Source organism: Streptomyces sp. NBC_00247, from assembly GCF_036188265.1.
Classification (GTDB): Bacteria; Actinomycetota; Actinomycetes; order Streptomycetales; family Streptomycetaceae; genus Streptomyces.
The window spans coordinates 4,249,615-4,360,472 of record NZ_CP108093.1 but is presented as its reverse complement, the minus strand read 5'-3'; the positions used below and the strand labels follow the sequence as shown (position 1 = coordinate 4,360,472).

At 71.5% G+C, this 110,858-nt stretch carries 115 protein-coding genes and 1 pseudogene (1 of these 116 running past the window's edge); 29 read left to right on the top strand and 87 right to left on the bottom strand.

Annotated features, from left to right (window positions below):
• The 4 genes from OHT52_RS18895 to OHT52_RS18880 all read right to left on the bottom strand — a co-directional run.
• Positions 1-183 carry the start of an SIS domain-containing protein gene (locus OHT52_RS18895; protein ID WP_328721368.1) on the bottom strand. 969 nt of this gene lie to the left of the window's left edge, so only the first 183 of its 1,152 coding nucleotides appear in the window; it begins with the start codon at positions 181-183; its stop codon lies off the left edge, out of view.
• A gap of 112 nt (positions 184-295) precedes the next feature.
• The gene (locus OHT52_RS18890) at positions 296-478 is read right to left on the bottom strand and encodes a Trm112 family protein (RefSeq protein WP_266710528.1); all 183 of its coding nucleotides are present in this window, start codon (positions 476-478) and stop codon (positions 296-298) included.
• Positions 479-807: 329 nt separating this feature from the next.
• The gene (locus tag OHT52_RS18885; RefSeq protein ID WP_328721367.1) at positions 808-2,172 is read right to left on the bottom strand and encodes a phosphomannomutase/phosphoglucomutase; all 1,365 of its coding nucleotides are present in this window, start codon (positions 2,170-2,172) and stop codon (positions 808-810) included.
• 102 nt (positions 2,173-2,274) lie between these two features.
• On the bottom strand, positions 2,275-2,652 hold the full coding sequence (locus tag OHT52_RS18880) for a DUF3499 domain-containing protein (protein ID WP_328721366.1): 378 nt from the start codon (positions 2,650-2,652) through the stop codon (positions 2,275-2,277).
• Between the two features lie 354 nt (positions 2,653-3,006).
• On the opposite strand from OHT52_RS18880, the gene OHT52_RS18875 reads away from it, so the two are divergent.
• Complete coding sequence (locus tag OHT52_RS18875; protein ID WP_328723803.1) at positions 3,007-3,435, top strand: metallopeptidase family protein; 429 nt, start codon at positions 3,007-3,009, stop codon at positions 3,433-3,435.
• 94 nt (positions 3,436-3,529) lie between these two features.
• Here the strand turns inward: OHT52_RS18875 and OHT52_RS18870 are convergent, their stop codons facing one another.
• From OHT52_RS18870 to OHT52_RS18860, 3 genes are all read right to left on the bottom strand, one after another.
• Complete coding sequence (locus OHT52_RS18870; protein ID WP_328721365.1) at positions 3,530-5,077, bottom strand: DUF5719 family protein; 1,548 nt, start codon at positions 5,075-5,077, stop codon at positions 3,530-3,532.
• Positions 5,074-8,997, bottom strand: a complete 3,924-nt coding sequence (locus tag OHT52_RS18865; protein WP_328721364.1) for a glycosyltransferase — start codon at positions 8,995-8,997, stop codon at positions 5,074-5,076. Before OHT52_RS18865 ends, OHT52_RS18870 begins: the two co-directional genes overlap by 4 nt.
• Positions 8,998-9,816: 819 nt before the next feature.
• Positions 9,817-10,080 carry a WhiB family transcriptional regulator gene (locus OHT52_RS18860; RefSeq protein WP_003968728.1) on the bottom strand — a complete coding sequence of 88 codons (264 nt, stop codon included), beginning with the start codon at positions 10,078-10,080 and terminating at the stop codon, positions 9,817-9,819.
• A 787-nt stretch (positions 10,081-10,867) separates the two neighbouring features.
• Between OHT52_RS18860 and OHT52_RS18855 the strand changes: the two genes are divergently transcribed.
• From OHT52_RS18855 to OHT52_RS18845, 3 genes are all read left to right on the top strand, one after another.
• Entirely contained in the window at positions 10,868-11,368 is a 501-nt protein-coding gene (locus OHT52_RS18855) for a cysteine dioxygenase (protein WP_328721363.1), read from the top strand.
• A gap of 179 nt (positions 11,369-11,547) precedes the next feature.
• Positions 11,548-12,504 (top strand): 2-phospho-L-lactate transferase, encoded by a 957-nt coding sequence (cofD, locus tag OHT52_RS18850; RefSeq protein WP_328721362.1) that lies wholly within the window; start codon positions 11,548-11,550, stop codon positions 12,502-12,504.
• On the top strand, positions 12,501-13,835 hold the full coding sequence (locus tag OHT52_RS18845; protein ID WP_328721361.1) for a coenzyme F420-0:L-glutamate ligase: 1,335 nt from the start codon (positions 12,501-12,503) through the stop codon (positions 13,833-13,835). The genes cofD and OHT52_RS18845 overlap by 4 nt, the downstream gene beginning before the upstream one ends.
• Positions 13,836-13,860: 25 nt before the next feature.
• On the opposite strand, the gene OHT52_RS18840 is transcribed toward OHT52_RS18845, so the two are convergent.
• From OHT52_RS18840 to OHT52_RS18830, 3 genes are all read right to left on the bottom strand, one after another.
• Positions 13,861-14,880 carry a DNA-3-methyladenine glycosylase family protein gene (locus OHT52_RS18840; RefSeq protein WP_328721360.1) on the bottom strand — a complete coding sequence of 340 codons (1,020 nt, stop codon included), beginning with the start codon at positions 14,878-14,880 and terminating at the stop codon, positions 13,861-13,863.
• A 203-nt stretch (positions 14,881-15,083) separates the two neighbouring features.
• Complete coding sequence (locus OHT52_RS18835) at positions 15,084-16,175, bottom strand: NDP-sugar synthase (protein ID WP_328721359.1); 1,092 nt, start codon at positions 16,173-16,175, stop codon at positions 15,084-15,086.
• 81 nt (positions 16,176-16,256) lie between these two features.
• Positions 16,257-17,678 (bottom strand): peptidoglycan recognition protein family protein, encoded by a 1,422-nt coding sequence (locus OHT52_RS18830; protein ID WP_328721358.1) that lies wholly within the window; start codon positions 17,676-17,678, stop codon positions 16,257-16,259.
• 138 nt (positions 17,679-17,816) lie between these two features.
• Between OHT52_RS18830 and OHT52_RS18825 the strand changes: the two genes are divergently transcribed.
• From OHT52_RS18825 to OHT52_RS18810, 4 genes are all read left to right on the top strand, one after another.
• A complete protein-coding gene (locus OHT52_RS18825) occupies positions 17,817-18,569 on the top strand; it encodes a TIGR03089 family protein (RefSeq protein ID WP_328721357.1) in 753 nt (250 codons plus the stop codon).
• Between the two features lie 156 nt (positions 18,570-18,725).
• Positions 18,726-20,066 (top strand): LCP family protein, encoded by a 1,341-nt coding sequence (locus OHT52_RS18820; protein WP_328721356.1) that lies wholly within the window; start codon positions 18,726-18,728, stop codon positions 20,064-20,066.
• A 224-nt stretch (positions 20,067-20,290) separates the two neighbouring features.
• A complete protein-coding gene (locus OHT52_RS18815) occupies positions 20,291-22,081 on the top strand; it encodes an LCP family protein (protein WP_328721355.1) in 1,791 nt (596 codons plus the stop codon).
• Between the two features lie 49 nt (positions 22,082-22,130).
• Entirely contained in the window at positions 22,131-23,876 is a 1,746-nt protein-coding gene (locus OHT52_RS18810) for an LCP family protein (RefSeq protein WP_328721354.1), read from the top strand.
• 68 nt (positions 23,877-23,944) lie between these two features.
• On the opposite strand, the gene OHT52_RS18805 is transcribed toward OHT52_RS18810, so the two are convergent.
• Positions 23,945-24,967, bottom strand: a complete 1,023-nt coding sequence (locus tag OHT52_RS18805) for a glycosyltransferase family 2 protein (RefSeq protein ID WP_328721353.1) — start codon at positions 24,965-24,967, stop codon at positions 23,945-23,947.
• Positions 24,968-25,176: 209 nt separating this feature from the next.
• Between OHT52_RS18805 and OHT52_RS18800 the strand changes: the two genes are divergently transcribed.
• Entirely contained in the window at positions 25,177-26,676 is a 1,500-nt protein-coding gene (locus OHT52_RS18800) for an LCP family protein (protein WP_443046608.1), read from the top strand.
• Positions 26,677-26,726: 50 nt separating this feature from the next.
• Here the strand turns inward: OHT52_RS18800 and OHT52_RS18795 are convergent, their stop codons facing one another.
• Positions 26,727-27,359, bottom strand: coding sequence for an acyl-CoA thioesterase (locus OHT52_RS18795; protein ID WP_328721351.1), 633 nt, complete (start codon positions 27,357-27,359; stop codon positions 26,727-26,729).
• A 117-nt stretch (positions 27,360-27,476) separates the two neighbouring features.
• On the opposite strand from OHT52_RS18795, the gene OHT52_RS18790 reads away from it, so the two are divergent.
• Positions 27,477-28,814 carry an LCP family protein gene (locus OHT52_RS18790; protein ID WP_328721350.1) on the top strand — a complete coding sequence of 446 codons (1,338 nt, stop codon included), beginning with the start codon at positions 27,477-27,479 and terminating at the stop codon, positions 28,812-28,814.
• An 84-nt stretch (positions 28,815-28,898) separates the two neighbouring features.
• On the opposite strand, the gene OHT52_RS18785 is transcribed toward OHT52_RS18790, so the two are convergent.
• Entirely contained in the window at positions 28,899-30,266 is a 1,368-nt protein-coding gene (locus OHT52_RS18785; protein ID WP_328721349.1) for an SGNH/GDSL hydrolase family protein, read from the bottom strand.
• A gap of 350 nt (positions 30,267-30,616) precedes the next feature.
• Complete coding sequence (locus tag OHT52_RS18780; protein ID WP_328723802.1) at positions 30,617-31,774, bottom strand: acyl-CoA dehydrogenase; 1,158 nt, start codon at positions 31,772-31,774, stop codon at positions 30,617-30,619.
• A gap of 238 nt (positions 31,775-32,012) precedes the next feature.
• On the opposite strand from OHT52_RS18780, the gene OHT52_RS18775 reads away from it, so the two are divergent.
• Positions 32,013-33,356, top strand: coding sequence for a UDP-glucose dehydrogenase family protein (locus OHT52_RS18775; protein WP_328721348.1), 1,344 nt, complete (start codon positions 32,013-32,015; stop codon positions 33,354-33,356).
• A 108-nt stretch (positions 33,357-33,464) separates the two neighbouring features.
• Here the strand turns inward: OHT52_RS18775 and OHT52_RS18770 are convergent, their stop codons facing one another.
• Genes OHT52_RS18770 through OHT52_RS18760 form a run of 3 tightly spaced genes read right to left on the bottom strand, consistent with a single transcriptional unit; the run spans position 33,465 to position 36,363 of the window.
• On the bottom strand, positions 33,465-34,688 hold the full coding sequence (locus OHT52_RS18770; RefSeq protein WP_328721347.1) for a dipeptidase: 1,224 nt from the start codon (positions 34,686-34,688) through the stop codon (positions 33,465-33,467).
• Positions 34,689-34,699: 11 nt separating this feature from the next.
• Positions 34,700-35,236 (bottom strand): 5-(carboxyamino)imidazole ribonucleotide mutase, encoded by a 537-nt coding sequence (purE, locus tag OHT52_RS18765; protein ID WP_328721346.1) that lies wholly within the window; start codon positions 35,234-35,236, stop codon positions 34,700-34,702.
• On the bottom strand, positions 35,233-36,363 hold the full coding sequence (locus OHT52_RS18760; protein WP_443046802.1) for a 5-(carboxyamino)imidazole ribonucleotide synthase: 1,131 nt from the start codon (positions 36,361-36,363) through the stop codon (positions 35,233-35,235). Before OHT52_RS18760 ends, purE begins: the two co-directional genes overlap by 4 nt.
• Before the next feature lie 241 nt (positions 36,364-36,604).
• On the opposite strand from OHT52_RS18760, the gene OHT52_RS18755 reads away from it, so the two are divergent.
• On the top strand, positions 36,605-37,123 hold the full coding sequence (locus tag OHT52_RS18755) for a GtrA family protein (RefSeq protein ID WP_328721344.1): 519 nt from the start codon (positions 36,605-36,607) through the stop codon (positions 37,121-37,123).
• A gap of 56 nt (positions 37,124-37,179) precedes the next feature.
• Here OHT52_RS18755 and OHT52_RS18750 read toward each other — a convergent pair whose 3' ends face one another.
• The gene (locus OHT52_RS18750) at positions 37,180-38,445 is read right to left on the bottom strand and encodes an ATP-binding protein (RefSeq protein WP_328721343.1); all 1,266 of its coding nucleotides are present in this window, start codon (positions 38,443-38,445) and stop codon (positions 37,180-37,182) included.
• Between the two features lie 100 nt (positions 38,446-38,545).
• Positions 38,546-39,223 carry a response regulator transcription factor gene (locus OHT52_RS18745; RefSeq protein WP_328721342.1) on the bottom strand — a complete coding sequence of 226 codons (678 nt, stop codon included), beginning with the start codon at positions 39,221-39,223 and terminating at the stop codon, positions 38,546-38,548.
• Between the two features lie 490 nt (positions 39,224-39,713).
• Here OHT52_RS18745 and OHT52_RS18740 point away from each other — a divergent pair, with 490 nt between their 5' ends.
• Positions 39,714-41,201, top strand: a complete 1,488-nt coding sequence (locus tag OHT52_RS18740) for an oligopeptide:H+ symporter (protein ID WP_328721341.1) — start codon at positions 39,714-39,716, stop codon at positions 41,199-41,201.
• Between the two features lie 129 nt (positions 41,202-41,330).
• Here the strand turns inward: OHT52_RS18740 and OHT52_RS18735 are convergent, their stop codons facing one another.
• On the bottom strand, positions 41,331-41,822 hold the full coding sequence (locus tag OHT52_RS18735; protein WP_328721340.1) for an ATP-binding protein: 492 nt from the start codon (positions 41,820-41,822) through the stop codon (positions 41,331-41,333).
• A 190-nt stretch (positions 41,823-42,012) separates the two neighbouring features.
• Positions 42,013-42,381: an STAS domain-containing protein gene (locus tag OHT52_RS18730; RefSeq protein WP_328721339.1), complete on the bottom strand. Its 369-nt coding sequence runs from the start codon at positions 42,379-42,381 to the stop codon at positions 42,013-42,015.
• Positions 42,382-42,684: 303 nt separating this feature from the next.
• Here OHT52_RS18730 and OHT52_RS18725 point away from each other — a divergent pair, with 303 nt between their 5' ends.
• Positions 42,685-43,701 carry an RNA polymerase sigma factor SigF gene (locus OHT52_RS18725; RefSeq protein ID WP_328721338.1) on the top strand — a complete coding sequence of 339 codons (1,017 nt, stop codon included), beginning with the start codon at positions 42,685-42,687 and terminating at the stop codon, positions 43,699-43,701.
• Between the two features lie 82 nt (positions 43,702-43,783).
• On the opposite strand, the gene hutI is transcribed toward OHT52_RS18725, so the two are convergent.
• The 4 genes from hutI to hutU form a co-directional block, all read right to left on the bottom strand.
• A complete protein-coding gene (gene hutI / locus OHT52_RS18720; RefSeq protein ID WP_328721337.1) occupies positions 43,784-44,956 on the bottom strand; it encodes an imidazolonepropionase in 1,173 nt (390 codons plus the stop codon).
• A 106-nt stretch (positions 44,957-45,062) separates the two neighbouring features.
• Positions 45,063-46,400, bottom strand: coding sequence for a formimidoylglutamate deiminase (locus OHT52_RS18715; RefSeq protein ID WP_328721336.1), 1,338 nt, complete (start codon positions 46,398-46,400; stop codon positions 45,063-45,065).
• The gene (locus tag OHT52_RS18710) at positions 46,391-47,590 is read right to left on the bottom strand and encodes an allantoate amidohydrolase (protein WP_328723801.1); all 1,200 of its coding nucleotides are present in this window, start codon (positions 47,588-47,590) and stop codon (positions 46,391-46,393) included. Before OHT52_RS18710 ends, OHT52_RS18715 begins: the two co-directional genes overlap by 10 nt.
• A 32-nt stretch (positions 47,591-47,622) precedes the next feature.
• Positions 47,623-49,383 carry a urocanate hydratase gene (hutU, locus tag OHT52_RS18705; RefSeq protein WP_328721335.1) on the bottom strand — a complete coding sequence of 587 codons (1,761 nt, stop codon included), beginning with the start codon at positions 49,381-49,383 and terminating at the stop codon, positions 47,623-47,625.
• A gap of 636 nt (positions 49,384-50,019) precedes the next feature.
• Between hutU and OHT52_RS18700 the strand changes: the two genes are divergently transcribed.
• The 4 genes from OHT52_RS18700 to OHT52_RS18685 all read left to right on the top strand — a co-directional run bounded on the left by OHT52_RS18700 (position 50,020) and on the right by OHT52_RS18685 (position 52,209).
• Positions 50,020-50,433 (top strand): hypothetical protein, encoded by a 414-nt coding sequence (locus tag OHT52_RS18700; RefSeq protein WP_328721334.1) that lies wholly within the window; start codon positions 50,020-50,022, stop codon positions 50,431-50,433.
• The gene (locus tag OHT52_RS18695) at positions 50,430-51,227 is read left to right on the top strand and encodes a transcriptional regulator (RefSeq protein WP_328721333.1); all 798 of its coding nucleotides are present in this window, start codon (positions 50,430-50,432) and stop codon (positions 51,225-51,227) included. Before OHT52_RS18700 ends, OHT52_RS18695 begins: the two co-directional genes overlap by 4 nt.
• Positions 51,228-51,265: 38 nt before the next feature.
• Positions 51,266-51,724 (top strand): roadblock/LC7 domain-containing protein, encoded by a 459-nt coding sequence (locus tag OHT52_RS18690; protein WP_328721332.1) that lies wholly within the window; start codon positions 51,266-51,268, stop codon positions 51,722-51,724.
• Positions 51,725-51,834: 110 nt separating this feature from the next.
• On the top strand, positions 51,835-52,209 hold the full coding sequence (locus OHT52_RS18685) for a hypothetical protein (RefSeq protein ID WP_328721331.1): 375 nt from the start codon (positions 51,835-51,837) through the stop codon (positions 52,207-52,209).
• Positions 52,210-52,306: 97 nt separating this feature from the next.
• On the opposite strand, the gene OHT52_RS18680 is transcribed toward OHT52_RS18685, so the two are convergent.
• The 4 genes from OHT52_RS18680 to OHT52_RS18665 form a co-directional block, all read right to left on the bottom strand.
• Positions 52,307-52,876: a hypothetical protein gene (locus tag OHT52_RS18680; protein WP_328721330.1), complete on the bottom strand. Its 570-nt coding sequence runs from the start codon at positions 52,874-52,876 to the stop codon at positions 52,307-52,309.
• A gap of 116 nt (positions 52,877-52,992) precedes the next feature.
• Positions 52,993-54,642, bottom strand: a complete 1,650-nt coding sequence (locus OHT52_RS18675) for a serine/threonine-protein kinase (protein ID WP_328721329.1) — start codon at positions 54,640-54,642, stop codon at positions 52,993-52,995.
• A gap of 66 nt (positions 54,643-54,708) precedes the next feature.
• On the bottom strand, positions 54,709-55,536 hold the full coding sequence (locus OHT52_RS18670; protein WP_328723800.1) for a MurR/RpiR family transcriptional regulator: 828 nt from the start codon (positions 55,534-55,536) through the stop codon (positions 54,709-54,711).
• 562 nt (positions 55,537-56,098) lie between these two features.
• Positions 56,099-57,502 (bottom strand): cystathionine beta-synthase, encoded by a 1,404-nt coding sequence (locus OHT52_RS18665; protein WP_328721328.1) that lies wholly within the window; start codon positions 57,500-57,502, stop codon positions 56,099-56,101.
• Between the two features lie 156 nt (positions 57,503-57,658).
• On the opposite strand from OHT52_RS18665, the gene OHT52_RS18660 reads away from it, so the two are divergent.
• From OHT52_RS18660 to OHT52_RS18650, 3 genes are all read left to right on the top strand, one after another.
• A complete protein-coding gene (locus OHT52_RS18660) occupies positions 57,659-58,813 on the top strand; it encodes an SGNH/GDSL hydrolase family protein (RefSeq protein ID WP_328723799.1) in 1,155 nt (384 codons plus the stop codon).
• A 319-nt stretch (positions 58,814-59,132) separates the two neighbouring features.
• The gene (locus OHT52_RS18655) at positions 59,133-60,353 is read left to right on the top strand and encodes an acetyl-CoA C-acetyltransferase (RefSeq protein ID WP_328721327.1); all 1,221 of its coding nucleotides are present in this window, start codon (positions 59,133-59,135) and stop codon (positions 60,351-60,353) included.
• Between the two features lie 471 nt (positions 60,354-60,824).
• Positions 60,825-61,787, top strand: coding sequence for a hypothetical protein (locus OHT52_RS18650; RefSeq protein ID WP_328721326.1), 963 nt, complete (start codon positions 60,825-60,827; stop codon positions 61,785-61,787).
• Positions 61,788-61,866: 79 nt separating this feature from the next.
• Here the strand turns inward: OHT52_RS18650 and OHT52_RS18645 are convergent, their stop codons facing one another.
• Together OHT52_RS18645 and OHT52_RS18640 are read right to left on the bottom strand one after the other, a co-directional pair.
• On the bottom strand, positions 61,867-62,184 hold the full coding sequence (locus OHT52_RS18645; RefSeq protein ID WP_328721325.1) for a hypothetical protein: 318 nt from the start codon (positions 62,182-62,184) through the stop codon (positions 61,867-61,869).
• A gap of 80 nt (positions 62,185-62,264) precedes the next feature.
• Positions 62,265-63,128, bottom strand: coding sequence for a Bax inhibitor-1/YccA family protein (locus OHT52_RS18640; RefSeq protein ID WP_328721324.1), 864 nt, complete (start codon positions 63,126-63,128; stop codon positions 62,265-62,267).
• Positions 63,129-63,521: 393 nt separating this feature from the next.
• Between OHT52_RS18640 and OHT52_RS18635 the strand changes: the two genes are divergently transcribed.
• Positions 63,522-64,295 carry an SDR family NAD(P)-dependent oxidoreductase gene (locus OHT52_RS18635; RefSeq protein ID WP_328721323.1) on the top strand — a complete coding sequence of 258 codons (774 nt, stop codon included), beginning with the start codon at positions 63,522-63,524 and terminating at the stop codon, positions 64,293-64,295.
• A 167-nt stretch (positions 64,296-64,462) separates the two neighbouring features.
• Here the strand turns inward: OHT52_RS18635 and groL are convergent, their stop codons facing one another.
• From groL to OHT52_RS18620, 3 genes are all read right to left on the bottom strand, one after another.
• Positions 64,463-66,085, bottom strand: a complete 1,623-nt coding sequence (groL, locus tag OHT52_RS18630) for a chaperonin GroEL (RefSeq protein ID WP_328721322.1) — start codon at positions 66,083-66,085, stop codon at positions 64,463-64,465.
• Between the two features lie 99 nt (positions 66,086-66,184).
• Entirely contained in the window at positions 66,185-66,493 is a 309-nt protein-coding gene (gene groES / locus OHT52_RS18625; protein WP_028439209.1) for a co-chaperone GroES, read from the bottom strand.
• 406 nt (positions 66,494-66,899) lie between these two features.
• On the bottom strand, positions 66,900-67,856 hold the full coding sequence (locus OHT52_RS18620) for a polysaccharide deacetylase family protein (RefSeq protein WP_328721321.1): 957 nt from the start codon (positions 67,854-67,856) through the stop codon (positions 66,900-66,902).
• 165 nt (positions 67,857-68,021) lie between these two features.
• Between OHT52_RS18620 and OHT52_RS18615 the strand changes: the two genes are divergently transcribed.
• Entirely contained in the window at positions 68,022-69,257 is a 1,236-nt protein-coding gene (locus OHT52_RS18615) for a THUMP-like domain-containing protein (RefSeq protein WP_328721320.1), read from the top strand.
• Positions 69,258-69,279: 22 nt separating this feature from the next.
• On the opposite strand, the gene OHT52_RS18610 is transcribed toward OHT52_RS18615, so the two are convergent.
• From OHT52_RS18610 to tsaB, 6 genes are all read right to left on the bottom strand, one after another.
• Positions 69,280-69,900, bottom strand: coding sequence for a hypothetical protein (locus OHT52_RS18610; RefSeq protein ID WP_328721319.1), 621 nt, complete (start codon positions 69,898-69,900; stop codon positions 69,280-69,282).
• A gap of 190 nt (positions 69,901-70,090) precedes the next feature.
• The gene (locus OHT52_RS18605; RefSeq protein WP_328721318.1) at positions 70,091-70,555 is read right to left on the bottom strand and encodes a VOC family protein; all 465 of its coding nucleotides are present in this window, start codon (positions 70,553-70,555) and stop codon (positions 70,091-70,093) included.
• A 250-nt stretch (positions 70,556-70,805) separates the two neighbouring features.
• Entirely contained in the window at positions 70,806-71,075 is a 270-nt protein-coding gene (locus tag OHT52_RS18600; RefSeq protein ID WP_328721317.1) for a hypothetical protein, read from the bottom strand.
• A complete protein-coding gene (tsaD, locus tag OHT52_RS18595; RefSeq protein ID WP_328723798.1) occupies positions 71,072-72,196 on the bottom strand; it encodes a tRNA (adenosine(37)-N6)-threonylcarbamoyltransferase complex transferase subunit TsaD in 1,125 nt (374 codons plus the stop codon). Before tsaD ends, OHT52_RS18600 begins: the two co-directional genes overlap by 4 nt.
• 5 nt (positions 72,197-72,201) lie before the next feature.
• A complete protein-coding gene (gene rimI / locus OHT52_RS18590; protein ID WP_328723797.1) occupies positions 72,202-72,693 on the bottom strand; it encodes a ribosomal protein S18-alanine N-acetyltransferase in 492 nt (163 codons plus the stop codon).
• Between the two features lie 5 nt (positions 72,694-72,698).
• Positions 72,699-73,346 carry a tRNA (adenosine(37)-N6)-threonylcarbamoyltransferase complex dimerization subunit type 1 TsaB gene (tsaB, locus tag OHT52_RS18585; protein WP_328723796.1) on the bottom strand — a complete coding sequence of 216 codons (648 nt, stop codon included), beginning with the start codon at positions 73,344-73,346 and terminating at the stop codon, positions 72,699-72,701.
• 204 nt (positions 73,347-73,550) lie between these two features.
• Here tsaB and OHT52_RS18580 point away from each other — a divergent pair, with 204 nt between their 5' ends.
• A complete protein-coding gene (locus tag OHT52_RS18580; RefSeq protein WP_328723795.1) occupies positions 73,551-74,090 on the top strand; it encodes a hypothetical protein in 540 nt (179 codons plus the stop codon).
• Between the two features lie 24 nt (positions 74,091-74,114).
• Here the strand turns inward: OHT52_RS18580 and OHT52_RS18575 are convergent, their stop codons facing one another.
• From OHT52_RS18575 to OHT52_RS18535, 9 genes are all read right to left on the bottom strand, one after another.
• Positions 74,115-74,354, bottom strand: a complete 240-nt coding sequence (locus OHT52_RS18575; RefSeq protein WP_328721316.1) for a hypothetical protein — start codon at positions 74,352-74,354, stop codon at positions 74,115-74,117.
• 257 nt (positions 74,355-74,611) lie between these two features.
• Entirely contained in the window at positions 74,612-75,157 is a 546-nt protein-coding gene (gene tsaE, locus OHT52_RS18570) for a tRNA (adenosine(37)-N6)-threonylcarbamoyltransferase complex ATPase subunit type 1 TsaE (protein WP_328721315.1), read from the bottom strand.
• A gap of 1 nt (position 75,158) precedes the next feature.
• Positions 75,159-76,370 carry an alpha/beta fold hydrolase gene (locus OHT52_RS18565; protein ID WP_328721314.1) on the bottom strand — a complete coding sequence of 404 codons (1,212 nt, stop codon included), beginning with the start codon at positions 76,368-76,370 and terminating at the stop codon, positions 75,159-75,161.
• Positions 76,371-76,436: 66 nt separating this feature from the next.
• Positions 76,437-77,576, bottom strand: coding sequence for an alanine racemase (gene alr / locus OHT52_RS18560; RefSeq protein WP_328721313.1), 1,140 nt, complete (start codon positions 77,574-77,576; stop codon positions 76,437-76,439).
• A gap of 63 nt (positions 77,577-77,639) precedes the next feature.
• Complete coding sequence (locus OHT52_RS18555) at positions 77,640-78,050, bottom strand: DUF488 domain-containing protein (protein ID WP_328721312.1); 411 nt, start codon at positions 78,048-78,050, stop codon at positions 77,640-77,642.
• A 50-nt stretch (positions 78,051-78,100) separates the two neighbouring features.
• Positions 78,101-79,552, bottom strand: a complete 1,452-nt coding sequence (locus OHT52_RS18550) for an NAD(P)H-hydrate dehydratase (protein WP_328721311.1) — start codon at positions 79,550-79,552, stop codon at positions 78,101-78,103.
• A gap of 125 nt (positions 79,553-79,677) precedes the next feature.
• Positions 79,678-80,046 carry a holo-ACP synthase gene (locus OHT52_RS18545; RefSeq protein ID WP_328721309.1) on the bottom strand — a complete coding sequence of 123 codons (369 nt, stop codon included), beginning with the start codon at positions 80,044-80,046 and terminating at the stop codon, positions 79,678-79,680.
• 32 nt (positions 80,047-80,078) lie between these two features.
• On the bottom strand, positions 80,079-81,926 hold the full coding sequence (gene glmS, locus OHT52_RS18540; RefSeq protein WP_328721308.1) for a glutamine--fructose-6-phosphate transaminase (isomerizing): 1,848 nt from the start codon (positions 81,924-81,926) through the stop codon (positions 80,079-80,081).
• 81 nt (positions 81,927-82,007) lie between these two features.
• The gene (locus OHT52_RS18535) at positions 82,008-82,370 is read right to left on the bottom strand and encodes a DoxX family protein (protein WP_328721307.1); all 363 of its coding nucleotides are present in this window, start codon (positions 82,368-82,370) and stop codon (positions 82,008-82,010) included.
• A 116-nt stretch (positions 82,371-82,486) separates the two neighbouring features.
• Here OHT52_RS18535 and OHT52_RS18530 point away from each other — a divergent pair, with 116 nt between their 5' ends.
• Positions 82,487-82,858 (top strand): winged helix-turn-helix transcriptional regulator, encoded by a 372-nt coding sequence (locus OHT52_RS18530; RefSeq protein ID WP_328721306.1) that lies wholly within the window; start codon positions 82,487-82,489, stop codon positions 82,856-82,858.
• A gap of 31 nt (positions 82,859-82,889) precedes the next feature.
• Here the strand turns inward: OHT52_RS18530 and OHT52_RS18525 are convergent, their stop codons facing one another.
• Positions 82,890-83,204 (bottom strand): hypothetical protein, encoded by a 315-nt coding sequence (locus tag OHT52_RS18525; RefSeq protein ID WP_328721305.1) that lies wholly within the window; start codon positions 83,202-83,204, stop codon positions 82,890-82,892.
• 139 nt (positions 83,205-83,343) lie between these two features.
• Positions 83,344-83,712, bottom strand: a complete 369-nt coding sequence (locus tag OHT52_RS18520; RefSeq protein ID WP_328721304.1) for a hypothetical protein — start codon at positions 83,710-83,712, stop codon at positions 83,344-83,346.
• A 340-nt stretch (positions 83,713-84,052) separates the two neighbouring features.
• Between OHT52_RS18520 and coaA the strand changes: the two genes are divergently transcribed.
• Positions 84,053-85,048 carry a type I pantothenate kinase gene (coaA, locus tag OHT52_RS18515; protein ID WP_328721303.1) on the top strand — a complete coding sequence of 332 codons (996 nt, stop codon included), beginning with the start codon at positions 84,053-84,055 and terminating at the stop codon, positions 85,046-85,048.
• 69 nt (positions 85,049-85,117) lie between these two features.
• Here the strand turns inward: coaA and glmM are convergent, their stop codons facing one another.
• The 4 genes from glmM to OHT52_RS18495 all read right to left on the bottom strand — a co-directional run bounded on the left by glmM (position 85,118) and on the right by OHT52_RS18495 (position 89,662).
• The gene (gene glmM, locus OHT52_RS18510; protein ID WP_328721302.1) at positions 85,118-86,476 is read right to left on the bottom strand and encodes a phosphoglucosamine mutase; all 1,359 of its coding nucleotides are present in this window, start codon (positions 86,474-86,476) and stop codon (positions 85,118-85,120) included.
• A gap of 213 nt (positions 86,477-86,689) precedes the next feature.
• On the bottom strand, positions 86,690-87,214 hold the full coding sequence (gene rpsI, locus OHT52_RS18505) for a 30S ribosomal protein S9 (protein WP_266705178.1): 525 nt from the start codon (positions 87,212-87,214) through the stop codon (positions 86,690-86,692).
• A 44-nt stretch (positions 87,215-87,258) separates the two neighbouring features.
• Positions 87,259-87,702, bottom strand: coding sequence for a 50S ribosomal protein L13 (gene rplM, locus OHT52_RS18500; RefSeq protein WP_275493842.1), 444 nt, complete (start codon positions 87,700-87,702; stop codon positions 87,259-87,261).
• 340 nt (positions 87,703-88,042) lie between these two features.
• Complete coding sequence (locus OHT52_RS18495; RefSeq protein ID WP_328721301.1) at positions 88,043-89,662, bottom strand: ABC-F family ATP-binding cassette domain-containing protein; 1,620 nt, start codon at positions 89,660-89,662, stop codon at positions 88,043-88,045.
• A gap of 101 nt (positions 89,663-89,763) precedes the next feature.
• Here OHT52_RS18495 and OHT52_RS18490 point away from each other — a divergent pair, with 101 nt between their 5' ends.
• Complete coding sequence (locus tag OHT52_RS18490) at positions 89,764-90,612, top strand: hypothetical protein (protein WP_328721300.1); 849 nt, start codon at positions 89,764-89,766, stop codon at positions 90,610-90,612.
• 70 nt (positions 90,613-90,682) lie between these two features.
• Here the strand turns inward: OHT52_RS18490 and truA are convergent, their stop codons facing one another.
• The 31 genes from truA to rpsJ all read right to left on the bottom strand — a co-directional run bounded on the left by truA (position 90,683) and on the right by rpsJ (position 108,105).
• Positions 90,683-91,558: a tRNA pseudouridine(38-40) synthase TruA gene (gene truA / locus OHT52_RS18485; protein WP_328721299.1), complete on the bottom strand. Its 876-nt coding sequence runs from the start codon at positions 91,556-91,558 to the stop codon at positions 90,683-90,685.
• Positions 91,559-91,647: 89 nt separating this feature from the next.
• Entirely contained in the window at positions 91,648-92,145 is a 498-nt protein-coding gene (rplQ, locus tag OHT52_RS18480; protein ID WP_328721298.1) for a 50S ribosomal protein L17, read from the bottom strand.
• Between the two features lie 211 nt (positions 92,146-92,356).
• On the bottom strand, positions 92,357-93,379 hold the full coding sequence (locus tag OHT52_RS18475) for a DNA-directed RNA polymerase subunit alpha (protein WP_024755423.1): 1,023 nt from the start codon (positions 93,377-93,379) through the stop codon (positions 92,357-92,359).
• Between the two features lie 143 nt (positions 93,380-93,522).
• Entirely contained in the window at positions 93,523-93,927 is a 405-nt protein-coding gene (gene rpsK, locus OHT52_RS18470) for a 30S ribosomal protein S11 (protein ID WP_003956432.1), read from the bottom strand.
• Between the two features lie 101 nt (positions 93,928-94,028).
• Positions 94,029-94,409, bottom strand: coding sequence for a 30S ribosomal protein S13 (rpsM, locus tag OHT52_RS18465; protein ID WP_266705192.1), 381 nt, complete (start codon positions 94,407-94,409; stop codon positions 94,029-94,031).
• 194 nt (positions 94,410-94,603) lie between these two features.
• Complete coding sequence (gene rpmJ, locus OHT52_RS18460) at positions 94,604-94,717, bottom strand: 50S ribosomal protein L36 (RefSeq protein WP_009740505.1); 114 nt, start codon at positions 94,715-94,717, stop codon at positions 94,604-94,606.
• Between the two features lie 60 nt (positions 94,718-94,777).
• Positions 94,778-94,999, bottom strand: coding sequence for a translation initiation factor IF-1 (gene infA / locus OHT52_RS18455; protein ID WP_014047798.1), 222 nt, complete (start codon positions 94,997-94,999; stop codon positions 94,778-94,780).
• Positions 95,000-95,196: 197 nt separating this feature from the next.
• A complete protein-coding gene (gene map / locus OHT52_RS18450; protein WP_328721296.1) occupies positions 95,197-96,033 on the bottom strand; it encodes a type I methionyl aminopeptidase in 837 nt (278 codons plus the stop codon).
• Positions 96,034-96,200: 167 nt separating this feature from the next.
• Complete coding sequence (locus OHT52_RS18445) at positions 96,201-96,857, bottom strand: adenylate kinase (RefSeq protein ID WP_328721295.1); 657 nt, start codon at positions 96,855-96,857, stop codon at positions 96,201-96,203.
• Entirely contained in the window at positions 96,857-98,176 is a 1,320-nt protein-coding gene (secY, locus tag OHT52_RS18440) for a preprotein translocase subunit SecY (RefSeq protein WP_328721294.1), read from the bottom strand. The genes OHT52_RS18445 and secY overlap by 1 nt, the downstream gene beginning before the upstream one ends.
• A 232-nt stretch (positions 98,177-98,408) precedes the next feature.
• Positions 98,409-98,864 carry a 50S ribosomal protein L15 gene (gene rplO / locus OHT52_RS18435; protein ID WP_328721293.1) on the bottom strand — a complete coding sequence of 152 codons (456 nt, stop codon included), beginning with the start codon at positions 98,862-98,864 and terminating at the stop codon, positions 98,409-98,411.
• A gap of 1 nt (position 98,865) precedes the next feature.
• Positions 98,866-99,048 (bottom strand): 50S ribosomal protein L30, encoded by a 183-nt coding sequence (gene rpmD / locus OHT52_RS18430; protein ID WP_219611742.1) that lies wholly within the window; start codon positions 99,046-99,048, stop codon positions 98,866-98,868.
• Positions 99,048-99,653 carry a 30S ribosomal protein S5 gene (gene rpsE, locus OHT52_RS18425; RefSeq protein ID WP_328721292.1) on the bottom strand — a complete coding sequence of 202 codons (606 nt, stop codon included), beginning with the start codon at positions 99,651-99,653 and terminating at the stop codon, positions 99,048-99,050. Before rpsE ends, rpmD begins: the two co-directional genes overlap by 1 nt.
• 47 nt (positions 99,654-99,700) lie before the next feature.
• Entirely contained in the window at positions 99,701-100,084 is a 384-nt protein-coding gene (rplR, locus tag OHT52_RS18420) for a 50S ribosomal protein L18 (RefSeq protein WP_328721291.1), read from the bottom strand.
• Between the two features lie 2 nt (positions 100,085-100,086).
• A complete protein-coding gene (rplF, locus tag OHT52_RS18415; RefSeq protein WP_014154583.1) occupies positions 100,087-100,626 on the bottom strand; it encodes a 50S ribosomal protein L6 in 540 nt (179 codons plus the stop codon).
• A 22-nt stretch (positions 100,627-100,648) separates the two neighbouring features.
• Positions 100,649-101,047 (bottom strand): 30S ribosomal protein S8, encoded by a 399-nt coding sequence (gene rpsH, locus OHT52_RS18410; RefSeq protein ID WP_328721290.1) that lies wholly within the window; start codon positions 101,045-101,047, stop codon positions 100,649-100,651.
• A 225-nt stretch (positions 101,048-101,272) separates the two neighbouring features.
• Positions 101,273-101,458, bottom strand: coding sequence for a type Z 30S ribosomal protein S14 (locus OHT52_RS18405; protein ID WP_030368403.1), 186 nt, complete (start codon positions 101,456-101,458; stop codon positions 101,273-101,275).
• Between the two features lie 2 nt (positions 101,459-101,460).
• Positions 101,461-102,018, bottom strand: coding sequence for a 50S ribosomal protein L5 (gene rplE / locus OHT52_RS18400; RefSeq protein ID WP_328721289.1), 558 nt, complete (start codon positions 102,016-102,018; stop codon positions 101,461-101,463).
• Entirely contained in the window at positions 102,018-102,341 is a 324-nt protein-coding gene (gene rplX, locus OHT52_RS18395; protein WP_275493828.1) for a 50S ribosomal protein L24, read from the bottom strand. The genes rplE and rplX overlap by 1 nt, the downstream gene beginning before the upstream one ends.
• 2 nt (positions 102,342-102,343) lie before the next feature.
• Positions 102,344-102,712 (bottom strand): 50S ribosomal protein L14, encoded by a 369-nt coding sequence (rplN, locus tag OHT52_RS18390; RefSeq protein ID WP_003966950.1) that lies wholly within the window; start codon positions 102,710-102,712, stop codon positions 102,344-102,346.
• Between the two features lie 108 nt (positions 102,713-102,820).
• Positions 102,821-103,105 (bottom strand): 30S ribosomal protein S17, encoded by a 285-nt coding sequence (gene rpsQ / locus OHT52_RS18385; protein WP_328721288.1) that lies wholly within the window; start codon positions 103,103-103,105, stop codon positions 102,821-102,823.
• A complete protein-coding gene (gene rpmC / locus OHT52_RS18380) occupies positions 103,105-103,329 on the bottom strand; it encodes a 50S ribosomal protein L29 (protein WP_275493826.1) in 225 nt (74 codons plus the stop codon). The genes rpsQ and rpmC overlap by 1 nt, the downstream gene beginning before the upstream one ends.
• A complete protein-coding gene (gene rplP, locus OHT52_RS18375) occupies positions 103,329-103,748 on the bottom strand; it encodes a 50S ribosomal protein L16 (RefSeq protein ID WP_014047785.1) in 420 nt (139 codons plus the stop codon). Before rplP ends, rpmC begins: the two co-directional genes overlap by 1 nt.
• A gap of 5 nt (positions 103,749-103,753) precedes the next feature.
• Positions 103,754-104,590 carry a 30S ribosomal protein S3 gene (gene rpsC, locus OHT52_RS18370; RefSeq protein ID WP_328721287.1) on the bottom strand — a complete coding sequence of 279 codons (837 nt, stop codon included), beginning with the start codon at positions 104,588-104,590 and terminating at the stop codon, positions 103,754-103,756.
• The gene (rplV, locus tag OHT52_RS18365; RefSeq protein ID WP_026290933.1) at positions 104,590-104,937 is read right to left on the bottom strand and encodes a 50S ribosomal protein L22; all 348 of its coding nucleotides are present in this window, start codon (positions 104,935-104,937) and stop codon (positions 104,590-104,592) included. Before rplV ends, rpsC begins: the two co-directional genes overlap by 1 nt.
• 42 nt (positions 104,938-104,979) lie before the next feature.
• A complete protein-coding gene (gene rpsS, locus OHT52_RS18360) occupies positions 104,980-105,261 on the bottom strand; it encodes a 30S ribosomal protein S19 (protein WP_003966956.1) in 282 nt (93 codons plus the stop codon).
• Between the two features lie 12 nt (positions 105,262-105,273).
• Entirely contained in the window at positions 105,274-106,110 is an 837-nt protein-coding gene (gene rplB, locus OHT52_RS18355) for a 50S ribosomal protein L2 (RefSeq protein WP_328721286.1), read from the bottom strand.
• A gap of 50 nt (positions 106,111-106,160) precedes the next feature.
• On the bottom strand, positions 106,161-106,484 hold the full coding sequence (rplW, locus tag OHT52_RS18350) for a 50S ribosomal protein L23 (protein ID WP_266705244.1): 324 nt from the start codon (positions 106,482-106,484) through the stop codon (positions 106,161-106,163).
• A complete protein-coding gene (gene rplD / locus OHT52_RS18345; protein ID WP_266705246.1) occupies positions 106,484-107,134 on the bottom strand; it encodes a 50S ribosomal protein L4 in 651 nt (216 codons plus the stop codon). The genes rplW and rplD overlap by 1 nt, the downstream gene beginning before the upstream one ends.
• Positions 107,135-107,138: 4 nt before the next feature.
• Complete coding sequence (gene rplC / locus OHT52_RS18340) at positions 107,139-107,783, bottom strand: 50S ribosomal protein L3 (RefSeq protein WP_275493820.1); 645 nt, start codon at positions 107,781-107,783, stop codon at positions 107,139-107,141.
• A 13-nt stretch (positions 107,784-107,796) separates the two neighbouring features.
• Positions 107,797-108,105 carry a 30S ribosomal protein S10 gene (rpsJ, locus tag OHT52_RS18335; protein WP_003948644.1) on the bottom strand — a complete coding sequence of 103 codons (309 nt, stop codon included), beginning with the start codon at positions 108,103-108,105 and terminating at the stop codon, positions 107,797-107,799.
• 663 nt (positions 108,106-108,768) lie between these two features.
• On the opposite strand from rpsJ, the gene OHT52_RS18330 reads away from it, so the two are divergent.
• Both OHT52_RS18330 and OHT52_RS31515 read left to right on the top strand, forming a co-directional pair.
• Entirely contained in the window at positions 108,769-109,731 is a 963-nt protein-coding gene (locus OHT52_RS18330) for a DUF389 domain-containing protein (protein ID WP_328721285.1), read from the top strand.
• Between the two features lie 23 nt (positions 109,732-109,754).
• Positions 109,755-110,138: pseudogene (locus OHT52_RS31515) on the top strand (pyrroline-5-carboxylate reductase family protein); the annotation flags it as partial.
• Between the two features lie 280 nt (positions 110,139-110,418).
• Here OHT52_RS31515 and OHT52_RS18325 read toward each other — a convergent pair.
• Positions 110,419-110,856: an SMI1/KNR4 family protein gene (locus tag OHT52_RS18325; RefSeq protein WP_328721284.1), complete on the bottom strand. Its 438-nt coding sequence runs from the start codon at positions 110,854-110,856 to the stop codon at positions 110,419-110,421.
• Positions 110,857-110,858 lie beyond the last annotated feature (2 nt).

Below are 110,858 nucleotides of genomic sequence, written 5' to 3'. Positions count from 1 at the left end.
GGGTCCGGCCACGAGGACGGCGCGCGGCCTGCCCTCGGGGGTCAGCCCTCCGACGCCGGCCTCTGCCGTGTGCAGGGCTGCGGTACGGACGCGGGCGCCGGCCTCGGCGGCCCCGCGCAGGAGCCCCCGGCGGTCGGCCCTGGCCAGGGCGTCCGGGGCGTCGAGCAACGTCTCGTCGAGCATGGCGGTGGGCCTCCGGTCACACGTGCGGATCAGTGTGCGGCTGCCGGGAGCGGTCGCGGCCGGTCGCCGCCGGATGGTCCGGAGGCGTCGGCCGTACGTGCCCGGCGTCCGGTCACGCGGGGCGGCGGGCCTCGTCCACGAGGAGCACCGGGATGCCGTCGCGGACCGGGTAGGCCAGCCCGCAGTCGGCGCCGGTGCAGACCAGCTCCGGGCTGTCGTCCGCCGTGCGGTCGTCGAGCGGGGAGTGGCACGCCGGACAGGCGAGGATCTCCAGAAGGCCGGCTTCGAGTGCCATGGGCGGTCCCTTCGAACATGCGGTTGAGCTTCGCGCGGTTGGGGCGGGGCCAGCCTACCGCCGGGGTGCGGGGGTCGCGGTCCGGCAGGACCGCGACCCCCGCTGCGCGACGGCCGGGCGGGAAGGCACCGGAGGCCGCGCGACGACCGGGTGGACTCACCGGTGCCGTTCGCAGCATCGCCCGGCGGCGGTACGCGCGTCCGGCCGGAACCCGAACGGGCGGCGGCCGGCGGATGAACGCACCGCGTTCCACGACGGAGGAGCCGCCCCGCCGAGCACGTGGGCACGGGCTCCCGACGGGCGGCCCGCCCCTGCCGCCGGTGCGGGCGCTATGCCCGGACGAGGGCCAGGGCTTCGTCCCGTACCGCCGCCATGGTGGCCTCGTCGCGGGCTTCGACGTTCAGACGCAGCAGCGGTTCGGTATTGGAGGCGCGGACGTTGAACCACCAGTCGGTGGAGGCGACGGTGAGGCCGTCCAGCTCGTCGAAGGTCACGTCCTCGCGGTCGCCGTACGCGGCGCGGATCGCGGCGAGGCGGTCCGCCTGGTCGGCGACGGTGGAGTTGATCTCGCCGGAACCGGTGTAGCGGTCGTACGAGGTGAGCAGCGCGGAGAGCGTGCCCGGTTGTCCGCCGAGGGCGGCGAGGACGTGGAGGGCGGCGAGCATGCCGGTGTCGGCGTTCCAGAAGTCCCGGAAGTAGTAGTGCGCCGAGTGTTCGCCGCCGAAGATCGCGCCGTGCTCGGCCATCTCGGCCTTGATGAAGGAGTGGCCGACGCGGGTGCGGACGGGGGTGCCGCCGTTCTCGCGGATGACCTCGGGGACGGACCACGAAGTGATCAGGTTGTGGATGACGGTGCCCTTGCCGCCGTTGCGGGCGAGTTCCCGCTCCGCGACGAGGGCGGTGACGGCGGACGGCGAGACGCCCGTGCCGCGTTCGTCGACGACGAAGCAGCGGTCGGCGTCGCCGTCGAAGGCGAGGCCCAGATCGGCGCCCTCGGCGAGGACGCGGGCCCGCAGGTCCACGATGTTGGCCGGGTCGAGGGGGTTGGCCTCGTGGTTCGGGAAGGTGCCGTCGAGTTCGAAGTACATCGGTACGACGTCGAGCGGCAGGCCCTGGAAGACCGTGGGTACGGTGTGGCCGCCCATGCCGTTGCCCGCGTCCACCACGACCTTGAGCGGCCGGATCGCGGTCAGGTCCACGAGGCCGAGGAGGTGGGCGGCGTAGTCGTCGAGGGTGTCGCGCTCGGTGAGCGTTCCGTGGCCGGCGGCGGGGGTGGGCGCTCCGTGCTCGGACCACCGTTCCACGAGGCCGCGGATGTCGGCGAGGCCGGTGTCCTGGCCCACCGGGGCGGCTCCGGCGCGGCAGAGCTTGATGCCGTTGTACTGGGCCGGGTTGTGCGAGGCGGTGAACATCGCGCCGGGCACGCCGAGGGTTCCGGAGGCGTAGTACAGCTGGTCGGTGGAGCAGAGGCCGATCAGGGTGACGTCGGCGCCGCGGGCCTGTGCGCCCCGGGCGAAGGCGCCCGCGAGGCCGGGCGAGGACGGGCGCATGTCGTGGCCGATGACGATCGCGTCCGCGTCGGTGACCTGGACGAACGCCGCGCCGAAGAGTTCGGCGAGCGATTCGTCCCACTGGTCGGGTACGACGCCTCGCACGTCGTACGCCTTCACGAGCTGCGACAGATCAGCAACCACGGCCGGTCCTCCTGGGGTCTGGGCTGAGCGCCCAAACTACCCGGCCCCGGATACGCCGTTACGGGCCGCCCACCGGCGGTGCGGGACGGTGGGCGGGCGCCGTCAGGAGTCGGGGGAGCGCAGGACCCGCAGGTGGCCCCGGCGCGCGACCTCGACGGGGTCGGCGGTACGCGGCCCACGGCCGGTTCCGTCCTGGCCCCGGTCGCGCGGGCGGGCGGCCTCGCGGACGGCGTTGGCCAGCGCTTCGAGATCGTCGGCGCTGTGGTGGGTGGGGGCGGAGGAGTCGGTGAGCCGGACCACCTCCCAGCCCCGGGGCGCGGTGAGCCGCTCACTGTGTTCGGCGCAGAGGTCGTAACAGTGGGGCTCGGCGTAGGTGGCGAGCGGGCCGAGGACCGCAGTCGAGTCGGCATAGACGTACGTCAGTGTCGCGACGGCAGGACGGCCGCACGCAGTGCGCGAACAGCGACGTACAGGGCTCACGACGTTGGACGGTACCGCACTCTTGAGCGGGCTGCGACGACCCTCCCCCGGGTCGGGCCCCCGTGTCGTCCCCCGTTCCCGGTCACGGCGGCCTTTCCGTCGGCCGCGCCGGTCCGCCGCCGGCCGGAGAGCGGCTGGTCACAGAGGTTCCGCTTGTGTGCGCGCGTGGGCACCCCGTGGTGACGGGAAGGGCGGGGAGTGAGGATTCAGTGATCACGAGCGGGGCCGAAAAGTGGCTCAACTTGGCCGGAAAATCGAGGTTGAAATCTCTCCCCCGGGAGGTGCCGGCACGGCGGCTCCACCCCGTACCGGGCGTCGGACCAGCCGCGCCGAGAGGGTTACGCTGCGTCGGTGATGGACAGTCCCGCACCTTCGCCCCCGCCCGACCCCCGGCCCCGGCACCGCGACCGCCACGGCCGGGGCATGCGCGGGCCGTTGGCCCCGCCGCAGGTACCGCTGTCGGTGAGTCGCTCGGAGACCTTCAGCGATCTCGTGCAGGACTCGGTGGAGCGCTTGGAGAGGCGCTGGCCACAACTCGCCGAGGTGGACTTCGTGGTGCAGGACGCGCCGGTGACGTTCGAGGACACGGTGCCGCTGGGGCGCGCGGTCTCGGCGGCGAAGGGGCAGCCCGCGCAGATCGTCGTCTACCGGCGCCCCGTCGAGATCCGGTCGAAGAGCCGGGACGAGCGGGCGCTGCTGGTGCACGAGGTCGTGGTGGAGCAGGTCGCGGAGCTGCTGGGACTCTCCCCCGAGTCCGTCGACCCCCGGTACGGGCAGGACTGAGCCGACCTCCGGCACGGCAGGGCTGAAACGTGTTTCCCGCACCGGTGGCTCCCGGCGGCCGGACGGCCGGGAGCCACCGGTGCGGCCCGTGCCGTCAGTCGTCCAGGACCGTCAGGTCCTGCACCGCGGCCGGGACCTCGACCGTGCCCCGGTCGTCCGGCAGCGTCTGCACGGTGAACATCTGCACGCCGTCCTCCGGGAGGGCGAGCGTGCGGGCCGCGTAGACGGGGCCGCCCGACTCCGTCTCCACCGTCAGCGCGTACGAGCCCTTGAGCCCGGACGGGACGGGCGGGGTGAACGCGAGGGTCGTACCGCCCTTGACCGTGTACGACTTGACGGCCTGTTCACCGCCCTCGCTGCCCGCCGTGGCGGTGACCTTCACCTGGGCGGTGGCGCCGGGTGCGACGAGCGACAGGGTCGAGCCCTTGGACCGGTTGTCGGCCACGCTCGCCCGGGCCCCGACCGGCCGGGTGGCCGGGATGTACGCGATCTCCTGGCCGGAGCCGGTACCCCGCACCACGCGCAGCGCGGCCACGATCGGGGTGGCCCGGCCACCCTCGGCCGGAGTGAGCCGCAGCGAGCCCGGCTCCTTGCGGGTGACGTTCTTCAGGTCGACGCTCGCGGTCATGCCCGACTTGATGTGCAGGGTGTCGTTGCCCGCCGGGGCGAAGGTCGCCGTCTTCCCCACCAGCTGCACCTTGACGTCCGCGTCGTCGTCGCCGGGCGCGAACGCGATCAGCTGGACCGAGGTGGCGTCGGCGGGGATGCCGGGCATCACCACCGTGGCGGAGGGGTCCGCGGAGGCGGTCAGCCAGTCGCTCCCGCTGTCCTCCTCGGCGCCCCGGACCACGGCGCCGACCCGGCCGCTGCGGGTGGTGACGTGGGCGGTGACGCCGTCGACGGCCTCGCCGGTCAGCGTGGAGAGCAGCATGGCCACGCCGGAGTGTCCCGGTACGGCGATCCCGTCGCCGACGTCCGCCTTGAGGTCGCCGTCCGGGCCGAACAGCTGGATGTCGGCGATCGCCGCGCTGTCGTCCGGGTTGGTCAGGTGGATGTAGTCCTGCGAGGTGGCGGCCGTACTGACGCCGGGGAACCAGAACTCCGTGTCGGGCGCGGTGCAGCTGACGCCGAGCAGCCCTCGGGTGGAGCCGACGGAGACCGAGGTGGTCTGCTGCGCGCTCCAGCCCGGAGCGAGCGCACCGGTGGCGGTGCCGACGAGCGCCGGCGCGTCGGCGCCGTCGGCCTCGGCCGTGACGGGCTTCCCGGCCTCCTTGAGCGCGAGGACCGGCTTCTCCGCCTTCTTCTTCGCCGCCGCGGCGGCCTTGTCGTCCGCAGTCTTGTCGGTCTTGTCGGTGGTGGCGTCGCCGGTGCCGTCGTCCGTGACGGGGAGCGTCCGCGTCAGCTCGGCGGCCGACTCCTCGCCCGTCCCCTTCCCCGCCGGGGTGAAGGAGGTGTACGCGGTCTCGGCCAGCTCCGAGTCGCTGGGCGCCGGGCAGAGCAGGCTGGACCGCTCGACGGGCAGCCGGGTCGCGGACGCGGCCTTCGCCGGAGCGGTGCCGCCGGGCGCGTTGAACGCGGCGACACCGGTGACGGCGGCGAGCGCGACGGCGCCCGCGATGAGGGACAGGGGTGTGGACTTCACTCGGACTCGCCTCGCGATGCGTTACGGGTCTGCCACGGCGCCTGGTCCGGGGCGTTCGGGTCGACCTGCTCGTCGGTGTCGTGGACGCCGTACCGCTGCCCCGTGTAGGGGTCGTACGGGGCCTGGGTCTCGTAACCCTGGTGCTGCTGCTGTTCCTGCTGTTGTTGCTGCTGCTGCCCGTAGCCGTACGGGTCGTAGACGTCGGCGTTCTGCTGGTACGGGTCGACCTGCTGGAACTGGCCGGTCCCGTACTGGTCCGCCGGGTACTGGTCCGCCGGGTACTGCTCGGCGGGGTACTGCTGCTCGGCCGGGTACGGGTCGGTCGGGTACGGACCGGTCTGGTGCTGATCGGTCTGGTGCTGATCGGTCTGGTACGGCGCGTACGCGGACTGCTGGTACTGCTGCCCGTCCCACTCGGCGTACTGCTGCTGGGGAACCGCGGCGTACGTGCCGTCCCCCTCCTCGGCCTGCGCGGCGTACGTACCGTCGCCCTCGGCCTGCGCCGGGACGTACGCGCCGTCCTCGCCGTGCGCCGGGGCGTACGGCTCCGGCTCGGGCCGGTCCTCCTCGGGCGCGCCGGTGCCGAAGCCGGGGACGGCCGGCGGACCGTCCGGCGACGGCTCGCCTTCGGCCGCCGCGGCGGCTGCTTCCGCCTCGGCGGCGGCGCGGAGCCGGCGGGCCCGGCGTCCGTCGCCCTCGGCCGCGTCGGCCGCCGCGGCGGCTTCGGCGTCCTCGGGGAGGTCGTCGTCGATCTCGCGGCGGCGGCCCGGCAGGGCCATGACCACGAGGACCACGGCGAGCCCGATCTGCGCCCAGATCCACGCGGAGTGCGTGAGGGGGGTGTCGTAGGTGAGGTCGAGCCGGCCGCCGGACGCGGGAAGCTCGAAGCCCTGCGCCCAGCCGTCGACGGTCTTGCGGGTGAGCGGCTTCCCGTCCAGGGTGGCCTGCCAGGCGGGGTCGGCCGCGTCGGCGAGGCGGAGCAGCCGGCCGTCCTCGCCCGCCGGGATCTTGGTGTGGGATTCCACGGCGCCCGAGGGCACCGCCACGCCCTCGCCGTCACCGGAGCCCGGGACGATCATGACGCGGGCGACGTCCTGGTCGACCCGCCACAGGGCGCTGCCGTCGAGCTGGCTGAGGCGGCTGAGGCCGGGCGTCGCGTCGAGTACCCGGCCCATCTCGCGCGGGGCGCCGTCGCGCACCAGCACGTACCGCACGGCGAAGCCGCTGAGCTGGTGGCCCTGGTCGGCGCCGGAGCCCGCCACCAGGTTGGCGACGATCTTGTCCAGGTGGCTGTCGCTGCCGGTCACCGCGGTCAGTTCGGCGTCGCCGAGGCGGGCGCCGGATCCGCGGACCAGGGTGTACGAGACCGATCCTGCCGAGGTCCCGCCGAGCACCAGGGTGCGCGGCTGGTCGGCCGTGCTGCTCTCCTCCGCGACGAACGCGGGAACCTGCACCGGGTCGCGGCGCTCCAGCGGTCCGGCGGCGCCGCCCGCCATCCAGGCGAGGGCGGCCACCACCGGCGCGGCGGCGGAGGCCAGCGCGATCAGCGCGGCCACCGGCTGCCGCCAGCCGAAGCTGAGGGCGGCGACGCGGATGCGCGCCCCGTCCGCGCCCAGCAGGGCGGCGGCGATCAGCGCGGTGCCGTAGACGAGGGTGGCGGGACCGGCCCAGGTGGAGCCGTTGCTGACGCCCGCGAAGAGCAGGCCGACGAGGGCGGCGGCCCAGGCGGCGCGAATCGCGGTCTGGCGTTCGCCGCGCAGCAGGGCGGCGAGGGCCGCGAGCACGATGCCGAGGAAGAGGACGGAGCCGCCGCCCTTGGGGCCGCCGGGGCTCAGCGAGAGCAGGTCGACGGCGGAGGCGGTGCCCTCGCCGAGGTCCAGGCCCGCTTCCCGGAGCAGGTCGGACGGCCGGGTCAGCAGGCTCAGCGACCAGGGCGCGAGGACGAGCAGCGGGGTGCCGACGGTGGCGAGGAACCGGAGTCCGTACGCGGCGATGTCCCGGCGGCGCAGGGCGAGCACGCCCAGGCCGAGGACGACGGCGAGCGGCCACACGATCGGGGTGAACGCGGTGGTGAAGGTGAGCAGCAGGGTGAAGGCCCAGGTGGCCCGCCAGCTGCCGCGGAGCCGTCCGTCGCCGCGCAGGCCGTGGGCCGAGACGGCGGTACGGGCCATCAGCGGGAGCAGCACGGCGAGCACGGCGGTGCCCAGGCGTCCGGTGGCCAGCGCTCCGGTGACGGCCGGCAGGAAGGCGTACGCGATGCTCGCCCAGGCCCGCAGCAGGCGGGACTCGATGAGCGGCCGGGACGCGAAGTAAGCCGTGAGTCCGGCGAGCGGTACCGAGCAGACGAGCAGCAGGGTCAACGCGAAGCCGGTGGAGCCGAGGAAGAGGGCCGAGACGGCGGCGAGTACGCCGAGGTAGGGCGGGGCCGCCTCGGTGGAGCCGGTGACGACGGGGTGCCAGCCGTCCGCGAACCGGCCCCAGAGGTCGGCGACGGAGTCCGGTGCGGGCAGCAGCGCGCCGCCGGCCAGCGCGCCGCCGCCGAGCAGGGAGCGGCAGGCGAGGAGCGAGACGAGCAGCAGGAGGGCGAAGAGGACGGGGCCGGGTTTGCGGCCGATCCGCTTGAGCCGGGCGAACTGCTCGACCTCCAGGAAGTCGGCGTCGTCGCCGCCGGGTCCGGACTCGACGGCTCCGTGGCGCGAGCCGCCCGCGGCGTCGGCGTCCGCGCGCGAGCCGAAGTTGCCGGCGACCTGCTCGACGGTGGCGCGGACGGTGGCACCGGGCGGCGGGAAGAGGGAGCGGAGTTCGGCCGGGTCGACGGTGCCCTTGCCGCGGGCGCGGCGTGCGGCCATGATCCTGCCCGGCCGCAGCAGGGTGCCGACGAGGCCGGTGACCTCGTCGATCGCCTGGCCGGGGACCTTGCCGACGAGGTAGGCGAGGGTGCGGAGCAGGGTGCCGACGACGAGGCGGAGCAGCACCCAGGGGAGCTTCTTGGCCGGGCTGTTCGCGAGCATCGCGTAGACGGCACCGGCCCGGTCGACGCGGTGCGGGCCGACCACCGAACGTCCGGCGCAGTCGATGGGGCGGCGTTCGCGGGCGGCGGCCTCGGCGTGCCGGAGCACGGCGTCGGGGGCGACGAGCACCCGGTGTCCGGCCATGTGGGCGCGCCAGCAGAGGTCGACGTCGTCGCGCATCAGGGGGAGCCTGCGGTCGAAGCCGCCGAGCTCCTCCCAGACGTCGCGCCGCACGAGCATGCCCGCGGACGAGACGGAGAGGACGCTGCGGACCTGGTCGTGCTGGCCCTGGTCCTGTTCGCGCCGGTCGAGCGCGGTCCAGCGACGGCCGCTGTTGGCGATGGTGACGCCGACTTCGAGCAGCTGCCGGCGGTCGTACCAGCCGCGCAGCTTGGGTCCCACGATCGCGGCCTGCGGGTCGACGTCGACGACGCGCAGCAGTTCGGCGAGGGCGTCGGGCTCGGGGGCGCAGTCGTCGTGGAGCAGCCAGAGCCACTGGACGGGTTCGCCGTAGGGGAGTTCCGGCAGGTCGTAGGCGTCGTCCCGCCAGGTCCTGGTGACGGGGTCCCAGCCGCTGGGGCGCTTGAGGTAGGGCAGGTCGTCGGCGGTCAGCACGGTCGCGGTGCGTACCGCTTCGTCGACGGCGGTGCCGAAGCCGGTCCGGCGCGCGAGGTGCAGGACGCGGTCACCGCCCAGCGCCTCGGTGACCAGCCGCGCGGAGTCGTCGGCGCTGCCGGTGTCGGCGGCGACGGCGTCCTGTACGGGGCGCTCCTGCCCGAGCAGGCCCGCGAGCGCGTCGGGCAGCCAGCGTGCGCCGTCGTGGGAGACGAGCACGGCGGTGACGACGTGGCGGGGGAACTCTGGGGGGGCGGACGCGTTCGGCGCCGCCGGGTGACTCTGCACGGACATCGAGGTACGGGCCCTCCGGCCGGGTTCCGGGGGCGTTCCCCCCGGTGAGGCTGCATCGGTGTACACGCGCGCCCCGGGAGGGCGTTGGCGTGTCTCGGACGGGGCCCCACACTAACGGTACGGATCGCGGGCGTTGGCGCCGAGCGGGTGAACCCCGGCCGCACCCCGCAGGGTAGAGCGCGTCGCGAAAGCAGCGCCGTCCGCCCGGAGGGCGGGTCCGGCGGCGTCCGGTGCGTGCGATCGCGCGGCGGAGGGACACCCCGATACCGGACGCGTCGGGGTGATCCCGACAACGCGGCGAGCGTGCGTGCCGGGCGTCGCCGGCAACACGCTTTGAGGGCTGTCCCGCCAGGAACCCCGGGACGGCCCTGAGGGGGCCGCGCGGGCGGCGACCGCGGAGACCTGGCCCGCCCGGCGCGGATCTCCGCACTCCCCGTACCCCCGGCGGTACGCAGGTTCACGGGGCGCCGCGACGGGTGCGGGCGGCGGTTCCCGGTGCGGGTGCGGCCACGCCGATGGCCCGTGGTCCGGACCCTGGGGGGAAGGGCCGGGGCCACGGGCCATCGGGCTGGTCCGGGGTTCCCGCGGGGCCGCACGGACGTGAGGGGCGCGGGGGCCGCGTGGAGAGGACGGCCGTACGGAGGCGACGGCCGGGTGGCCCGCCCGGTGCGGTGGAAGCAGCGCGGTGGGAGCAGCGCAGTGGGAGCAGCGCAGTGGAGATGTCGTGATGGTGCGGTTCGCGCGACCGGCTCGTCGGGTCGACCGCTCGTCAGGTCCGCCCGCCGGATCGGAGGACACGGGCCCTCGGAGCCGTACCGGTCAGATCGCGGCCTTCTTCAGGCGCCGCCGCTCCCGCTCGGAGAGCCCGCCCCAGATGCCGAACCGCTCGTCGTTCGACAGGGCGTACTCCAGGCATTCGGAACGGACTTCGCAGGCGAGGCAGACCTTCTTGGCCTCCCGGGTCGATCCGCCCTTCTCCGGGAAGAAGGACTCGGGATCGGTCTGGGCGCACAGCGCGCGCTCCTGCCAGCCGAGTTCCTCGTCCGCGTCCTCGACCAGCAGTTGCTGGAACAGCTCGGTCATGTGCGCCCCTCGTCTGTCTCTTACGTCCCCGTGACGTGACCGTCACTCTCCGTGCGGCCGAACAACACGAGTGAAATTACAAGTGTGTAGCTCTGGGCCGGTCAAGCGAGCTTCTGCTATTGGCCCCGGTATTCACTCTGCGGAACCAAACATACGCGGAAAGTTATCAAACCACCAAAAACCTGACATATGCCTAGAGCCCAACCACCCCGCTCCCCCCGACCAGTGAGACGAACGGGGCGTGCGGGCCGGTTCGATTCGATCACCGAAGCGACCAAGATCACAGACGAGTCACAGACTGTCAGCAAGGTTTGAGCGCCCGGATGATGCGCCACCTGTCCTGCCCCGTCGGTGCACAAACCTTTCTTCAGCGCCGGCGACCGGAAGGGGTGAAACATTGCCGCCAAATGGGACGCCGAGTTGACAGCGCGGGTAACGAGCCGGTCTCCTTGTCACCATGCCAGCGACCGTCGCGATGTACGCCACCCACGTCCGTGGGTTCCGCACCGCTGTCCAGGCCCGCTGTTGCTGTTCCAGCTGTCGCTGCTGTTGATGCCCTCGCGGCTCCGGCTCCGATCAGCGCTCCCGCTCTGAATCCGGGTTCCCGCTTCCCCTCCGCGCCCCTCACGGGCACGGTCGGCGAGCCGGACGCCACGGGCCTCCAGCACCGCGCCCCCGGGCGCCCCGCGCAGGAAACCGCCGTACCGGCGTGTCCGCCCGGGCCCCCGCGCACCACCACCGAGTCGCACCCCCACGCGCACCACCGATGCCGAGGACCACCGCATCCATGAACAACGACAGCGACCTGCAGATCGCCGGCGACCTCCTGGAGGTCCAGCACCTGCTCCTGCCGCCGAAGCAACACCCCACCACCGTGGCCGAGTTCGCCGGTCTGGCCCGATCCATCGCCGCCGACCGCACCCAGTGGGCCCCGCTCGTCCAGTACGACACCACCACCCGCTGGTACCACCGGCTGCGCACCGGCCCCGGGTACGAGGTCTGGCTGCTCAGCTGGGTCCCCGGACAGGGCAGCGGGCGCCACGACCACGGCCAGTCGTCCGGCGTACTCACCGTGCTGGAAGGCGAGTTGACCGAGCACACCGAGCGCGGGACCCGGCGCATCGGCGCCGACGGCCAGCACGTCTTCGCCCCCGGGTACGTCCACGAGGTGGTCAACGACTCCCTCACGCCCGCCGTCAGCCTGCACGTGTACTTCCCCGGCCTCACCGAGATGCCGATGCACACCGCCCGGTGCGCCCCGGCCGCCCTCGACGCCGTACCGGCCTGAGGAACACCGCCCCGAGGAGTGCCGGCCCGGGGAACCACCCCCCGAGCACTCCTCCCCGGCCTGACAGCCCACCCGTCGCCCACCACCGCCCCGCAGCGGATCAGGCTCCGCCTGAGAGCCCCACCCGTCGCCCGCCACCACCCCACAGAGGATCAGGCTCCGCCTGACAGACTGGTGGCATGCGCATTGTGGTTCTGGCCGGCGGTATCGGTGGTGCTCGTTTCCTGCGTGGCCTCAAACAGGCCGCACCCGACGCGGAGATCACCGTCATCGGCAACACCGGCGACGACATCCATCTGTTCGGGCTGAAGGTCTGCCCCGACCTCGACACCGTGATGTACACCCTCGGCGGGGGCATCAACGAGGAACAGGGCTGGGGGCGCACCGACGAGAGCTTCCACCTCAAGGAGGAGCTCGCGGCCTACGGCGTGGGCCCGGACTGGTTCGGGCTGGGCGACCGCGACTTCGCGACCCATGTGGTCCGTACCCAGATGCTGGGCGCGGGCTTCCCGCTCAGCGCGGTCACCGAGGCCCTCTGCGACCGCTGGCAGCCGGGGGTCCGGCTGCTGCCGATGTCCGACGACCGGGTCGAGACGCACGTGGCCGTGGAGATCGACGGCGAGACCAAGGCCATCCATTTCCAGGAGTACTGGGTGCGGCTGCGGGCGTCCGTCCCGGCGCGGGCGATCGTGCCGGTCGGCGCGGAGCAGTCCAAGCCCGCCCCGGGCGTGCTGGAAGCCATCGCGGCGGCCGACGTCATCGTCTTCCCGCCGTCGAACCCGGTGGTGTCCATCGGCACGATCCTGGCGGTGCCCGGCATCCGGGAGGCCATCGCCGAGGCCGGTGTGCCGGTCGTCGGTCTCTCTCCCATCGTGGGGGACGCCCCGGTGCGCGGGATGGCCGACAAGGTGCTGGCCGCGGTGGGTGTGGAGTCGACGGCGGCCGCGGTGGCCGAGCACTACGGCTCCGGGCTGCTGGACGGGTGGCTGGTGGACACCGTGGACGCCGGTGCGGTGGACGCGGTGGAGTCGGCGGGCATCCGCTGCCGCGCGGTGCCGCTGATGATGACGGACGTCGACGCGACGGCCGAGATGGCCCGTCAGGCGCTGACGCTGGCCGAGGAGGTACGGGCGTGAGCACGGCGGATGCGCCCGCGTACCGGGTGTGGGCGCTGCCCGGACTGCCCGAGGTGCGGGCGGGGGACGACCTCGCCAAGCTGATCGCCGCCGCCGAGCCGGGGCTGGCCGACGGCGACGTGCTGCTCGTCACCTCGAAGATCGTCTCCAAGGCCGAGGGCCGGATCATGGAGGCGACCGACCGCGAGTCGGCGATCGACGCGGAGACCGTACGCGTGGTGGCGCGGCGCGGCACCCTGCGCATCGTCGAGAACCGGCAGGGTCTGGTGATGGCCGCCGCCGGGGTGGACGCCTCGAACACCCCCGCCGGGACGGTGCTGTTGCTGCCCGAGGACCCGGACCGTTCGGCCCGGGCGATCCGGGACGGGCTGCGGGACACACTGGGCGTGGAGGTCGGCGTCGTCGTCACGGACACCTTCGGGCGGCCGTGGCGGGCGGGGCTGACGGACGTGGCGATCGGCGCGGCCGGGGTGCGGGTCCTGGACGACCTGCGGGGCGGTACGGACGCGTACGGCAATCCGCTGAGCGCGACGGTGGTCGCCACCGCCGACGAGCTGGCCGCCGCGGGCGACCTGGTGAAGGGCAAGGCGGCCGGGCTGCCGGTCGCGGTGGTGCGCGGGCTCGGGCACGTGGTCGCCCGGGCCGGCGGACCGGACGGCGACCCGGACGAGCCCGCGGGTGCGCGTGCGCTGGTGCGGGTCGCCGCCGACGACATGTTCCGGCTCGGTACGTCCGAGGCGGTCCGGGAGGCGGTGACGCTCCGGCGCACCGTCCGCGAGTTCACCGGCGATCCGGTGGACCCGGGGGCGGTCCGGCGGGCGGTGGCCGCGGCGGTGACCGCCCCGGCGCCGCACCACACGACGCCCTGGCGGTTCGTGCTGCTGGAGTCGCAGGAGTCGCGGACCCGGCTGCTCGACGCGATGCGGGACGCCTGGATCGCCGATCTGCGGCGCGACGGGAAGAGCGAGGAGTCGATCCGGAAGCGGGTGCGCCGGGGCGACGTACTGCGCTCGGCGCCGTACCTGGCGGTCCCGTGCCTGGTGATGGACGGTTCGCACACCTACGGGGACGAGCGCCGGGACACCGCGGAGCGCGAGATGTTCGTGGTCGCGGCCGGGGCCGGGGTGCAGAACTTCCTGGTGGCGCTGGCGGGCGAGCAGCTCGGTTCGGCGTGGGTGTCCTCGACGATGTTCTGCCGGTCCGTGGTGCGCGAGGTGCTGGATCTGCCCGGATCCTGGGACCCGCTGGGTGCGGTGGCCATCGGCCGCCCGGCGACGGCGCCGCGCGAGCGGGCCGCCCGGGACGCGGAGGACTTCCTCACGGTGCGCTGACGCGGGACGCCGAGGCGCCCGGGCCTCAGAGCGGCGCGATGTCGCCCGGGGTCATCCGGGGGCCGCGGCGGGGTCGGCTCACGCCCGAGAGCAGGATCAGCCGGGTCGCGCGGTGGCGCTGGCCCGCGTAGGGGGCGAGCAGCTCCAGCATCCGGGTGTCGTCGGCGTGCCGGTCGTCGGCGAGGGCGTGGCCGACGATGCCCGGCAGGTGGTAGTCGCCGGTGGTGACCGCGTCCGGGGCGCCGTTGGACCGCTGGAGGGTCTCGGCGGAGGTCCAGGGGCCGATGCCGGGGACCAGTTCCAGCCGGGCCTTCGCCTCGGGCAGCTCCATGTCGGCCGCCTCCTCCAGCCGGCGGGCCACCCGTACCGCGCGCATGACGGTGTCCGAACGCTTGGCGTCGACGCCGGCCCGGTGCCACTCCCAGGACGGCACCAGCGCCCAGGCGCGCGGGTCCGGCATGACGTGCAGCCCGAGCCCGGCGGTGGGGCCGGGGGCGGGGGTGCCGTGCCGGCGCACCAGGAGCCGCCAGGCGCGGTAGGCCTCGGTGGTGGTGACCTTCTGTTCGAGGATCGACGGGATCAGGGACTCCATCACCAGTCCGGTGCGCAGCAGGCGCAGCCCGGGGCGGCTGTGCCGGGCGAGGGCGAGCAGCCGGTGGCGGGGTTCGAAGGCGTCCGGGTCGTCGCCCGCCCCGAGCAGGTCGGGCAGCTGGTCGAGGAGCCAGTCGGCGCCGGGCCCCCAGGCGGTCGCCGCGACCCGGCCTCCGGGCGCCGCGCGGACGCGGAGGGTGCCGGGGCCCGCCGGGGTGCGGGTGGCCCGCCAGAAGCTGCCGTCGTCGGTCGTACGGAAGGTGGGGTCGCCGACCCCGCGCCGCAGGGGTCCGAGGACCAGGCGGAGGTCGAGCGGGCCCGGCGGGGTCCACTCCCGCGTCAGCGGGGCCTCGACGGGGGCGGGCCCGTCGGTGGCCGCTCCCCCGCGCGCGGTGGCCGGTGACTGCCGGGGCAGGCCGGTGCGCGCGGTGCGGGGGGCGAAGCGTCCTGCCACGGGTCGGCGTCCTCGGGTGGTTCGGCGGGTGCGGGGGCCCTTCCGAGGGTACGGCTCCGGGGAGCCCGGGGGCCCCGGACCGCCGGGCCCCGAGACGTACCTCACCGGCTCGGCCGCCTCACCGACCGGCGTACCCCGCCGGTCTGGCCGTCCCCCCGACCGGCGTACCCCACCGGCCCGCGCGCCTCACTCGTCCGCGCGCCTCACTCGTCCGAGGAGAAGCGGACCGACCCGTCCGGGAGGACCGCGTCGCACCAGACGCGGACGCCGTCGCGGAGCTCGTTGTCGGCGCCGACCCGGGCGCCGTCGCCGATGACCGCACCGGTCAGCACTGTGCGGCTGCCGATCCGCGCGCCGGCTCCGACGAGGGAGTCGGTGATGATCGCGCCGGGTTCGACCACCGCGTCGGCGAGTACCGCCGAGCCGGTGATCCGGGCGCCCTCGCCGATCACCGCGCGCTCGCCTACGACCGTGCCGCCGCTGAGCTTGGCGTCCGGGGCGACCCGCGCGTCCGCCAGTACCAGGCGTTCGCCGCAGCGGCCCGGGACGGCCGGGGAGGGCGCACGGCCGAGGACGAGGTCGGCGGAGCCGCGTACGAACGCCTGCGGGGTGCCGAGGTCGAGCCAGTACGTGGAGTCGACCATGCCCTGGAGGTGGGCGCCCGAGGCGAGCAGTCCCGGGAAGGTCTCGCGTTCCACGGAGACCGGCCGGTCGGCGGGGATCGAGTCGATGACCGAGCGGCGGAAGATGTACGCCCCCGCGTTGATCTGGTCGGTGACGATCTCCTCGGGTGTCTGCGGCTTCTCCAGGAAGGCGGTGACCCTGCCCGAGGCGTCGGTGGGGACGAGGCCGAACGCACGCGGGTCCTGGACCCGGGTGAGGTGCAGCGAGACGTCCGCGCCGGATGCGGTGTGCGCGGTCACCAGGGCCCGGATGTCCAGGCCGGTGAGGATGTCGCCGTTGAAGATGAGCACCGGCTCGTCGGGGCCCGAGGTGAGCTTGTGGGCGACGTTGCGTATCGCGCCGCCGGTGCCCAGCGGTTCCCGCTCGGTGACGTACTCGATGTGCAGGCCGAGGTCCGAGCCGTCACCGAAGTGCGGCTCGAACACCTCGGCCAGGTAGGACGTCGCCAGCACGATGTGCTCGACGCCGGCCGCCCGCGCGCGGGCCAGCTGGTGGGTGAGGAAGGGGACTCCCGCCGCCGGCACCATCGGCTTCGGGGTGCGGACCGTGAGGGGACGGAGCCGGGTGCCCTTCCCACCGACCAGGAGGATCGCTTCTCTTGCCTCTGTCACGGCGTCTGTTCTCTGCTTCCTGCCGGGGGCCGGGCCTCGTTCGGCTGGCCAGTGTATGCAGACCCGTCGGCCCGGCCCCGGTCAGCGCCCCTGGAGGCGGGCCGAGGTGGTCCGGGTCGTGCCGAGCTTCTTGTAGAGACGTGCGCCGGGGCATTCGGTTGCGAATCCGTCGCGGTGCCCGGAAATGGCGTTCATCTTGACCGAACTGCCCTTCTTGTACCTGTTGCCGCCGCCGGAGACGAGGGTGACGGTTCCCTTCGGGTTGATGCCGAAGAGTCCGAGCTTCCACGCGGTGAGCTTGGCGACGGCGTTCACCGCCGCGGTGGGCGGATTGGTGCTGGCGTAGCTGCCGAGCACCGCGATGCCCATGGTCTTGCTGTTGAAGCCGAGCGTGTGCGCGCCGAGGACCGCCCTGGTGACACCGCCGGCCCGGCCCTCGTAGATGTTTCCGCACTTGTCGACGGCGAAGTTGTAGCCGATGTCCCGCCAGCCGTTGCTCTTGACGTGGTAGCGGTAGATGCCGCGCAGGATGGAGGCCGACTGGGAGCAGGTGTAGTTGTTCCCGGTGGCGCTGTGGTGGACGAAGGCCGCCTTCACCGTCGTGGTGTACGCGAACTGACTCTCGCGCAGTTTCTCGTCCGCGCCCCACCCCTTGCGGGTGATGATGCCCGGGCGGGGGCCGATGTACGGCTTCGCGGCGGCGACCGCCGACCCGGCCCGGGGCGCGTCCGCCCCCTGGTCGGCCTCGGGTGCGGCCGGGAGCCCCAGCCCGCGGGCCTGCGCGTCGGCGATCGTCTGGGCGCGGCTGAGCGCGGGCAGCACGGCGACGTCGGCGGTGTCCGTGTCGGGCGGGACGGTCGTGCCCGTACCCGTCCCGCCGGTCCCGTCCGTCGCCGTCGTGCCGGCCGCCGGCTGCGCGCCCGGAACCGTGCTCGCGGTGGCGGGCGGGTCCGCGCCGGGGTCGACGAGTTCCAGGCGAAGCCCCTTCGGGAGGACGGCGGGCTCGGCGGCTCGGCCGAACAGGTCGGTGATCGTGGGCCGGACCCGCACCTCGACCGCGTCGGACGCGCCGACCCAGAGCGGAGCGGTCGCGCCGCGGACGGAGGCCGCGTCGCCCTCGGGGGTGCCGGGTTCCGCCGCGTGCTCGTCGTTGTGCGTCTCGACTGCCTGCCAGCCGGACCAGCGGGCGGTGGCGGTGGCGCGGGTCCGGACCTCGACCGTGCCGGGCAGCTCGGTCGCCGCGTCGTCCCAGACGACGCCGAGGAGGGAGAAGGGCTCGACTTCCCTGGGAGTGAGGCCCTGCGCGGCGGTGGCGGCCGTCTCCCCTGCGGCCCGGTTCTCCGCGAGCGGAGCGAGCGGCAGGGACTGCGTCGAGCCGGGCGGGTCGGCGGCCGGGGTCGCCGATGCCCGCGCCACCGGGAGCGCGGGGGTGGGCGCGGCGAGCGAGAGGGTGAGTGCGGCCGCACAGGTGACGCCGATCGTTGCGGCGTGGAGAGTACGCATGTCATTGATCCTCAAATAGGCTGATACGCCCGGCCACTCGACAGGCGCCCCGGTGCCCTGACGGCCCGTCTGCCGAACGGTGGCCCGGCGTACCGGTTCACGGACCGCCCGGGGCCGGTGCCGCGTACCCTTGCGCGGATGAACGCCAGCGACCGCACCCCTGCCGACCTGCTGCGATCCGCGCTCCTTACGGACCCGGCCCGCCCCCTGGTCACTTTCTACGACGACGCCACCGGCGAGCGCGTCGAACTTTCGGTCGCCACCTTCGCCAATTGGGTGGCCAAGACCGCCAATCTCCTCCAGGGCGACCTGGCCGCCGAACCCGGTGACCGGCTCGCCCTGCTGCTCCCGGCGCACTGGCAGACGGCCGTCTGGCTCCTCGCCTGTTCCTCGGTCGGCGTGGTCGCCGAGGTGGGTGGCGACCCGGCGGCGGCCGATCTCGTGGTGACCGGCCCGGACACGCTGGAGCGCGCCCGCGCCTGTCGGGGCGAGCGCGTCGCCCTGGCACTGCGCCCGCTGGGCGGCCGCTTCCCCGTCGCGCCCGACGGGTTCGCCGACTACGCGGTCGAGGTGCCGGGCCAGGGCGACCGGTTCGCCCCCTACCGGCCGGTGGACCCGGACGCCCCCGCGCTCGTCGTGGACGGGACGGAGCTGACGGGTGCGCAGCTCGTCGCCCGCGCCCGCGAGGACGCGGCCGGGCTGGGGCTCGCGCCCGGTTCCCGCCTGCTGTCGGGACGCTCGTACGACGGCTGGGACGGGCTCGCCGCCGGGCTCTGGGCGCCGCTGGCGTCGGGCGGTTCGGTGGTGCTCTGCCGCCACCTCGGGCAGCTGGACGAGGACGGGCTGGCGAAGCGGGTGGAGAGCGAGCGGGTCACCCACCGCGCGGTCTGACCGGCGGACCCGGTCCGCCCCGCCGGGCGGGCGGCGCGGTATGAAAAGCGCTGCGAGGGTCACTCGTCCGGCCCCTCGCGGGCCCGGTCCCCCGGGGCTGGGCGGCGGCTCGGGTACATCATCGGCGGTACCGACCACCCGAGGATGGACGCAGCCGTGACCGACAGCGCTGGCACGCCGGCCGACCCCGATCCCGCCCCGGACTCCGGCCGCCAGGACGATGCCGGGGCCGGTACACGGGACGACGGGTCGCCGGGCGGATCGCCGGACCCGAACGGATCGCCGGACGGCGGGCCGGACGAGAGCCGTGCGCGGGACGACGCCCCCGGGCCGGGCACCTGGGCGGAACGCCCCAGGGCCGGGCGGCCGGGCGGCCGCAAGCGTCACTGGGTGCGCTGGACGGCCGTGGGCGCGGCGCTCGTCGTCCTGGTCGCGGCGGGCGCGGGCTGGTGGCTGTACCGGAAGCTGAACGGCAACATCCGCACGGACACCGCCGCGGAGGCCGAGCTGCGGGCGTACGAACGCGAACGGCCCACCGCCCTCGTGACGGACGCCCAGAACATCCTGCTCATCGGCTCCGACAGCCGGGCCGGGGACAACCGGAAGTACGGCCGCGACGACGGTGGGCGGCAGCGCTCGGACACGGTGATCCTGCTGCATCTCGCGGCTGACCGGAAGAGCGCCACCGCCGTGTCGGTGCCCAGGGACCTGATGGTGGAGATCCCCAGCTGCCACGGCTCGGGCGGCAAGGCGACCGGTGCGATGAACGCCCAGTTCAACTGGGCGTTCGAGATCGGCGGCACGGCCTGCACGGTCCGGACCGTGGAGCTGATGACGAAGATCCGCGTCGACCACCACGTGGTGGTGGACTTCAGCGGGTTCAAGGACATGGTCGACGCGGTGGACGGGGTGCGGATCTGCGTCAGGGAGCCCATCGACGACCCGGCGGCCCACCTGAAGCTCGCCGCCGGGCAGCGCACCCTCGACGGCGAGCAGGCGCTCGGATACGTCCGCGCCCGCAAGTCGCTCGGCGACGGCAGCGACACCGAGCGGATGGACAGGCAGCAGCAATTCCTCGCCGCCTTGGTGAACAAGGTGCGGAGCAATGGCGTCCTGCTCAATCCGGCCCGGCTCTACCCCGTGCTCGACGCGGCCACGAAGTCGCTGACGACGGACGCCGGCCTGGACTCGCTGCGGGACCTCTACGGTCTGGTCCGCGGCATGCGGAACGTGCCCACGGACAAGGTGCAGTTCCTGACCGTCCCGCGCCGCCCCTACCGCCAGAACCCCAATCGGGACGAATTGGTGCAACCGGATGCCGACAAGCTCTTCGGGCAACTACGCGAAGACACCCCGGTAACGGTCGTACCGGCCAAGAATTCGGGCAGCGGAGCCGCCCCGCGGAAAAGGGCCGGCACGACCGCCGATGCCGCCAGGGCGACTCCGAACCCCACTTACTCGGGCACGAATGCTGCGGATGACCTGTGTAAGGGGTAAAGCAATTCTCAAGCGGAACGGAACAATCGGCTCGGAATGAGTGGAATGCCCGGTTGTAGGGAGCGTGGAATGTGTCACGCCCGTCCGTGGAGCCCGGAACGGGCGGATAGTGTGACGCGATCCAGTGCGTCCAGCCTTCCGGCCACGCACTTCTGGAACGCAGATTTGAAGCGCCTTTTCGGGGGAGGCGCCTCGCGTGGCACCGACGGAGGACCCAGGCGACCGTGGATGCGCAAAGCCGTGGACGGGCGGACGATATCGACCCCGCGGACCAGTGGGTACTGAACCCGCAGACGGGCAATTACGAACTGCGACTGAGCGACTCCGAAGAGCATTCTCCGGCGGTGGGCGACAGCCCGCGAGTTCCGCGCGGGAGAAGCGAATCGGCTGCCGGAGAACCCCGCCCGGGCGGTCGTCGCCGGGCCCCGTCCCCGGAATCCGGTGAAGAGGACACCCCGCCCCGGGACGACAGGGTGCCGGGCCAGCGCAGCCGCCGGGCCGGCGGAAACCGGCGGCCCGCCGAGCCGGAGGCCCCTGCGGGCCGCCGCAAGCGCAAGGCGAAGAAGAGCGGCAAGCGCACGTTCCTGCTGTGGACGAGCGGGGTGACGGCGTTCCTGGTCGTCGCGGGGGCGGGCGGCGCGTACGCCCTCTACCGGCACTTCAACGGCAACATAGGCACGGTCGACGTGGGCAGCGCCGGCAACAAGAACGTCACCAGCCCGGGCCCGATGAACATCCTGATCATCGGTACCGACAAGAGGACCGGCGAGGGCAACGAGGGCTACGGCGACGCCGGAAGCGTCGGCCACGCCGACACCAACATCCTCTTCCACGTCTCGGCGGACCGGACCAACGCGACCGCGCTCAGCATCCCGCGCGACCTGGTCATGGACATCCCCGACTGCGAGACGAAGCAGGCCGACGGCACCACGAAGGTCATCCCAGGGACCGAGAACGAGCGCTTCAACACCAGTCTGGGCCAGGAGGGCCGTGACCCCGGCTGCACCATGCGCACCGTGAAGGAGCTCACCGGCCTGTCGGTCGACCACTTCATGATGGTCGACTTCAACGCGGTCAAGGAACTCTCCACGGCGGTCGGCGGTGTGACCGTCTGCATGGCCAAGCCGATCAACGACTCCAAGTCCCACCTCAAGCTGCCGAAGGGCGAGTCGAAGGTTGAGGGCGAGACGGCCCTGGCCCTGCTGCGGACCCGGCACAGCTTCGGCAACGAGAGCGACCTGGACCGGATCAAGGTCCAGCAGCAGTTCCTCGGCTCGATGATCCGGCAGATGAAGTCGGACGACACCCTGACGAGCCCCACGAAGCTCTTCAAGCTCGCCAACGCGGCCACCAAGGCGCTGACGGTCGACTCCGGCATCGGTTCGGTCGCGAAGCTGACCACCCTCGCCAAGGAGCTCGCCAAGGTCGACGCCAAGAACATCACCTTCACCACGGTGCCGGTCATAGACAACCCGGACGAGCCCACCCCGGTCACCGTGGTCGTCCATCCGACCAAGGCCGAGCAGCTCTTCGAGACGATGCGCCAGGACGTCTCCCTCACCGAGGTGGCGGCGCAGAAGAAGGCCGCCGCCGCGAAGGAGAAGAGCGCGCAGGAAGCCCTGCTCGACGGGGCGCGGGCGAAGGCCGCCGACGTACGGGTGGACGTGTACAACGGCGGGGACATCGACGGCGCGGCCGGAGCCACCGTCAGCTGGCTCCAGCTCGAAAAAGGTGTGCTGAAGTCCACCAACAAGGCCAACGCGCCTGCCAAGACCGAGAAGACGACGCTCGCGTACGCGCCCGACCAGGCGGACCAGGCCCGGACGCTCGCCGACATGATGGGGCTGCCCGCATCGGCCCTGAAGCAGGGCACCGAGGACGCCGAGGGGCTGGAAGCGATGACGCTGACGCTCGGCGCCGACTTCAAGGGGGCCGGGGTGGCCGTCGACGCGCCCGCCGCGGCGCCCACCGACATTCAGAGGGCCAGCGCCGACAAGGCGGTGTGCAGCGAGTGAAACCCGTTCGCCACGCCACCGCGAGAGTCTGAGCAGCAGGGGGGTCCCGTTGGGACAGAACAGCACGCCCGAGGAGGGGACGCGCGGTCGCGTCCCCCAGGCCGATCAACTCGGCTGGGACGACAGTCTCTACGCCGGCGGGGAAACGGCGAGCGGCACGGGAGCGGAGAACGGCACGGAGGAGGGCGGGAAGCCGGACGGCGAAGCCGCCGGGGACGGGAAGCCGGGGGACGGCAGCGGGGGTGCCGTCTCCGGCCCCCGGCGGCCCCGGGAGGGCGACGGCGGCCCGCCCGGGCGCGCGCCGGGGAAGGGCAAGCGGCGCGTCCTGCGCTGGGTCTCCTCGGTGCTCGCGCTGCTCATACTCGGTACCGGGGCGGCCGGTTATCTGTACTACAGGCACCTGGACAACAACATCAAGAAGGAGACCCTGACCCTCGGCGACAAGAAGATGACCGAGCACAAGGCCAACGCCGCCGGTCAGACTCCGCTCAACATCCTGCTCATCGGTTCCGACGCCCGTGACACCGCGGAGAACCAGAAGCTGGGCGGCGCGAAGGAGACCTTCAACGGCACGCCGCTCGCGGACGTGCAGATGCTGCTCCACCTCTCGGCGGACCGGACCAACCTGTCGGTGGTCAGCATGCCGCGCGACACCATGCTGAAGATGCCCAAGTGCACGGACCCGAAGACCGGCAAGGTCTACGAGGCGTCCACCTCGCTGGTCATGACCAACACGAGTCTGGGGCGCGGCGGTCCGGGCTGCACGGTCGCCGCCTGGTACGAGCTGACCGGCATCACCATCGATCACTTCATGATGATCGACTTCTCCGGCGTGGTGTCGATGGCCGACGCCGTCGGGGGCGTACCCGTCTGCGTCGACGCCAACATCTACTCCCACAACGCGGAAGGCTCCGGTTCGGGCCTCCGCCTGAAGGAGGGCACCACCCCGGTCATGGGGAAGCAGGCCCTCCAGTGGCTGCGCACCCGGTACGGCTTCGGGGGCAACACCGACCTGGACCGGGCACAGGCGCAGCACCAGTACCTGAACTCGATGGTCCGCGAGCTCCGCACGGGCACCAAGCTGACCGACCCGGGGAAGCTGATGAGCCTGGCCGAGGCGGCGAGCAACGCGCTCACGCTCGACACGGGCCTCGACATGAAGAAGCTGTACGACCTGGCCGGGGAGCTCAAGAAGGTCCCGACCAAGCGGATCACGATGACCACCATGCCGAACGTCTACGCCACGGGGGCGCTCGAAGGCCGGGTCCTCCCGAAGCCGGGCGACGCCGAGCAGCTGTTCCGGATGGTGCGCGACGACGTCCCGCTCGACGGCAAGGCGTCCAAGCCCGCGGCGACGGCCTCGCCCACGCCCACGGACCCGTCCGCGCCGGTCGACGAGATCGCCGTGGCGGTGCGCAACGCGACGGCCACCGACTCCCAGGGGCCGGCCTCCGGCCGGGCCGGTGACGTACGGGACCTGCTCAAGGACGCGGGCTTCACGCGGGCCACCCTCGACTCCTCGGACATCACCGGCTCGGCGCGGACCGGGGTCCTGTACCCGAGCGCGGACCTGGAGGGCGACGCCCAGGCGGTCGCCAAGGCGCTGGGCATCCCGGTGTCCCTGGTGAAGAAGTCGACCGACGTGTCGGGGATCTCCCTGGCGATCGGTGCCGACTGGCGCGACGGGGGCAGCTACCCCGCCGGGCAGGACGACAAGACCCCCGAGTCGGCGCAGGCCCTCAACGGCGAGGACGAGGGAGCCTGCATGAAGGTGAACCCGAACTACACCTGGTAGCCCGGGTCCGTACGTACGAGGGAGGGGCTCCACCGCGACGGTGGAGCCCCTCCCTCGTACGGCCGGTGTCAGACGGTCTGCCCGCTCAGCGACGGGCGGCGGCCGGCGATGACCCGCTTGGCCAGCGAACGCGGGCTGGTGAGGAAGCCGTACCCCCACGACATGTGCATGGTGGCGAGCGCGACCGGGATCTGTGCGCGGGCCTTGAGCGACAGTCCCTTGCCCGCGGGGAGCGAGCCGGCGGTGATGGCGGCGGCGTAGGCCGCCGGGACCAGGAACGCCCAGGGGGTGACCGCCGCGCCGACGACGATGCCCGCCGCGATGGCGCAGACGGCGGTCGGCGGGGCGAGGTAGCGCAGGTTGATCGAGCCGGAGTGGTAGCGGGCGACGACGTGCCGCCAGCGGCCGTAGTCCTTGTACTGCTTGGCGAGCGCCCGTACGGAGGGGCGGGGGCGGTACTGGACCTTCAGTTCGGGCGAGAACCAGATCAGCCCGCCGGCCTCGCGGATGCGGAAGTTCAGCTCCCAGTCCTGGGCCCGGATGAACTCGACGTTGTACCCCTCGGCCTTCTCCAGCGCCTCGCGGCGGAAGACGCCGAGGTACACGGTCTCGGCGGGGCCGGCCTGGCCGCCGGTGTGGAACGCGGCGTTGCCGACGCCGATCTTCGAGGTCATCGCGGCGGCGACGGCGTCCTCCCAGGCGTTCTCGCCCTCGGCGTGCATGATGCCGCCGACGTTCTGCGCGCCGGTCTCCTCCAGGAGGCGGACTGCGGTGGCGATGTAGTCCGGGGAGAGCATGCCGTGCCCGTCGACCCGCACCACGATCGGGTGATGTGAGGCCGCGATGGCGGCGTTGAGGGCGGCGGGGGTGCGGCCGGTCGGGTTGGGGACGGTGTGGACGCGGGAATCCTCGCGCACCAGCTCGGCGGCGATCTCGTCGGTGCGGTCCGTGGACGGCCCGAGCGCGATCACCACCTCCATCTCCCCGGCGTACTCCTGTTCCAGGATGTGCCGGACCGAGTTCCTCAGGTGCCGCTCCTCGTCGAGCACCGGCATGATCACTGAGACGGCGGGGTAGTGCGCGGCAGACATGTGGTCCTCGGGGTGTCCTCGGGGGGCGCCGGGCTCCTGGTCGCACCACGGGAGACGGCGGTTGTTCGGCTGGTGGTGCGCGCCGCCACGTTACCGCTTACGGGGGACACCGGCGCGTCCCGCCGGGTGGCAGCCCGGAAAGGAGATCGTATGGACTTACCGTACGGACGGTCCCCGCACGCCTCGGATCGCCCGGAGGTTCCCCTCTCGTGACCACGCCGCCCCGGTCGCCCCGTCCACCGCGTCCCCGGCGCGTCCCGCCGCGGCACGGTCCGGCCAGGACCGGGGGGCCGCTGAGATCGCGTCGGCAGGACGAGCGGCCCCGCTGGGGGATGCGGGTGGCGACGGGGCTGTCGGTCCTCGTGCTGGGCGCGGGCGGCATCGGTCACGCCGTGGTCACCCAGCTGGAGTCCGGCATCGGCCGTGTGGACCCCTTCCGGGACATGAAGAACCGCCCGTCCGGGAGCCGTGGCATGAACCTGCTGCTCGTCGGCACGGACGGCCGCGACAGCATCACGGCGGACCAGAAGAAGAAGTTCCGGCTCGGCGGCGCCCCCTGCCACTGCACCGACACCCTGATGCTGGTGCACCTGTCCCGGGACCGGCGGCGCGCGAGCGTGGTCAGCCTGCCGCGCGACAGCTACGCCGTGGTCCCCGCGCACACCGACCGGACGACCGGCAAGGGGCACGCCGCCCACCCCGTGAAGCTGAACGCCGCCTACGCCGAGGGCGGTCCCACGCTGACCGTGCGCACGGTGGAGCAGCTGACCGGGGTCAAGATCGACCACTACCTGGAAGCGGACTTCACCAGCTTCATGAAGACGGTGGACGCGCTGGGCGGCGTGGAGATCTGTACGGTGCGGCCGCTGAAGGACACGTACACGGGTCTGAACCTCCCGGCGGGCACCCACGCGCTGAGCGGGGGCGAGGCTCTGCAGTACGTCCGCTCCCGGCACGTCGACGGGGCGGCCGACCTGGGGCGGATGCAGCGGCAGCAGAAGTTCGTCGCGGCGGTGATCGAGCGGGCGACCAGCAAGGGCGTGCTGCTGAACCCCGTGAAGTTCCAGCAGGTCGTCTCGGCGATGCTGGGGTCGGTACGGGCCGACGAGGGGTTCGGCACCGAGCAGATGCTGGAGCTGGGGTCGGCGATGCGCGGGTTCACCGCGGCTTCGTCGGAGTTCGCCTCCGTCCCGGTGGGCGACCCGAGTTTCCCGGTCAAGGGGATCGGGTCGACCGTGAAGTGGGACACCGCGCGGGCCGCCGCGCTCTTCCGGACGCTGCGCGAGGACAAGCCGCTCACCTCGGCGAAGCCGGCCGCCGCCCCGGCCGCGTCGAAGGCGAGGGTGGTGGACGTGGCGCCCCAGCAGATCCGGGTCCAGGTCTACAACGGGACCCCGCACGCCGGTCTCGGCAAGAAGGTGGACGGCGCCCTGCGCGCCACCGGGTTCAACACCACCGAGGCCCCCCTCGACGGCACGGTCCGCACCCTCGCGCGGACCCTGATCACCTACGACCCGCGCTGGGACCGGTCGGCGAAGTCGCTGGCCACGGCGTTGCCGGGCAGCGAGCTGCGGGCGGTGGCCGGCCAGGGCGCCACGCTGCGGGTGACGGTCGGCGCGGACTGGACGACGGTGGTGCCGGTGCGTGCGGAGACCGTGCCCCGGGGCACCTTCCACGCCGTCACGGGCGACGAGGTCGTCTGCCCCTGAGCGCGGGCTCCCCCGCGCCGCCGGGGCAGGCTCCCGCCGCCCCGCCGGGCTCAGTTCTCGTCGATGCCGTCCGCGGCGCGCTTCTCGCGCAGTTCCTTGATCGCTCGACGCCGGGCCAGCCGGTGCGTACGGCGGATCTGGGCCTCCTGGTGGCGCCGCTTGTCGCGCTCGGTGCCGGGGATGACCGGCGGTACGGGACGGGGGCGGCCGTCCGCGTCGACGGCGGCGAAGACGAGGTAGGCGCTGCCGACCTGCTGGGCGGGGGTCGACTCGTTCCACCGCTCGGCCATCACGCGCACCCCGACCTCCATCGAGGAGCGGCCGGTCCAGTTCACCTGGGCGCGTACGTGCACGAGGTCGCCGACCCGGACCGGCTCCAGGAACACCATCTCGTCCATCGAGGCGGTCACGGCGGGGCCGCCCGAGTGCCGGCCGGCCACGGCACCGGCCGCGTCGTCCACCAGCTTCATGATCACGCCGCCGTGCACCGTGCCCAGGAGGTTGGTGTCGCTGCCGGTCATGATGTGGCTGAGCGTGGTGCGGGACGCCTCGGTGGGCTTGCCGGGGAGTTCCCCGACACCGTCGCCGCCCTCGCGAGGGGTCCGGGTGCCGCCGCCGTCTCCGGGGGCGTCTCCCTCCTCGGGGGTGCTCTCGTCCTGGGAGCGATTGACCAGTTTTGTCATGACGTCCACTGTATGCGGCCGATGCGTGACCGAATTTGCATCAGCTTCGCAACAGCCGTGAACCGTTTCTTCTCACACCCTGTAATACCCGTACCCGGGCGCGGCAGACTGGTGTCCATGAGTGACAGGCCCGGATGGACCGACGACAGCGACCGCTACGGCCGGGGCTCGGCAGCCCCCGAGCCCGAGGGTGCGCGCTCCATGCCCCGTGTCCAGCGGCGTCCCGCCCCGCCGCGGGCGCCGCAGGTGCCGCCGCAGCCGCAGGGACGCCCGGGGTACGGCACCCCCGAGGCCCCTCGCCGCGACCCGTACGGCGCGGAAGGCCAGGCGGCGCCCGGGTACGACAGCGGTTACAACACGGGCCAGGTCTACGGCACGCCCCAGGGGCCCGGCCAGGGGCCGGGGCACGGGCCGGGCGGCGGCCATGGCGGACGCGGCGGTGACGGCGGTTACGTCCAGGGCCGCCCCGCGCCGGACTGGCGGCGCCGGATCAAGATCGGCGCGCTGGCCCTGGTGGTCGTCGTGCTGGCGGTCTCCGTCTCCACGTACTTCTGGGCGGACTCCAAGCTCAAGCGCGAGGTCGATCTTTCCAAGGTCATCGACCGCCCGGCCGAGGGCGACGGCACCAACTACCTGATCGTCGGTTCCGACAGCCGCGAGGGCATGACGGCCGAGGACAAGAAGAAGCTGCACACCGGCTCCGCCGAGGGCAAGCGCACCGACTCGATGATGATCCTGCACAACGGGTCGAACGGGCCGACGCTGGTCTCCCTGCCCCGTGACTCGAACGTGGAGATCCCCTCGTTCGTGGGGTCCGAGTCGGGCAAGAGGTACGAGGGCACCGGCCGGACGGTCAAGCTGAACGCCGCGTACGCCGAGGACGGCCCGGAGCTGCTGGTGCGGACCGTCGAGTACAACACCGGGCTGCACATCGACCACTACGTCGAGATCGGCTTCGGCGGCTTCGCCAACATCGTGGACGCGATCGGCGGGGTCGAGCTCGACATCCCGAAGGCCTTCAAGGACAAGAACTCCGGCGCCGACTTCCAGGCGGGCAAGCAGACGCTGAACGGCGAGCAGTCCCTCGCCTTCGTCCGTACCCGGTACGCCTTCGCGGGCAGCGACCTGGACCGTACGAAGAACCAGCAGAAGTTCCTCGCGGCGCTCGCGAGCCAGACGGCGACCCCGTCCACGCTGATCAACCCGTTCACGCTGTACCCGGTGCTGGGCGCGGGTCTCGACACCCTCGTGGTGGACAAGGACATGTCGCTCTGGTCGCTGGCCCGGATGTTCTTCGCGATGAAGGGCGTCACCGGCGGCGACGGCACGTCGATGAACATCCCGCTCTCCGGGCAGAGCACCAGCGGGGGCAACCTCGTCTGGGACAAGGCGAAGGTCAAGCAGCTCGTGGAGCAGCTGAAGAACGACGAGAAGGTCACGGTCACGGGCAGCTGACCGCCCCGCACCGCACGCGCGTGAGCCGGGACCCCGCCGGGGGTCCCGGCTCACGCGCGTTCCCCGCGCGGGGCGCGTGACGGCTCAGTTGAAGCCGAAGCCCCGGGGCAGCGGCTCCTGGTGGAAGAGCCGGGCGGGGACGGCGGCGGCGAGCGCCGCGTACCCCGCCGGGTTCAGGTGCAGGTGGTCGGCGTCGGAGTAGGCGGGAAGGAGTCGGCGCGGGTTCTGCGGGTCGCGGGCCGCCTTGTCGAAGTCCACGACGCTGTCGAACCGGCCGCTGGTGCGGATCCAGGAGTTGACCTTCTGCCGGGCCTGCTCGCGGTAGCCGGCCGGGTCGTCGTACGGGTCGTTGCCGCCGAAGGGCGTCAGCGTCGCCCCGTAGACCCGGATGCCCTGGGTGTGCGCCCGGACGATGATCTGGTCGTAGGCGGCGATGAGGTCGTCGGCCGTCCGCTGCTGGGCGGCCTCGGTGGCCTCGGCCGTACCGATGTCGTTGACGCCCTCGAAGACGAAGGCCCACTCCACGCCGCTCTGGGCCAGGACGTCGCGGTCCACCCGGGAGAGGGCGTTGGGGCCGAGGCCGTCGTTGAGCACGCGGTTGCCGCCGGCCGCCTGGTTGAGGATCGCGGTGGAGGCCGTGTCCGGGCGGGACCGCAGCCGGTCGAGCAGCTGGTCGGGCCAGCGGTTGTTGGCGTCGGTGGTGGAACCCCGGCCGTCGGTCAGCGAGTCGCCCACGATGACGGCGGCGGCGGTGGTGTCCGGCGACCAGACCTCGACGCCGCTGAGGAAGTACCAGTGAGCGGCCGAGGCGGCCCCGGCCAGGTCCTCGTCCCGCACGTGGTCGCCCGCGAGCAGGTACGAGGTGGTCCGGGAGCCCGGGTGCGAGGTGACGCTGTCCGACGCCTGCCCGTGCGCCAGGTACACGGTGACCGTGAGGTTCGTCCCGGGCGCCACGTCGAAGTCCAGCGGGTCCGAGACGGCCTGGGAGCCCACCGGGACGACCGTCGAGGCGCTGCCCGAGAACGTCACCGTGCGGGAGGTCGCGGGCCGGATCGCGCTGGCTCCGGCCCGGCCCCCGGCCGGCAGCGCCACCGATACCGAGGTGAGCGGCAGCGCGGCGCCTCCGAACGCGTTGGAGAACCGCAGCCGCACCTGCTTCCCGCCGACCGACACGTGGACGGTCTGCCGCAGGGTGGTGTCGTCGAGGACCTTGCCGTCCTGGGTGAAGGGGGCGGGCGGCATGTTGCTCGGCTCGGTCAGCTGCGGCATGGACGTCCAGGTGTTCACCCAGTGCGTCCCGGCCTGCCGCGCGTGGGCGGTCGCGCCCCGCCCGCTCCCGGCGTCGCCCCCGGCGTCCACGGCTCCGGCGACTCCCACGGCGGTGCCCGTCGCCACGGTGGCCGCGAGCGCCACCGTCACGGCCAGACCGCCCTTCGAAAACTTTCGAGCCATGGACTGTTTCCCCTCGAACGGATCGATCCCTCATATGCCCTTGCACGCTTCGGCGGCGACGGTAAGCGGGGCGTTTCCAGGGTGTCAATGACTCTCACACGATCCGATACAACGCGTGAAGTCAGCGAAAGTTTCGGGGAGTTGGGCATAAGGGTACGGGTCACGACAGAGGCGGCGCCCGCCGACGGACGCCCGGCCCGCCGGAGCCCGGCGCACGGCCGGACCGAGCGAGCCACCGGCGCCGCCCGGCGGAGACGAGTGCGGCCACGCCCGGCGGACATGTGTACGGCCCCGACGCACGAGTCGCGTCGGGGCCGTACGGCTTCACGGAACGGGGAGGGCGGCTCCCGTCACGGCAGGTTGCGCGCCATGACGATGCGCTGGACCTGGTTCGTGCCCTCGTAGATCTGGGTGATCTTGGCGTCGCGCATCATGCGCTCGACCGGGTAGTCGCGGGTGTAGCCGTAGCCGCCGAGGAGCTGCACGGCGTCGGTGGTGACCTCCATGGCGACGTCGGAGGCGAAGCACTTGGCCGCTGCGCCGAAGAAGGTCAGGTCGCCGTCGAGGCGCTGGGACTTGGCGGCGGCGCTGTAGGTGAGCTGGCGGGCGGCCTCCAGCTTCATCGCCATGTCGGCGAGCATGAACTGGATGCCCTGGAAGTCGGCGATGGGCTTGCCGAACTGCTTGCGCTCCTGGACGTACCCCTTGGCGTAGTCGAGGGCGCCCTGGGCGATGCCGAGCGCCTGGGCCGCGATGGTGATGCGGGTGTGGTCCAGGGTCTTCATCGCGGTGGCGAACCCGGTGCCCTCCTCGCCGATCATGCGGTCGGCGGGGATGCGGACGTTGTCGAAGTAGATCTCGCGGGTCGGGGAGCCCTTGATGCCGAGCTTCTTCTCCGGGGCACCGAAGGAGACGCCCTCGTCGGACTTCTCGACGACGAAGGCGGAGATGCCCTTGGAGCGCTTGTCCGGGTCGGTGACGGCCATCACCGTGTAGTACTCGGAGACGCCCGCGTTGGTGATCCAGCGCTTCACGCCGTTGAGGACCCAGAAGTCGCCGTCGCGTACGGCCTTGGTCTTCATGCCGGCCGCGTCGGAGCCCGCGTCCGGCTCGGAGAGGGCGTACGAGAACATCGCGTCGCCCTTGGCGAGCGGGCCCAGGTACTTCTTCTTCAGCGCCTCGGAGCCGGACAGGATCACCGGCAGGGAGCCGAGCTTGTTGACGGCCGGGATGAGGGAGGAGGACGCGCAGGCGCGGGCCACCTCCTCGATCACGATGACCGTGGCGAGCGCGTCGGCGCCGGCGCCGCCGTACTCCTCGGGGACGTGGACCGCGTGCAGGTCGGCGGCGACGAGGGCGTCCAGCGCCTCCTGCGGGAAGCGGCTCTCCTCGTCCACCGCCGCCGCGAACGGGGCGATCTTCGCCTCGGCGAGCGACCGGATCGTCTCGCGGAGCATCTCGTGCTCCTCAGCCGGACGGTAAAGGTCGAAATCGGTCGAACCCGCCAAGACGCTCACTCCCCAAGGATGCTAACTACCGTTCAGTAACCCAATTTTAGTCCCGGCCGCTCGCGATGGCCTACGCGTGGGACGCGTGAGCTTGACGACAGCGCGTGGCGGAGCGGTCGCGGTCGCCCCCGGAGAGGGAGGAAGGGGTATCACCGGCTCATAACGGGCGGAAATGGCGGCCGGACGGGCCCGACTATGCTCGGCGAGGCACGTCCGTCCGTTTCATCCAGGAGCACCCATGGCCCTCAGGATCACTGTGATCGGCACCGGCTACCTCGGCGCCACCCATGCCGCGGCCATGGCCGAGCTGGGCTTCGAGGTGCTCGGGCTCGACGTGGTTCCGGAGAAGATCGAGCTGCTCCAGGCGGGCCGGGTGCCGATGTACGAGCCCGGTCTGGAGGAGATCCTGCAGAAGCACGTGGCCGGGATTCCGGGCTCCACCGGGCGGCTGCGGTTCACCACCTCCTGGGAGGAGGTGGGTGACTTCGGCGACGTGCACTTCGTCTGCGTGAACACTCCGCAGAAGCACGGTGAGTACGCCTGCGACATGAGCTACGTGGACAGCGCCTTCGCCTCGCTGGCCCCGCACCTGACCCGCCCGGCGCTGGTGGTCGGCAAGTCGACCGTGCCGGTCGGCTCGGCGGCCAGGCTGGCGGAGCTGCTGGCCCGGCTCGCCCCGGTGGGCGCGGACGCGGAGCTGGCCTGGAACCCGGAGTTCCTGCGCGAGGGCTTCGCCGTGAAGGACACCCTCCACCCGGACCGGATCGTCGTCGGGGTGGAGAGCGAGCGGTCCGAGAAGCTGCTGCGCGAGGTGTACGCCGTCCCGGTCGCGGAGGGCTCCCCCTTCGTGGTCACCGACTTCCCCACCGCCGAACTGGTGAAGACCGCGGCGAACTCCTTCCTCGCCACCAAGATCTCGTTCATCAACGCGATGGCCGAGGTCTGCGAGGCGGCCGACGGTGACGTGGTGAAGCTGGCGGAGGCGATCGGGCACGACGAGCGGATCGGCTCGAAGTTCCTGCGGGCCGGTATCGGCTTCGGTGGCGGGTGCCTGCCCAAGGACATCCGGGCGTTCATGGCCCGCGCCGGTGAGCTGGGCGCCGACCAGGCGCTGACCTTCCTGCGCGAGGTCGACTCGATCAACATGCGCCGCCGGGGCCACATGGTGGAACTGGCCCGGGAGGCCGTGGGCGGAAGCTCGTTCCTGGGCACCCGGGTCGCGGTGCTGGGCGCGACCTTCAAGCCCGACTCGGACGACGTGCGCGACTCCCCCGCGCTGAACGTGGCCGGGCAGATCCACCTCCAGGGCGGGCAGGTCACCGTCTTCGACCCGAAGGGCATGGAGAACGCCCGCCGGCTCTTCCCGACCCTCGGGTACGCGGACACCGCGCTGGACGCCGTGCGCGGCGCGGACGTGGTGCTGCACCTGACCGAGTGGCGGGAGTTCCGCGAGCTGGACCCGGAGGCGCTGGGCGAGGTCGCCGCGCACCGCATACTGCTGGACGGCCGCAACGCGCTGGACAGCGCGGTGTGGCGGGCGGCCGGCTGGACCTACCGGGCGATGGGCCGCCCGACCGCCTGACCACCCCGTACCCCCGCGTGCGCCGAGAGGCCGCCCCCTGATGTCGACGTTCCGGGGGCGGCCTCTCGGCGTGCGTACGGGCCCGTGCGGGCCGGACGGGACGGCCGCTCAGGGCTGGGGTTTGCCGTCCAGCTGCTCGATGGTGGCGTGGGACGGGCTCCGGCGGAACTGGAGGTCGCGGGCGACCGCCTCCGCGTCGCGCAGCACGCGTACCGCGTTGTGCCAGGTGAGCTTGGCGAGGTCGGCCTCGGACCAGTTGCGGCGCAGCAGTTCCGCGATCAGGTTCGGGTAGCCGGAGACGTCTTCCAGGCCCTCGGGGAGGAACGCCGTACCGTCGTAGTCGCCGCCGACGCCGATGTGGTCGACACCGGCCACCTCGCGCATGTGGTCGAGGTGGTCCGCGATGGTGACGACCGTGGCGACCGGGCGCGGGTTGGCTTCCTCGAAGTCCTCGTGGATGCGCATGGCCTGGGGGGAGGTGTCGAGGTGGTGCAGTCCGTGCTCGCGCATGTTCCGGTCGGCGGCCAGCGTCCACTCGACGGCGTCCGGCAGCACGAACTTGGGTACGAAGGTGGCCATCGCGACCCCGCCGTTGTCACGCAGCGAAAGCAGCACGTCGTCGGGGACGTTGCGCGGGTGGTCGCAGACGGCGCGGGCCGAGGAGTGCGAGAAGACGACGGGCGCCTCGCTGGTGGCGATGGCGTCGCGCATCGTGCCGGGTGACACGTGTGAGAGGTCGACGAGCATGCCGCAGCGGTTCATCTCGCGGACGACCTCGCGGCCGAACTCGGAGAGTCCGCCGAGGCGTGCGACGTCGGTCGCGGAGTCCGCCCAGTCGAGGTTGTCGTTGTGCGTCAGCGTCATGTAGCGGACGCCGAGGGTGTGCAGGGCACGCAGGGTGGCCAGCGAGTTGTTGATGGAGTGACCGCCCTCGGCCCCCATCAGCGAGGCGATACGGCCCTCGGTGCGGGCCGCCTCCATGTCGTCGGCGGTCAGCGCCCGGCGCAGGTGCGCGGGGTAGCGCGTCTGCATCTCGCCGACGATGTCGATCTGCTCCAGGGTGGCGCTGACGGCGTCGTCGCCGCTGAGGTCGGAGCGTACGTACACCGACCAGAACTGCGCGCCGACGCCTCCGGCGCGGAGCCGGGGCAGGTCGGTGTGGAGGAGACCGCGCTGGTCCTGGGCGATGTCACGGGCGTTCAGGTCGTAGCCGGTCTGTTCGCGCAGGGCCCAGGGCAGGTCGTTGTGACCGTCGACGACGGGGTGGACGGCGAGGAGGTCCCGGGCCCGCCGCAGGCGGTCTGCGTGAGCCGTGGTTTCCGTCTGATTCATGGGCGGGGAGCCTACTGCCCGAAACCGAAGGAATCGGATCCTTCGACCTTGGCCCGCAGCCGCCGGCCCTTCTCGGTAGCCTGTTCGTTCAGTTCGCCGAGGAAGGTGGTCATCCTCTCGCGGAGCTCCTCGTCGCCGGTGGCGAGGATGCGGGCGGCGAGGAGTCCGGCGTTGCGCGCGCCGCCGACGGAGACGGTGGCGACGGGGATGCCGGCGGGCATCTGCACGATGGAGAGCAGGCTGTCCATACCGTCCAGGTACTTCAGCGGTACGGGGACGCCGATGACGGGCAGCGGGGTGACGGAGGCCAGCATGCCGGGCAGGTGGGCGGCGCCGCCCGCGCCCGCGACGATCGCCTTGAGGCCGCGGCCGGCCGCCTGCTCGCCGTACGCGATCATCTCGCGGGGCATGCGGTGGGCGGAGACGACGTCCACCTCGTACGCGATGCCGAACTCGTCCAGCGCCTGGGCGGCGGCCTCCATGACGGGCCAGTCGGAGTCCGACCCCATGACGATGCCGACGACGGGTGCGGTGCGCGGGTCTGTCATTCGGTGATCGTCCCTCGGAGGTAGTCGGCCGCGTGCCGGGCGCGCTCCCGCACGTCCGTCAGATCGTCGCCGTAGGTGTTGACGTGTCCGACCTTGCGGCCGGGCTTCACGTCCTTGCCGTACATGTGGATCTTGAGCTGCGGGTCCCGGGCCATGCAGTGCAGGTAGCCCTGGTACATGTCGGGGTAGTCGCCGCCCAGGACGTTGCACATGACCGTCCAGGGTGCGCGCGGGCGCGGGTCGCCGAGCGGCAGGTCGAGCACGGCGCGGACGTGGTTGGCGAACTGCGAGGTGATCGCGCCGTCCATGGTCCAGTGCCCGGAGTTGTGCGGGCGCATGGCGAGTTCGTTGACGAGGATGCCGGGGGTCCCGTCGTCGCCACGGGTCTCGAAGAGCTCCACGGCGAGGTGGCCGACGACCCCGAGTTCGGCGCCGATCCGCAGCGCGAGCTGCTGGGCCTCGCCGGCCAGCTTCTCGTCGAGGCCGGGGGCCGGGGCGATGACGGTGTCGCAGACGCCGTCGACCTGGACGCACTCCACGACGGGGTAGGCGACGGCCTGGCCGTGCGGGGAGCGGACGATGTTCGCCGCGAGCTCCCGCACGAAGGCGACCTTCTCCTCGGCGAGGACCGGGACTCCGGCGCGGAAGGGCTCGGCGGCGTCCGCCTCGGAGCGCACCACCCAGACGCCCTTGCCGTCGTAGCCGCCGCGGACCGTCTTGAGGATCACCGGGTAGCCGTCGCCCTCGCCCGCGAAGGCGGTGACGTCGGCGGGGTCGGTGACGATGCGGTGGCGGGGGCACGGCACGCCCAGCTCGGTGAGCCTGGCCCGCATCACGCCCTTGTCCTGTGCGTGCCGCAGGGCGTCGGGTCCGGGACGGACGGCGATGCCGTCGGCCTCCAGGGCGCGCAGGTGCTCGGTGGGCACGTGCTCGTGGTCGAACGTGATCACGTCGCAGCCGCGCGCGAACGCGCGGAGGGTCTCCAGGTCGCGATAGTCGCCGACGACGACCTCGTTCACCACCTGGGCGGCCGAGTCCTGGGGGGTGTCACTGAGCAGCTTGAATGTCAGGCCGAGGGGGATACCCGCCTCGTGGGTCATGCGGGCGAGCTGACCGCCGCCGACCATGCCGACTACCGGGAACGTCACCACCCCAGGGTATCCGTCGCCCCGGTGGCCCTTGACTCTGGCCCGAAGGGGCACCCTGCCGCCGCGAGGCGCCGTGCCGGGCGTCGCGGACCCGGTCACGATCCGCCGGACGCCCTGGGCCCCCGCCGGGGACGTGACCTCGCCCCATGGGCGTCACGGGGCCGGGCTGGTTAGCATGAGCGGGTTGATGAATCCGACCGGACGGGGCTGAACGATCACCATGAGCGAACGGGGCGCACTGCGGACCCGGCTTGATCGGCTGGCCCGGGAGGTCGCCAAGTTCGGCGTGGTCGGCGCGCTCGGGCTGGTGGTCAACATCGCCGTCTCCAACCTGATCTGGCGCACCACGGACATCCCGACGGTGCGGGCCGGGCTGATGGCCACCTGTGTGGCCATCCTCTTCAATTACGTCGGGTTCCGTCACTGGACCTACCGGGACCGCGACAAGAGCGGCCGGACCCGCGAGCTGACGCTGTTCCTGCTGTTCAGCGCGGTGGGAGCGGTGATCGAGACGGGCGTGCTGTACGCGGCGACGTACGGCTTCGGCTGGGACACCCCGGTACAGAGCAACGTCGCCAAGGTCGTGGGCATCGGCATCGCCACGCTCTTCCGCTTCTGGTCGTACCGCTCCTGGGTGTTCAAGGCCCTCCCCGCGCAGGAGGCGCTGGTCGTCGCGGAGAAGTTTCCCGGACGACGACAGCCCTCGGAGCCGGTGGAGCCGGACCGCGTGGGGCACTGAGCGCCCTCCCGGCCGCCCGTGCCGACGCCCGGCCCCTTCCGACGCCCGGCCCGCTCTCAGCGGACCGGGCGTTCCTGTTCCTGGGGGGTACGGGCGACGCTGCCGAGGAAGAGGGCGAAGACGGGCGGCTGTTGCTGGAGCAGTTCCAGCCTGCCGCCGTCCGCCTCGGCGAGGTCACGGGCGACCGCGAGGCCGATGCCGGTGGAGTTGCGCCCGCTGATGGAGCGTTCGAAGATCCGGGCTCCCAGGTCGGCGGGGACGCCCACACCCTCGTCGGTGACCTCCACGACGATCTGGTTGCCGGTGACGCGGGTGCGCAGGGCGACCGTGCCGCCGCCGTGCATCAGCGCGTTCTCGATGAGGGCGGCGAGCACCTGGGCGACGGCTCCGGGGGTGCCGACCGCGCGCAGACCGGGCCGGCCGGAGCGGACGACGGCGCGGCCCTCACCGCGGTAGGCGGGGCGCCACTCCTCGATCTGCTGCTTGATGACCTCGTCGAGGTCGAAGACGACGGCGGAGCCGGTGCGCGGGTCCCGGGCGTTGGTCAGCAGCCGCTGCACGACGTCGGTGAGGCGCTCGACCTGGGTGAGGGCGATGTTCGCCTCCTCCTTCACCGTGTCCGGGTCGTCGGTGACGGAGATCTCCTCGATGCGCATGGAGAGTGCGGTCAGCGGGGTGCGCAGTTGGTGGGAGGCGTCCGCCGCGAGCCGGCGCTCGGCCGTCAGCATGCGGGCGATCCGCTCGGCGGAGGCGTCGAGGACGTCGGCGACCCGGTCCAGTTCGGGTACCCCGTACCGCTTGTGACGGGGGCGCGGGTCGCCGGAGCCGAGGCGTTCGGCCGTCTCCGCGAGGTCGGTGAGCGGGGAGGTCAGCCGGTTGGCCTGGCGTACGGCGAGCAGGACCGCCGAGATGATCGCGAGGAGGGCGACCGCGCCGATGATCAGCAGGGTGCGGCCGACCTCACGGGTGACGGCGGAGCGGGATTCCTCGACGGTGACCCGTTCGCCCTCCTCGCCGTCCACGACGGAGGTGATGGCGTTGCCGCCGGGGCGCGTACCGACCTCGATCGGCGCGCGGCCGGGGAGTTCGACCCGGGCGTACCGGTCGCCGACGACCTGTTCGTCGAGCACGGCGGGGGTGATCCGTTCCTCGCCCAGCAGCCGGCTCTCCACGACGGAGATCAGCCGCAGCGCCTCGGAGTCCACGCTCTCCTGAGCGCTGTCGCTGATGGTGCGGGTCTCCACGAGGACCAGGGAGATGCCGAAGACGGCGATCACCACGAGCACCACGGAGAGCGTGGAGTTGATCAGTCGGCGGCGCATGAGGTGCTTCTGCCCGTCAGCTCTGGTCGAGAGGTCGACGTGTTCCGGTGTCCGTCAGGTCCGGGGCGGCGGTCCGGGGCGGCGGTCCGCCGCCGTCGGCTCAGCTCTTCTCGAACCGGAAGCCGACGCCGCGGACGGTCGCGATGTAGCGGGGGTTGGCGGCGTCGTCGCCGAGCTTCTTGCGGAGCCAGGAGATGTGCATGTCCAGGGTCTTCGTCGACGACCACCAGGTGGTGTCCCAGACCTCGCGCATCAACTGGTCGCGGGTGACGACCCGGCCGGCGTCCCGGACCAGCACCCGGAGCAGGTCGAACTCCTTCGCGGTGAGCTGGAGCTCCTCCTCGCCCATCCAGGCGCGGTGCGACTCGACGTCGATCCGTACGCCGTGGGTGGCGGGCTGCGGGGCGGGCTCGGCCGCACCGCGCCTCAGCAGGGCGCGGACGCGGGCCAGGAGCTCCGCGAGCCGGAAGGGCTTGGTGACGTAGTCGTCGGCGCCGGCGTCCAGGCCGACCACCGTGTCGACCTCGTCGGCGCGGGCGGTCAGCACCAGGATGGGCACGGCGTGGCCGTCGGCGCGCAGCCGGCGGGCGACTTCGAGGCCGTCCATGCCGGGCAGTCCCAGGTCGAGGACGACCAGGTCCACGCCGCCCTGGAGTCCGGCGTCGAGCGCGGTCGGGCCGTCCTGACGGACCTCGACCTCGTAACCCTCCCGACGCAGGGCGCGGGCCAGCGGCTCCGAGATGGATGCGTCGTCCTCGGCGAGCAGTACACGGGTCATGGGGTGATGGTAGTCCGCGAGGGAGGCCCGGAGTGAGGCCCCGGAAAACGCCTTCGGACCAAGGGTCCATCTCCGTATAGACCTTCGAAAGATCGACTACGGTTCCAGTCTTACCTGTGATCGATGTCTCATACTCTTCCATATGGTGCAAGGTCGTGTCGTATGGTGTTGCGATGCCTGTTGCACTAATGGGGACCTTTGGGCAGCGTTTCGCGCCGAAGGTCCCTTTCATGTGCGGGCTGGTTCCCGCCAGTCTTGACAACGAGTGAATGACCTGTGGGCCGGGCCCGGAGCGCGAGGACGCGCACCGGGCGTGGATCCCGATGCGGTCGGTCCCCCGTCTCCTTACCTCCCCACGAGGACGGAAGGCGGAGCGAGTCCCCTTTCAGGCGAGGGGCAGGGCCCGGGAGCGCGTCGGTGCCGGCTACCCCCCACCGGGCGCGTCCCCGCTTTCACGGCGGTGACACGTCCCCATCAGCAAGGATCGACCATGGCGTCCAGCCTGACGAAGGAAACCGCCGGCCAGACCGGCGGGGCGACCTTCTTCGGCCACCCCCGCGGCCTGGCCACGCTCTTCATGACCGAGATGTGGGAGCGTTTCTCCTACTACGGCATGAGGGCCCTGCTCCCCCTTTACCTGATCGCTCCCAACGGGCTCCACATGAACCCGGCCACGGCGACGGCGATCTACTCGGTCTACCTGTCGCTCGTCTACCTGCTGGCCATGCCCGGCGGCTGGTTCGGCGACCGGGTCTGGGGTCCGCGCAAAACCGTGGCCGTCGCCGGCGCGGTGATCATGGTCGGTCACCTCGTACTGGCCCTGCCGTCCGAGGGCACGTTCTTCGCCGGCCTCGGTCTCGTGGCCATCGGGTCGGGCCTGCTGAAGTCCAACATCTCGACGATGGTCGGCCACCTCTACGACGGCCCGGACGACCCGCGCCGCGACGGTGGCTTCACGATCTTTTACATGGGCATCAACCTCGGTGGATTCGCCGCCCCGCTGGCGATCGGCACCGTCGGAGAGAACGTCAACTGGCACCTCGGCTTCGCCCTGGCCGCCGTCGGCATGGGACTGGGTCTCCTCCAGTTCATGCTGGGCAGCCGCCACCTGGACGCGCGCAGCTTCGAGACCCCGAAGCCCCTCTCGGCCAAGGAGCGCGCCTCCACGCTGCGCAAGTCGATGATCTGGCTGGCGATCGCCGCCGTCTTCTACATCATCACGGTCGCCACCGGCGTCTACACGCTGAACTGGCTGCTGGTCCCGATCACGGTGGCCGGTCTGGTCATCCCGGTGATGGTCCTGGCGCGCATCAAGCGCGACAAGGACCTGAGCGCCACCGAGCAGTCGAAGGTCTCCGGCTACATCTGGTTCTTCGTCGCCGCCGCACTCTTCTGGATGATCTACGACCAGGGCGGCTCGACGATGGCGATCTTCGCCGAGTCGTCGGCGCGGAACACGGTGTTCGGCTGGGAGTTCCCGGTCTCCTGGTACCAGTCGGTCAACCCGGTCCTGATCATGGCCCTGGCCCCGGTCTTCGCCACCTTCTGGATGGCGCTGAACCGCCGCGGCAAGGAGCCCAGCACGATCGTGAAGTTCAGCTCCGGCCTGGTGCTGGTCGGTGCGTCGTTCTTCCTCTTCCTGGCGCCGCTGACCATCGCCACCGACGGCCACCAGGCCGCCGCGATGTGGCTGGTCGCGATCTACTTCGTGCAGACCGTCGGTGAGCTGACGCTCTCCCCGGTCGGCCTCTCGGTCACCACGAAGATGGCTCCGGCCAAGTACGCCAGCCAGATGATGGGTGTCTGGTTCCTCGCGGTCACCGCGGGCGACTGCACCACCGGTCTGCTCTCCATCGCGGGCGTGGACCTCAACGGCACCGGCATCGTCACCCTGCAGGCCGCGCTCGCGGTCCTCGCGGGCGTCGCGGTCTTCATGTACCGCGGCAAGGTGAAGAAGCTCATGGGCGACGTGCACTGACGCGTACCGCCCCGGCACGACGGAGGGCCGCCGCACCGAGTGATCGGTGCGGCGGCCCTCCGTCGTTTCCGTGCGTACGTCCCGCCGTCCGTCTCCGCGACGACGTCCCGCCGTGGGCGGGAGTCCCTGCTACGCGGGTGCGGCCAGCTCCGCCCAGACGGTCTTGCCGGGTGCGTCCGGGGCGCGCAGCACGCCCCAGTCGAGGCAGAGCCGCTGCACGATGAACATGCCGTGACCGCCGGGCCGTCCGGCCCGGTGCGGGGTGCGGGGGGCGGGCTGTCCGGCCCCGTTGTCGGTGACCTCGATCCGCAGCACCTTGGAGGTGGCTCCGATCCGGAGCTCCTCCGGCCCGCCGGCGTGCAGGCAGGCGTTGGTGACCAGCTCGGAGACGACCAGCAGGACGTCCTCGGCGGCGGCGCGGCGGTCGGCGCCCTCGGCCGGCAGCCAGCCCCATTCGTGCAGGGCCTGGCGTGCGAAGTCACGGGCCATCGGGACGATGCCGGTGGCCTCGCGCAGAGTAAGGGTGCGCCACTGCCGGTCGGCCGGGACGGCCGCGGACGTGTCCGCTCCGTCCGGCTCGCGGCCGAGGCCGCCCGGCGGATGCTGCCGGGTGGTGCTCATCAGCGCTTCACCTCACCGATTCACCGTGTCGCCATCGAAAAGATACAGGTCAGATTCTTGGGTGCGGGCTCCTGCGGGGCCGTCGGATCTTCTCCTGCCCGGCGGGACCTCCACAACACCCGCTCCGGCGAGGGGATCGCGTGACGCGTGGGACACACGGGTCCGCCGGAGGTGCGGAGAGAGGGGCACCTCAGGTGTCCAGGGCGTCTTGGACCGTGTCGTGGACGGTGAAGACCGCCTCGGCGCCGGTGATCTCGAAGACCCTGGCGACGACGGGCCGCATGCCGGCCAGGTGGACCTCCCCGCCGGCCTCCTCCGCCTGGAGTCGCGCGCCGAGCAGGACGTTCAGCCCGGTGGAGTCGCAGAACTCGAGCCCGGAGCAGTCGACGACCAGGCGCACCCGGCCCTGCTCGACAGCGTTCTCCAGAGGTTCGCGCAGCAAATCGGCGGTGTGGTGATCGAGCTCACCCACCGGCGTCACGATCTCGCTGCCGCCCTCCGTCCGGGTCTCGACCTGAAGTCTTCCCCGGTTCGTACTGCCGACCGTCCCGCGGTCCATGCCGTCCCTCTTCACCGTTGGTCAGTGGGGCCTTGTGCGGCGTGAGCGCCGCCCACATTCCTGATGTCCGCACACCTGCCGGACATGCGGGAAACATTACGCGTTCCGTCCCTCTCGCGGTAGCGGGAGATCTCAACAAACCGGACATAACGCGTAATTGGAGCTTGTCACTCCCGCCGCCGAGCAGGTAAGGGTAGAGGGACACCTGCTTCATCCACCCCTTACCGGCTTCGGAGGCGCCGCTTCACCGCAGCAGCACTGAACGGCTTCGGCAGTCCTATGCCGAGACACTGGAGGAGAACCATGTCACCCCGGCTCGACGGTTCGCGTACCCACGACGCGGCGTCGGCATGTCCTCAGGGACCGACCAATTCCGACTCCCCCGCCGCCGGCGCCCTGCCCGGCCCACGCGGAAACTCCGACGGCGACGCCGCCGGAGGCACCACCTCCGCCGCCCCCACCGGCGAGAAGGCCCCCACCGGCGAAGAGGCCCCCATCGGCGACGGCCTCGAAGGTCTCGAAGGACTTCCCGAGATCCCCTCCCCCGCGACCGTCGGAGCGCTCGACGCCCGCGCGCTGTCGAAGACGCTCTTCGAGCGGCTCGACACCCTGGAGGAGGGCACCCACGCCCACGCGTACGTACGCAACACCCTGGTCGAGCTGAACCTCGCCATCGTCAGGTTCGCCGCCTCGCGGTTCCGTACCCGCAGCGAACCGATGGAGGACATCGTCCAGGTCGGCACCATCGGGCTGATCAAGGCGATCGACCGGTTCGAGCTGAGCCGGGGCGTCGAGTTCCCGACCTTCGCCATGCCGACGATCATCGGCGAGATCAAGCGATTCTTCCGCGACACCAGCTGGGCCGTGCGCGTGCCGCGCCGCCTCCAGGAGCTGCGGATCGACCTGGCCAAGGCGGGCGACGAACTGTCGCAGCGGCTGGACCGGGCACCGACCTCCGGCGAACTCGCCGAGCACCTCGGGCTGACCCGCGAAGAGGTCACGGAGGGCCTGACGGCGAGCAACGCCTACAGCGCGGGCTCGCTGGACGCCCAGTACGACGACCACGAGAGCGAGGGGTCCCTGGCGGACCGCATCGGCTACGAGGACCACGGGCTGGAGGGGATCGAGTTCGTCGAGTCCCTCAAGCCCCTGATCGCCTCGCTGTCCGAGCGCGACCGCCTGATCCTCTCGCTGCGTTTCGTCACCAACCTCACCCAGTCCGAGATCGGCGAGGAGCTGGGCATCTCCCAGATGCACGTCTCCCGCCTGCTCTCGCGGACGCTGGTCCGGCTCCGTGAAGGGCTGACCGTCCAGGAGTGATCGTGCCCTGAGCAGTCCTCGCGGGTGGCCGTCCGGATTTCCGGGCGGCCACCCGCGCGTCACCCACGGGACGGCCGACTCCTCACACCACCCGGACGCCGCGCCGCCACACCCCGGCGGCCAGCGGGACGCCCGGCCGGTAGGCGAGGTGGACGTGGCTGGGCGCGTCGAGCATCAGCAGGTCGGCGCGGGCGCCGACGGCGATCCGGCCGACGTCGGTACGACGCAGGGCGGCGGCCCCGCCCGCGGTGGCGGACCACACCGCCTCGTCGGGGGTCATGCCCATGTCCCGTACGGCGAGGGCGACGCAGAACGCCATCGAGGAGGTGAAGGACGAGCCCGGGTTGCAGTCGGTGGAGAGGGCGACGGTGACGCCCGCGTCCAGCAGCCGCCGGGCGTCCGGCCATTCGGCACGGGTGGAGAACTCGGCCCCGGGCAGCAGGGTGGCGACGGTGTTCCCCGCGGCGAGGGCGTCGACGTCCGCGTCGTCGAGATGGGTGCAGTGGTCGGCGGAGGCCGCGTCCAGCTCCACCGCGAGGCGCACGCCGGGTCCGTGGCCGAGCTGGTTGGCGTGCACCCTCGGCAGCAGTCCCTTGGCCTTCCCCGCGGTGAGGACCGCGCGCGCCTGGTCCCCGTCGAAGGCGCCCCGCTCGCAGAAGACGTCGATCCACTTCGCGTACGGGGCGCAGGCGTCCAGCATCGGACCGGTGACCAGAGCGACGTAACCGGCCGGGTCGTCCTCGTACTCGGGCGGCACCACGTGGGCCCCGAGGAAGGTGAGTTCGTCGGTGAGTCCGGCGGCCACGCTCAGCGCGCGGGCCTCGTCCGCGACGGTGAGGCCGTAGCCGGACTTGGTCTCGAAGGTGGTCGTGCCCTGCCGGAGCGCCTCGTCGAGATGGCGTACGAGCCCGGCCGCGAGCTCCTCGTCGGTGGCGGCGCGGGTGGCGGCGACGGTGGTACGGATGCCCCCGGCGGAGTACGGGCGCCCGGACATCCGGGCGTTGAACTCCTCGGTGCGGTCGCCGGCGAAGAGCAGGTGGGAGTGGGAGTCCACGAACCCCGGGAGCACGGCCCGGCCTCCGGCGTCGACGGCCCGGTCGGCGGCCGGTGCCGCGTGGGACTCACCGGTCCAGACGACGCGGTCGCCGTCGACGACGACGGCCGCGTCCCGGATCAGGCCCAGCGGGGTGCCGTCTCCCTGGCCGGGGTCGTTGGTGACCAGGCCGGAGATGTGGGTGAGGACGGTGCTCGTCATCGGGGGCTGCTCCAGTCGCGTTCCGGGTCGGGCCTCGTGGGGGTTCAGTCGCGCGGGGGTTCAGTCGCGCTTGGGTTCAGTCGCGCGGGTTTCGGTCTCCCGGGTTTCAGTCGCGCAGGGCGGCGATGGCGTCGGCGAGCGCGGCGGGCACGTCCTCGATCAGGGTGTGCCGGCCGTCGCGCACCAGGTGACGCCCCGCCACCACGGTGTGGCGTACGTCCGCGGCGGTCGCCGCGAAGACGGCGGCCTCGGCGGCGAGCCGGTCCACCGGCCCCGCGGTCCGGACGGAGTCCATGGCCACGGTGGTCAGGTCGGCCGGGGCTCCGGCGACGATGCTGCCGCCCTCCGGCCTGCCGAGAGCCGCGTGGCCGGTCGCGGAAGCCGCGCGGAGCAGGGCGGCGGCCGTCCAGTGGCCCCGGATGTTCGTCCGCACCCGCTCGTTGAGCTCCATCGCGCGCGCCTCCTCGAAGAGGTCGATCACGGCGTGGCTGTCGCTGCCGAGGGAGACCGGGGAGCCCGCGCGGTGCAGGGCGACCGCGGGGCCGATGCCGTCGGCGAGGTCCCGTTCGGTGGTGGGGCACATGCAGGTGCCGGTTCCGGAGGCGCCGATCAGTCCGACGTCCGCGTCGGTCAGGTGGGTGTGGTGGATGCCGGTGGTGCGGGGGCCGAGGACACCGTGGTCGGCGAGGAGCCCGGCCGGGGTCCGGCCGTGGGCGGCGAGGCAGGCTTCGTTCTCCGCCGTCTGTTCGGAGAGGTGGACGTGGAGCGGGGCGGCGCGGTCGGCCGCCCACTGGGCGACGGTCTCCAGCTGGTCGGCCGGGACGGCCCGTACGGAGTGGATGGCGGCGCCGATCAGGGCGTGGCCGCCGCCCCGGAGCGCGGCGGCGCGTTCCGCCCAGGCGTCCGCGGTGGTGTCGGAGAAGCGGAGCTGGTGCCGGTCGGGTTCCTTGCCGAACCCGGCCGCGAGGTAGGCGGTGTCGAGCAGGGTGATGCGGATGCCGGCCTCGTCCGCGGCGGCGATCAGCGCCTCGCCCATCGCGTTCGGGTTGTCGTAGGGGGTGCCGCCGGGAGCGTGGTGGAGATAGTGGAACTCGCCGACCGCGGTGATGCCCGCGAGGACCATTTCGGCGTAGGTGGCGCGGGCGAGGGCGTGGTAGCTGTCCGGGGTGAGCTTGGCGGAGATCCGGTACATCCGCTCCCGCCAGGTCCAGAAGGTCCCGGAGCCCACCTGCGTGGTGGAGCGCAGGGCCCGGTGGAAGGCGTGCGAGTGGGTGTTCGCCAGCCCCGGCAGGGTGAGTCCGCGCAGCGCGGTCGCGCCGGGCGGGGGGGTCCCGGCGCCGGTGCGGACGGCGGTGATCCGCCCGTCCGCGACGTCGAGGGCGACGCCCGGTTCGACGTGGGTGCCGAGCCAGGCGTGGGAGAGCCAGTACGTCGTCACCTGCATGCGAGACCCTCCAGTACGTCGGCGAGTGCGGCGACCCCGGCCGCGCGGTCCTGCTCGGTGGCGTGCTCGGCGGGCGAGTGGGAGACGCCGGTGGGGTTCCGTACGAACAGCATGGCGGTCGGCACGGAAGCGGACAAAATACCCGCGTCGTGTCCCGCCCCCGTGGCGAGGACCGGCACGGGACGCGGGCGGTCGCCGAGGAGGCGGGCGAGCTCGTCGCGCAGGGCGTGCTGGAACTCGACCACGGGCGTGAACGACTCCCGTACGACCTCCAGCGCGACGCCCGCCCGTCCTGCGTACTCCCGGGCGGCCCGCTCGACGGCCTCGGTGACGGTGTCGAGCGTGGCGGCGTCGGCGGCGCGCGAGTCGAGCCAGCCCCGGACGAGTGACGGCACGGCGTTGACCCCGTTGGGCTCGACGGCGACCTTGCCGAAGGTGGCCAGGGCTCCGGCGAGTCCGGCCTCCCGGCGGGCGGCGAGGACGGTCTCGGCGTAGGGCAGCATCGGGTCGCGGCGGTCGGCGAGGAGGGTGGTCCCGGCGTGGTTGGCCTCGCCCCGGAAGTCGTACCGCCACCGGCCGTGCGGCCAGATGGCGGAGGCGATCCCGACGGGGTCGCCGGTCCGGTCCAGGGACCGCCCCTGCTCGACGTGGAGTTCGACGAACGCGCCGATCCGGGCGAGGCGTCCGGGGTCGGGGCCGATCGCGTCGGGGTCGTACCCGGCGGCCTCCATCGCGCGGGGCAGGGTCGTTCCCCCGGCGTCGGTCAGCCGGTGCGCCTGCTCGCGGGTGAGCCGGCCGGCCGTCAGCCGGGAGCCGGTGCAGGCGAGTCCGAAGCGGGCGCCCTCCTCGTCACCGAAGTTGACGATCCCCACCGGCCGGGTGAACTCCGCTCCCCGGTGGCGGAGTTCGTCGAGCGCGGCAAAGGCGGAGACCACGCCGAGGGGCCCGTCGAAGGCGCCGCCGTCCGGTACGGAGTCCAGGTGTGAGCCGGTGACGACGGCGTCCCCCGCCCGGGGATCGCCGAGCCAGGCCCACTGATTGCCGTTGCGGTCGGTCTCGTGGACGAGCCCGCGCGCCCGCGCCTGGTCGCGGAACCACGCCCGGCAGTCGGCGTCGGCCTCCGTCCAGGCGTAGCGGCGGTAGCCGCCGGAGGCGGGGTGGCGACCGAGAGGGGCGAGCTCCCGCCACATCTCCCGGAAGGACGACGCGCTGTCCGGGCGGGTCACCGGGCGTCCGGGCCGGTCGCGGTGCCGGACTCCCCCGGGCCGGTCGCGGTGGCCGACTCCTCCGGGGCGTCCGCGTCGGCCGTGGGGCCCACGTCCGTACCGTCGCCCTCGCGCATGGGGACGCGGACCCGCTTCTCCCCGGCGACCCGTTCGGCACCTTCGTACCCGGCGTCGACATGGCGGATGACGCCCATGCCCGGGTCGTTGGTGAGCACCCGGCGGATCTTCTCCCCGGCCAGCGGGGTGCCGTCCGCGACGGTGACCTGCCCGGCGTGCAGGGAGCGGCCCATGCCGACCCCGCCGCCGTGGTGGATCGAGACCCAGGACGCCCCGGAGGCGACGTTGACCATGGCGTTCAGCAGGGGCCAGTCGGCGATGGCGTCCGAGCCGTCGAGCATCGCCTCGGTCTCCCGGTACGGGGAGGCCACCGAGCCGCAGTCCAGGTGGTCACGGCCGATGACGAGGGGGGCGGCGAGTTCACCGCTCGCGACCATGTCGTTGAAGCGTTCCCCCGCCCTGTCGCGTTCGCCGTAGCCGAGCCAGCAGATCCGGGCGGGCAGGCCCTGGAAGTGGACGCGTTCACCGGCGAGTTCGATCCAGCGGCGGAGCGACTCGTTCTCCGGGAAGAGGTCGAGCATCGCCCGGTCGGTGCGGTGGATGTCGGAGGCCTCCCCGGAGAGGGCCGCCCAGCGGAACGGCCCCTTGCCCTCGCAGAAGAGCGGCCGGATGTAGGCGGGGACGAAGCCGGGGAAGTCGAAGGCCCGCTCGTACCCGGCGAGCTTGGCCTCGCCCCGGATCGAGTTGCCGTAGTCGAAGACCTCGGCTCCGGCGTCCATGAAGCCGACCATCGCCTCCACGTGCCGGGCCATCGACTCGCGGGCCCTGCGGGTGAAGTCGGCGGGCTTCTCGGCGGCGTACGCGGCCATCGCCTCGAACCCGACGCCGAGCGGCAGGTACGCCAGCGGGTCGTGGGCGCTGGTCTGGTCGGTGACGATGTCGATGGGCGCGCCGGCGGCGAGCAGTTCGGGCAGGATCTCGGCCGCGTTCCCGAGAAGTCCGATCGAGAGCGGCCTGCGGGCGTCGCGGGCCTCGGTGGCGAGGGCGAGGGCGTGCGCCACGCTGTCCGCCCGTACGTCGAGGTAGCGGTGCTCGATCCGGCGCTCGATGGCGCGCGGGTCGCAGTCCACGCAGATCGCGACGCCGTCGTTCATGGTGACGGCGAGCGGCTGGGCGCCGCCCATGCCGCCGAGTCCGGCGGTGAGGGTGATGGTCCCGGCGAGGGTTCCGCCGAACCTCTTGGCGGCGACCGCGGCGAAGGTCTCGTAGGTGCCCTGGAGGATGCCCTGGGTGCCGATGTAGATCCAGGAACCCGCGGTCATCTGGCCGTACATGGTGAGGCCGAGCGCCTCCAGACGGCGGAACTCCTCCCAGTTCGCCCAGTCGCCCACCAGGTTGGAGTTGGCGAGCAGGACGCGCGGGGCCCACTCGTGGGTCTGCATCACGCCGACCGGGCGGCCGGACTGGACGAGCATCGTCTCGTCCTGCTTGAGGGTGCGGAGCGTACGGACCATGGCGTCGTAACTGCGCCAGTCGCGGGCCGCCTTGCCGGTGCCGCCGTAGACGACCAGCTTGTCGGGGTGTTCGGCGACCTCGGGGTCCAGGTTGTTCTGGAGCATGCGCAGGGCGGCCTCCTGCTGCCAGCCCAGGGTGCTCAGTTCGGTGCCGCGCGCGGCCCTGACGGGGCGGGGTCCTGACATGGTGCGCCTCCTTGTGCTCCCGGCGTGCGTCCCGTCGGGCCCGGGGGCCCGGCAGATCTGCGGCCGGCCTGCGGGGTCCCGGCCGTGGCTCATCCATTCACATCCTGATGCGATGAATAGTTCTAGTCAACGGTGGGCGCCGGACACACACGCAGGGGCGCGCCGGCCCGAGCGGTGGAGGACGCCGCAGGGGGCGCCGGACATCCCCAGGAGGAGCGCCGGAGGGGCGGCGGACGCCCGCCGGAGGAGCACCGGCCGACTGGTTCCCGGCCGGAGCGCGTGACGGAGAACCGGCCGGAAAAAGCTGACACGTGACACACGGAAGCGGGTCGGACGGACCCTGCAACGTTCAAGCCAATCGGCGTTTTCGGACTCCAACAACTTTCATCAGCGCACCCTCCGGACATAAAGAGGCGGATACTGCCGAGAACCGGAGCACATCGATCAATCATCCGCCCGGCCTTCCGTCCGCAACCGCCCCTTTGTCAGACTTCTCCCTCACGCCTTCTCCTCAATTCCCTTACACCGCCCACCGCATGTACCACTGGAAAATGCCAAACCGCCATCCAGGAACGGCCACGGTGCGTAGCCTCAGGCTCACAGCTCCGTACACCATTGCCTGGAGGGGAAGCCGCGGTGCCGGGAATCGACGAGTGCCTGCTCGAAGTCATGAGACTGCCCGGAGCCCGGGGCGCCGCGGTCGTCGACTGGACGAGCGGCCTCGCCCTCGGCACCATCGGTGACTCGCCCAACGGCGACCACGAGGCCACCGCCGCGGAGACCGCCGAGGTGGCCCGGATGGCGGCCGAGCAACCCGCCTTCACCCTCAGCCCGTACACCGACGGGCGGACGGACGGGAACGGCCGCGGCGGACTTCCGGTGGAGGACGTCATCATCACGACGCACACCGGGTACCACGTGATCCGCTTCGTGGAGACGGTCTTCGACAGCAGCGTCTTCCTCCATCTCTGGCTGGACCGGACCGACGGCAACCTCGCCCTCGCCCGGATACGCCTCGGCGAGCTGGCCGAGCGGCTGGTCCTGGCATGAGCACCAGGACGACGGCCCCCGAGGTGGACCAGGCAGCCGTCCTGTCGCCGATGCTCCAGCGGCTCGCCGCCGAACGGGCCACCGGCGCGTTGATGCGCGACCGAGGCACGCTCTACCTCGCCGACGGCAAGGTGGTGCACGCGGAGAGCCCGTCCACCCCCGGAATCGACGTCCTGCTCACCACGGGCGGGGCCCTGCGCCACGAACGCTGGTGGGACGCGGTGGCCCAGGCGGGGGCCGGTCGGCGGGTCGGCCGCTATCTGGTGGACAGCGGTCATGTTCCGGGCGGGGCACTGGAGTTGTGCCATCTGGGCGCGCTCTACGACGCCGCCTTCTTCGTCCTCGCCCCCACGCGTACGCCGACCAGGTTCCGGTACGGCGTGTCCCACTGGATCGGGCCCGTCCGGCCCGTCGCCGTGGGCGCCGTGGAGCGCGAGACGCTCCGGCGCCGGGAGCTGCTGGACCGGATCTGGCCGGACGCCCTGACCGACAGCTCCCCCCTCGTACGCGCCGCGCACCCCGTGGACGCCCCGGTGCCGTCGCGCCAGCGGCACGTCCTGGAGCTGGTCGACGGCGTGCGGACGGCCTCCGACATCGCCCAGGTCCTGGGCCGTTCGGCCTTCCACACGCTGGTCGACCTGCGGAGGCTCGCCGCCGCAGGACTCGTCGAGCCCGTCCGTAAACAGGTGCTGCCGGGGGCGGCCGCGCCCGGCCGGATCGCGCTCCCCGATGTCACGTCCGACCCGGACGTCGCTCTGCTGCGCCGGCTCCGAGATGCATTGGAGGCCTTGTGATACGCGCGCTCAGACAGCGTGCCGGGAGGAGACAGCTGATGGTGCCCGAGGCTGAACTGCAGGACGTCCTCGACGAACTCCAGCGGCTACGGGCCCGGGTACCCCTCATCGGCGGTGCGCTGGCCGCCAGCACCGACGGTCTGGTGCTGGCCCACGACACCCCGGGCGTGGAGGCGGAAGGGGTCGCCGCCCTGACGGCCGCAGCCCTCGGCGTCGCGATCCGGATGACGGAGGCGACCGGCCGCGCCGGCTTCCGCGAACTCCTGGTCCGGGGCGAGTCCGGTTACATCGCGACGTACGCCGCGGGCTCCTCCGCCGTGCTGACACTGCTCGCCGAGGACCGCATCAACGTCGGCCGCCTCCACCTGGAAGGCCGCAGGGCGAGCGCCCGGGTCGGAGAACTCGTCGACTCCGCCCTGGACCGCGTCGAGCGGACCCCGCCCCCGCCGCCGGCCCGCCCCCCGCAGAACCGCGCGCTGCCGCAACGCCCCGTGTAGGGCGACCGGACCGGGCCGGGGCGCCCCCACACTCCACAGCCAGGAACAGAACCATCACACAGAAGAGGATCCGGTCGTCCCGACCGGTCAGGGAAAGGAAACGAGCACTCATGGCCAACACCGAAACCGCGCTCAAGGAAGCGATGACGTCCATCGAGGGAACCCTCGGTGTCGCTCTCGTCGACTACACCAGCGGCATGGCTCTGGGCACCCTCGGCGGCGGCAAGGACTTCAATCTCGAAGTCGCGGCCGCCGGCAACACCGACGTCGTCCGCGCCAAGCTGCGCACCATGGAGCACCTCGGCCTCAAGGAGGAGATCGAGGACATCCTGATCACCCTGAGCGGCCAGTACCACCTCATCCGGCTGCTCAAGACCCGTGGCAGCAACGGGCTCTTCCTCTACCTGGTCCTCGACTCCAACCGCGCCAACCTCGCGATGGCCCGTCACCAGCTGAAGCGGATCGAGGCCGACCTGGAGGTCTGAGGACCGCCGGACCCGGCCCGGACACACGGATGCCGCCGTCCTCTTCCGTACGGAGGGGACGGCGGCATCCGCAGGTCCGGCCACAGGCCGGCCCGGGTCAGACGGCGACCCGGCGCGCACCGCCCGCCCGCGCGTCGCCCGCCACCGGCCCGGTCGTCCGGTACGCCTTCACCTGCTTACCGGCCGGCCGGCCGTGCTTCACCCAGTCCGTACGCACCCAGTAGAGGACGTCCTCACGCTGTTCGAGCCGCCCGATGCGCGACGCCCGCAGCCACAGCCCCGCGCCCGCCCCGGCCAGCACCATCCCACCGGCCCCCGGCAGCAGGAAGCCGGCGCCCAGGGCGACCAGGAAGGCACCGAGCAGCCACCAGCGGTGGACGCGGCGCCAGTTGCGCAACGTCACGGCCCGGTCCTGGAGCACGTCGGTGCGCCCCGCCCGGGCGGCGCCCTTGCCCAGCTCCGCGTACCGCTTGACCCCGGCCGTCGCCACCACGGCGAGCGTGACGACGAAGAGCGCCGCGCCCGCGAGCAGCCCGATCCGGCGCCCCGTCCCGGCGGGGACGAGCGCCCCCACGACGACCACCAGGAGCCCCGGCCACCACAGGGGTGCGGCCCCGGCCCGCACGATCACGGCCACCCTCGCCAACGACTGCGCTCCGCGCCCCATGTCCGTACCCCTCTCCGCGTGTTCCCGGCGCCTCGGCCGGTTCCTCTGGGCGCGGAGATTAGTGGGTGTATCTGAGTCCCGTCTGAGAATCGGGCGACCGCGGGACGCGGGGAGCGTCAGCGCGGCGTGTAGGACGCGACCGCCTGAGCGTGAAGCCGGGTGATGTCCTCGCGATTCCCCTCGGGCCCACGGAGCTGCACGATGTCGTAGCGGTCTCCGACGACGAGCACGACGAGGTTCTCCGCGTAGATGTTCCGTCCGTCCTCGGTCGTCCAGGAGTAGGCGCCCCTGGCCGCCTGGTGACCGTCGACTTCGGTCCGGCCGAGACCGGAGATGCTCGCCCACTCCGATTCCCGGAAGGGAGCCAGTTCAGGCTCGGTCTTTCCCTGATAGTCGATGAGCCCGGCGGCTCCGGCTCCCCCGGCGTCTCGGCCGGGACCGACGATCAACTCGAACTCCCCCGCGGTGTAGCGGTACTGTCCCTCGGCGTTCCTGGAATGCCGCTTCCATCCCGCGGGCACCTCGAGCGAGAACTCGGACTCTTGGACACGCGTATGGCCTGCCGTGTCCTCCGGTGCCGTACTTCGCGTGGCGGAGGACGTGGGCTGCGCGGCCGGCCCCGGCTCCTCGTCGCCGTCTCCGGTCAGGCGGGTGATGCCCCAGGCCAGGGCGCCGAGCAGGACGACGGTGAGCACCACCACGGACCACGGACGCATCCGCCCGGGGGCACGCGGCGCTCGGGTCTCTCCGGCCGCTCCTCCCCGGCCCCGAGGCACTCCGGTCGCTTCCGGCGTGCCGGCCCGGCCGGGTTCTTCCGCCATGACGACTTCGGCCGGCGCCACGGTCGTGGCCGCTTCGGCCGGCGCCTCCGTCACGGCGACTTCGGCCGGCGCCTCTGTCACAGCGGCTTCGGCGACCCCCGCCACCGGTACGCGGTCCGGCCTCCCGCCCGCCACCGCGCCGAGTACGGCGACCGCCCGTTCGACCGGCGGCCGGTCTCCTGGGTCCTTGGCCAGCAGCTTCTCGACGAGGCCGGCCAGCTGGGCGACCCTCGACAGCCTCGGATCATCGTCCAGCACCGCCGAGACGGTGGCCGGCACCGAATCCCGCTGGAAGGGCGAGTACCCCTCCACCATCACGAAGATCAGCACGCCGAGCGACCACAGGTCCGCAGCGGAGCCGGGCCGGTGCCCCTCCATCCGCTCGGGCGCCGTGAAGGCGAGCGATCCGACGAACTCGCCCGTCCGGGTCAGCGGCTCCTCACCCTCGATGTGCGCGATACCGAAGTCGGTCAGCACCACGCGTCCTGCGGGACCGAGAAGGACGTTGGCGGGTTTGACGTCGCGGTGCAGCACCCCGCGGTCGTGCGCGGCGGCCAGTGCCTCGGCGACCGACAGGGCGATCCGTGCTGCCTCGGTCTCCGGGAGGGGCGACTTCCGCCGGAGCAGTTCCGCGAGGGACTCTCCGTGCACCAGCTCCATGACGATCCACGGGTGGCCGTCCTCGATGACGATGTCGTGAACCGTCACGGCGGCCGGATGATTCACGCGCGCCGCCGCCCGCGCCTCCCGCAGGATGCGCTCGACCTGACCGGGCCGGCCGGCGACGTTCGCCTCTTTGACCGCCACTTCGCGCTCGACCAGGACGTCCCGGCCCCTCCAGACCGTTCCCATACCGCCCGTGCCGAGGCGCTCGATCAGTTGGTACCTGTTGCCGACCAACCGACCGCTCGCCGCGTCCGCTTGCGGACCCGCCCCCGTCGTCATGGACGAATCATGCCCGAGGAGAGGCGAGTTCGGGGCTCTACGGCGTCATCACCGTGCACCGCCCCGCTACTCCACGAACAGCCCCCGCGCCGCCGCCCGCGCGTCGAAGGACTCCAGCCGGGCCTGTGCGTCCGGCAGCCCGTCGCACATGGCCTCCAGCAGGACCCGGCCGAGCAGCATCGGGGCGCAGGCGGTGTCGAAGGCGAGGCCGGTGCCGACCGGGGCGGGGATGAGCAGGTCGCTGAGTGCGGCGACCGGGGCGAACACGGAGTCGGCCACGGTCACCGTGGTGAGCCCCTGGTCCCGGGCGTGGCCGAGCGCGTCCAGGGTCTCTCGCGGGTGGCGGGGCAGCGCGAAGCAGAGGAGCACCTCGGCGCCCGCCCGGCGGGCCGCGTCGATGCGGTCGCGCAGCATCGAGCCGCCCTCGTCGAGCACCCGGACGTCGGGGTGCACCTTCGCGGCGAAGTAGCCGAACCCCCGGGCCTGCGAGGACGCGGCGCGCAGTCCGAGCACCGGGAGCGGGGTCGACGCGGCCAGCAGCCGGCCGGCCCGCTCCACCGGCTCCGGGTCGGCGAGCAGCTCGGAGAGGTGGCGCAGGTTCTCGATCTCGGCGTGGACGGCCTGCTGGTAGGCGTTGTACGCGTACGGGTCCTCGGCGCCGGCCTCCCGGCCCGCGTCGGCGGGTCCGGCCTCCCGCAGGTGCCTGCGGAGCGAGGGGTACCCGTCGAAGCCGAGCGCGACGGCGAACCGGGTGACGGAGGGCTGGCTGACCCCGGCCAGCTCGGCGAGTTCGACGCTGGAGAGGAAGGGGGCGTCGGCGGCCCGGCGTACCAGGGAGTGGGCGATCCGGCGTTGGGTCGGGGTGAGCCGCCGCCCCTCGAAGAGCCGCTGCAGCCCTGCCGCGGGGGTGGGTCCGCTCCCGCCCATGCCCTGCCTCCGCACGTACGTCGCCGCCGCGATCTGCGCCGTCCCGTCCATTCAGCCAGCAAGCGGACTGCATGTCCATATACAGGGGAGCGGTGGACGGTCAGGAGCGCGGCGGAGGACGGGCCCGGCGGGTGGGCGGCGCGTACCTGGCGTACGTGCGCCGGGGCTCGGGTGGTGGCGATACCCGCCCCGGACCGCGGGCGGGGCCGCGATGCGCCGACGGCCGGCCGGTGTGAACCGGCCGGCCGTCGGCTGAAGCATGTCGCGGGGACCGCCGCACCCCCGGTCGCCCGGGGGGCGGGACGACGGCGGTCCCCGCGAGGGACGCGGTCCGGGTCAGGGCCGGGTTCTCGCGTCCTGGCGACTGTGGAGGTCCGGGAGCCGCTCCGTAGTCCATGTCGCCGTATCGGGTGCCGGCGGGTTTCCCTGCCGACACCCACCAATCTGCCTGATCCGTGTTAAGCGGGTGCTGCGTCGACGTGACGCGCTCGTACCAGTTCTGCGACGAGCCTCTCGCGAAGCGGGCGTATCAGGCGGTGACGCCGCTCTCCGCGGCCAGGAAGGAGAGGAGATCCTGCCTGCTCACGACCCCCTTGGGCTTGCCCTCGACCAGCACGATCGCGGCGTCGGCCGCGCCGGAACCGCTGAGCACGGCCATCAGGTCCTCGACCGGTTCGCCCGATCCGACCTGGGGGAGCGGCTCCGACATGTGCTTCTCCAGCGGGTCGGTGAGCTGGGCGCGCTTGGTGAACAGGGCGTCCAGCAGTTCCCGCTCGACGACCGAGCCGACGATCTCGGCGGCCATCACGTCGGGGTGTCCGGCGCCCGGCTTCACGATCGGCATCTGGGAGACGCCGTACTCGCGCAGCACCTCGATGGCCTGGCCGACCGTCTCGTCCGGGTGCATGTGGACGAGCGAGGGCATCGGGCCCTCCTTGTGGGCGAGCACCGCGTCGACGCGGGCGGAGGGGCCGGCGTCCTCCAGGAAGCCGTAGTCCGCCATCCACTCGTCGTTGAAGATCTTGCTCAGGTAGCCGCGTCCGCTGTCGGGCAGCAGGACGACCACGACGTCGTCCGGGCCGAGCCGCCGGGCGACCTCCAGCGCGGCGACGACCGCCATGCCGCAGGAGCCGCCGACGAGCAGCCCCTCCTCCTTGGCGAGGCGGCGGGTCATCTGGAAGGAGTCCTTGTCCGAGACGGCGACGATCTCGTCCGTGACGGTCCGGTCGTAGGCGGACGGCCAGAAGTCCTCGCCGACGCCTTCCACCAGGTACGGGCGCCCGGAGCCGCCGGAGTAGACCGAGCCCTCCGGGTCGGCGCCGACCACGGTGACCGCGCCGTCGCTGATCTCCTTCAGATAGCGGCCGGTTCCGGTGATGGTGCCGCCGGTGCCGACGCCCGCGACGAAGTGGGTGATCCGCCCCTCCGTCTGCTCCCACAGCTCGGGACCGGTGGTCTCGTAGTGGGAACGCGGGTTGTTCGGGTTGGAGTACTGGTCGGGCTTCCAGGCTCCGGGGGTCTCACGGACCAGCCGGTCGGAGACGTTGTAGTACGAGTCGGGGTGCGAGGGATCGACGGCCGTCGGGCAGACGACCACCTCGGCGCCGTACGCGCGCATCACGTTGATCTTGTCCGTGGACACCTTGTCCGGGCAGACGAAGACGCACTTGTACCCCTTCTGCTGCGCGACGATCGCGAGGCCGACGCCGGTGTTGCCGCTCGTCGGCTCGACGATGGTGCCGCCGGGCCGCAGTTCGCCGCTCCGCTCGGCCGCCTCGATCATGCGCAGCGCGATGCGGTCCTTCACCGAGCCGCCGGGGTTGAAGTACTCGACCTTGGCCAGGACGGTCGCCTGAATGCCTGCCGAGACGCTCCGCAGCCTGACCAGCGGGGTGTTGCCGACAAGACTGATCATCGAATCGTGGAATTTCACCGTGTACTCCGGGATCTCCGAGATGGTCCGGCTCAGAGTATGCGTACGGGCACCACATTGGGCGAAGCGATTGGGCGCAGCCCCCTGCGGGGCAGGTAGGTACGTGTACGGCTGAGTGGCGAGAAGGAGGTGGACCGCACGGTGTCGACGGCAAGAGTGGCCCGGCGGATCGCGGCGGGCGCCGCGTTCGGCGGCGGCAGCATCGGGCTCATCGGGGCGGCGACGGTCGGCCTCGTACTGGCCGAGGTGCAGCTCGCGAAGCGGCAGGTGGGCGGCGGTATCGCCCCGGTTCCACCGAGTGCGGACGGGCGGTACGGCGTCGCCTTCGCCGGTCCCTCCGACCCGCTCCGACTGGCTCTCCTCGGCGACTCCACGGCGGCCGGGCAGGGGGTGCGGCGGGCCGGCCAGACGCCGGGGGCGCTGCTCGCCTCGGGGCTGGCGGCGGTCGCCGAGCGGCCGGTGGACATGCGCAACGTGGCCCTTCCGGGGGCCAGGTCGGACGATCTGGAGCGGCAGGTGGCGCTGTTGCTGGCCGATCCGTCGCGGTATCCGGACGTCTGCGTGATCATGATCGGTGCGAACGACGTCACCCACCGGATGCCCGCCACACAGTCGGTGCGCTGTCTGACCACCGCCGTGCGCAGGCTGCGGACGGCGGGCGCGGAGGTGGTCGTGGCGACCTGCCCGGACCTCGGCACGATCGAGCCGGTCTACCAGCCGCTGCGGTACCTGGCCCGCCGGGTCAGCCGGCAGCTGGCCGCGGCCCAGACGATCGGCGCGGTGGAGCAGGGCGGGCGCACGGTCTCGCTGGGCGATCTGCTGGGGCCGGAGTTCGAGGCCAACCCGCGCGAGCTCTTCGGACCGGACAACTACCACCCCTCGGCCGAGGGGTACGCCACCGCGTCGATGGCGGTGCTGCCGACGCTCTGCGCGGTGCTCGGGCTCTGGCCGGAGACGGACCACCTCGACGGCTCCCGGCGCGAGGACATACTGCCGGTGGCGAAGGCGGCCTCGCAGGCGGCCCGGGAGGCCGGTACGGAGGTCACGGGGGCGCGCGCTCCCTGGGCCCTGCTCAAGCACCGCAGGCGCCGGCGTCTGCCCGCGCACACGGAACCCCACCCGCACCCGGAAACCCCGGAGCCCCCGGAGTCCCCGGGGGAGCGCGCGCCGGACCTCCCGGACCGGCGCGACGGGCGCGACGGGCCGGAAGCCGGCGGGACCGGTCCCGCGCCCCGTACCACCGGTTCCGGCCCGGCCACCCCCGGGAAGAGCGCGGACGCGCGGGCGCGGGCGGCCCGGCGGCGCCCCTGAGGAGAACGGCGGCCGGCCTGTGGGAAGCCGGGCGGGCGGCCTGCGGAGAGACCGGGCGGGCGCCCCGCGGGGAAGCCGGGCAAGCACCGCACGGGAAGGCTGAGCAAGCGCTTAGAAAAGAGGTCCGCATCACACGGTCAGGCCGGTGACCCCGGCCTGACGTACGGGTAACTTCCCAGACAGTGATGCCGGAACGGTCCGGCGGGGTCCACCGTCCGGCGGTGGTTCCGGCGGGCCCGTCCGCCCGGCCGTCCGGTCGCGTTCCGCCCGGCCACGGCCGTCCCGTCGTTGAGCCTTCTCGTCCCCATGGAGCCGCGTGATGCCCGAAGCCGTGATCGTCTCTGCCGCCCGTTCGCCCATCGGCCGCGCCTTCAAGGGGTCGCTCAAGGACCTGCGTGCCGACGACCTGACCGCCACCATCATTCAGACCGCGCTGGCGAAGATCCCCGAGCTGGACCCGAGGGAGATCGACGACCTGATGCTCGGCTGCGGCCTTCCCGGCGGCGAGCAGGGCAACAACCTGGGCCGCGTCGTCGCCGTGCAGATGGGGATGGACCACCTGCCGGGCTGTACGGTCACCCGCTACTGCTCGTCCTCGCTCCAGACCAGCCGCATGGCGCTGCACGCCATCAAGGCCGGCGAGGGCGACGTCTTCATCTCGGCCGGCGTCGAGATGGTCTCCCGCTTCGCCAAGGGGAACTCCGACAGCCTGCCTGACACCCGCAACCCGCTCTTCGCCGAGGCCGAGGCGCGTACCGCCGCCCGTGCCGAGCAGTCCGGCAGCGACTGGCACGACCCGCGTGAGGACGGGCTGATCCCGGACGCGTACATCTCGATGGGACAGACCGCCGAGAACCTCGCCCGCCTCAAGGGCATCAGCCGCGCGGAGATGGACGAGTTCGGCGTACGGTCCCAGAACCTCGCCGAGGAAGCCCTGAAGAACGGTTTCTGGGAGCGCGAGATCACCCCTGTCACCACCCCGGACGGCACGGTCGTCTCCAAGGACGACGGCCCGCGCGCGGGCGTCACGCTGGAGGGCGTCTCAGGGCTGAAGCCGGTCTTCCGTCCCGACGGCCTGGTCACCGCCGGCAACTGCTGCCCGCTCAACGACGGCGCGGCGGCCCTCGTGATCATGTCCGACACCAAGGCCCGCGAGCTGGGTCTGACCCCGCTCGCCCGGATCGTCTCCACCGGCGTCTCCGGCCTCTCCCCCGAGATCATGGGATACGGGCCGGTCGAGGCCAGCAAGCAGGCGCTGAAGCGCGCCGGCCTCACCGTGGACGACATCGACCTCGCGGAGCTCAACGAGGCCTTCGCCGCCCAGGTCATCCCCTCCTACCGGGACCTCGGCCTGCCGCTGGAGAAGGTCAACGTCAACGGCGGGGCCATCGCGGTGGGTCACCCCTTCGGCATGACCGGCGCCCGCATCACCGGCACCCTGATCAACAGTCTCCAGTTCCACGACAAGCAGTTCGGACTGGAGACCATGTGCGTCGGCGGCGGCCAGGGCATGGCCATGGTCATCGAGCGCCTGAGCTGAGACCGCGGGGACCTGGGGCCACCCGGACACCGGGCGGCCGGAGCCGGGCGGGGGGATGCCCTCCGCCCGGCTCCGGCGCGTACGCCCCACCGGCCCCGGCTCCCGCGCGCACGCCCACCCGCCCCGAGCCCCGGTCCTCAGGCCTTGGGCCTCGTGCCTCAGGCCTTGGGCCTCGTGCCTCAGGCCTCAGGCCTCGGGCCTCGGGCCTCGGGCCGAAGCGGCGTCGCTTGCCTCCGCGCGGCGCCGGCGAATCCCGTCGAGCCCGCACCGTGACCGAATCTCCCCCAGGATGTGATGTGCGTCCCCAAAAGCCATCGTTTCCGCAGGTCAGAGGGTGCCGACCGAGAGCACCGGGACCAAGGACCTGTCCCTTTCATGACGTTTCGCACTGACGGTCGGCGGAGGGACGGGACAAGCTGATGTAGGAAGTCGGGGGTATCGATAGAGACCGGGAGTATGTCAGTGAGCGCCATGTCGTTTGCCCTGTTGCTGACCACCGCCGCAGCCACGGCCGTGGGCGCCGCTGCCGTGCACACCGCTCGCGGACTGCACCGGCAGGTCGCCGAGCTGCGCGAGGAGCTCGCCCGGGACAGGGAGCACACCCGCACGGTTCCGGCGCAGAGCCGTACCGGTGCCGCCCCCGACGAGATACGCGCGGCCGTGTCGGAGGCCCTCGCCGATGAGCGGGAGCGCGAACTGGCCGAGGCGCGCGCCTTCTGGGCGGCGCAGGAGGCCCGCGACGCGGCCGACGCCCCGTCGCTGCTGGGCGGGCTGGCCGGCCTGGCCGAGGACGCCCCGTACTTCCTTCCCCGGCAGGCGGACTTCGCCGGCCTGGAGGCGCTGGCCTTCCCCTTCGCCGAGGAGACGGACGAGACCGACGAGACGGTGTTCGCCGCCTTCCCGCCCCTTCCCGCCCACCCCGACGATGCGGGCGTGACCGACGCGATGCGGGAGTTCGCCGAGGCGGCGGAGTCCGGTGACGCGGCGGCCTCCCGCGACGCGGCCGGACCGGGTGAGGAGCCCGGGACCGCGGCCGGGGCCCCGGAGTACGCGGACGACTCCCCTGAGCTGGCCGCCGCCCGCCGCCGACACCCGTCCCACCCGGACTTCGTCCCGGTGCGCACGCCGGTGGTCACGGACCACGAGCGCACGGTGAACCGCCTGGAGGAGCTCGCCTGCACGGGCATCGGGCTGACCGACGTACGCCCCGGTCCGCTCGGCACCCTGGACGTGTACGTCTTCGCCGACGGCACCACGCTCTGTATGACCCCGGGCCACCGGGAGACGGCCGAACGGCTCGCGGACTCCCTGCGGGCGGGCGAACAGCCGGTGCTGCTCGGCGGCTCGGGCGTCTCGGGCGCCTACGCCCTGACCTTCTCCTGCGGCGCGGACAGCGTCTACATCCTCGCGGACCGCGTCATCGCCTCGTTCTGATCCCCCCGGGCGGGCGCGGCCCGGACGGCTCCGGCGAACGGCTCCGGCTCCGGCTCCGGCTCCGGCTCCGGCTCCGGCCCTACGCGAACGCCTCCGCGGCCGCCTCCGTCACGTACCGCACGGCCTCGTCCAGTTCCTCGGGCGAGGCCGTTTCCAGCGCCACGGCCAGATCGTGGCCGGCGACGGCCACCTGGTCCCCGGCTCCGAACATTCCGCCGTCCGGCATGACGTACGGCTCACGCCCCGGCCGCTCCACGCGCTGCGCGCGGGCGCTCAGCTCCCGTGCCACCGCCAGCGCCCGCTCGGCGGTGCCCTGCTGGAGGCGGCTCTGCGGGGCGGCCCGCAGCCGGTCGGCGAAACGGTCCACGGCGGTGATCAAGGGCGTTGTATCAAGCACTCCGCGACCCTAACGCGGACGGCCCGCAGGCAGTGCCTGCGGGCCGTCCGGGAGCGGAACCGGTGATCCGGTGGAACCGGTCAGTCGTCGCCGCTGAGGATCGCGACCAGCCGCAGCATCTCCATGTAGATCCACACCAGGGTCACGGTGAGGCCGAAGGCGGCCGTCCATGCCTCCTCGCGCGGGGCGCCGTAGGTGATGCCGTCCTCGACCACCTTGAAGTCCAGGGCGAGTACGCAGGCGCCGATCACGATGGCGACGATGCCGAAGACGACGCCGAGCGCACCGCTGCGGAATCCGAGGCCGTCGCCGCCGCCGAACAGGGCGAACAGGGAGTTCACGACCATCAGCAGCACGAAGCCGATCAGGGCGCCCATGACGAAGCCCTGGAAACGGCGGGTCACCCGGATGAGTCGGGCCCGGTACGCGATCAGCACACCGCCGAACACGGCCATGGTGCCGATCACGGCCTGCATGGCGGCGCCGGGGCTGACGTAGGCGTCGACGACGTTGCTGACGACCCCCAGGAAGATGCCCTCGAACGCGGCGTAGGCCAGGATCAGCGGCGGCGAAGGCTTGCGCTTGAACGAGTTGACCAGCGACAGGACGAAGCCGATGAGCGCGGCGCCGACGGCGATGCCGTAGGACTTGCCGAGGTTGGCCTCGTCGATCGGCAGGAGCCACCATCCGAGGACGGCACCGACGACGACCGTGCCCAGCGTCATCGCCGTACGGCTGACGACGTCGTCGATGGTCATCGCGCCGGAGCGGACTCCGGGCGGCGCCTGCTGTGCGTAGGGGTTGGTGGCGTAGGGATTGGCGGTGCCCTGTGCGTAAGGGTTCTCACCCGTGACGGTGGCCCCGGCCTGCGGCGTCGCGTACCCCGCGGTGCCGTTGTCGCGGCTGAACCCCCGTCGCGAGAAGACCGGGTTGCTGCTCCTCATTTCACTCCTCCATGGCCACACAGCGTGGCCTTGCGACAAGGGTAATAGGTAGGCAAAGGAAGCACCCTCGTGCCAGAGGAGGATCTTCACGGAGTCGTAGCGCCCGATCGCGCTCTCTCCGCAGCCGGCCTCGGCGGCCGTCCGCCGCCACCTGCCGTCACGTACCGGCCCCTGCCGGGGTGCTGCCGCTCACCTACCCCGGGAAAGCCGGGACAACCCGTCCGGCCATCCGTCCGGGGAAGGGTGGGTTCGCCGTGTTGACGGCGGAGATCCTTCCGGGGCCGGGCGGCTCCGGAAACAGGGTCGCCGCGGTCGGCCGGCCGGGCGTCCCGCGCGTCCGCGGCGGTGGGACGGGTGCGCGGGGAGGGGGGCGCGCCCACTAACGTGCCGCGCATGACGACTGCACTGATTACGGGCGCGACGGCGGGCATCGGCGCCGCGTTCGCGCGGCGGCTCGCGGGACAGGGGCACAACCTCGTGCTGGTGGCACGCGACACCGAGCGGCTGCGTGACCAGGCCACCGAACTGCACGACCGGCACGGCATCGAGGCCACGGTGCTCACCGCCGACCTCTCCACGGACTCCGGGATCGCGGCCGTCGAGGAACGCCTCCGCGACCGCGACCACCCGGTCGAGCTCCTCGTCAACAACGCGGGGTTCGGCAACAAGGGGCGCTATCTGGAGGTCTCGCTCGCCGACGAGCTGACGATGCTGAAGGTCCACTGCGAGGCCGTGCTGCGGCTGACCTCGGCGGCGGCGGCCGGGATGCGCGAGCGCGGCCGGGGCGGGATCGTCAACGTCGCCTCGGTCGCGGCGTTCGTCCCCCGGGGCACCTACGGGGCGTCGAAGGCGTGGGTCGTCCAGTTCACCCAGGGCGCCGCCAAGGACCTGGCGGGGTCCGGGGTGCGGCTGATGGCCCTGTGCCCGGGCTTCGTGCGGACGGAGTTCCACCAGCGGGCCGGAATGGGCACCGGGAACATCCCGGGCTGGATGTGGCTGGACGCCGACAAGCTGGTGACCGCCGCCCTCGCCGACCTGGCGCGCGGCAAGTCGGTGTCGGTGCCGGACGCGCGGTACAAGGCGCTGATGGGGCTGGTGAAGGTGGCCCCGCGCAACCTGCTGGGCGAGATGACCTCGCGGACGGGGCGCAAGTACGGCCCGAAGTGAGGCGCCGGTCCCGGACGGGGCCCGGAACGCGGCGAAGCCGGTGCCCCCGCGACGGGGGCACCGGCTTCGTACCGCTCTCCGGCCCGGAGGCCGGTGAGCGACCGTACTCGGTCGTGTGTCGAAAGTCCCGCCTGTCCGGACGGACGGCGCTACTTTCGCAACACGCCTTAGTGGGAGTGGCCGTGACCGTGACCGGCCTCGGCCTCTTCCTCGGCCGGCTTCTCGACGACCAGGGTCTCGGTCGTGAGCAGCAGCGACGCGATGGACGCGGCGTTCTCCAGGGCGGAGCGGGTGACCTTGACCGGGTCGATGACGCCGGCCTTGATCAGGTCGCCGTACTCGCCGGTGGCGGCGTTGAAGCCCTGGCCCTTGTCGAGCTCGGAGACCTTCGAGGTGATGACGTAACCCTCGAGGCCGGCGTTCTCGGCGATCCAGCGCAGCGGCTCGACGGCGGCGCGGCGCACGACCGCGACACCGGTGGCCTCGTCGCCGGTCTTGCCGAGGTTGCCCTCCAGGACCTTGACGGCGTGGACGAGGGAAGAGCCACCACCGGAGACGATGCCCTCCTCGACCGCGGCGCGGGTCGCGGAGATGGCGTCCTCCAGACGGTGCTTCTTCTCCTTGAGCTCGACCTCGGTGGCGGCACCGACGCGGATCACGCACACGCCGCCGGCCAGCTTCGCGAGGCGCTCCTGGAGCTTCTCGCGGTCCCAGTCGGAGTCCGTGTTCTCGATCTCGGCCTTGATCTGGTTGACGCGGCCCTTGACGTCAGCGCCGTCGCCGCCACCGTCGACGATGGTCGTGTCGTCCTTGGAGACGGTCACGCGGCGGGCGGTGCCCAGCACGTCCAGACCGGCCTGGTCGAGCTTGAGGCCGACCTCCTCGGCGATGACGGTCGCACCCGTGAGGGTGGCGATGTCGCCGAGCATGGCCTTGCGGCGGTCACCGAAGCCCGGGGCCTTCACCGCGACGGCGTTGAAGGTGCCACGGATCTTGTTGACGACGAGGGTGGAGAGCGCCTCGCCCTCGACGTCCTCGGCGATGATCAGCAGGGGCTTGGAGCCGCCGGCCTGGATGACCTTCTCCAGCAGCGGGAGCAGCTCCTGGATCGAGCCGATCTTGCCCTGGTGGATCAGGATGTACGGGTCGTCGAGGACGGCCTCCATACGCTCCTGGTCGGTCACCATGTACGGGGACAGGTAGCCCTTGTCGAAGGCCATGCCCTCGGTGAACTCGAGGTCCAGGCCGAAGGTGTTGGACTCCTCGACGGTGATGACACCGTCCTTGCCGACCTTGTCCATCGCGTCCGCGATGAGCTCGCCGACCTGCGGGTCCTGCGCGGAGAGCGCGGCCACGGCGGCGATGTCGGACTTGTCCTCGATCGGACGGGCGGTCGCGAGGAGCTCCTCGGACACGGCCTTGACCGCGGCGTCGATGCCCTTCTTCAGCGAGGCCGGGGAGGCACCCGCGGCGACGTTGCGCAGACCCTCGCGGACGAGCGCCTGGGCGAGCACGGTGGCGGTGGTGGTGCCGTCACCGGCGACGTCGTTGGTCTTGGTGGCGACCTCCTTCACCAGCTGGGCACCGAGGTTCTCGTACGGGTCGTCGAGCTCGACCTCGCGCGCGATGGTGACACCGTCGTTGGTGATGGTGGGCGCGCCGAACTTCTTGTCGATGACGACGTTGCGGCCCTTGGGGCCGATCGTCACCTTGACCGTGTCGGCAAGCTTGTTGACGCCGCGCTCAAGGGCGCGACGGGCGTCCTCGTCGAACTTCAGAATCTTCGGCATGGGCTGTTTTTCCCTCTCGAACGAACTGCGCCCCTCGCCGCCCGGCTAGTTATTTCGCAGGGGGCCAGGGGCGCAGAACACACAGCAAATGTGGGTGAATTACTTCTCGATGATCGCGAGGACGTCGCGCGCCGAGAGGACGAGGTACTCCTCGCCGTTGTACTTCACCTCGGTGCCGCCGTACTTGCTGTACAGGACGACATCGCCGGTCTTGACGTCGAGCGGAAGGCGCTCGCCGTTCTCGAAGCGGCCCGGGCCCACGGCCAGGACGACGCCCTCCTGGGGCTTCTCCTTGGCGGTGTCCGGAATGACCAGGCCGGAAGCCGTGGTCTGCTCGGCGTCGAGCGGCTGGACCACAATGCGGTCCTCGAGCGGCTTGATCGCAACCTTGGAGCTGGTGGTCGACACGATCCGGTCTCCCCCTTCGGAGATCTCACGGGGTTTAACAGTCTGGGTCGGCGACCGGGCCGGATCCGTCGTCGCGGGTGCCGGACCTGCCCTGTCGCACGGTACTGCTGGCACTCTCCAGGGGGGAGTGCCAGCACCGAGACTATGACTGCGATTAGCACTCGGTCAAGCGGAGTGCCAATTGAGTACCCGTGCGTGGCGTCGGCCGCCCGCCGGGGCGGACCGTCCGGGGGGGCCGCGTGCCCGGGTTCCGCCTAAGGTGCGCGCCCCGACGACGCGCCGGCCCGGCGCCGACCCCGCGCCTCCGGAAGTCCGCGGGAGGGGCGGTGGAGATCGGCCAGGGACGGCGGGGGCAGGCGCGGGGACGGCGGGGGCAGGCGCGCGCCGCCGCGCGCCCGCCCGGGGATCAGACGTAGTCCTCCAGCCGGGCGACCGCGTACCCCTTGTCCGTGATGACCTTCATGACGTTGCGGACCATGTCGGTCATGGTCCCCTTCCACTGATCACGTCCCTGGAAGTGGGTGAGGACGATGTCGCCGGGGTGCAGGTCCCGGTCCCACTCACGCCAGTCCATGTGGTCGGGGAACGCCTCCTCCGCCCAGAGCGGCACGGCCTTGATGCCGCAGGACTTGGCGACGACGAGGGTGTCGCGGTTGTAGTTGCCGTACGGAGGCCGGAGCAGCACCGGCCGCTTGCCGAAGTGCTTCTCGATCCTGTCCTGCTGGTCGCAGATCTCCTTCTTCTGCCGTTCGTAGGAGAGACCGGGGAGGTAGGGGTGGGTGAGGGTGTGGTTGTTGAGCGTGACCCCCTTCTTCTGCATCCGGGCGAAGTAGCCGTAGTCCTCGCTCGCGAGGTAGTCGCTGAGGAAGGCGCTGTACGGGATCTTCAGCTCGTCCATCATCCGCAGGAACTCGGGGTCCTTCTCGGCCCCGTCGTCGATGGTGAGGAAGACGATCCGCTCGTCGGTGGGGACGGTCGTGAACACCTGCGGCAGGTCCTCGCCGTCGTCGACCTCGAAACCCTCGCGACTGGTGATCCGCGGCTTCTCGGCGGGCGGTGCGGGGGCGGTCAGCGGGACGTCCGCCAGCCCCCACTTCCTGGCGACCGCGACCCGCCGCGCCTGGCGTCGCTTCAGCCGCTCCGCGTAGGAGAGGAGGGCGCTGACCGGGGCGGCCTGCGGGGCCGGTCCGGCCGCCGCCCGGCCGCCGGCGCCCGCCGCGCCCTGGCGGGAGTGGTGGTCGGCGCCCGGGGAGCCCTGGCCGCATCCGGAGGCGAGTGCGGCGCCGAGCAGGGCCACGAGAGCGATCGTGACCGATCTGCGCCGCTTCGTGGTTCTTTTTTCCTTTTGTCGTACTAGTTGCATGGCGCCGCATCCTGCCAGCCCTCCCCCGGCGCCCCGACCCGACACCGCCGGGCGCCCCGCCGCGTCCCCCGCGTGGCGCACAGCCCGACGGGCCGTCCCCGGGGCGACAGCCCGTCGGGCGGGGCCAGGCGTCCCGGGGCGGCCCACGCCTGCCGCTGGCCCACAATGGGACGGGTGAACGCTCCTCTCCCCGCCGGTGACGGCCCCGCCGACCCGCTCGCCTCCTTCGCCGCCCTGCGTACGCCCGAAGGCGCCGCCCTCCTGGACGGGCTGCGGGACCACGACCCGGCGCGCGAGCTGGCCACCGCCACCCGGCTGCGCCGCGACCACGCGCCGGACCTGGTCTCGGCCGCGCTGGGGCAGGCCCGGCTGCGGCAGCGGGCGGTGGCGAAGTTCGGTGCCGAGGACGCGTACCGGATGTACTTCACGCCCAACGGCGTCGAGCAGGCCACCCGTACCTCGGTCGCCACCTACCGGGCCGGACGGTTCGCCGCGCTCGGCGGGGTGCGCCGGGTGGCGGACCTGTGCTGCGGCATCGGCGGTGACGCGATCGCGCTGGCCCGCGCGGGCATCGCGGTGCTCGCGGTCGACCGCGACCCGCTCACCGCGGAGGTGGCCCGCGCCAACGCCGAGGCCCTCGGCCTGTCCGGGCTGATCGAGGTCCGGTGCGCCGACGTGACCGACATCGACACCTCCCCGTACGACGCCGTCTTCGTCGACCCCGCGCGGCGCGGCGGACGCGGCCGGATCTTCGACCCGGAGGCGTACTCGCCCCCGCTGTCCTGGGCGACCGCCGCCGCGCTGAAGGCCCCGCGCGCGGCGCTGAAGATCGCACCGGGCATCCCGCACGAGGCGATCGGCCCGGAGGCCGAGGCCGAATGGATCTCGGACGGCGGGGACGTGAAGGAAGCCGTGCTCTGGTACGGCGAGGGCTTCGAAGCCGGTTCCTACCGGGCGACCCTGCTGCCGTCCGGGGCCACCCTCGCCACCCGCTCCCCGCTGCCGGCTCCACCGGTCGGGCCGGTCGGCCGCTACCTGTACGAGCCGGACGGCGCGGTGATCCGGGCCAGCCTGGTCGCCGACATCGTGGCCCGGTGCGACGGGCGGCTGATCGACGAGACGATCGCCTACGTCACCAGCGACCGGCCGTACGCCTCCCCGTACACCTCCGCGTACGAGATCACCGACCGGCTCCCGTTCAACATGAAGCGGCTGAAGGCGCTGCTGCGGGAACGGGAAGTGGGGGTGCTGACGGTGAAGAAGCGCGGTTCGGCGGTGGAGCCGGAGGAGGTGCGCCGCCGGATGAAGCTCGCGGGGCCGAACTCCGCGACGGTCCTGCTGACCCGGGTCGCCGGGGCTCCGACCATGCTGATCGGCCGGCCCTTCCGTCCGGCGGGCTGATCAGCCCGCCGGACGGGAACGGTCAGACACCGCCCAGCACCCGCACCACCCAGCGGCGGTGCGCGACCGCGGTGACCGCGCCGGTCAGTCCGGTGATCCACGCGCAGAGGCCGATCCCCATCCCGAGGACCACCAGGCCGTACGGGTCCTCGCCCGGCGTGGCCGCCGCCGGAACGGCGAAGCAGGCGAAGAGGCCGGCGGCGCACAGGGCGTAGGAGAGCAGCAGCCAGGCGAGCCCGAGCCCGGGCCTGCGCAGCGACCCGTCCCGGTCGGGGTCGCTGTCGAGCCCGCCCCAGTCGGCCAGCAGCGCACGGACCCTGCGGGTCCGCGCGATGTCGAGGCCGAGGAACACGGCCGCCGGTACGAACACGGCGAGGCCGGCGAAGAGCAGGACGACCGCGATCAGGTCGCTGATCGGGTCGAGGGCCTCCTCGAAGAAGATCACCGCCGTACCGACGAGCGCCCAGCCGAGGGCGGCGAGTCCGCCCCAGGTCAGGAGGAGGGCGAGCCGCCCGCCGCCGACGTGCAGCCTCACCAGCTCGCCGAGGACCTCGGCCCGGTCGGCGAGCAGGGAGGACCGGTCCGGCCATGACCGGATCTCCGCGGGCGGCGGAGGCGGGGGCAGCGGGGCTCTGGAAGGCATGGCGCCGACCCTACCGACCCGGCCGGCAACGGGCTTGCGTCCCGGGGCGGTTACGGACCCCGGAGGCGAACGCGCGGTGCTCGGCCGTCGGTTGCGGGACGCGATCGCCGGGTCCACCGTCGGGCGTGAGCGGCGCCTCCGCCTCGGCCCGCTCCCGGGCGCCGCGCGGCACTTCCGCCTCGGCCCGCCCTCAGGCGTTGAGCAGCGCCTCCACGTCGAGCTTGCCCATGCCCATCATCGCCTTCATGGCGCGGTCGGCGCGGGCCCGGTCGGGGCCGCCGAGGATGTCGGGGAGGGCGCGCGGCACGATCTGCCAGGACAGCCCGAACCTGTCCTTGAGCCAGCCGCACCGGCTCTCCTCGCCGCCCTCGGTGAGCGCCGCCCACAGCCGGTCCACCTCGGCCTGGTCCGCGCAGTCCACGGAGAGCGAGACGGCCTCGGTGAAGTGGAAGGCGGGTCCGCCGTTGAGGCCGAGGTACTCCTGGTCCGCGAGCCGGAAACGGACCGTCATCACGGCGCCGTCCTCGCCCGGGGAGCCCTCGGGGTAGTGGCTGGTCTCCAGGACGCGCGAGTCGCCGCCGAACGTGGAGACGTAGAAGCCGGCGGCCTCGGCGGCCCGGCCGTCGAACCAGAGACAGGGGGTGATCTTCTGCATGGTCTTCTCCTCCAGGGGTCCCGCCGGTCGGTGTCCCGAGCCCGGGTTCGTCACCGGTCCGGGGTCTGGAAGGTAGACCCGGCGGGCGCCCCGAACTCATCGGACACGCGGAGCCGCCGCCCGTACGGACGCCCGCCCGGGCCGGCCGGTCACGGGCCGCCGGGCGCACCGCTGGAAGCGGCGGCGGGTGGCCGGCCGGGCGGCCGGCGGCGCGCCACCGGCCCCTGCCGCCCGTCGCCGGCCGCAGTCCTCAGGAGTCGACCGGCCCCAGCGACTCGAAGCGCCAGCGGTGCACCGCGCGGGTGATCAGCCGCGCGTCGGGCTCGGGGAGTTCCGGCAGCTCGTCGCCGTACTCCCCCGGCCACCAGGTGATGACCAGGACCCGGTCCTGCGGGGCGCGCAGCAGTTCGGTGCGCAGCGGGGTGCGGGCGAGTTCGCCGGCGCGGGCGCGGGCCCACTCCAGCAGTTCGGTACCCCGCCCGCCGGTGGCGCGGGCCTCCCACATCAGCGCGACGGTCATGAGTACAGATTGTCCTTGCTGATCTCGTGCACGTGGTCGTGGTCGTGGGTGGGGCCGTGTGCGTGACCGTCGTGCTGGGCGCCGGGGACGTGCGGGTCGGTCACCGGCAGCGAGGAGTCGGCGGACAGCTCCCAGTCGGAGGCGGGACGGTTGCGGGCGACCATCTCGGCGCCGAGGGCGGCGACCATCGCGCCGTTGTCGGTGCAGAGTCCGGGGCGGGGTACCCGGAGCCGGATTCCGGCGCGCTCGCAGCGTTCCTGGGCCAGTGCGCGGAGCCGGGAGTTGGCCGCGACGCCGCCGCCGATCATCAGGTGGTCGACGCCCTCGTCCTTGCAGGCGCGGACGGCCTTGCGGGTGAGCACGTCCACCACGGCTTCCTGGAAGGACGCCGCCACGTCGCGTACCGGCACCTCCTCTCCGGCCGCACGCTTCGCCTCGATCCAGCGGGCGACCGAGGTCTTGAGCCCGGAGAAGGAGAAGTCGTACGCGGGATCACGGGAGCCGGACAGGCCGCGCGGGAAGGCGATGGCCTTCGGGTCGCCCTCGCGGGCGAGGCGGTCGATGACCGGGCCGCCGGGGAAGCCGAGGTCGAGGACGCGGGCGATCTTGTCGAATGCCTCGCCCGCCGCGTCGTCGATGGTGGCGCCGAGCGGCCGTACGTCACTGGTGATGTCGGGGGCGAGGAGCAGCGAGGAGTGGCCGCCGCTGACCAGCAGGGCCATGGTCGGCTCGGGCAGCGGGCCGTGCTCCAGCTGGTCGACGCAGATGTGCGAGGCGAGGTGGTTCACGCCGTAGAGCGGCTTGTTCAGGGCGTACGCGTACGCCTTGGCGGCCGAGACGCCGACGAGGAGCGCTCCGGCGAGGCCCGGACCGGCGGTGACGGCGATGCCGTCCAGATCGCGGGCGCTGACGCCGGCCGTCTCCAGGGCGCGCTCGATGGTGGGGACCATCGCTTCCAGGTGGGCGCGGGAGGCGATCTCCGGGACGACTCCGCCGAAGCGGGCGTGGGTGTCCACGCTGGACGCGACGGCGTCGGCGAGGAGGGTGGTGCCGCGCACGATGCCGACGCCGGTCTCGTCGCAGGAGGTCTCGATGCCGAGTACGAGCGGTTCGTCAGCCATTGCCATCAGCCATTCTCTGTTCCTTGTACGTGGAGGCGCATGACGAGTGCGTCGATGTTGCCCGGCTGGTAGTAGCCGCGCCGGAAGCCGATCGGCTCGAAGCCGAAGCGTTCGTAGAGCTTCTGGGCGCGGGTGTTGTCGACGCGGACTTCGAGCAGCACGGTGGCGCATTCGAAGGCGGTGGCGTGCTTCAGCAGGTCGGTGAGGAGTTCCGAGCCGAGGCCGCCGCCCCAGTGGTCGCGGGTGACGCCGATGGTCTGGACGTCGGCGAGGTCGCCGGCGGCGGCGAGTCCGGCGTAGCCGACGATCCGCCCGGTGGCCGGTTCCTCGGCGACGACGTAGCGCCGGGTGGCGTGCGGGCCCCGGGCGTGGGCGAGTTCGGACCAGAACATCCCGGCCGACCAGGCGTCGTCGGGGAAGAGCTCGTGTTCGAGTTCCAGCACCGGTTCGATGTCCCACCAGCGCATTTCGCGCAGCTGAGCGGTCGGGACGGTCACGTCGGTCACTTGGGGGTGACCACCTTGTAGTTCTTCGGGACCTGCGCGTCGGGCCGGCGGAGGTAGAGCGGCTGCGGGTCGAGCAGCTTCTCGCCCGCGGCGAGGCGTTCCGCGGCGAGCGCGGCGAGCGCGCCGGCCGAGACGTGCTCGGGGCCGCGCGCGTCCGGGAAGGAGTCGGGGTAGAGCACCGCTCCGGCGCCGACGACGGGCAGTCCGGCCAGCTCCTCGGCGATGTCGGCGGGCCGGTCGACGGAGGGGCCGCCGGTCCGGGTGCGGGAGTCCGTGTACCGCGCCCAGTAGACCTCCTTGCGGCGGGCGTCCGTGGCGACGGCGAAGGGACCGGTGATCCCGGCCTCTCCGGCGGCGTACGCGAGTCCGTCGAGGGTGCACAGGCCGTGCACGGGGACGGAGAGCGCGGAGGCGAAGGTCGCGGCGGTCACCAGGCCGACACGCAGCCCGGTGTAGGGGCCGGGGCCGACGCCCACGACGATGCCGGTGACGGCGTCGAGGGTGGTTCCGGCCTCGGCGAGGACGCGGTCGACGGTGGGGAGCAGCAGCTCCCCGTGGCGTCGGGCGTCCACCTGGCCGGACTCCGCGACGACGGAGGTGCCGTCGTGGAGGGCGACGGTGACGGCGGGGGTGGCGGTATCCATGGCGAGCAAGAGCACGCAAACAGCCTACGGCTCCCCCGGCCGAGGCATCGCGCCCGTACGTCGTCCCGGTGGGCCCCGTGGCTGCTGCTACCGTCACCCGGGATACACGAGTACGACGTAAACCTTGTACGACATGCGACAAGTGGCATGCGGCGGACCGTATGCGAAAGGGGAGCTCAGGTGGCAAGGGGCAGCTCGGGAATCGTGGCCGGGCTCACTGCGGCGGCCGTCGCCGCGGTCGCATTCCTCGCTTACCAGGCATCGGCGAACGCCCCCGATTCGGTGGCCGACGTCTCGGCGAGCGCCTCCGCGCCCGCGTCCGCGAAGAAGCCCGAGACGAAGCCCGTGCCCACCGTCGACCCGCTCGCGGTTCCGGCCGGTTCCGGGACCGGCCTGCGGGTCGTGTACGCCCTCAAGGACAAGCGGGTGTGGCTGGTCGGCGAGGACGGCAAGGCGTCGCGGACGTTCCAGGTGGTGCCGAGCAGCGTCAGCCCCGCGCCGGGTTCGTACGCGGTCTACTCCCGCACCGGCACGGTGACCGGCTCGGACGGTGTGCCGATCGAGCACGTGGTGCGGTTCGCCGAGGTGGACGAGACCGTGATCGGCTTCAGCGCGGCGCAGGACGGCTCGCTGCCGACCCCGGACCCGACGCTGAAGACCGGCGGGGTGCGGATGACGCGGAAGGACGCGGACGCGCTGTGGTCGTTCGCCACGGTCAGCGTGAAGGTCGTCGTCGTCCGTTGAGGGCGTCCCGCCGCCGGTGGGTGATCAGGCCGCTTCGCGCTGCGCGGGCGGCCTGATTCCGTGCACCGTGGCGGCGGTGTCGTCCTCGTTCGCCGCGTCACCGTGCGCGTCGCCGTCCTCCGTCGCGCGGGCATCGGCCGCCGCCTCCGCGGAGGCGGCCGGTGGGGTCGACACGGCACTGGCCGCCGCACACGACGCGAGCAGAACCTTCATCGGCACCCCGGACGGGGACGGGTACCGGACTTCTCGCTCGGGCGTCGGCATGGATGCCTCCTGGGCTCCACTGGAGGAGTAGTTAGGTATACCTAACCAGTTCGCCACCCCATACCACCACGGGCGGGGCGGTCTGTGCAACATTTTACCGACGCCTTGTCGGAAACCACCCCCGGATACGGCAGCGGGACGCCCGGCTCGGCCGGACGCGCCCGCGCGCGCACCCGGCCGCACCCACGCCCGCGGGGCGCCTCCCCCTGGGAAGGCGCCCCGCGACGATGCTTCCGGCTCCCGCCGTCGGTCCGTCCTCAGCCGGTCGAGCCGCCGCCGATCCGGGTCCGCAGGTCCGCCCAGCGCGCGCCGACCCCCGCGAGGGTCACCTCGCGCCGTTCGTCGTCGGTGTCGCCGGTGGCGCGGTCGATGACCACGTGGAGCCGGTCGTCGGAGAGCTCCTCGACCTTGCCGTCGCCCCACTCCACGACCACCACGGAGTCCGGCAGCGACACGTCGAGGTCCAGGTCCTCCATTTCGTCGAGCCCGCCGCCCAGGCGGTAGGCGTCGACGTGGACCAGGGCGGGGCCGTCGCCCAGCGGGGGGTGGACCCGGGCGATCACGAAGGTGGGGGACGTGACGGCGCCCCGCACCCCGAGCCCCTCGCCGAGTCCCCGGGTCAGGGTCGTCTTTCCGGCGCCGAGCTCGCCGGTGAGCATCACCAGGTCGCCGGGGGCCAGCAGCCCGGCCAGCTCCCGGCCGAGCTCGGTCATCTGCTCGGGGGACTCGACGGCGATGCGTACGGTGACGGCGTCCGGGGCCGCCACGCTCTCGGCGGCCTGGCCGTTGTGCGGTGCTTCCATGTCAGACCACGTTAGTCGGAGCGGGTACGGCTCCGATCCGCACCAGCAGGTCCGCGAGCCGGTCGGTCACCGTCTCGGGGTGCTCCAGCATCACCAGATGGCCCGCGTCCGGCACGATGACCAGCTCCGCGTCGGGCAGCACGTCGGCGATGGCCTCGCTGTGCGGACTGGGGGTGACGAGGTCCTTGTCGCCCGCCAGGATCAGCACCGGCATGTCCCGGAAGGCGGGCAGCGCGGCGCTCTTGTCGTGTTCGGTGAACGCCGGGTAGAACTCCGCGACGACGTCGATCGGGGTCGCCTCGATGAGTCGCTCGGCGAACCGGGCGACCGCCGGGTCCACGTCCCGGGAGCCGAACGAATACCGCTTGATCAGGCTCGCGAAGAGGTCGGCGGTGGCCCTGCGGCCCCGCTCCACCAGCTCCGTCTGCGTACCGAGCGCCTTCAGCACGCCGGGGAGCACCCGGCGCACCGCGTTGACGCCCGCGACCGGCAGCCCGAAGTTGACCTCTCCGAGCCGGCCGCTGGACGTACCGACGAACGCGGCGGCGGCGACCCGGTCGCGGACCAGGGCCGGGTACTGGTCGGCGAGCGCCATCATCGTCATGCCGCCCATCGAGTGCCCGACCAGCACGAGGCGCCCCTCGGGGGCCGCCGCGTCGATGACCGCCTTCAGGTCCCGGCCCAGCTGGTCGATGGTGACCGGCACCCCGTCCGCCTGGGACCGGCCGCGCGCCGACCGGCCGTGGCTGCGCTGGTCCCAGTGGACCGTGCGGACAAGCCCGCGCAGCGCCGCCCGCTGGAAGTGCCAGGAGTCCTGGGCGAGGCAGTAGCCGTGGCTGAAGACGACGGTGACGGGGCCGGGGGTCTTGCGTCCGAAGAGGCGGCGCTTGCGCGGCCCGGTGCCGCCCGCGTTCGGACCGGCCGCCGGCTCGACCTCGTCGATCTCGTAGTACAGCGCGGTGCCGTCGTCGGCGACCGCCTGGCCGGGGGTGCCGCGCAGGGCTCCGTACGGCCCGGAGGCGTCCAGGGCGAGGCGCGCCCTCTTCCGCATGCCCCGGCCGACCGTGAGCCGTTCCACGGCGACCCCGGCCGCCGCACCCGCGGCGAGTACCCCTATGGCGGCCCCGGCGACCGAGGCCCTGCGCCATCCGGTCGCCGCGGCGGTCGCCGCCGCCACCACGTCTCCCGCGGCCCCCGCGCTGCTGTCGCTCACCGTGCCCGCTCCTCGTCCGTGGTCGTGGTCCGTGCTCGTCGGTGGTGCCGTACGGCGTGGCCGCCGCTACTCGCCGACGTGTACCCGGGGGACCCGCGTACCGATCCTGGTGACGATCTCGTACGCGATGGTGTCCGCCGCCACCGCCCAGTCCTCGGCGGTCGGCTCGCCCCGGTCGCCCGGCCCGAAGAGCACCGCCTCGGCGCCCGGCTCGGTGCGGTCGCCCTCCAGGTCCACGACGAACTGGTCCATCGCCACCCGCCCGGCGACGGTCCGCACCCGGCCCGCGACCAGCACCGGACCGCGCCCGGAGGCGTGGCGCGGGATGCCGTCGGCGTAGCCGAGCGGCACCAGGGCGAGGGTGGTCTCGGTGGGGGTCGTGTAGTGGTGGCCGTAGCTGATGCCGTGTCCGGCGGGGACCTGCTTGACCAGGGCGACGGAGGCGGAGAGCGTCATCACCGGGCGCAGCCCGAAGTCGGCGGGGACGCCGAGCTCGGGGCTGGGCGAGATGCCGTACATGGCGATCCCGGTGCGCACCAGGTCGAAGTGGGACTCCGGCACGGTCAGGGTGGCCGGGGAGTTGGCGATGTGCCGGACCTCGGGCTCCACGCCGGCCTTCTCGGCGTACGCCACCATGTCGCGGAAGACCGTGAGCTGGGCGGCGATCGAAGGGTGGCCGGGTTCGTCGGCGCAGGCGAAGTGGGACCAGAGGCCGGTGACGCGGACGGCCCCGCTCGCCTCGGCGGTACGGGCCTCGGCGACCAGTTCGGGCCAGTCGGCGGGCTGGCAGCCGTTGCGGCCGAGGCCGGTGTCGGCCTTGAGGTGGATACGGGCCGTCCGGCCCGCCTCCGCGGCGGCGGCGACCACCTCGCGCAGCGCCCACAGCCCGCTGACGGAGACGTCGATGTCCGCCTCGACCGCCTCGCGCCAGGGGCCGCCGGGCGTCCACAGCCAGCACATGACCCGGCCGCCGAGCCCGGCGGCGCGCAGCGCCAGGGCCTCCTGCGGGGTGGCGGTGCCGAGCCAGGTCGCCCCGGCTTCGAGCGCGGCCCGCGCGCAGGGCACGGCCCCGTGGCCGTAGGCGTCGGACTTCACCACGGCCATGAGTTGGGCCCCGCCCGCCCGCGCGCGCAGCACGCGCACGTTGGCGCGGAGTGCGGCGAGGTCGATCTCGGCCCGGGCTCTCAAGGACGCTTTCTCGTTCATCGCGGCCAGTGTCTCAGGTCGGCCGCCGGGGACCCGGTGCGCGGGGTCTTCCGTGCCGTGTGCTCAGGCGCCGCCGGGGCGGTGGGCCCGCGCGTGTTCCAGGTACTCGACGAGGACGGGCACATGGCCGGCGTCGATGTCCTTGACGGAGGTCACCAGCGTCACCGGGTCGTCGCCCTCCAGCAGCCCCAGCAGGAGGGCGACCGACTCGGCGTGCGCGGAGTCGTCGAGCTCGGCGCGGTAGCGGTCCACGAACGCGTCGTACCGGGCGCCGGAGCGGTCCTGGTGGTACCAGCCGCGCAGTTCGTTCGAGGGGGTGATGTCCTTCAGCCACCGGTCGACGGCGGCCCGCTCCTTGGAGACCCCGCGCGGCCAGAGCCGGTCGACCAGCACCCGGACGCCGTCCGCGCGCGGCTCGGGCGGGTCGTAGACCCTGCGGACCCGGATGCCGCTGCCGCCGTCCTCACCGCTCATGCGTACCGCCTCCCGTTCCAGAGTGGTCCCGGCGGGTGGGCCCCGCACGCTCAGCCCCTGCGCACGTCCCGCCAGGCGGCCGGGATGCCCTCGGCGATGTCCTGGGCGGAGACGGGCGCCCCGTCGGCGCCGTGCCGCCCGGCGAGTCCGTGCAGGTGGGCGCCGACCGAGGCGGCGTCGCGGGGGGCGAGGCCGGCCGCGAGCAGTGAACCGATCAGCCCGGAGAGCACGTCCCCGCTGCCGGCCGTGGCGAGCCACGCGGTGCCGGTCGGGTTGACCCGTACGGGCGTGTCGCCGGCCTCGGCGATCAGCGTGGTGGACCCCTTCAGCAGGACCGTGGCGCGGTAGCGGGCGGCGAGTTCGCGTACGGCGGCGAGCCGGCCCGCCTCCACCTCCGCGCGTTCCACGCCGAGCAGGGCCGCGGCCTCCCCGGCGTGCGGGGTGAGGACGGTGGCCGCCGAGCGGGAGCGCACGGTGTCGCCGTCCATCAGCCGCAGCCCGTCCGCGTCGATCAGCACCGGTACGTCCGTGGCGAGCACGTCCTCGACCGCGGCGGTGGCCGCCCGCCCGTCGCCGAGACCCGGCCCGACCACCCAGGACTGCACCCGGCCCGCCTGCGAGGGCCGCCCCTCGTGCACCAGCGTCTCGGGGAACCGGGCGATCACCGTCTCCCCGCCGGGACCGGCGTACCGCACCGCACCGGCACCGCCGCGCAGCGCCCCGGCGACGGCGAGGACCGCCGCGCCCGGGTAGCGCTCGGAACCGGCGACCACGCCGACGACGCCCCGGCCGTACTTGTCGCTCTCCGCGCCGGGCAGCGGCAGCAGCGCCGCCACGTCCGCGAACTGGAGCGCCTCCAGGTCGGGGCGCTCCGGCAGCTCCGGGCCGAGGCCGATGTCGACGAGCCGCAGCCCGCCGGTCCGCTCGGCGCCGGGATCGATGAGCAGCCCCGGCTTGTACGTACCGAAGGTGACGGTGGCGTCGGCGCGTACCGCCTCCCCGTGCACCTCGCCGCTGTCCGCCTCCACTCCGCTGGGCAGGTCCACCGCGAGGACCGGCGCGCCGTGCCCCTCGGTGACCGCCTTCACCAGGGCGGCGGCCTCCGGGCGCAGCCCGCCCCGGCCGCCGATGCCGGTGATCCCGTCCACCACGAGGTCCACGATCCCGGCCTCCTCGGGGTGGTCCAGCACCCGTCCGCCGGCCGCGCGCAGCGCGGCGAGCCCGCCCGCGTGGGCCTGGCCGGGGGCGGTGAGCAGGACGCTGACGCCCGCGCCGCGCCGGGCGAGGCGGGCGCCCGCGTAGAGGGCGTCGCCGCCGTTGGCGCCGCTGCCGATCAGGAGCAGCACCCGGGACCCGTACACCCGGCCGTTGCGCCGCAGCAGGTCCCCGCAGGCCACCGCGAGCCCGGCTGCGGCCCGCTGCATCAGGGCGCCCTCGGGCAGCCGCGCCATCAGGGCCCGCTCGGCGGCCCGTACGGTCTCCACGCTGTAAGCGGTACGCATCGGTCAGCCCTTCGCAGGTCAGGAGGAACGCGCCTTCGCGGATCAGGAGGGACACGTCCGGGAAATGATCATTCGGCGGGTCGGCTCACACGTACCCGTGCGCCCACCCGGACAAGCCCTCGGCCTCAACCTTCCGCGACGACCATGGCCGACGCCACCCCCGCGTCGTGGCTGAGGGAGAGGTGCCAGTTGCGGACGCCGAGGGCCTCGGCTCGGGCGGCGACCGTACCGGTGACCCGCAGGCGGGGCTGCCCGCTGTCCTCGACCCAGACCTCGCAGTCGGTCCAGAGGAGGCCGCCGGGCGCGCCGAGCGCCTTGGCGACGGCCTCCTTCGCGGCGAACCGGGCGGCGAGCGAGGCGATGCCGCGCCGCTCGCCGCCCGGCAGCATCAGTTCCTCCGCGAGGAAGAGCCGCTCGGCCATCTGGGGCGTACGTTCCAGCGCGGCGTCGAACCGCGCGATCTCGGCGACATCGATCCCGACCCCGATGATCACGGGCCCACCCTCGTTCCTCTGCTGCCGCGGAGCTATTCCACGGTCACGGACTTCGCCAGGTTGCGCGGCTGGTCCACCTCGTTGCCCCGGGCCGTCGCGAGTTCGCAGGCGAAGACCTGCAACGGGACCGTGGCGACCAGGGGCTGAAGCAGCGTAGGCGTCACCGGAATCGTAATGAGGTGGTCGGCGTACGGGGCGACCCTCTCGTCGCCCTCCTCCGCGACGACGATGGTGCGGGCGCCCCGGGCGCGGATCTCCTGGATGTTGGAGACGATCTTGTCGTGCAGGACGGACCGCCCGCGCGGGGACGGGGCGACCACGACGACCGGCAGGTCCTCCTCGATCAGCGCGATCGGCCCGTGCTTCAGCTCCCCCGCCGCGAACCCCTCCGCGTGCATGTACGCGAGTTCCTTGAGCTTCAACGCCCCCTCCAGCGCCACCGGGTGGCCGACGTGGCGGCCGAGGAAGAGCACGGTGTTCTTGTGCGCGAGGGAACGGGCCAGCTCGCGGACCGGCTCCATGGTGGCGAGGACGCTCTCGACGGCGTCCGGGATGTCGGCCAGTTGACGGACGATCGTACGGATCTCGTCGCCGAACTTCGTCCCGCGCACCTGTGCGAGGTAGAGCGCGACGAGGTAGCAGGCGACGAGTTGGGTGAGGAACGCCTTGGTGGAGGCGACCGCGACCTCGGGCCCGGCGTGCGTGTAGAGGACGGCGTCGGACTCGCGCGGGATGGTCGAGCCGTTGGTGTTGCAGATGGCCAGCACGTGCGCGCCCTGCTCACGGGCGTGCCGGAGCGCCATGAGGGTGTCCATGGTCTCGCCGGACTGCGAGATCGCGACGACCAGGGTGTTCGGCGAGAGGATCGGGTCGCGGTAGCGGAACTCGCTGGCCAGCTCGGTCTCGCAGGGCAGCCGGGTCCAGTGCTCGATGGCGTACTTGGCGATCAGACCCGCGTGGTACGCGGTGCCGCAGGCCACCACGACCACCTTGTCGATCTCCCGCAGCACGCTCGGCGTCAGGCGCACCTCGTCCAGCGTCAGCGCGCCCTCGCCGTCGATGCGCCCGAGGAGGGTGTCGGCTACGGCCCGGGGCTGCTCGGCGATCTCCTTGAGCATGAAGGAGTCGTACCCGCCCTTCTCGGCGGCGGAGGCGTCCCAGTCGACGTGGTAGCCGCGCACCTCGGCGGGCGTACCGTCGAACCCGGTGACGGTGACCCGGTCCCGGCGTACCTCCACCACCTGGTCCTGGCCCAGCTCGACGGCGTCCCGGGTGTGCGCGATGAACGCGGCGACGTCCGAGGCGAGGAACGCCTCCCCGTCCCCGACCCCCACCACCAGCGGTGAGTTGCGCCGCGCGCCGACGACGGTGTCCGGCTCGTCCGCGTGTACGGCGACCAGGGTGAAGGCCCCTTCGAGGCGTCGGCAGACCCGCCGCATCGACTCGGCGAGCCCGCTGCCCGCCCCGAACTCCTCGGCCAGCAGGTGCGCCACCACCTCGGTGTCGGTGTCCGAGGTGAGGTCGTGCCCGCGCCGGGTCAACTCGGTGCGCAGGGTGGCGAAGTTCTCGATGATCCCGTTGTGCACGACGGCGACCCGGCCCGCGTTGTCCAGGTGCGGGTGCGCGTTGGCGTCCGTCGGCGCCCCGTGCGTCGCCCACCGGGTGTGCCCGATTCCGGTGAGACCGGCGGGCAGCGGCCGGTCCTTGAGCTCCTTCTCCAGGTTGACCAGCTTTCCCGCCTTACGGGCGCTGGCCAGTCCCCCGTCCGCCAGCACGGCGACCCCGGCGGAGTCGTACCCCCGGTACTCCAGCCGCTTGAGCCCCGCGACGACTACGTCCTGCGCCGACTGTGATCCGACATAACCCACGATTCCACACATGTCGGCACGATAAGGCGCGGGAGGCGGGGAGGGCGGGGGTTACGGAAGGGGTGGGCGTGGGCCGGTCCGGCCACACCGGTCTCAGCGGGCGGCAGCGAGCCAGGCGGCCACGGCGGCGAGCACGATGAGCGCGGCGTTGAGCCCGGTCTCCTTGACCTCGCCCCGGAACAGGTGCAGCCCGCCCGCGAGGAGTTGGAGCACGACGAGGCCGAGCGCGGCGACCAGCGCGAGGACGGGGGCGATCCCGGTGAGCGGCGGCAGGATCAGCCCGGCCGCCCCGAGGATCTCGACGGCCCCGATCCCCCGGACCGCCCCCATCGGCACGGTGTCCACCCAGCCCATCATGGGCGCGAGCCGCTCCTTGCTCTGGGCGGCCTTCTTGCCTCCGGCGTAGAGGTAGAAGACCGCCAGAAGCGCTGCGACGATCCAGTACGCGATGTCCATCCTCGTCCTCCGTCATGATGGTGAGCGGTCCGGTGCGGACCCACATGATGGGGGCGGACGGAACCGCGTACAAAAGGCACACCGGTGTGCGTGAGCGGAGAAGAGGACGGTTGCCCATGTCGAAGAACCGAGGCTCCTGTCTCATCCGCGGCGACGGCGGCCGTACGATCCGGGGCCTGCTGGACCGCATCGGCGACCGCTGGTCCCTGCTGGTCGTGGCCACCCTCGACGGCGAACGCCTCCGCTTCGGCGAACTCCAGCACCGCGTCCCCGGCATCTCCCAGCGCATGCTGACCCGCACCCTGCGGAACCTGGAGCGGGACGGGCTGGTGCGCCGGACGTCCTACCCGGAGGTGCCGCCCCGGGTCGAGTACGAACTCACGGCGCGGGGGCGGACCTTGATCGGGCCGGCGGTGGCGTTGGCGGAGTGGGCCGTGGATCACGGCCCGGCGGTGGAGGTCAGCCGGGCGGAGTACGACGGCGCGTAGTCGGGCGATCCCGCCGCGCGCGACCCACCCGTCACCCTGCCGCCGGATTCGAGGCAAGCACCCGCCCTGTCGAGCGGGGCGGCGCGTAGCCCAGGCCCGCCGACCACTCCCGCCCCTCCTCCCGCGTCCGGGTCCACCCGTCCTTGAACGTGCGGGGAAGGCTCACCGCGTTCACCTCCAGGATGGTCCCGGTCGGAAACGGAATCCGGTGGCAGGTGTTCGCGATCATGTGGACGCGCTGCCGGCGCAGCAACCCGGCCGCTGCGGCGTCCGTCCGCCCGGCGGCGAGCTCCTGAATCTCCGCCGGCCCCGCCAACGCCATGTCCTCGCACCAGCGCGTCGCCAAGTACCTCCCACGGCGCCCTGTCGACGCTCCTAGCCCATCTCCAGCGGGAATCAGCTTCGGCGGAAAGCGATCCGGTAAGGCGGCAGAGGCGCCGCACGGTGAATTGTTCGCTCTTTACCCGGAAAGGCCCGGCGAGGGCTCACCTTCGGGGAATTTGCCCGACCGCTACACATCCGGCCACGGTGAGACGGAGCGGGTCGAGGTAGAGGTGAAACCACCACCCCGTACGTGCGCGATCGTCCACGAAGCCCAGATAGACGTCCTGATCGCCCATGTCGGCAAGGCCCGCAAGACACTCCGCGTCCCCGAGGGTTAGCCCCCCACGCATGCGCACGATGCGCAACCGCATATGGCACATAACCCGAATGGACGCCGCGGAAGCAGAAAAGGGCAGGACCGTGAGATGCGCTCCGGAAAGAAGTGCGTCCTTGGCCAGTCCGGCAACTTCGGAATCGAACGCGAATGAGGTCAGCAGTTCACTCGCGGATATCTCGCCCATCTCATTCACGCCTCTGCTCCCATGCTGGAGTCGCACACGATTTCCTCGGCAGCGGATTTCTCGGACTGCGGGATGCCCATTCTCGACCGACCCGATGCGCGGTCAGGACCATGGGTCCGGGACCTGTTTCGTCGGCCCCACGAGGCATGCGACGTGAGCGGTTCCGGCCATGATGGCACCCTTCCCCGCCTGCCTGCCGCACGGGCCGGCCGTCGGCGGTCCGCCCTGCGGGCCCGTACCGCCCGGGCGCGGGCTCATGATCGCTCCCCGAACCGCGTCCCGCGCAACCCCCACCCCGCGTGAGGGACCCCACCCCCCGCTCCGTTCAAACTCCCGTAACAATGAGTACGTGATCACAACGCCGCCCCGTGGCAGCCAGCGTCGCACCGAGCACGGGCCGACGCCCTACGTCGACCTCTCGCGCGCCGAGTGGAGTGCCCTCCGCGACAAGACCCCGCTGCCGCTGACCGCCGAGGAGGTGGAGCGGCTGCGCGGCCTCGGGGACGTCATCGACCTCGACGAGGTCCGCGAGGTCTACCTCCCGCTCTCCCGGCTGCTCAACCTGTACGTCCAGGCCACCTCGGGCCTGCGCGGCGCCCTGAACACCTTCCTCGGGGACGCGGGCAACGGTCACGGGGCGCAGCGCGGTACCCCGTTCGTCATAGGGGTCGCGGGGAGCGTGGCGGTCGGCAAGTCGACCAGTGCCCGGCTGCTCCAGGCGCTGCTGGCGCGGTGGCCGGAGCACCCCCGGGTGGAGCTGGTGACCACGGACGGGTTCCTGCTGCCGATGAAGGAGCTGCGGGCGCGCGGGCTGACCTCGCGGAAGGGGTTCCCGGAGTCGTACGACCGGCGGGCGCTGACCCGGTTCGTCGCGGACGTGAAGTCGGGGAAGGCGGAGGTCACGGCCCCCGTCTACTCGCACCTGATCTACGACATCGTGCCCGACGAGCGGCTCACCGTGCGCCGCCCGGACATCCTGATCGTGGAAGGGCTGAACGTCCTCCAGCCGGCGCTGCCGGGCAGTGACGGCCGGACCAGGGTGGGGCTCGCGGACTACTTCGACTTCAGCGTGTACGTGGACGCGCGTGCCGAGGACATCGAGAGCTGGTACCTCGCCCGGTTCCGCAAGCTCCGCGCAACGGCGTTCCAGGACCCGTCCTCGTACTTCACGAAGTACACCCAGGTCTCCGAGGAGGAGGCCATGGAGTACGCGCGCACCACCTGGCGGACCATCAACAAGCCGAACCTGCTGGAGAACGTGGCGCCCACCCGCAGCCGGGCGACGCTGGTGCTGCGCAAGGGCCCGGACCACAAGGTGCAGCGGCTCTCCCTGCGGAAGCTGTAGCGGCTTGTCGACAGCACGACGGGGCGACCCCGAAAGGAGCCGCCCCGTTGTGACGTGTGGTCAAGAACCTCAGCCGAGCGCGGACTTCACCACGTCGGCGAGCCGGCCCGCGATGGCCTGGGCCTGGCCGAAGTCGGCCGCCTCCACCATCACGCGTACCAGCGGTTCGGTGCCGGACTTGCGGAGCAGGACCCGTCCGGTGGCACCGAGTTCGCGCTCGGCCTCGGCGACGGCGGCGGCCAGCTCGGCGGAGGTGGAGACGCGGGACTTGTCGACGTCGGGGACGTTGACGAGAACCTGGGGCAGGCGCTGCATGACGCCCGCGAGCTCGGCGAGGGTACGGCCGGTGGCGGCGACGCGGGCCGCCAGCATCAGGCCGGTCAGGGTGCCGTCGCCGGTGGTGGCGTGGTCCAGCACGATGACGTGGCCGGACTGCTCGCCGCCGAGCGCGTACCCCTCGGCCTTCATGGCCTCCAGGACGTACCGGTCGCCGACCGCGGTCTGGACGAGCTCGATGCCCTCGCGCTCCATGGCCATCTTGAAGCCGAGGTTGGACATCACGGTGCCGACGACGGTGTTGCCGCGGAGCTGTCCGGCGTCGCGCATCGCGAGGGCGAGGACGGCGAGGATCTGGTCGCCGTCGATCTCGTTGCCCTGGGCGTCGACGGCGAGGCAGCGGTCGGCGTCGCCGTCGTGCGCGATGCCGAAGTCGGCGCCGTTCTCGACGACGGCGGCCTGGAGGAGGCCGAGGTGGGTGGAGCCGCATCCGTCGTTGATGTTGAGGCCGTCGGGGTCGGCGCCGATGGTGACGACCTCCGCTCCGGCCCGCGCGAACGCCTCCGGGGAGACGTAAGCGGCGGCGCCGTGCGCCTCGTCGAGCACCACCTTGAGGCCGTCGAGCCGGTTCGGCAGGACGCCGATGAGGTGGGCGACGTACCGCTCGAAGCCCTCGGTGTAGTCGGTGACTCGGCCCACGCCGGCTCCGGTGGGGCGGGCCCAGGGCGCGCCGGTGCGGTGCTGGTCGTAGACGGTCTCGATGCGGTCTTCCAGCTCGTCGGCGAGCTTGTGGCCGCCGCGAGCGAAGAACTTGACGCCGTTGTCGGGCATGGCGTTGTGGCTGGCGGAGAGCATGACCCCGATGTCGGCGCCGAGCACGCCGGTGAGGTACGCCACGGCCGGCGTGGGCAGCACACCGACCCGCAGGACGTCGACGCCCGCGCTGGCGAGACCGGCCACCACGGCGGCTTCGAGGAACTCTCCGGAGGCGCGGGGGTCACGGCCGACCACGGCCGTGGGGCGGTGCCCCTCGAAGGTGCCCGCCTCGGCGAGCACGTGCGCCGCCGCGACCGACAGCCCGAGCGCCAGCTCGGCCGTGAGATCCGCGTTGGCGACCCCGCGCACGCCGTCCGTACCGAAGAGTCGTCCCACTGGTGTCCTCCGAAATGCTCCGACAACCGCAAAAGCACAACAATTAACAAAAGCCAAAGGGGTGCACATCGCCACGCTTCGCACCCGGGAGGGCGGGATGCGCCGATGAACGTCTTATGCCGTTATACGCCCGTGAGGGGCGATAAACGAACGCCCCGACAGCACGGTGTGTGCCGCCGGGGCGAACGTGTGAAGCAGACGAGCAGGCGGGGTTTAGCGCTTGCTGTACTGCGGCGCCTTGCGGGCCTTCTTGAGACCGGCCTTCTTGCGCTCGACCGCACGGTCGTCGCGGGAGAGGAAGCCGGCCTTCTTCAGCGTGGCGCGGTTGTTGTCCACGTCAGCCTCGTTCAGCGCACGGGCGACGCCGAGGCGCAGGGCACCGGCCTGACCCGAGACGCCGCCACCCGAGATGCGGGCGATGACGTCGTAGCGGTTGTCGAGCTCGAGCACCTTGAAGGGCTCGTTGACTTCCTGCTGGTGCACCTTGTTGGGGAAGTAGTCCTCAAGGGTGCGACCGTTGATCTTCCACTTGCCGGTGCCCGGAACGATCCGGACGCGGGCGATGGCGTTCTTGCGACGGCCAAGGCCGGCGGCGGGCTGCGGGTCGCCGAAGCGGCCGGCGAGCGACTCGGAGGTGTACTCACCCTCGACGGGGACCTCGGACTCGAAGGTGGTCACCTCGGCGAAGGTCTCCTCGCCCTCGGTGCCCTCGACGGTCTCAACAGTGGTCTCGGCCACGATTCTCCTCAGATCTTTCTTATGGTCTTAGGGGGAGGCCGGAACTACTGCGCGACCTGGGTGATCTCGTACGGGACCGGCTGCTGCGCAGCGTGCGGGTGCTGGTCGCCCGCGTACACCTTGAGCTTCGACAGCATCTGCCGGCCCAGGGTGTTCTTGGGGATCATGCCCTTGATGGCCTTCTCGACGGCCTTCTCCGGGTTCTTGGAGAGCAGCTCGTCGTAGCGGACCGAGCGGAGACCACCCGGGAAGCCGGAGTGGCGGTACGCCATCTTCTGGGTCTTCTTGTTGCCGGACAGGTGAACCTTGTCGGCGTTGATGATGATGACGAAGTCGCCCATGTCCATGTGGGGGGCGTAAATCGCCTTGTGCTTGCCTCGGAGGAGGTTCGCAGCCGTGGTGGCCAGACGACCCAGGACGATGTCCTGGGCGTCGATGACGTGCCACTGGCGCGTCACATCTCCGGGCTTGGGGCTGTACGTACGCACGGTCGTAGCCTTCGCTTCTTCAGTGAGTGGAGTCCTGACAAGGCCACCCGGACGATCACACCAGCCTTGGCGGCGCTGCGGGGACGCAACCCGAGTGCCTGCCGCTGGTCATCGGCCCGGTGGACCGGCGTAAGGGCCCCTCGCGTGAGAACGACCAAGCCAATACGCATAACAAACCAGAAGACTACCCGGGGGCCCCCGCACGGGTCAAAATGACCCTCGCCCGGCCCCGCCGAACCCCGTGGTTCCGGGGCGGACGGAGGTCCGGCCACCCCACGCGGAACACGAGGAACACGGCGGGGAGGGCCGGACTGCGAACGCGAAGCCTACGGGACGGCCCTCAGCGGGTCCGCTCGACCCGTCGTTCGTCCCAGACCGGCTCGGTCGTCTCGCGCACCACACCGTCCGAACCGAAGACGAGGTACCGGTCGAAGGACTTCGCGAACCAGCGGTCGTGGGTGACGGCCATCACGGTCCCGTCATACGCCTCCAGGCCGTCCTGGAGCGCCTCCGCGGACTCCAGGTCCAGGTTGTCCGTGGGCTCGTCCAGCAGCAGCGCGGTGGTGCCCGACAGCTCCAGCAGCAGGATCTGGAAGCGGGCCTGCTGGCCGCCGGAGAGCTTCTCGAAGGGCTGGTCGCCCTGGCGCTCCAGCTCGTACCGGCGCAGCACGCCCATCGCCGCGCCCCGGTCCTTCGCCTGCTCGCTCCAGAGGATCTCCACCAGGGTCTTGCCGAGCAGCTCCGGGTGGGCGTGGGTCTGCGCGAAGTGGCCGGCGACCACCCGGGCGCCGAGCTTGTACTCGCCGGTGTGCGCGACCGGCTCCCCGGCGAGGAGGCGCAGGAAGTGGGACTTCCCGGAGCCGTTGGAGCCGAGGACGGCGACCCGCTCGCCGTAGAAGATCTCCAGGTCGAACGGCTTCATCAGGCCGGTGAGCTCCAGCTGTGTGCAGGTCACCGCACGTACGCCGGTGCGTCCGCCGCGCAGTCGCATCCGGATGTCCTGCTCGCGGGGCGGCTCGGGGGGCGGGCCGGCGTCCTCGAACTTCTTGAAGCGGGTCTGCATGGCGTGGTAGCGGTTGGCCATGTCGGGGCTGATGGCCGCCTGCTGCCGCATCCGCAGGACGAGGGCGCGCAGCCGGGCGTGCTCCTCCTGCCAGCGGCGCAGCAGCTCCTCGAACCGGGCGAACCGGTCCTTGCGGGCCTGGTGGTAGGTGTCGAAGCCGCCGCCGTGCACCCAGACGTCGCTGCCGGCCGCGCCGGGCTCGACGCTGACGATCTTCTCGGCGGCGCGGGAGAGCAGCTCGCGGTCGTGGGAGACGAAGAGGACCGTCTTGCGGGTCTCCTTGAGTTTCTCCTCCAGCCAGCGCTTGCCGGGGACGTCGAGGTAGTTGTCCGGCTCGTCGAGGAGCAGCACCTCGTCGGGTCCGCGCAGCAGCGCTTCGAGGACCAGGCGCTTCTGCTCGCCGCCGCTGAGGGTGCGCGCCTCGCGGTACTGCGCCTTGTCGTACGGGACGCCGAGCGCGGCCGTGGTGCACATGTCCCAGAGGGTCTCCGCCTCGTAGCCGCGCACCTCCGCCCAGTCGCTGAGGGCCTGCGCGTACTTCATCTGCGCGGCCTCGTCGTCGACGGTGAGGATCAGCTCCTCGGCGGCGTCCACCGCCTTCGCGGCGGCCCGGATCTGCGGGTGCGCCACGGAGACCAGCAGGTCACGGACGGTCTGGCCGTCGCGTACGGAGCCGACGAACTGGCCCATCACGCCGAGGCCGCCGCTCACCGAGACCGTGCCGCCGTGCGGCTGGAGCTCGCCGGAGAGCAGGCGCAGCAGTGTCGTCTTGCCGGCTCCGTTGGCGCCGACGAGGGCCACCACGGCACCGTCGGCGACCCGGAAGGAAGCGTCGCCGAGCAGCACCCGCCCGTCCGGTAGGTAGTACTCCAGGTGGCCCGCTTCGAGATGTCCCATGCCGCCATTGTCCCGGGCGGGGGCGCTTCGACCCAACCGGATTCCGTGGGAGCCCCGGCACCCGGGCCTCTCACTGTCCGAGAACCTCTAGGATGCGCCCCATGAGCTTTGGGCATGGGGGGCCCTCCTGGGGGCCCGGGGAAAGCCGGACTCCGGACTGGGCGGCACTGGCGGAGGAGTCCGCGGCGAAGAGCCGGCGCCGGAAGTGGCTGCTGATCGGGGGCGGTGCGCTGGCCACGGCGGCCGTCGCGGCGATCGTGGCGACCGCCGTGGTGTCGGCGGGCGGCGGCGGCGCGGAGGCCGGACCGAGCGCGAGCGCGCTGCCGGGACCGGAGGATCTGCCGCCGGAGTCCGCGGAGCCGGCTCCGTCCTTCTCCTCGGTGGCCCCCGCTCCCCCGCCGGACCCGATGGACTTCATCTCGGACGAGAAGAAGGACAAGCTGCCGATCACGGTGGACGGGTTCTTCCCGGGCAAGAAGCTGACCTCCGGCGACCGCGTGCACCTCAAGGGCCCCACGGACCGCACCACGCGGTGCGCCGCGGGGACCCAGGGCGCGCTGGGCACGGTCCTCACCAGGAACGGCTGCGACCAGCTGATCCGGGCCACGTACTCGCGGGACGGGGTCGCGGTCACGGTGGGGGTCGCGGTGTTCGGCACCGAGGCGCAGGCGAAGAAGGCCGTCGAGGAGTCGGAGGGCCAGGTCGCCTCGCTCAGCGGCGGCGGCGTGCCGACGTTCTGCCGGGCCGGGGTGATCTGCCGCCGTACGGCCAACTCCTACGGCAGGTACGCGTACTTCTCGGTCAGCGGCTTCACCGACGGGGTGAACGTCACCAAGGACGACAAGGACGTGTTCTCGGCCGGCGACGACCTGACCAACTTCACCTTCCACCAGATCCGCAGCCGGGGCGAGACCCAGGCGTCGGCCGCCGCGTCGGCCGCCACCGGCTGACCCGCCCGCAGGCCCGGCGGCGCCTCCGCCTCTCCCGGGCCCGCCCCGGGAGAGGCGGGGTGACGTCGACTCAGCAGCAGCCGAATCCGTCCGGGTCCACGCTCCCGTCGGGCAACGATCGGACGTGACGGGCCTCCTGGGCGCGGGCGGCCAGCAACTCGTCCACCGGGTAGGCCACTTCCTCCAGGGTGAGCCCGTGCGGCTTCACCACGTGGACTCCGGGGTCCCGCACCCGGGCCGCCAGCACCTCGGCGGGCCAGGGGGCGGGGCGCCGCCCGTCGCCCACGAACAGGGCGGCGCCGATCAGCGCGCGCACCATGTTGTGGCAGAAGGCGTCCGCCTGCACGGTCGCGGTGAGGGCGCCCGACTCCTCGTCCCGTACCCACCTCAGCTTCTGGAGCGTCCGGATGGTGGTCGCGCCCTCACGCTTCTTGCAGTACGCGGCGAAGTCGTGCTCGCCGACCATCGGCGCCGCCGCCTCGTTCATCGCGTCGACGTCCAACGGCCGGTCGTGCCACAGCACATGACCGCGCGTCAGCGGATCGACCCCGCCGGGCCGATCAGCCACCCGGTAGGCGTACCGCCGGTGCATCGCCGAGAAGCGGGCGTTGAACCCCGCCGGGGCTTCGGCAGCCCGCCAGATACGTACGTCCAGCGGCAGCCGCCCCGCCATCCGGCGCAGCAGCTTCTCCCGGTGCTCCTCCCACACCTCCACCGGCAGGTCGACGTGCGCGACCTGCCCCCGGGCGTGCACCCCGGCGTCCGTACGGCCCGCCACCGTCAGGTCGTACGTCCGCGCGGAGCGGGTCACCGTACGCAGGGCGTCCTCGATCTCCCCCTGCACGGTGCGCCGGGACGTCTGCTTCGCCCAGCCGGAGAAGTCCTTGCCGTCGTAGGAAAGGTCCAGCCGTACGCGTACCGCACCGGCCTCAGGCTCGTCGCTCACCCGCGCATCCTCTCAATACCCATCGCAAACGGAACGGGCCCGCACCGCCCCGAAGGGTGGTGCGGGCCCGCACAGTGGTCTCAGAACGCTCAGGCGTCCTTGGACTCCGTGTCGGCCTCGGCCGGCTTGGCGTCCTCGACGACCTCGGTGGACTCGGCCTTGGCCGCGTCCTCCTTGACCGCACGCTTGGTGGCGGCCTCGGCCTCACCGGTGGCCTGCTGGGCCACGGTCAGGGCCTCGACGAGCTCGATGACGGCCATCGGGGCGTTGTCGCCACGACGGTTGCCGATCTTGGTGATACGGGTGTAACCACCGGGGCGGTTCTCGTACCGGGGGGCGATCTCGGTGAAGAGCGTGTGGACGATGCTCTTGTCCGTGATCGTCTGGAGCACCAGGCGACGGTTGTGGATGTCGCCCTTCTTCGCCTTCGTGACGAGACGCTCGGCGACGGGGCGCAGACGACGGGCCTTGGCCTCGGTCGTCGTGATGCGGCCGTGCTCGAACAGCGACTTCGCGAGGTTCGCGAGCAGCAGACGCTCGTGCGCGGCGCTGCCGCCCAGACGTGCACCCTTGGCGGGACGCGGCATGGTGTTTCTCCTTGTGTGCTGCACCGGCCGTATCAGGTACCGGTGTCAGTTCCCGTGAGGCGGTCGCCCCGCGGAAGTCCATGGTTGCGAGGACCCGGAGGCCCTCACGGACGGGCCGAGGAAATCCAGCCCGTCCGGCGTTCGAGGACAAAGCCTCGACCCCGGCCCGGGGCACGCGGTACGAACCCCGCGCACCCCAGCCGGAGGCGTCCTAGTACTGCTCGGTCTCCACGAAGCCCGCGTCCGCGTCGTCGTCGGCGCCGAAGGCGTCGGCGGCGGCGGTCGGGTCGAATCCGGGCGGGCTGTCCTTGAGGGCCAGGCCCATGCCGGCCAGCTTCGCCTTGACCTCGTCGATCGACTTCGCACCGAAGTTGCGGATGTCGAGCAGGTCGGCCTCGGAACGCGCCACGAGCTCACCCACGGAGTGGATGCCCTCGCGCTTGAGGCAGTTGTACGAACGGACCGTGAGCTCCAGCTCCTCGATCGGCAGCGCCAGATCGGCGGCGAGCGCGGCGTCCGTGGGCGACGGGCCCATGTCGATGCCCTCGGCGTCGATGTTGAGCTCGCGCGCCAGACCGAACAGCTCGACCAGGGTCTTACCGGCCGACGCCATGGCGTCACGGGGACGCATGGCCTGCTTGGTCTCGACGTCGACGATCAGCTTGTCGAAGTCGGTGCGCTGCTCGACACGGGTCGCCTCGACCTTGTACGTGACCTTGAGCACCGGGGAGTAGATGGAGTCGACCGGGATGCGGCCGATCTCCTGGCCCGCCTGCTTGTTCTGGACGGCGGAGACGTAGCCGCGACCGCGCTCGACGGTCAGCTCCATCTCCAGCTTGCCCTTGCCGTTCAGCGTGGCGAGGACGAGGTCCGGGTTGTGGACCTCGACGCCGGCCGGCGGCGCGATGTCGGCAGCGGTGACCAGGCCGGGACCCTGCTTGCGCAGGTACATCACGACCGGCTCGTCGTGCTCCGAGGAGACGACCAGCTGCTTGATGTTGAGGATGAGGTCGGTCACATCCTCCTTGACGCCCGGCACGGTGGTGAACTCGTGCAGGACACCGTCGATCCGGATGCTGGTGACAGCGGCACCGGGGATCGAGGAGAGGAGGGTACGGCGCAGGGAGTTGCCGAGGGTGTAACCGAAACCGGGCTCCAGCGGCTCGATGACGAACCGGGAGCGGAACTCGTCGACGACCTCTTCGGTCAGCGACGGGCGCTGGGCGATCAGCATGCTGATGTCCTTCAGTCGTGGGCACCCACTATTTGATGCCCGACAGATACAACAAGGGTACGGGCGGTACGCCCCCGAAGGGAGGTACCGCCCGGTCCCACAGGTGTGCGTGAACACAGACGGCCGTCACCGGCCGTCATGCGTCAGACGCGGCGACGCTTCGGCGGACGGCAGCCGTTGTGCGGCGTCGGGGTGACGTCCTGGATCGAACCGACCTCGAGGCCCGTGGCCTGGAGGGAGCGGATCGCGGTCTCGCGGCCGGAGCCCGGACCCTTGACGAAGACGTCGACCTTGCGCATGCCGTGCTCCTGCGCGCGGCGGGCGGCCGACTCGGCGGCCATCTGCGCGGCGAAGGGGGTGGACTTGCGCGAGCCCTTGAAGCCGACGTGGCCGGCGGAGGCCCAGGAGATCACGTTGCCCGAGGGGTCCGTGATCGAGACGATGGTGTTGTTGAACGTGCTCTTGATGTGCGCGTGGCCGTGAGCGACGTTCTTCTTTTCCTTGCGACGCACCTTCTTGGCTGCGCCCTGACGACCCTTGGGGGGCATGTCTTACTCCAGATGGAGAGGGGAGGTGATCGGTCCTACAGCGAAGACCGCTGGTTGCTGCTCGGCCGGAAGTCCGGACCTCGCAGTGCGTCCGCTGAGGACTACTTCTTGCCCGGCTTCTTCTTACCGGCGATGGCGCGACGCGGGCCCTTGCGGGTACGCGCGTTCGTGCTGGTGCGCTGACCGTGCACCGGCAGGCCACGACGGTGGCGAATGCCCTGGTAGCAGCCGATCTCGATCTTGCGGCGGATGTCGCCCTGGATCTCGCGGCGGAGGTCACCCTCGGTGCGCAGGTTGGCGTCGACGAACTCGCGGATCTTGACGAGGTCCTCTTCGGCCAGGTCGCGAACACGGGTGTTCGGGTTCACGCCGGTCGCGGCGAGGATCTCCTTGGACCGGGTGCGCCCGATGCCGAAGACGTAGGTGAGGGCAACCTCCACGCGCTTTTCGCGCGGGATGTCAACACCTGAAACGCGTGCCATTCAATGGCTCCAGTTGTTAAGTCGGGGGTCTTCCACAGTGCCGCTCCCGACCGCCGACCGCTCGAACGAGTCAGTGGTACGCCCGGGTCCCCGGCCCCCGCCGGAGGTGTCGTCAGCCGTGGCTTGGACGGGCACTGCGTATGTACGTATTACGTGCGTCGCGCGAAGAACTGCGAGATGCAGGGGGTCGTGCGTCAGCCCTGGCGCTGCTTGTGGCGCAGGTTTTCGCAGATGACCATGACCCGGCCGTGACGGCGGATCACCTTGCACTTGTCGCAGATCTTCTTGACGCTCGGCTTGACCTTCATGGGATGTCAGGTTCTCCGGGTCAGTGCCATCACCGCGCCGCAGCGCGATGGGGGCAAGATCTACTTGTACCGGTAGACGATCCGGCCACGCGTCAGGTCGTACGGAGAGAGCTCCACCACGACCCGGTCATCGGGGAGGATACGGATGTAGTGCATCCGCATCTTGCCGCTGATGTGCGCGAGGACCTTGTGACCGTTCTGGAGCTCCACCCGGAACATTGCGTTCGGGAGGGACTCGATCACGGTGCCCTCGATTTCGATGGCACCTTGCTTCTTGGCCACGCTTCGCCTTTCGAATCGGCTACCTTGATCGACTCCCGCTCTGCCCTGCTACCACCAAGTGGACACACGGATGCACGAGAGCCGACGAGTCAGTCTACGTCAGCGGACTCCAAAAGACGAATCCGTCAAGTTTGCCCAGCGTCCGTGATCCTTACGCCCCGACGGGCGAGGCGATCGGCCGGCGCCGGGCCGCGTGCTCAGGCCAGCGGGTCCGGCGCCGCCTGGACGCCGTACGGGGCGAGCTTCTCGGCTCCGCCGTCCGGGGCGGTCAGCACCAGCGGGCCGTCCTCCGTGAGCGCGATGGAGTGCTCCCAGTGGGAGGACCAGCTGCCGTCGGTGGTGAGCACGGTCCAGTCGTCGCTGAGCACCTTCGTCTGCGCGGTGCCGAGCGAGACCATGGGCTCGATCGCCAGGCAGACGCCGGGGACCAGCTTGATGCCCTTGCCCCGCTTGCGGGAGACGTAGTTCAGCAGGTGCGGGTCCATGTGCATCTCGGTGCCGATGCCGTGGCCGCCGTAGTCCTCGATGATCCCGTACTTGCCGGTGGCGGGGCGGGGCTGGCGGCGGATGTAGCCCTCGATCGCCTTCGAGATGTCGAGGAGGCGGTTGTTCACCTTCATCGCGGCGATACCGGCCCACATCGACTCCTCGGTCACCCGGGAGAGCTCGATCAGTTCCGGAGCGTGTCCGGTGCCCACGAAGGCGGTGTACGCGGCGTCGCCGTGCCAGCCGTCCACGATCGCGCCGCAGTCGATGGAGATGATGTCGCCGTCCTTGAGGACGGTCTTCTCGTCCGGGATGCCGTGGACGACGACGTCGTTGACCGAGGTGCAGATGGTCGCCGGGAACCCGCCGTACCCGAGGAAGTTCGACTTCGCGCCGTGGTCGGCGATCACCTTGCGCGCGACCTGGTCGAGGTCGTGGGTGGAAGCGCCCGGTACCGCGGCCTCGCGGGTGGCGGCGTGAATGGCGGCGACCACCAGGCCCGCCTCACGCATCTTGGCGATCTGCTCCGGGGTCTTGATCTGCACCATTGCTGGGCGCCTCTCTGCATCTGCGTCTCTGGGGACGGGGACCGTCTCCCGCCTCCGGGGACGGGGGGCCGCGACGTGACCGTGAATCCACGATACGGCGACAAACAGCCGGCCGCGGCGCCCTGGGGCACCGCGGCCGGCTGTGGAAGTTACTGCGTGGGTGGTGCTCAGCCCTCGTCGGACTTGAGCGCCGCCATGGCCCGCTCGGTCACTTCGGTGACCTTGCCGAGGGCGGGGATGGTCACGACCAGCCCCTGCTCGCGGTAGTAGTCGATGATCGGCTCGGTCTGGGTGTGGTAGACCTCCAGCCGGGTGCGGACCGTCTCCTCGTTGTCGTCGTCCCGCTGGTACAGCTCGCCGCCGCAGGTGTCGCAGACACCCTCGGTCTCCGGCTGGTTGTACGCGACGTGGAAGACGTGCGAGCTGTCGTTGCGGCAGATGCGGCGACCCGCGATCCGCTTCACGACCTCGTCCTCGGGGACCTCCAGGTCCAGGACCGCGTCGAGTGCCACACCCTTGCTCTTGAGCATCTCGTCCAGCGCCTCGGCCTGGCCGACGTTGCGCGGGAAGCCGTCGAGCAGGAAGCCACCGGCCGCGTCGGGCTGGGACATGCGGTCCTCGGCCATCGCGTTGGTCACCTCGTCCGGCACCAGCTGACCCTTGTCCATGTAGGACCGGGCCTGCTTGCCAAGGTCGGTGCCCTGGCTGATGTTGGCGCGGAAGAGGTCGCCCGTGGAGATGTGCGGAATCGACAGGTTCTTGGCAAGGTACGCGGCCTGCGTTCCCTTGCCGGCACCAGGAGGCCCGACGAGGACGATTCGCATCAGCGGAGGAACCCTTCGTAATTGCGCTGCTGGAGCTGACTCTCGATCTGCTTCACGGTTTCCAGACCCACACCCACGATGATGAGGATGCTCGTCCCGCCGAACGGGAAGTTCTGGTTCGCACCGCCGAAGCCTGCCAACGCCATCGTCGGCACCAGAGCGATCAGACCCAGGTACAGCGAGCCCGGCCAAGTGATCCTGTTGAGCACGTAGCTCAGGTACTCGGCTGTAGGTCGACCTGCCCGGATACCCGGGATGAACCCACCATACTTCTTCATGTTGTCGGCTACTTCTTCGGGGTTGAACGAGATCGCCACGTAGAAGAACGCGAAGAAGACGATCAGGAGGAAGTAGGACGCGATGTAGTACGGGTGGTCGCCCTTGACGAAGTGGTCCTTGATCCAGTTCGCCCAGCCCGCGTTGGAGTTGGAGAACTGGACGATCAGGGCCGGGATGTAGAGGAGCGAGGAGGCGAAGATGACGGGGATGACGCCCGCCTGGTTCACCTTGAGCGGGATGTACGTGGACGTACCGCCGTAGGAACGGCGCCCGATCATGCGCTTCGCGTACTGCACCGGGATGCGGCGCTGGGCCTGCTCGACGAAGACGACGAGGCCCACCATCACCATGCCGATGAGGATGACCGTGCCGAACTCGATCCAGCCGTCGGCGAGCTTGCCGCTCTCCTTGATGGCCCACAGGGCGCTCGGGAAGCTGGCGGCGATCGAGATGAACATCAGGATCGACATGCCGTTGCCGATGCCGCGGTCGGTGATGAGCTCACCGAGCCACATGACGCAGGCGGTGCCGGCCGTCATCGTGACGACCATGACGATCGTGGTGAAGATCGAGGAGTTGGGGACGATCTGGTCGCCCACCGAGCAGCTGCTGAAGAGCGCGCCGCTGCGGGCGGTCGCCACCAGGCCGGTGCCCTGGAGGATGGCCAGCGCGACCGTGAGGTAACGCGTGTACTGGGTGATCTTGGTCTGCCCGGACTGTCCCTCCTTCTTGAGGGCCTCCAGTCGGGGGATGACCACGGTCAGCAGCTGAAGAATGATGCTGGCCGTGATGTACGGCATGATGCCGAGCGCGAAGATCGTGATCTGCAGCAGCGCACCACCGCTGAACATGTTGACGAGACCGAAGAGGCTGTTATTGCCCTTGCTGGCCTGGTCGATACAGGTCTGGACGTTCTCGTAACTCACTCCCGGTACGGGGATGTGTGCCCCGAGCCGATAGAGAACGATGATGCCGAGCGTGAAGAGCAGCTTCTTGCGCAGGTCGGGCGTCTTGAACGCCCGGGCGAACGCGGTGAGCACGGTGCCTCCTGCGACCCCCGCGCTATGCGTAGAGGTGACGGTCTTGAGGTTCGACGGATACGACGGACACAAAAAAAGTCAAAGTGTCCCAGGGCGGGTGCCCGAGGGGTTAGCACACAACTCACGCCACCTTACCGGCGACCATGCCCCCCTAGGAACGACCAACCGGGGATGCCTCTTGGAAGAGGCATCCCCGGTCGGGTGTTCAGTACATCGAGTTGTCCGAGTTGTCTCAGACGAGCTCGGTGACGGTGCCGCCGGCGGCGGCAATCTTCTCCTTGGCGGAGCCGGAGACGGCGTCAACCGAAACCTGCAGCGCCACGGAGATCTCGCCCTGTCCGAGGACCTTGACGAGGTGGTTGTTGCGCACGGCGCCCTTGGCGACCAGGCCGGCCACCGTGACCTCTCCACCCTCGGGGTAGAGCGTCGCGAGCTTGTCCAGGTTCACGACCTGGTACTCCGTGCGGAACGGGTTCTTGAAGCCCTTGAGCTTCGGCAGGCGCATGTGGAGGGGCATCTGGCCACCCTCGAAACGCTGCGGAACCTGGTAACGAGCCTTCGTTCCCTTGGTACCACGACCTGCGGTCTTACCCTTGGACGCCTCACCACGACCCACACGGGTCTTGGCGGTCTTGGCGCCCGGGGCAGGCCGGAGGTTGTGGGCCTTCAGCGGGCTGTTCTCCGCCATGTCAGTCAACCTCCTCAACCGTCACGAGGTGGCGGACGGTGTGAACCATTCCGCGGAACTCGGGGCGGTCCTCCTTGACAACCACGTCGTGCAGGCGCTTGAGCCCGAGCGAACGCAGGGTGTCGCGGTGGTTCTGCTTGCTACCGATGTACGACTTCGTCTGCGTGATCTTGAGGCTGGCCATTACGCACCAGCCCCGGCACGCGCACGGAGCAGAGCCGCGGGGGCGACGTCCTCGAGGGGCAGACCGCGGCGGGCCGCGATCTCCTCGGGACGCTGCAGGCCCTGAAGGGCCGCCACGGTCGCGTGCACGATGTTGATCGCGTTGGAAGAACCGAGCGACTTCGACAGGACGTCGTGGACGCCGGCGCACTCGAGCACGGCACGCACCGGACCACCGGCGATGACGCCGGTACCCGGGGAAGCAGGCTTGAGCAGGACGACGCCCGCGGCCTTCTCGCCCGTGATCGGGTGAGGAATCGTGCCCTGGATGCGCGGAACCTTGAAGAAGGACTTCTTGGCTTCCTCGACACCCTTGGCGATGGCCGCGGGAACTTCCTTGGCCTTGCCGTAACCGACACCGACGGTGCCGTCACCATCGCCCACCACGACCAGCGCGGTGAAGCTGAAGCGACGACCACCCTTCACAACCTTGGCGACGCGGTTGATCGCGACAACGCGCTCAACGTACGCGGTCTTCTCGGCGGCGCTGGGGCCACCGTCACGGCCCTTCCGGTCCCGCCGCTCGCCGCCACCGGCACCGCTTCCGCGGCGCTGGGGTCCAGCCATTGGAATTACCTCTCTCTGTTACGTCCGCTGTGCGTAGGAACCGGGGCTTAGAACTTCAGCCCGGCTTCACGGGCGGCGTCAGCCAGAGCGGCAATCCGCCCGGCGTACTGGTTACCACCGCGGTCAAACACGACGGCCTCGACGCCTGCGGCCTTGGCGCGCTCGGCGACCAGGGCGCCGACCTGCTGGGCCTGAGCGCTCTTGTCACCCTCGCCACCACGGATGGAGACGTCCAGGGTCGACGCCGACGCGAGCGTGTGGCCCGCGATGTCGTCGATGACCTGGGCCACGATGTGACGGTTGGAACGCGTCACGACGAGGCGGGGACGCTCCGGCGAACCGGAGATGTGCTTGCGGACGCGGATGTGGCGCCGCTTGCGGGAGGCGCGCTTGTACGCGTCGCCCTTGGCGATCTTCACGCCGTATGCCATGGCTACTTACCAGCCTTTCCGACCTTGCGGCGGATGACCTCGCCCGCGTACTTGACGCCCTTGGCCTTGTACGGGTCGGGCTTCCGCAGCTTGCGGATGTTGGCGGCTACCTCGCCGACCTTCTGCTTGTCGATGCCCTCGACGCTGAGCTTCGTGGGCGACTCGACCTTGAAGGTGATGCCTTCCGGAGCCTCGATGAGGATCGGGTGGCTGTAGCCCAGGGCGAACTCCAGGTTGGAGCCCTTCGCCTGGACGCGGTAACCGACACCGCTGATTTCGAGCGCCTTGCTGTATCCCTGGGTCACGCCGGTGATCATGTTCGCCACCAGCGTGCGGGACAGGCCGTGAAGGGCCTTGTTCTGACGCTCGTCGTTCGGGCGGACGACGTTCAGAACGCCGTCCTCACCCTTGGTGACCTCGATCGGCGCGGCGACGGTGTGCGAGAGGGAACCCTTGGGGCCCTTCACCGCGACCGTGCGGCCATCGATGGTGACGTCCACACCGGCGGGAACCTGGATGGGGAGCTTGCCGATTCGCGACATGAGCTATTCCTCCGATTCCCGACTACCAGACGTAGGCGAGGACTTCCCCACCTACGCCCTTCTTGCTGGCCTGCTGGCCGGTCAGGAGACCGTGGGACGTGGAGATGATCGCCACGCCCAGGCCGCCGAGGACCTTCGGCAGGTTGGTGGACTTTGCGTAAACACGCAGACCCGGCTTCGAGATTCGCTTGATGCCGGCGATCGAGCGCTCGCGGTTCGGACCGAACTTCAGGTCGAGAACGAGGTTCTTGCCAACCTCGGCGTCCTCGACCTTCCAGCCGGTGATGAAGCCCTCCTGCTGGAGGATCTCCGCGATGTGCGACTTGATCTTGCTGTGCGGCATCGCGACGGAGTCGTGGTATGCCGAGTTCGCGTTGCGCAGACGCGTGAGCATGTCTGCGATCGGATCAGTCATGGTCATGAGTTGGCCTTCGGCCTCTCTCGCCGGGGTTTCCTGTATGCGCCATCCCTCTCCCCACTCAGTGGCGGGACGGGTGCGGTGCGGGGACCTACGGCGTAGTAAGTCGGTCTAGGGCGGCAGGCGCCCAACCCTTCTAGCCTACGGCATGAAAGGACGGGCTCCTGCCGACCAGATGCTTACCGAGAGTCTCCTGGTCATCCCAACGCCCAAAGGGCGAAGGGGTGATTACCAGGAGCTCTTGGTCACGCCCGGCAGCTCGCCACGGTGAGCCATCTCACGAAGGCACACGCGGCACAGGCCGAACTTGCGGTAGACGGAGTGCGGGCGGCCGCAGCGCTGGCAACGCGTGTACGCGCGAACGCCGAACTTCGGCTTGCGGGCAGCCTTAGCGATCAGGGACTTCTTCGCCACGGTCAGTTCTCCTTGAACGGGAAGCCGAGGTGACGAAGGAGGGCACGACCCTCGTCGTCGTTGGTCGCCGTGGTGACCACGGTGATGTCCATGCCCCGGACCCGGTCGATCTTGTCCTGGTCGATCTCGTGGAACATGACCTGCTCCGTGAGACCGAAGGTGTAGTTGCCACGGCCGTCGAACTGCTTCGGCGACAGGCCGCGGAAGTCACGGATACGCGGCAGCGCGAGCGACAGCGTACGGTCCAGGAACTCCCACATCCGGTCACCACGAAGGGTGACGTGGCAGCCGATCGGCTGGCCCTCGCGCAGCTTGAACTGCGCGATGGACTTGCGGGCCTTGGTAACGGCAGGCTTCTGGCCGGTGATCGTGGTGAGGTCGCGCACGGCGCCGTCGATCAGCTTGGAGTCGCGGGCGGCGTCGCCCACACCCATGTTGACCACGATCTTGACCAGACCGGGAATCTGCATGACGTTCTCGTACGAGAACTCCTCACGCAGCTTGCCGGCGATTTCCTCGCGGTAGCGCGTCTTGAGACGCGGCGAAGTGGTGGCAGTCATCAGATGTCCTCACCAGTCCGCTTGGCAACGCGGACCTTGTTGCCCTCGTCGTCAAAGCGGTAGCCGACGCGGGTGACGACCTTGTTGCCGTCCTTCTCCACAACCAGCTGAACGTTGCTGACGTGAATCGGGGCCTCAGTGGTGACGATGCCGCCGGTCTGCGAACCGCGAGCCGTCTGACCGGCCTTGGTGTGCTTCTTGACCCGGTTGACACCCTCGACGAGGACGCGGTCCTGAGCGGGGTAGGCCACGATGACCTTGCCCTGCTTGCCCTTGTCCTTACCGGTGATGACCTGAACCAGGTCGCCCTTCTTGATCTTCATGCTTACAGCACCTCCGGCGCGAGCGAGATGATCTTCATGAACTTCTTCTCGCGCAGCTCCCGGCCCACCGGGCCGAAGATGCGGGTGCCGCGGGGGTCGCCGTCGTTCTTCAGAATGACGGCTGCGTTCTCGTCGAAGCGGATGTACGAGCCATCCTGACGACGGCGCTCCTTGACGGTGCGAACGATGACAGCCTTGACGACGTCACCCTTCTTCACGTTACCGCCGGGGATCGCGTCCTTGACGGTGGCGACGATGACGTCACCGATGCCCGCGTAGCGGCGACCCGAACCACCGAGAACACGGATGGTGAGGATTTCCTTCGCACCCGTGTTGTCGGCGACGCGAAGTCGCGACTCCTGCTGGATCACGTCTATCTCCTGATCGTCTGCCGGTTCCCGGCGGGGAGCTCCGTAAGTGGATTACGGAGCTCCCTCACCGAGCCTGGCGGAACCGACCTGAGGGGAACCCCTCAGGAATTACTTGGCCTTCTCGAGGATCTCGACGATGCGCCACCGCTTCGAGGCGGACAGCGGACGCGTCTCCATGATGATGACGCGGTCGCCGACGCCGGCGGCGTTCTGCTCGTCGTGAGCCTTGAGCTTGTTCGTACGGCGGATGACCTTGCCGTACAGAGCGTGCTTCACGCGGTCTTCGACGGCGACGACGACGGTCTTGTCCATCTTGTCGCTGACGACCAGACCCTCACGGGTCTTGCGGAAGCTACGGTCGGTGTTGGTCTCAGTCACAGTCTTCTCGCTCATCAGGCGCTCTCCACCGTTTCGATGCCCAGCTCGCGCTCACGCATCAGGGTGTAGATCCGCGCGATGTCCTTACGGACGGACTTGAGCCGACCGTGGTTCTCGAGCTGACCAGTTGCCGCCTGGAAGCGGAGGTTGAACAGCTCTTCCTTGGCCTCGCGGAGCTTGTTGAGGAGCTCCTCGTCGCCCAGTTCGCGCAGCTCGGACGCCTTGGTACCGACCGACATCACGACTCACCTGCCTCGCGCCGAACAATCCGGCACTTCATCGGAAGCTTGTGAGCAGCGCGGGTAAGCGCCTCACGAGCAATCTTCTCGTTCGGGTAGGACAGCTCGAACATCACCCGACCGGGCTTGACGTTCGCGATCCACCACTCGGGAGAACCCTTACCGGAACCCATGCGGGTCTCGGCGGGCTTCTTCGTCAGGGGGCGGTCCGGGTAGATGTTGATCCAGACCTTGCCGCCACGCTTGATGTGGCGGGTCATCGCGATACGAGCTGCTTCGATCTGGCGGTTCGTCACGTACGCCGGGGTCAGCGCCTGGATGCCGTACTCGCCGAACGCAACCTGCGTACCACCCTTGGACATACCGCTGCGCTTCGGGTGGTGCTGCTTGCGGTGCTTGACCCTACGGGGGATCAGCATTTCGGTCAGGCCTCCGTTCCGGTGCTCTCAGCAGCCGGAGCAGCGGCGGCGGGGGCGTCGGCCTTGGGGGCCTCCACCGTGCCGGGCTGCTGCGGCTTGCGTCCGCGACCGCCACGCTCGCCACCGCGGCCACCACGGCCGGCCGGGCGGTCGGTGCCGCCACGGGCCGGGCGGTTGCCTGCGCGGGCAGCGGCGTTCTCGGCGCGGACCTCGGCGATGTTCTTGACGTCGCCCTTGTAGATCCAGACCTTCACGCCGATGCGGCCGAAGGTCGTCTTGGCCTCGAAGAAGCCGTAGTCGACGTTCGCGCGGAGCGTGTGCAGGGGCACGCGGCCCTCGCGGTAGAACTCCGAGCGGGACATCTCGGCGCCGCCGAGGCGGCCACCGCACTGGATCTTGATGCCCTTGGCGCCGGCCTTCATCGAGCTCTGCATGCTCTTACGCATGGCGCGACGGAAGGAGACGCGGGAGGAGAGCTGCTCGGCGACGGCCTGGGCCACCAGCTGAGCGTCCACCTCGGGGTTCTTGACCTCGAGGATGTTCAGCTGGACCTGCTTGCCGGTCAGCTTCTCCAGCTCGCCGCGGATGCGGTCGGCCTCGGCGCCGCGGCGGCCGATGACGATGCCCGGACGAGCGGTGTGGATGTCGACGCGGACGCGGTCGCGGGTGCGCTCGATCTCAACCTTCGAGATGCCGGCGCGCTCCATGCCCTTCGTCATCATGCGACGAATGGCGACGTCTTCCTTGACGTAGTCCTTGTACAGCTTGTCGGCGTACCAACGGGACTTGAAGTCCGTGGTAATGCCGAGCCGGAACCCGTGCGGGTTTACCTTCTGGCCCATTACCGGGTTCCTTCCTTGCTGCTGACGACCACGGTGATGTGGCTGGTCCGCTTACGGATCCGGTAGGCACGGCCCTGAGCACGCGGACGGAACCGCTTCAGGGTCGGGCCCTCGTCCACGTACGCCTCGCTGATGACCAGCGAAGAGGCGTCAGGGTGGTCGTAGTTGTGTGCAGCGTTGGCGATGGCGCTGTCAAGCACCTTGCCAACCGGCACGCTCGCGGCCTGCGGGGCGAAACGCAGGACCGCCTGAGCCTCCGTGGCATCCATGCCACGGATGAGGTCCACCACGCGGCGGGCCTTCATGGGCGTGACGCGGATGTACCGCGCCTGGGCCCTGGCTTCCATGGTTGTCCCTTCGGTGTGAGTCATAGTCGTTTCCACCCCGCGCTAGCGGCGCTTCGACTTCCGGTCGTCCTTGACGTGGCCGCGGAAGGTGCGAGTCGGCGAGAACTCGCCGAGCTTGTGGCCGACCATCGACTCGGTGACGAACACCGGGACGTGGATCTTGCCGTTGTGCACCGCGATGGTGTGCCCCAGCATGGCCGGGACGATCATCGAGCGACGGGACCAGGTCTTGATGACGTTCTTGGTGCCTGCCTCGTTCTGTACGTCCACCTTCTTGATGAGGTGTCCGTCGACGAAGGGCCCCTTCTTGAGACTGCGCGGCATCTAAACCCGCTCCTAGCGCTTCTTGTTCGTCTTGCGGCGGCGGACGATGTACTTGCTCGATGCCTTCTTCGGCGAGCGAGTACGACCCTCCTTCTGACCCCACGGCGAGACCGGGTGACGTCCACCGGAGGTCTTGCCTTCACCACCACCGTGCGGGTGGTCAACCGGGTTCATCGCGACACCGCGGACGGTCGGGCGAACGCCCTTCCAGCGCATACGGCCGGCCTTGCCCCAGTTGATGTTCGACTGCTCGGCGTTGCCGACCTCGCCGATGGTGGCGCGGCAGCGGGCGTCGACCAGCCGGATCTCACCGGAAGGCATACGAAGGTGGGCCATCGTGCCCTCCTTCGCCAGCAGCTGCACGGAGGCACCCGCGGAACGGGCGAACTTCGCGCCGCCGCCGGGCCGCAGCTCGATGGCGTGGATGGTCGTACCGACCGGGATGTTGCGCAGCGCCAGGTTGTTGCCGGGCTTGATGTCGGCGGTCGGGCCGTTCTCGACACGGTCGCCCTGCTTCAGGCCCTTCGGAGCGACGATGTAACGCTTCTCGCCGTCCGCGTAGTGCAGCAGCGCGATGCGCGCGGTGCGGTTGGGGTCGTACTCGATGTGCGCGACCTTGGCCGGCACGCCGTCCTTGTCGTGACGACGGAAGTCGATCACGCGGAAGGCGCGCTTGTGGCCACCACCCTGGTGGCGAACGGTCACACGACCGGTGTTGTTACGGCCGCCCTTGCTGTGCAGGGGGCGGACCAGCGACTTCTCCGGCGTGGACCGCGTGATCTCGACAAAGTCGGCGACGCTGGAGCCACGACGGCCCGGCGTCGTCGGCTTGTACTTGCGGATACCCATGTTTTCTCAGTCCTCGGAAATATTCCGGATCCTGGACGTCCCTACCTCCGTCAGGAGGTCGGGCCGCCGAAGATGTCGATACGGTCGCCCTCGGCGAGGGTCACGATGGCGCGCTTCGTGTCGGCGCGCTTGCCGAAACCGGTCTTGGTGCGCTTGCGCTTACCCTGACGGTTGATCGTGTTGACCCCGGTGACCTTGACCGAGAAGACCGCCTCGACGGCCTGCTTGATCTGGGTCTTGTTGGAGCCCGGCGCGACGATGAACGTGTACTTGTTCTCGTCGAGCAGCGCGTAGCTCTTCTCGGACACGACCGGCTTCACGAGGATGTCGCGCGGGTCCGAGTACGTCTTGCTGGTTACGGTCGCCGTGCTCATCAGGCGTCGCTCCCTTCGGTCTCAGCGGTCTGGGGGCCAGACACGAAGGACTCGAAAGCGGCCTGGGTGAAGACCACGTCGTCAGAGACGATCACGTCGTACGTGTTGAGCTGGCCCGGCTCCAGGATGTGCACCTGGGGCAGGTTGCGCGCGGAGAGCCACGCGGCCTCGTCGGCGCGGTCGACGACCAGGAGCAGGTTGGGGCGCTCCGAGATCTTGCCGAACAGCGTCTTGGCGGCCTTGGTGGAGACTCCACCCTCGACCACGCCGGTGATGACGTGGATGCGGGAGTGACGCGCCCGGTCCGAGAGGGCACCGCGGAGGGCGGCGGCCTTCATCTTCTTCGGGGTGCGCTGCGAGTAGTCACGCGGCTGCGGGCCGTGGACGACGCCACCGCCGGCGAACTGCGGCGCGCGGGTCGAACCCTGGCGGGCGCGGCCGGTGCCCTTCTGGCGGTACGGCTTGCGGCCACCACCACGGACTTCGCCACGACGCTTGGTCTTGTGCGTGCCCTGACGGGCAGCGGCCAGCTGAGCGACAACGACCTGGTGGATCAGCGGAACGCTGGTCTTCGCGTCGAAGATCTCCGCGGGGAGCTCGACGGTACCGGCCTTGTCGCCTGCCGGCGAAAGGATGTCAATGGTGCTCATTACCTCAAGCCCCCTTGGCCGCGGTACGGACCAGTACGAGGCCGCCGTTCGGACCGGGGACCGCGCCCTTGATGAGGAGCAGACCCTTCTCCGCGTCAACCGCGTGGATGGTCAGGTTCTGGGTGGTGACGCGCTCGTTACCCATGCGACCGGCCATGCGCATGCCCTTGAAGACACGCCCAGGGGTGGCGCAGCCACCGATCGAACCGGGGGAACGGTGCTTGCGCTGGACGCCGTGACCGGCGCCGAGGCCCTTGAAGTTGTGACGCTTCATGACACCGGCGAAGCCCTTGCCCTTGCTCTTGCCCGTGACGTCAACCTTGACGCCGGACTCGAACACCTCGGCGGTGAGCTCCTGGCCCAGCGTGTACTCGCTGGCGTCCGGGGTGCGCAGCTCCACCAGGTGGCGGCGCGGGGTCACGTCGGCCTTGGCGAAGTGACCCTTGAGGGGCTTGTTCACCTTGCGCGGGTCGATCTCGCCGAAGGCGATCTGGACCGACTCGTAGCCGTCGTTGTCGTTGGTGCGGACCTGGGTGACGACACAGGGCCCGGCCTTGACGACGGTCACCGGGACAACCCGGTTGTTCTCGTCCCAGACCTGGGTCATGCCGAGCTTCTCGCCCAGGACGCCCTTAATGTTCTTAGCCATCTCGCGCGTCACCTCAGAGCTTGATCTCGATGTCGACGCCGGCCGGCAGGTCGAGACGCATCAGCGAGTCAACCGTCTTCGGCGTGGGGTCGAGAATGTCGATGAGGCGCTTGTGCGTGCGCATCTCGAAGTGCTCGCGCGAGTCCTTGTACTTGTGCGGCGACTTGATGACGCAGTACACGTTCTTCTCAGTGGGCAGCGGCACCGGGCCCGCGACCGACGCACCAGTGCGGGTCACCGTCTCGACGATCTTCTTCGCCGAGGAGTCGATGACCTCGTGGTCGTAGGCCTTGAGCCGGATGCGGATCTTCTGTCCCGCCATGGCTACTAGTAGTCCTGTCTCTCGAAACGCTCTGGAACCCGGGGGTTCTCCAGTCCTCCGCATCCGACCCACGCGGTCGGGCGTGTCGCATCCCCTCTACGAAAATCTCCCGAAGGAGATCCCAACCAAGGGGGTGCGGGCCCAAAGACCGCGCTGCGCTCAATGAAGAGCAGATCGGGGGCGGAACGCCCACCGGGTGCCTGGTCTATGCCCCTCTGACGCTTCCCGGAAGATTCCCGTACTTCCGACCCGTACAGGGTCGACGAGTACTGTGGGACTCGCTTCCGGTCCTCCCGGCGGGAGGCGCGCAGCATTGACACTCAACCGAGCAACCTGGCCAGTGTGCCACACGGAAAGCGACCCTGGCCAATCGGCCGAGGATCTTACCCCCCACGAGCGACTGCTCAAACGCGGGCGCGCTTCGGGGGGCCGCCGGTGCCCTTGCCGCGCCCCGTCGATCCCGCGAGGACGCCCCTCGCCCGCGCGAGGGAGAGCAGCCTGATCGCCGCGCTTCCGACGGGCGGGAAGACGGGCGGGAGGGAAGCCGGCCCGGCGGTCGCGGACAGCGGGCCCGGACCCGTCGCGGGGCCGTGCCACCCTGATGCTCCGCAAGGCCCGGGCCCGTACGGTCCGGCGCCGTCTCCGACCACTGGGAGTGGCCCCGTGCTGCATCTGCGCCTGATCGTCCCGGCGGACCGCACCGACGACGTGGTGCGACTGCTGGAGGGGAGCGTGGGCGCCACCCACCTCGTGGTCCTGCCCGGCGCGGCCCGCTCCCCCGCGGGCGACCTGGTGCTCTGCGACGTGGCACGGGAGGCGGGCGACCCGCTGATCGGGGCGCTGCGCGGGCTCGGGATCGACCGCGAGGGCTCCATCACCGTGGATAACCCGGAGCTGACCCTCTCCGCCCGGGCCGACGAGGCCGAGGAGCAGGCGCCCGGCGACGGTGCGGACGCCGTGCTCTGGGAGGAGCTGACGGAGGTCACCCACGAGGAGTCGACCTTCAGCATCACGTACGTCGCCTTCCTGACGATCGCCACCATGCTCGCCGCGGTCGGCGTGATGCTGGACAACGCGATCCTGATCGTCGGCGCGATGGCGGTGGGGCCCGAGTTCGGCCCCCTGGCCGGGGTCTCGACCGCTCTGGTGCAGCGGGCGCCGCGGCTGGTCTCCCGTTCGCTGGTGGCGCTGGTCGGCGGCTTCGCGGCGGCGATGGTGATGACGGCCGGGTTCGCGTGGCTGCTGGACGCGTGCGGACTGTTCAGCCGGGCGATGGTCGAGGGCGACCGGCCGAACACCGCCTTCATCTGGCAGCCGGACTGGATGTCGTTCGTGGTCGCCTTCCTCGCGGGCGTCGCGGGCACCCTGTCGCTCACCTCGGCGAAGTCGGCCGCCCTGATCGGGGTCACGATCTCGGTGACCACGGTCCCGGCGGCGGCCAACGCGGCGGTGGCGTTCAGCTACTCCGACTACGCGCAGACGGTGGGCTCCTCGCAGCAGCTCCTCGCCAACCTGGGCGGCATCGTGCTGGCCGGCACCCTCACCCTGCTCGCCCAGAAGGCGCTCTGGGCTCGCCAGTTGAGACGCTCCACCGCGACGGCTGGCGCCGGGCCTCAGCGCGGCTGAGGTGCGGCCGAAGTCCGGCTGAGGTGCGGGAGCGTGCGGCCGCGGGTGCGGGTGGCGCCGTTCGCGTGCGCCTGATCTCCACGCCGTTCGTGATCGAGGAGAGCCAGGGCAGGGCCGCGACCGACCTGGCGTCCTCGGGCCCGGCGCTGCCGGCCGGAGCGGTACGGGCCATGGTGGACGCCCAGGAGGAGCGCGGCGCCCCGCTGCCGAGGGAGCCGGCCGAGGCCCTCGCCGTACAGAGCCTGCACGCGCTGAGCCTGCACGCGCTGAGCCGGCTGCTCGGGGAGGGCGCCTCGCTCGACGAGGTCGTGGACCGGGTCGCCGTACCCGGGGGCAACACGGCCGCGGGGCTGGAGGCCGCCCGGGACGGCCTCGCCGGGGCGTGGGGGGCGGCGTTCCGGGCTACGGAGGAGAACGAACGGTCCAGGTCCGCGCCGGAATTGGGCCCGGAGCGGGCGGAACAGGGCCGAGGGCAGGTGGACGGCGACCGGCGGCAGGCGGCTGTCGCGGGACTCCGCGAGCTCGGGAAAAGCCACGACTACCGCGACCGGGCGGACGCCGGCCGCGGCCTGGCGGGCTTCGCGGAAATACGGGAAGCCATCGGGCCGCCGTGGGAGCTCGTGCTCGACCCGTTCTCCGCGCCGTGTCACAGGGGCCGAGGCCGCCGCGCAGTCGCCCCGGGGCTGCTCAGAGCCCGTACCAGTCGTCTCCGCCGGCGCGCAGCGAGCGACCGAGATAGTCCCGCAGGCCGTTGGCCACCCACCTGCGGCTGTCGCTCTCGTGCTCCCAGACGAACACGTCGGGCCGCTCGGGCCTCTGCACGAAGGCGAACTGGTCACCACCTCCGTCGTCCCCGAAGAACAAGAGGGCGTCGAAGGGCATGTACAGCTGGGCGAAGGCGGCGTCGGACCAGAAGAGCAGGTTCCGCTCGACGATCCGGTCCACGGTCCAGACCGTGTCCACGTGGGTGTGTCCGATCACCCCGTCGCTTTCGAGGAGCAACTCCTTGAGTTCCGTCGGCAACGCCCGCTCGAGCCGCTTCTCCGCTTCGGCGATCTCGGACACCGAGGCGGGCTCCCGGAAGCCCGCCTCGGGAAACGCCTCCTGGACCGCTCGTATCCACATGG

Coding starts and splice junctions, on each gene's coding strand:
- rplP (WP_014047785.1), bottom strand. CDS start 103,748: ATGCTGATCCCCCGTAGGGTCAAGCACCGCAAGCAGCACCACCCGAAG.
- rplR (WP_328721291.1), bottom strand. CDS start 100,084: ATGGCATACGGCGTGAAGATCGCCAAGGGCGACGCGTACAAGCGCGCC.
- OHT52_RS18755 (WP_328721344.1), top strand. CDS start 36,605: ATGAGCGAACGGGGCGCACTGCGGACCCGGCTTGATCGGCTGGCCCGG.
- glmS (WP_328721308.1), bottom strand. CDS start 81,926: ATGTGTGGAATCGTGGGTTATGTCGGATCACAGTCGGCGCAGGACGTA.
- rplO (WP_328721293.1), bottom strand. CDS start 98,864: ATGGCGGAGAACAGCCCGCTGAAGGCCCACAACCTCCGGCCTGCCCCG.
- OHT52_RS18650 (WP_328721326.1), top strand. CDS start 60,825: ATGTCGTTTGCCCTGTTGCTGACCACCGCCGCAGCCACGGCCGTGGGC.
- tsaD (WP_328723798.1), bottom strand. CDS start 72,196: ATGGCTGACGAACCGCTCGTACTCGGCATCGAGACCTCCTGCGACGAG.
- cofD (WP_328721362.1), top strand. CDS start 11,548: ATGCGCATTGTGGTTCTGGCCGGCGGTATCGGTGGTGCTCGTTTCCTG.
- OHT52_RS18620 (WP_328721321.1), bottom strand. CDS start 67,856: ATGCAACTAGTACGACAAAAGGAAAAAAGAACCACGAAGCGGCGCAGA.
- OHT52_RS18610 (WP_328721319.1), bottom strand. CDS start 69,900: ATGCCTTCCAGAGCCCCGCTGCCCCCGCCTCCGCCGCCCGCGGAGATC.
- OHT52_RS18690 (WP_328721332.1), top strand. CDS start 51,266: ATGGTGCCCGAGGCTGAACTGCAGGACGTCCTCGACGAACTCCAGCGG.
- rpmC (WP_275493826.1), bottom strand. CDS start 103,329: ATGTCGGTCGGTACCAAGGCGTCCGAGCTGCGCGAACTGGGCGACGAG.
- OHT52_RS18680 (WP_328721330.1), bottom strand. CDS start 52,876: ATGGGGCGCGGAGCGCAGTCGTTGGCGAGGGTGGCCGTGATCGTGCGG.
- rplB (WP_328721286.1), bottom strand. CDS start 106,110: ATGGGTATCCGCAAGTACAAGCCGACGACGCCGGGCCGTCGTGGCTCC.
- OHT52_RS18530 (WP_328721306.1), top strand. CDS start 82,487: ATGTCGAAGAACCGAGGCTCCTGTCTCATCCGCGGCGACGGCGGCCGT.
- rpsE (WP_328721292.1), bottom strand. CDS start 99,653: ATGGCTGGACCCCAGCGCCGCGGAAGCGGTGCCGGTGGCGGCGAGCGG.
- OHT52_RS18785 (WP_328721349.1), bottom strand. CDS start 30,266: ATGGCTCGAAAGTTTTCGAAGGGCGGTCTGGCCGTGACGGTGGCGCTC.
- OHT52_RS18745 (WP_328721342.1), bottom strand. CDS start 39,223: ATGACCCGTGTACTGCTCGCCGAGGACGACGCATCCATCTCGGAGCCG.
- OHT52_RS18795 (WP_328721351.1), bottom strand. CDS start 27,359: ATGACAAAACTGGTCAATCGCTCCCAGGACGAGAGCACCCCCGAGGAG.
- rplV (WP_026290933.1), bottom strand. CDS start 104,937: ATGGAAGCCAGGGCCCAGGCGCGGTACATCCGCGTCACGCCCATGAAG.
- OHT52_RS18495 (WP_328721301.1), bottom strand. CDS start 89,662: ATGGGACATCTCGAAGCGGGCCACCTGGAGTACTACCTACCGGACGGG.
- rplE (WP_328721289.1), bottom strand. CDS start 102,018: ATGACTGCCACCACTTCGCCGCGTCTCAAGACGCGCTACCGCGAGGAA.
- OHT52_RS18555 (WP_328721312.1), bottom strand. CDS start 78,050: ATGAGCGGTGAGGACGGCGGCAGCGGCATCCGGGTCCGCAGGGTCTAC.
- rpsQ (WP_328721288.1), bottom strand. CDS start 103,105: ATGAGCGAGAAGACTGTGACTGAGACCAACACCGACCGTAGCTTCCGC.
- rplX (WP_275493828.1), bottom strand. CDS start 102,341: ATGAAGATCAAGAAGGGCGACCTGGTTCAGGTCATCACCGGTAAGGAC.
- OHT52_RS18735 (WP_328721340.1), bottom strand. CDS start 41,822: ATGAGCACCACCCGGCAGCATCCGCCGGGCGGCCTCGGCCGCGAGCCG.
- OHT52_RS18675 (WP_328721329.1), bottom strand. CDS start 54,642: ATGACGACGGGGGCGGGTCCGCAAGCGGACGCGGCGAGCGGTCGGTTG.
- OHT52_RS18725 (WP_328721338.1), top strand. CDS start 42,685: ATGTCACCCCGGCTCGACGGTTCGCGTACCCACGACGCGGCGTCGGCA.
- OHT52_RS18750 (WP_328721343.1), bottom strand. CDS start 38,445: ATGCGCCGCCGACTGATCAACTCCACGCTCTCCGTGGTGCTCGTGGTG.
- OHT52_RS18575 (WP_328721316.1), bottom strand. CDS start 74,354: ATGCCGACGCCCGAGCGAGAAGTCCGGTACCCGTCCCCGTCCGGGGTG.
- map (WP_328721296.1), bottom strand. CDS start 96,033: ATGGTGCAGATCAAGACCCCGGAGCAGATCGCCAAGATGCGTGAGGCG.
- rpsK (WP_003956432.1), bottom strand. CDS start 93,927: ATGCCCCCCAAGGGTCGTCAGGGCGCAGCCAAGAAGGTGCGTCGCAAG.
- rplQ (WP_328721298.1), bottom strand. CDS start 92,145: ATGCCGCGTCCCGCCAAGGGTGCACGTCTGGGCGGCAGCGCCGCGCAC.
- rplC (WP_275493820.1), bottom strand. CDS start 107,783: ATGGCTAAGAACATTAAGGGCGTCCTGGGCGAGAAGCTCGGCATGACC.
- tsaB (WP_328723796.1), bottom strand. CDS start 73,346: ATGGATACCGCCACCCCCGCCGTCACCGTCGCCCTCCACGACGGCACC.
- OHT52_RS18830 (WP_328721358.1), bottom strand. CDS start 17,678: ATGCGTACTCTCCACGCCGCAACGATCGGCGTCACCTGTGCGGCCGCA.
- OHT52_RS18445 (WP_328721295.1), bottom strand. CDS start 96,857: ATGCGAATCGTCCTCGTCGGGCCTCCTGGTGCCGGCAAGGGAACGCAG.
- OHT52_RS18605 (WP_328721318.1), bottom strand. CDS start 70,555: ATGCAGAAGATCACCCCCTGTCTCTGGTTCGACGGCCGGGCCGCCGAG.
- OHT52_RS18640 (WP_328721324.1), bottom strand. CDS start 63,128: ATGAGGAGCAGCAACCCGGTCTTCTCGCGACGGGGGTTCAGCCGCGAC.
- OHT52_RS18760 (WP_443046802.1), bottom strand. CDS start 36,363: ATGGTCGGCGGCGGTCAGCTCGCCCGCATGACCCACGAGGCGGGTATC.
- OHT52_RS18615 (WP_328721320.1), top strand. CDS start 68,022: ATGGGACGGGTGAACGCTCCTCTCCCCGCCGGTGACGGCCCCGCCGAC.
- OHT52_RS18715 (WP_328721336.1), bottom strand. CDS start 46,400: ATGCAGGTGACGACGTACTGGCTCTCCCACGCCTGGCTCGGCACCCAC.
- rpsM (WP_266705192.1), bottom strand. CDS start 94,409: ATGGCACGCGTTTCAGGTGTTGACATCCCGCGCGAAAAGCGCGTGGAG.
- rplW (WP_266705244.1), bottom strand. CDS start 106,484: ATGAGCACGGCGACCGTAACCAGCAAGACGTACTCGGACCCGCGCGAC.
- OHT52_RS18490 (WP_328721300.1), top strand. CDS start 89,764: ATGAGCTTTGGGCATGGGGGGCCCTCCTGGGGGCCCGGGGAAAGCCGG.
- OHT52_RS18695 (WP_328721333.1), top strand. CDS start 50,430: ATGAGCACCAGGACGACGGCCCCCGAGGTGGACCAGGCAGCCGTCCTG.
- rpsC (WP_328721287.1), bottom strand. CDS start 104,590: ATGGGCCAGAAGGTAAACCCGCACGGGTTCCGGCTCGGCATTACCACG.
- purE (WP_328721346.1), bottom strand. CDS start 35,236: ATGACAGACCCGCGCACCGCACCCGTCGTCGGCATCGTCATGGGGTCG.
- OHT52_RS18550 (WP_328721311.1), bottom strand. CDS start 79,552: ATGCGTACCGCTTACAGCGTGGAGACCGTACGGGCCGCCGAGCGGGCC.
- OHT52_RS18730 (WP_328721339.1), bottom strand. CDS start 42,381: ATGGACCGCGGGACGGTCGGCAGTACGAACCGGGGAAGACTTCAGGTC.
- groL (WP_328721322.1), bottom strand. CDS start 66,085: ATGCCGAAGATTCTGAAGTTCGACGAGGACGCCCGTCGCGCCCTTGAG.
- OHT52_RS18535 (WP_328721307.1), bottom strand. CDS start 82,370: ATGGACATCGCGTACTGGATCGTCGCAGCGCTTCTGGCGGTCTTCTAC.
- OHT52_RS18655 (WP_328721327.1), top strand. CDS start 59,133: ATGCCCGAAGCCGTGATCGTCTCTGCCGCCCGTTCGCCCATCGGCCGC.
- OHT52_RS18740 (WP_328721341.1), top strand. CDS start 39,714: ATGGCGTCCAGCCTGACGAAGGAAACCGCCGGCCAGACCGGCGGGGCG.
- OHT52_RS18805 (WP_328721353.1), bottom strand. CDS start 24,967: ATGTCTGCCGCGCACTACCCCGCCGTCTCAGTGATCATGCCGGTGCTC.
- OHT52_RS18685 (WP_328721331.1), top strand. CDS start 51,835: ATGGCCAACACCGAAACCGCGCTCAAGGAAGCGATGACGTCCATCGAG.
- OHT52_RS18325 (WP_328721284.1), bottom strand. CDS start 110,856: ATGTGGATACGAGCGGTCCAGGAGGCGTTTCCCGAGGCGGGCTTCCGG.
- OHT52_RS18825 (WP_328721357.1), top strand. CDS start 17,817: ATGAACGCCAGCGACCGCACCCCTGCCGACCTGCTGCGATCCGCGCTC.
- OHT52_RS18775 (WP_328721348.1), top strand. CDS start 32,013: ATGGCCCTCAGGATCACTGTGATCGGCACCGGCTACCTCGGCGCCACC.
- OHT52_RS18710 (WP_328723801.1), bottom strand. CDS start 47,590: ATGTGGCGGGAGCTCGCCCCTCTCGGTCGCCACCCCGCCTCCGGCGGC.
- OHT52_RS18890 (WP_266710528.1), bottom strand. CDS start 478: ATGGCACTCGAAGCCGGCCTTCTGGAGATCCTCGCCTGTCCGGCGTGC.
- rpmJ (WP_009740505.1), bottom strand. CDS start 94,717: ATGAAGGTCAAGCCGAGCGTCAAGAAGATCTGCGACAAGTGCAAGGTG.
- rpsH (WP_328721290.1), bottom strand. CDS start 101,047: ATGACCATGACTGATCCGATCGCAGACATGCTCACGCGTCTGCGCAAC.
- rpsS (WP_003966956.1), bottom strand. CDS start 105,261: ATGCCGCGCAGTCTCAAGAAGGGGCCCTTCGTCGACGGACACCTCATC.
- rpmD (WP_219611742.1), bottom strand. CDS start 99,048: ATGGCCAGCCTCAAGATCACGCAGACGAAGTCGTACATCGGTAGCAAG.
- rplF (WP_014154583.1), bottom strand. CDS start 100,626: ATGTCGCGAATCGGCAAGCTCCCCATCCAGGTTCCCGCCGGTGTGGAC.
- OHT52_RS18875 (WP_328723803.1), top strand. CDS start 3,007: ATGGACAGTCCCGCACCTTCGCCCCCGCCCGACCCCCGGCCCCGGCAC.
- tsaE (WP_328721315.1), bottom strand. CDS start 75,157: ATGGAAGCACCGCACAACGGCCAGGCCGCCGAGAGCGTGGCGGCCCCG.
- rplD (WP_266705246.1), bottom strand. CDS start 107,134: ATGAGCACCATTGACATCCTTTCGCCGGCAGGCGACAAGGCCGGTACC.
- OHT52_RS18855 (WP_328721363.1), top strand. CDS start 10,868: ATGAACAACGACAGCGACCTGCAGATCGCCGGCGACCTCCTGGAGGTC.
- OHT52_RS18790 (WP_328721350.1), top strand. CDS start 27,477: ATGAGTGACAGGCCCGGATGGACCGACGACAGCGACCGCTACGGCCGG.
- OHT52_RS18600 (WP_328721317.1), bottom strand. CDS start 71,075: ATGACCGTCGCGCTGATGTGGGAGGCCCGCGCCACCGGCGGGCGGGGT.
- rpsJ (WP_003948644.1), bottom strand. CDS start 108,105: ATGGCGGGACAGAAGATCCGCATCCGGCTCAAGGCCTACGACCACGAG.
- OHT52_RS18865 (WP_328721364.1), bottom strand. CDS start 8,997: ATGTCCGTGCAGAGTCACCCGGCGGCGCCGAACGCGTCCGCCCCCCCA.
- OHT52_RS18475 (WP_024755423.1), bottom strand. CDS start 93,379: ATGCTGATCGCCCAGCGCCCGTCGCTGACCGAAGAGGTCGTCGACGAG.
- OHT52_RS18635 (WP_328721323.1), top strand. CDS start 63,522: ATGACGACTGCACTGATTACGGGCGCGACGGCGGGCATCGGCGCCGCG.
- OHT52_RS18770 (WP_328721347.1), bottom strand. CDS start 34,688: ATGAATCAGACGGAAACCACGGCTCACGCAGACCGCCTGCGGCGGGCC.
- hutI (WP_328721337.1), bottom strand. CDS start 44,956: ATGACGAGCACCGTCCTCACCCACATCTCCGGCCTGGTCACCAACGAC.
- hutU (WP_328721335.1), bottom strand. CDS start 49,383: ATGTCAGGACCCCGCCCCGTCAGGGCCGCGCGCGGCACCGAACTGAGC.
- alr (WP_328721313.1), bottom strand. CDS start 77,576: ATGAACGAGAAAGCGTCCTTGAGAGCCCGGGCCGAGATCGACCTCGCC.
- OHT52_RS18860 (WP_003968728.1), bottom strand. CDS start 10,080: ATGACCGAGCTGTTCCAGCAACTGCTGGTCGAGGACGCGGACGAGGAA.